Below are 115,343 nucleotides of genomic sequence, written 5' to 3'. Positions count from 1 at the left end.
TCGTATGCTCAATTGCCTGACCGGCTATGACCTTTGCGATCCGGTCACCAAGCAAAGTGAGGAGCATATAGAGCCTGACTACACTCAATTCCTTCATATTAACGGCCTGGAGAAAAAGAAAATAGGTGTATTGCGCAGCTTCTGGGGGGGCAATGAAATTCACCTGGAAGTTAACTCTATCTGCGAGGCAGCACTTCAGTCACTGCAGGATTTAGGTGCATCTCTTGTGGAATTAAATTTAGAACTCAAAGCAGAGGACGTTTTATCAGCCAGTGTTCATCTAATGGAACTGGATTCGCACCTCAGTGGGTACTTGGCAAATCCGCTTAATCAAATGCCGGTACACTCCCTTACTCAGATCCTGGAAAGCGGTGCTTTTCACCCCAGCATTGAAAGCAATCTCCGTGAAGCCCTCTCCTTACGTTTTCAAACTGCCGCCTATCAGGAGCGCCTTAATCAGCAAGCCCGGTTGCGTAAAATACTGGCAAGCGTAATGGAGGACTATCAATTAGATGCTCTCGTATTCCCTCATCAAAAACGCCTGGTGGCACCAATCGGCGAACAGCAGCTGGAGCGTAATGGTACCTTAGCCGCCGTTACTGGTTTTCCGTCTTTAGTTGTACCTGCAGGATTTTCTGCTCCTACTCAGTCGTCCCCTATCGGAGTGCCTGTGGGAATTGAATTCGTAGCCTTGCCTTGGCAGGAAGGTCTGCTACTTCAAATCGGCTATGCTTTTGAACAAGGAACCCGCCACCGCAAGGAGCCGCCTTTTGCGCCAGCCTTAAGCTCATTTAACTATTAGGAGGATTTATGGTCAGTACTTTTTCGCTTGCAGCCATGGTGTCTGCCGCCAGCCTTTCTATGCTTTTACCCGTTATTTTGTTCTTTTACTACCGCCGCCAAGAGCAGTTATCTATCAAAGTTGCTGCTGCTGGTATGGCAACCTTTATCATTTTTGCTATGATACTGGAAAGAATTCTCCATACCTATCTCTTAACAATTAATCCGCTAACCCAGCAATGGCTTTCAGGTACAGCGGCTTATGTTTTGTATGGCAGCCTGGCAGCCGGTTTATTTGAAGAAGGAGGCCGGTATCTCGTTTTCCGCTTTCTCCTCAAAAGCAGGCGGTCCTGGTCTGACGGCCTGGCTTTCGGCTTAGGCCACGGCGGGATTGAAGCAATTTTACTCGGTGGAACTACTACCATACAAAATATCATCTTTGCGCTTAGCTTAAACGCCGGCACCTTGGAACAAAGCCTTGCCGGTACTGTCCCTCCTGAAATAATAGCCGGGATAAAGGCAACACTCCTGACAACCTCGCCATTTCTCTTTCTAGTCAGCGGAGTTGAACGAATTATGGCCCTTATTATGCAAGTTTCGCTGTCTTTGCTCGTATTATACGGTGTACGTACAGAGCGTATCCGCTATCTCTTCTGGGCTATCGGCCTTCATGCCCTATTTGATATTCCTGCCGGTTTATTTCAAAAGCAAGTACTCGGCCTGATGTCTACTGAAGCAATTCTGGCCATTTTTGCTGTAGCTTTACTCTACTTGTTGCACAAAGGAAAGCGTTATTTTACCGGCGAAGCGGAAAACATCTAATAAAAGAAGAAGGAACCCGGAAAAACCGGATTCCTTCTTCTTTTTATCTCTATGGCCGTAAAACAATCTTGATTGCCGTATCATCTTTATCAGCTAATTCAAATGCTGCTTTAATCTCACTTAAGGGAAATTCATTTGTAATAAGGGGCTTGATATTGACATTGCCTTGCGCAACAGGGCGCAGTGAGGGTGGCGTCCACACATACCGCTCCCGCCAGGTATGGTGCACCAGACAGGTATTGATAAATTCCAGGCCGTCGTCATGCCAGCGGCTGATATTCAATGTTATTGGCTGAGTTACCCAGCTGTAAAACACAAACTTTCCATTATGCTTAATAATCTCCGATGCCGTATTAAAGGAGCTTTCTCCGCCCGCTGCCTCAACGACTACGTCTGCGCCCCTGTCTCCGGTCATTTTAAAGACAATATCCTTTAAATCTTCTTTTTTCAGGTTAACAGTTACATCGGCACCAAGCTGCTTAGCCAATTCCAATTTTCCATCAAGAACATCAGCAACAATTACTCTATCGGCTCCTTTTTGTTTGGCGCATTGCGCAATAATCTGTCCGGCAAAGCCGCCGCCCATTACAACTACCACGTCGCCGAGCTGCACACCTGAATGGAGACCTGAGTACATGGCACAGGCGATCGGTTCACCCAGACTCAGCAAGTCCATATCCAGCCCTTCTGGAGCGGGCTGCAGCTGAAATGCTTTTGCTACAAAATAATCCGCATAGTTATTGCACCAGCCAAAGGCAATAACCTTATCCCCCACTTGGTATTCGCTGACCTTTGAGCCTACTTCCACAACAGTACCACCGCTTTCGTGCCCCAGCCAAAAGGGAAATTTCGGTTCTTGCCGGAATTCAGCCGTCTTAGGCGGCATTTGCCCCCGGTAAAAGGCCTTATCAGAACCGCAAATCCCGATAAGATGATTTTTAACCAGTATTTCATCCTCACCACATACTAATTCTTTTTCCACCAGTTCAATATCATAAGGACCTTTTAATAATGCTGCTCTTGTCATAACTGCCATACTAATTCCTCCTCAAGTTTATTTTTTAAGATTAGTTAAGGAATGCGCACTAATGTAAAGGATACCCAGGCAATAATTGCCCCCACTGCAGCCATACTTAATCCCCAAACCAGCATTTTTTTGAATAAAACTGATTTATTTTCACTAGCATGAGCATTGGCCAAATAAATAGCGCCGCTTGTGGACAAGGGACTCATATCAACTACAAATCCACAAGATACGATTGCAGAAATCAACGGCACCAGCTCAGATGTACTAGCACCTACTTTTTCAAGTAAAATAGGAGCCATCGGAACAAATGTAGCAAGAATAACACCGGTAGTACTCGCATAAGCCGAAATCAGCCCGGAAACAAAACCGGTTACCAAAGATATGGTTGATGCTGTTGCTAACTTTGCAATCAGTGCCGCAAACAGGTCAATTCCGCCTACCTTAGTCATGAGTGTTATCATTACCGTAACTCCTGTGACCATAAGGATAGCACTCCAAGGCATTGCTTTAATCGCTTTATCCTCATCAGCTGCTTTTAGCAAAATGAGAATGCCTCCGATTAGAAAAGCACCTAAACCGATATCCATGTTAAAACCTATGACACCGATAATATAGACCGCAAGTCCCCATAACGTCAGCAACTGATCTTTGCTGAAGGGCTCTACTTTAATATTGGCAAGTACGGTGCTTTCACCATTAGACTGATTTCTAATTAATTTGTGCCCGCCAAAAACAAAATAAGCTACAATAGATGTGGCAAAATGAACCCACACATTGTTGAACCAGATCAACATACTAATATCGCCGAGACCAAGCTTATTGGTAAGACCAGTAGTAATAATACCACCAATAGCAATTGGCGACATACCACCGGCATGCCCGCCGTTTCCAGCCATAATAGCCAACAGCAACGGGTTTACCTCTATTTCCTTAGCCAGCAGCATTACCGTGGGAGCCAGCAAGGCGGCAGTTACTGTAGGTCCTGGCCCTGCAGCGCCGATCACTAAAGCAATGAAAAATAAAAGGATTGGTAAAAGTGCAACATTGCCTTTCACCCCTTTGATTACATACTTGGTGACTTTCTCCAGTGTTCCATTGTTTTGGGCAATAGAAAAAAGAAAGGTTGTTCCGGCCAGCATGATAAAGAGGCTTGTAGGATATCCTTTCAGAATTTCATCAACTTTTATGCCCCCTAAATAGTGACCGATTACCAGAGCAACTCCTAAAGCCATAATTCCGATATTGCGGGTTGAAATGCAGCTTACGATGATGACAACAATAAGAGCCAGTAAAGAAATAATTGCTAATGACACACTATTCCTCCTCTTGCGTTAAGGTTTTGCCTAAGGTCCTCTTGCAGCCACCCTCCTATCTAATTGAACTTTCGCAATACACTAACTAAGCAAAATTCATGCCAAAGATAAGAACTTCGCCTGTCCCGCATTATACGGGCTGCATAGGCGAAGTTCTTTATTTATCATGTTTCATTGTTACGTTGCATGCGTTACATTAATTGTTTCGTGAAACGTCTGAAAATAGTTGATTTAGAGCTCAGACAATTTCCGCCATAATGTTGTTCTACTGACTCCCAGCAGCCGGGCTGCCTGTGCTTTATTGCCACCCGCCCTCTGTAAAGCTTCCTGAATCGCATCTATACTCAAAACACCAGGGCCGGATTCGGTGTTTCGTTCCGACGCACATTCAATTTGTTCAAACGACAAGCTCCGCAATATATCCGGTTCGGTAATGATTTTTTTATCTGACAAAACTACCAGCCGTTCGCAAACATTGCATAATTCACGTACATTCCCCGGCCAGTTATACCTTGTCAATAAACGCTCGGCTTCAACTGACAGATGCACTATGTTTTTATGAAAGCGGCTACTGTAAATTGAAAGAAAATGTTCTATCAACAACAAGATATCGCCTTGTCTTGCACGCAGTGGTGGAACATTAATATGCAGCACATCCAGTCGGTATAAAAGATCACGACGGAAAGCATTCTCCATAATAAGCTGTTTTAGATCTTTATTGGTAGCGGATATCACTCTAACGTCCACCGGGATAATACGATCATCACCTAACCGCATAATCTCCCGCTCCTGCAAAACCCGCAGCAGCCTGCCCTGCAGTTTTAAAGGTATTTCCGAGACTTCATCCAGAAAAATGGTTCCCTGGTGAGCCAATTCGAACAAGCCTGGTTTCCCGCTCTTTGCTGCTCCGGTAAAAGCCCCCGGCACATAACCAAACAACTCACTTTCCAGCAGATTTTCCGGCAGCGCGGCACAGTTAACTGCCATAAATGGTCCTTTGCGCCGCAGACTATTATTGTGACAGCTTTGTGCAAATAACTCTTTGCCTGTTCCAGTCTCGCCAATCACCAGGATATTGGAATCGACTTTGCTAAATTTTCTCGTCATTTCTATTGTATCTGTAAGAGCTGTGCTTGTACCAATAATATCGTTAAAGGAATATTTGGCTTTTAAACCGGTATAATGGATTTTTTCCCGGATACGCCCTTCCAGTTCCTGCAGCTTCGATGCATACTGAAATGTGGCCACCGCACCTACAACCTTGTCTTTCACCTTTACCGGAACTCTATTTTTAACAACTAAGGAAGCGCTAATTGTCTCTAAATCCCCCAATTCGGCCTCACCTGTTTCCAACACGCGCAGCAAGCCCGTATTGGGAAGCACGCTCCTGATGTGCCTGCCGATCGCTTTTGAAGTACTTACTTTGGTAATCGCTTCAGCCGTCTTATTAAACACTGTAATAACGCCTTTTTCATCAATAGCCAGAACACCTTCATAAGCATGATCCATAATAGCCTTTACCCTCTCGGCAATTTCCTGATTATGTTTAGCCACCCGGGCTGTTCGCATGGCTTCTCCAATTGCCTGCAAAATCGCTTCTTTTCCTGACTCAATTAATATCGCCTTCAGTCCATGCCGCTTAGCAATTTCCACTGTCATCGCCCCGCTGATAATTGCATCAACCCCGCTTTGCGCAGCGACCTTGACACATTGCTCGGCATCCTCTTCTTCCATAACCTGGTAGCATTGAATATCCACTCCCAGTGCGCCGGATATATTCTGAACACCGTAAATCATAGAGTCAGACCCCATAACCGCGATACGCTGAGCATGAAATTGCCTGCGGCAGTACATTACGGCATTAATAACATCATAGCCTGTCACAGGCAGATTAATAACAGGAATATGCGGGTAGACTGTCTGCAAAGCCGAGGCCGTTACTCCCCGTGCAATAATTGCATCACAGTCAAAATGCATTGTTTCAATGACTTTTACTCCTATAGCAGACACGACCTGTAATAGAACATTCATTTCCCTGCACTCGGCAGCTACAGCTTCAGCAAGCTGCTTGCATTCCTCATATGGTGCAACTAATGATACGTTGATCATCTTACCCACATCCTCGTTATAGTAACGCCCTTTGCATTTATTATGCCTGTCTTTATCACAAGCGGCAACCCTCTTCTTAAAACTAAAAAATCATGCGCACTGCTGGTTGCAGTGTGCATGATTTTTTTCAAACAATAGGTTATAATACCGGCAGCTTTGTTTTACTACTCTTTCTCACCCAGTAGGAAGCAAGCAAACTGCCGCTGAAATTGTGCCAGACACTAAATATTGCTCCCGGCACAGCTGCCAGCGGGTCCAGATGAACTAGCGCCAGAGCAACCGCCAGACCCGAGTTTTCCATGCCAATCTCAAAAGAAATCGCTCTGGCCTTACTCTCGCCCATCCCCAGTGAAAGAGAGGACCAATACCCCAGCAACAAGCCGAATAAATTATGCAAACCAACAGCCAGAAGAGCAATTACAGCTACACCGGCTATCTTAGCTGCATTTAGTGCTACCACGGCACTAACTGTTACTACAATTGCAAGTACCGATATTGCAGGAATAACCGGCTGAAGCTGTTCTACCCACCTGTTTGCCCAAAAGCGAATCATCATTCCTGCGAGGATAGGAACGACGACAATTTTAATAATATCCAAAAGCAAGGCCGCTGCATCTACGGGAATCATCGCACCTGAGAGCAGAAGAAATAAAAACGGTGTCAATAGCGGTGACAGCAGTGTATTAATGCTGGAAACTGTAATGGAGAGTGCAGTATCACCCTTTGCAATAAATGTCATCACATTTGATGCCGTTCCGCTGGGGCAGCACCCCACCAGCAGCACCCCCGCTGCCAGCGACGGATCAAGCGCAAGTACTTTTGTTACTCCCCAGGCAACGCCAGGCATAATAAGATAACGCAGCAAAACACCGTAGCATACATCCTTGGGTCTTGAGAGCACCAGTTTAAAGTCGGCCGCTGTCATGGTAAGTCCCATACCAAGCATAATTACGCCTAATAGATATGGTATATACTTGCCAATCGGCTTAATTAAGGCTGGATGAAAAAAAGCAAGCACTGCTCCCAGCATGACCCATAGCGAAACAGTACTGGTAATAAACCCGGCAAGTCTAGCTAATCTCGCCATGATACTCGCGCCCTCTGCTATTGATGATACGATTGCCTTGGTCAACATGAACGACTACCGGCTCCAGTTCTTTTGCTTCTTGAGGGCTGTATAAGGCATAACTGATGATAATAACGGTATCCCCCGGCTGAACAAGTCTGGCTGCAGCTCCATTCAGGCAAATAACACCCGAATTTGCTTCTCCCGAGATTACATACGTCTCTAGTCTTGCTCCATTATTGTTATTCACAATTTGTACTTTTTCACCAGGCAAAATGCAGGCGGCTTCAATCAGCGATTGATCAATTGTAATACTTCCCATATAGTTGAGCTCCGCCTGTGTAACGGTAGCACGATGTATTTTGGATTTCATCATTGTCAGCAGCATCTTAGTTGTCTACTCCTTTACTTCCAGAATCATATTATCGATCAGGCGGGTTGTGCCAAATCGCACCGCTACAGCAAGCAACACCTTGTCTCTTACCGTTGTAATTTCCTGAAGGTCAGGGAAAGAGTACATTTGTACATACTCCACAGCAGCTAAAGGTTCTTCGGCTATTTTATCTTGAACCTCGCTGCAAATCAGACGGCACCCACGCTGACCTTGTATTACCATCTGCTGTGCAGACAGCAAGCTTCGGCTCAGTACCAGCGCTGCTGTACGCTGTTCAGGAGTCAGGTAAATATTCCGGGAGCTTTTAGCCAGCCCATCGGGATCACGCACGATTGGTACCATGATAATTTCAACATTCATGTTTAAATCACGTACCATTTTCATAAGTACAACAACCTGCTGTGCATCTTTTTGTCCGAAAAAAGCTCTGTCCGGCTGAACTATGTTGAATAACTTCGTTACTACAGTTGCCACACCGCGAAAATGGCCGGGACGGGTTTGACCACATAATTTTTCAGTAATGTTGTCCACACTCACCCAAGTTCCCCAGCCTTGAGGGTACATATCGGCAACATGCGGACGAAAAACAACATCTACTCCAATTTTCTGGCAGGCGTCAATATCAGACTGCCAGGTGCGCGGATAAGCGTCATAATCTTCATTAGGCCCGAATTGCGTGGGATTAACAAAAATACTTGCTACCACAGTATCACTGCTGCTTTTTGCCTCTTCCATCAATGCCAAATGACCTTCGTGCAAAGCCCCCATGGTAGGAACAAACCCAACCTTTTTCCCCTGTTGTCGTACTTGTGCAATAAACTCTCGCATTTCGGCTACTGATTCGATAACGGTAATCACTCTATCTCCCCCTAAAATGCGACAATAAAAACAACCTCCTTGCCCGCACGAAAAGTGGACAAGGAGGTGTCGTAAAATAGCAAAGCTTAATACACCTTCCGTCTCAGTCCGCAGCGGATCTAAGCGGCAACAAGGTTATTTCTGTTGTCGTGATATTTGTGAAAGGCTCTCGTTTTCGGTATGACTCAAAACGATATCATCCTACAGGAGCAATCCAACACCACTATAATACTAAAAACAGCTCGTATTGACAATAAAAAGATTCAGGCCAATTCTTTAACACGTAACCCAACCCAGGCAGCAGTTATTGCAAAGAAAAAAGCAGTACAGAAAAAAACCGCACCTATGCCAAAGTGTAGAGCAATAAAGCCTCCGCTTAGAGGTCCGATTACGTTTCCCATTAATGCGGCACCGGTAGTAACACCATAAGCTACCCCTCTTTTTTCCGGCGGAATCAGATAGGTTATGATCGTATTAGCACTGGGAATCATGGCTCCAAGACAAAAACCACTTAATGCCCGAAAGGCACCTAATGTCAAAACATCACCAGCCAATGCCTGTAAGTAGAAAAATACAGCTCCCATTGCCGCAGCAGTAAACAAAATAATGCGATGTCGAAAATATTTACCCAACAGCCCCATCGAGGCTGAAGAAATAGAACTGGTCAACCCTGCTACCGCAATAACGGTACCGGAAATACTGGCAATATATGTACTGTCAGCAACCATAGTTTGTACATACAGCGGCATGATTGGCGCAATAACCTGAATGGCGAATTGAATTAAAAAGAGTACCAGCAGCATACTTTTAATTCCTGGTATGACAACTACTGATTTGATATCCCGCCGGACGGAAGGCTTTGCCGCTTGAGCAGCCGGTGTAAAGTGTTCGGGTACAGCTAAGTGAATGACAGTCAGTGCAAGCAGACAAAGCAATCCAAAAACCACGAAGGTCTGCCGGTAACCAACATGGTCGGCAACAATACCGCCAAACATGGGGCCAAAGGCTCCGCCTACAACCATTGCCGTCTGAAATATCCCCATAGTAAACCCTATTTCCTCTTCCGGCGTTACACTAGTTACTAATGCAAGTGCCGCTGCAGTAAACCCTCCAAAGATGCCCTGAATAATGCGTAAAACAAGCAGCTGATAGACATTAGTAACAAAAGCCATGGCAATCATGACCAGACTAAACATCAACATTACCCGCTCAACCATCGGTTTACGCCCTTTGCGATCGCCAAGGGCTCCCCAATAGGGACCGGATATCCCGGCAAATAAAGCTGCAACTCCCATCAGAATACCAGCCCAAATTTCTGTTTCCTCCAGACTGGTTACTCCCAAATGCGTTATATAGAGCGGCAGGAAAGAAACAACTCCGGTTATAGCGCTCATCCCTATGACCTGAGCAAACCACATAATGGCTAAGTGTTTCTTCCATTCAGCAACAGTAGACACAAACTTATCCTTTCTTCAGGCTTTTCGATAGTTCATCAAGACGTTGTCCCATAGAATTTGCCTGCTGGACTGCCTCAGTTAGTTGCGAAATAGCCTCTGTAATATAGGTGATGACAGAATTCATATTATTTACCTGCTGCGCTGTACCGGCGCTTTGTTCTTGAATACCTCTGATAATCATTTCGCCTTTTTTTATTGATTCGGCACTGCTTGTTGCCAATTTGCGTATCTCCTCCGCCACAACACCAAAGCCCCGCCCTTGTTCTCCAACCCGTGCAGCTTCTATTGCTGCATTCAAGCCTAGTAAATTAGTCTGACTGGAAATTGCTTTAATCATATGCAAAACTTCATTCGTTTCTTTCGCCTTATTTTGAGAGCCTTCCGCATATTTTGCCAGTTCTGTGCTTGTGCCGGACAGTTGTTCAGCTTGAGCGGTTATTTCCTCTGCCGTACTGGCTAAGACACTAATACTGGCAGTTAATGTGGCAGCAAGTTCCTTGAGAGCCTCTTCCTGCTCGATCGTCTCATAAGCGCAAACGGCACCAATTACCTGCTTATCATCATTGTAAATTGGAACAGAAATAGCAATAAGCACTTCACCATAAATTGCTTTATCCAGCCTGGCAGTTACCAGACGCTTCTCCTGAATTGCCCTGGAAATTGCTCCGCCCGGTTTAACCACTAAGCCTGGCGCTATTTTTAAATCCATTTTGTTCCCGGCTTTATAAAAAAGAAATTGCTCCCGGTCAGTCATGCTAATCCCCACGCCGCTGATAAACAAATCACTGATTTGACCAAGAACACTGCAAAACTGATCAAGAATAACCTTGTCCTGCTCTGACATGATATGCACTCCAATCACTGAAAGATTTACCATAATGAATTCGAATAAAAACAACTTCTTCCTGCAGTAATCAAAGTACTATTTGTAAAAAAATGTATGAACAAAAAAAGCCCGGGAATATCTCCCGGGCTCAGCCTTTAGACAAACGCACCTGGAAGGAGATTGCCGCGTCGTTTTACTCCTCGCAATGACAGTAAAGTCGGGTGTCATCGCGAGCGTAGCGTGGCGATCTCCTTTGCTGGATTATTTGTCGACAGTCGCAAAGCCCGGGAAGCTCTCCCGGGCTTTGCGTCATATTTAAGGATTTACTTTTTCTTTAAACGTTTGTTTGCCATCTTTCATTTCAATAATAACCGCACTCTTAATAGGATCATGATTCGCATCTAATGATAATGTTCCAGTAAGAACTTTGAGGTCCTTAGTCTGCGCTAAAGCATCTTTTATTTTTACAGAATCAGTGCTGTTAGCCCGCTTGATTGCATCAATCATCATTAAGGCACCATCATACCCCAATACAGCGAAAGCATCAGGCTCCTGTCCGTATTCTTTCTTATAAGACTCAACAAATTTTTGTACCATGGGATCCTTGTCCTGCGCCGAATAGTGATTCGTAAAGAAGGTATCGTTTAGAGCAGCAGCTCCTGCGATTTCCGCTAGTTTAGGGGAATCCCAGCCATCACTGCCCAACAGGGGAACCGTAATGCCAAGTTCTCTTGCCTGCTTAATAATTTTACCAACTTCTTCGTAGTAGGCAGGAATATAAATTACCTCAGGATTAACTGACTTAATTTTGGTTAGAGCAGCTTTAAAATCCTGATCTTTTTGCAGAAACGCCTCTTTTGCGACAATTGTTCCACCATTTTTTACAAAAACTTGTTCAAAGTTTTGTGACAAGCTCTTTGAATAATCTGAAGAGCTGTCAATGTAAATTGCTGCTGTTTTTGCTTTAACCGTTTTTTGGGCAAAGCTGGCCATTACTTGACCTTGGAAAGGATCAATAAAACAAGAGCGGAAAGCAAAATCTTTCACTTTACCGTTATCTACAGTAATTTTTGTATTAGTGCCGGTTGGAGTCAAAAGCGGTATTTTGTTATCCTGGGCAATTTGGGTAGATGCTAGAACATTTGAGCTGGCAGCAGGTCCAAAAATAGCAATGACTTTATCCTGTGTAATCAATTTAGTAGTAGCATTGCCTGCTTCAGCGGGCTCTGATTTATTATCGGCCACAATCAGCTTCAATTGCTTGCCTAATACACCGCCGGCAGCATTCGCTTCCTTAATAGCTAATTTAATGCCATTTGCCGCTGATTGACCATATTGAGCAACACCACCGGTAAGCTCAAAATTTGCACCTAACTTAATTTCATTGGTTGAGGCGGCTTCTTTACTTCCACAGCCTGCTGCAATGATTGTACTCACTGCCATCGTAGCTGCCATTAGCGCCAACTTCCACTTTTTCATACACTCATCCTCCTAAAAGTATCCACCGAATCCATGTGCAACCAGCGCACTCTTTAGTATTCCAGCAATGCACATTCCATTCTGTGGATTTTGTATACATGTTAAGTATATAAGGCGTTTCAGTACCAGTCAAAGCTCTAAATTGGGCAATTAACGAGATTTACATTACAATATCAACTGTTATTGCTATTATGCTCCGCTTTAATATGTATTCCTGTAGTAGACTAAACTATACTTTCTCTATTTTAGTCCATTAAACAGAGAGAATTACACCTCTGAATTCACGGAATAAACTTCCTATTCCGACTTTTGAATTTTCTATTTACAAAGAATTTTATTACTTGTTATTATTATAAATGGAAATAATTTGTAGAGGTGCTTGGTAAGTGGAAAAGATTGAGTTAATTACCCGGATTCGTAATTTATCAGAGTTATTACACAGTGACGATCTTCACAAATACAGTTTTTCGGAAGAGACGATTGCTGAAATGACACAAAAGCTTGATGAAATCACCGAACAATACATTGCAGCTTACTGCTAATCAGCAGTTTTATACAGCAACAAACCGGCAAGGCTTTAAGCTTTGCCGGTTTTCTCTATGCTTCATCCTTTTGGTTTTAGAGGTAGTTTACCGTGATGCATGCCGCCCTGCTGCAATAAGACCGGACGGTTCCGGAAAACCTTAGCAGTGACTCGAAGCACAACCGTTACATCACAATGACGGGCGCCTTTCTTCCAATGATGGTGTCCGTGTTCACAGTTGCAATGATCATGGTCATGACCACATTCACAACACAATTTCTTTTTATGATAATGAGGCTTACAATAATCACATTCGCAGCCGTGATGATGCTTATGGGGCTTGCAATGATCACATTCACAGCCATGATGATGCTTATGGGACTTGCAATGATCGCATTCGCAGCCATGATGATGCTTATGAGACTTACATTGATCGCATTCGCAATCCCCATAGTCATCCTCACAGTCACAATCGTCGTCGCAATCGCACTCATCGTCCCAGTCGCAGTCATCTTTCCAGTGACCTTTTCCATAGCCCCAGTCAGGATTATGCTTATACCAGTGAGCCCGTGTGCACTCATCACAATCATAATCGATGAATTCTACGATTACATCCGCTTCGGTTTCCATACCTGACGAGGCTCCCCAAAGTTCAACGTCGGCAGTGAAGCGAATATTGCGTACTTCTATTGCATGTACCGGCTTTTTAGGTTTACACGCCGTATAGAGCACCTTCACTTCAAAGCAACCGCGAACAACAACTTTATCACATATCGTATGCACATTTGTCAGCTTTAAGTCTTTTACATAGACATCAATAATCTGCTCTATCGCCGGATTGCGCCGGGGAACACGAACACAAATGTCCATTGATTTTTGGCATTGGTTTTCACCGACTAATTCACAAACCACCATAGCCGGCGAAATTGGCTGTATGCAATTATTAATGTATTTTCCACGCTCTTCTTCTTCAGTCACGATAACCTCACCTCCCTAGAGCTTTCGTACTGCAATATATGCCGCAAGGAGTAATAATGACACTACATATTGACGATAAATCAGAATGAATTTTTTCAGATATCCCATACTATCTTAGAAAAGGAGCTGAATTTGAATGGCTATCGTTAGCAATCCCTTTGTTGCCAATCTCCCCAAGCAATTGTCAAATGAGGAGTTATTGCAAGCACTGCGCATCGATATAATCGGTGAATATGAAGCAGTTATCGGTTATGAAGCTCATGCTCAGGCTGCTTCTGACCCGCGTGTAAAACAAATTCTGCTTAAGCTTGCTGATGATGAAAGAAAGCATGTCGGCCAGCTTCAGCAGCTGCTCCTTCTTTTGAGCCCCAAAGAAGGACAGCTGCTGGAACAAGGCAAGCAGGTTGTTGAGCAGCAAGAACAAAACCCCCTTCAAGCAGCCAACCAACTCGTTAATTAAGGATACACCAAAGAGCCGGAACTATAACGTTCCGGCTCTTTGGTGTATCTGCTAATCAAGCATTGATTCAAAATTACCCGTCTCTTCCAATTCTTCAATTGGCACATCCCATTTGTCCTGACTGCCCAGGATAACAATTCCAGCTCTGTTATCTACCTTGTTAACACTTTCAATCCAAACGGGTTTACCATGCCATGTAACTTCAAAGTTAAAGGATGAGCTAATGATTTCAGCTGCACGATTTTGTTGCATTTCCACACCCCTTTCATCAAGTAGTATGGGAGAAAGCACCATAACCTATGCGTCACTTGGAGCGTCTTTTTTCCATTAAGAGGGAATAAACGATTGCTTTTTCCTGCAGTTTGTGCTTCAGTTCACCTTTTTCTTGCTCGCCTGTACATTGAGCAATCAGTTGTTCAAGTAACGCAATTTCTTTTTTTATTTCCATCTCAGCAGGTATCATACCTGAGTTTTTTAGAACTTTATAGGCCATCCGCAAATCAGGCGGTATATGACGGGAATCGGTAAGATTTAATGGTTTCCCCTTGCCAGGCAAGTTGTTCAGCTCACCATTTTTAATAGCCTCCTGAATTTTTTGTTCTGCTAATTTAGAGAAAACATCCAATTTACTCACCCTTCTTTTCTAGTTTGCAGAATTTTGCAGCATTGCTTTTTAACGATATCCATGTACAATAAACTTAACTACCTTTTCAATCGGTTAAGGAGAAAAGCTATGTTATACAGTCCCACAAAACGCCTGGTATATTTATCTTTATTGATTAGTTTATCAATTGTGCTTACGCGCATTGCCAGCATTACGATTCCATTTGAAGGTGTTATCACTCTCAGGATGGGTTTTGGACCATTACCGGTCATACTTGCAGGCATACTATTCGGGCCTTATGCTGGAGCCGTCGTGGGCGTCTTAGGAGATATTATTGGCTTTAACTTAAATCCTATGGGAGTATATTTGCCCCAATTTACGCTTATTGCCGGACTGCATGGCTTGCTGCCGCCGCTTATTCTGCGCTTTTTTAGACGGTCCTATACGGCCTGGCCTTTGTTATGTGCAGTGGCAATTCCTCAAATTGTAACCTCTCTTATTCTTACTCCTTATGTGCTAAAGACAGCACTCGGCATACCCTGGATCATTACTATGCCCAGCCGCCTTGTTTCACAAATTATCATCATTCCGATGTATGCTCTGCTTGCCCGAAAGATTATTGCCGCCCTGAATTGGGATAGGTATGGGAAGTAAAAAATGCTGCCAGGGTAAAGTCCCAGGCAGCATTTTTACTTGCTTTATTTACCCTCTTTTCCCTGCAGGAAAGGGTCATATTTCTTAACCTTAGTATTATTTGATAAGACCGGTTATCTTCTTATAATGAATTGGTCTGTTGGGAGAGAAAACCCTGAGTCGCTTAGAAAGTGCCGTTATCGTTAGCGGCAAAGCGGGCCCCAATTCACCGTCCAAGTCACTTTCTACTAATTCATCACTTTCAATACTTATATGCGAGGCCTGCAGATATTGAACCGCCTTATGGTTGATATGCGCACCTGACAGAAGACTGATTAATATACGGGCAAGCTCAGGCAAACTGCAGCGATGGACGATCAACAGGTCAAGCTTGCCATCATCAATGCGGGCCTGAGGAGCAATCCGATCAAAACTGCCAACTGTTCCACCATTCATCACTAGAAAGAGCATAACCTCGCTAGTGATCGTGATGTCATCAGCACGGATACACATATTAATCGCACGAAACCGCGGCAATTCTTCAATTCCCTTAAGATAATAAGCAACTTTACCTAATGTATTTTTCATTGTCCGGTCAGCTGTATGAGCTACTCCCGTCAACAGGCCGGCACTCGCTACATTCAAAAAGTATCTGTCATTTACGGTACCAACATCAATTACTCTTGTAAAGCCATTCGTAAATAAGGCTGCACAGGCTTCCACATCCTTTTCCAAGCGCAAAAAAGATGCTAAATCATTAGAGGTTCCACTGGGGATAATCCCGATTGGCAAATCAATCCCCAGCTCAAACATAGCGTTTACTATTTCATGTATCGTTCCGTCGCCGCCGGAAATTAGTATGCCATCTAACTCGTACTGCCGTGTTGAGTTTAGTAAGGCAAGCGTATCTTCCTTGCGGCCTGTCCGGATAGGTATTAGCAAGCACTGTTGTTTCTGCATGTGTTCAACAAGGCTGTCCAAGCGATATTTAAAATAAGAATCACCTGCAGCGGGATTATAAATAAGGAGGAAGATTTTCACTGAAATCAGCCTTCTTTTTGTGCTTTAGCCCAGGAGTCACGCAAACCAACAATACGGTTAAATACCGGCTTACCAGGCTTGGAATCCGGATCGGCTGCAAAAAAGCCCTGTCGTAAGAATTGGTAACGTTCTCCGCCGGTTACATTGGCTAATGCAGGTTCTGCTTTTCCCTGTCTTACTACTAGCGAATTAGGATTAAGTTTTGCGAGGAAATCATCCCCATCAGCTTCATCCTCTTCTTCATTTACCAGCAAGTATTCGTACAATCTCACTTCCACATCAACAGCATGCTCCGCAGAGGCCCAGTGTAACACGCCTTTTACTTTTCTATTGCTGGTACCGGCGCCACTCTTAGTTTCAGGATCATAGGTGCAGTGCAGTTCGATAACATTACCCTGTTCGTCTTTTATAACTTCCTCGCATTTAATGATGTAGGCATATTTTAGCCGCACTTCTTTGCCGGGCGATAGGCGAAAATATTTCTTTGAAGGATTTTCCATGAAATCTTCCTGCTCTATATACAGGACCCGGGAAAAAGGAATTGTCCGTATTCCCATATCTTCGTTTTCCGGATTGTTCTCTGCTTCCAATTCTTCAACTTGTTCCTCAGGATAGTTGGTTAAAACAATTTTCAATGGCTGCAGCACGGTCATAGCCCGGGCAGCATTTGTATTCAAATCTTCACGGATACAGTGTTCTAAGAGTGCAATATCAACCGTACTGTTACTTTTGGCGACTCCGATCCGGTCACAAAAGTCCCGGATAGATTCAGGTGTATACCCTCTGCGGCGCAGACCGGAAATTGTCGGCATCCGGGGATCATCCCAGCCACTGACCAAACCCTTTTCCACAAGCGTACGCAATTTGCGTTTACTCATAACGGTATTTGTCAGATCCAGGCGGGCAAATTCAGTTTGCTGCGGTTTCTCCGAAGACTCCCAGTCCTCTAATACCCAGTCATACAGCGGCCGGTGATCTTCAAACTCCAATGTACAAATAGAGTGAGTAATGCCTTCAATTGCATCAGAGAGCGGATGAGCGTAATCATACATCGGGTAAATGCACCAGGTATCACCGGTACGATGATGATGAGCCCTCATAATCCGATATAAAACAGGATCACGCATCGTAAAGTTAGGTGACGCCATATCAATCTTAGCTCTCAGCACTCTGGAGCCATCCGGATATTCACCATTTCTCATTCCCTGAAACAGCTCCAGATTCTCTTGTACAGTGCGGGTACGGAAAGGGCTGTCCTTGCCCGGCTCGGTTAACGTTCCCCGGTACTCACGCATTTGCTGAGCCGTAAGGTCGCATACATACGCTTTGCCCAATGTAATTAATTTTACTGCATACTGATAAAGCCGCTCGAAATAATCGGAGGCATAAAACATGCGGTTATCCCAGCTGAAGCCCAGCCATTTAACATCCTGTTGGATGGAGTCAACATATTCTACTTCTTCCTTGCTGGGATTTGTATCATCAAAGCGCAAATTGCACAGCCCGTTATATTCTTTAGCTAGTCCAAAATTAAGGCAAATGGATTTAGCATGACCGATATGCAAATATCCGTTAGGTTCAGGTGGAAAACGGGTATGTACTCGCTGGCCGTATTTATTAGTCTTTTGATCATCATTAATGATATTTTGAATAAAGTTCGAAGAGGTGGGCGTATTCGTAATACTCATTCATCCGGCTCCTTTGGCTGCTTTATTGATAGTCAAATATTCGTCGCAAATTGCCGATTCCCTGCTCAATGTGTAATTTCTAGTAATATCCAGTATTTTTACCCAATATGCTGATAGCTAAACATAGAAAAGCAACTTAAGGTGCCAGAATCTGGACACTTAAGCTGCCGTTTATATTACCTAATACCAATTTCCTCGTCAGTAAGGTAACAGGCAGGATCAGACTCCCAAAAGTCACCGCTTACCGCTTCTGCTCTGGCCCTAAAATTACCGTTGCAAACTTCAAGCCATTTGCATCGGCTGCAGCGTCCTTTTAAAAGACTCTTCCTGTCTTTAAGTCCCACAAGAATTGGATGATTCAGTTCGGTCCATATATCGCTGATCTTACGGTCCCGCACATTACCAAATGTATGATTTTGTGTAAACTGATCAGGGTGGACATTACCAAGAGGATCAACATTGCCAAACGCAATCCCTGAACGATTGCCGCCATTGCGCTGCATCAGCTCCCAAATCTTTGCCGCCCGCACTTTATCCCGCTTGAGAGTTTGAAGATATAGATAAACAATATCGGTATGATTATCTACCGTAAGAATTTCACATTGATCACCTAATTCAATCGCTTTGCTGCTGATAAGATCCATAGCCTGCCGCGATTCCTCATGCGAAATATCATGCTCCATCATTGTTGAGCCCCTGCCGGAATAAACAAGGTGATAAAAACAGACTCTGGGAATTCCTTCTTCCTTGACTAAATGAAAGATGTTCTCCAAATCATGAAAATTATAACGATTGATGGTGAATCTGAGGCCAACCCTCTGCCCAATACTCAAACAATTGCGAATGCCTTCCAGTGCCCGGTCAAAAGCGCCTGCTTGACCACGGAATTGATCATTTGCAGCACCCAGGCCATCAAGACTGATACCAACATAGCCTACGCCTAGAGACTTGATACGCTTTGCCGTAGCTTTATCAATCATTGTGCCATTAGTGGAAAAAGTAGTGCGTATATTATATTTTTTAGCGTGTTCAACAAGTTCGTACACATCTGGACGGATAAGCGGCTCTCCTCCAGATAACAGGAGTACAGGCACCTTAAATGCAGCACAATCATCAATAAATTGTTTTGCTTCTGCCGTGCTTAGCTCACCATTATATTGCTTAGCATCCGAGTTTGAGTAGCAATGAACACATTTCAAATTGCAAGTACGAGTGATATTCCAGGCTATAACCGGCCCCATTCCGGCAACTGCCCCATGGCGTTGTCCGTGAGCTCCCTTGGCATATCGCAAGCTGTCACCATAATTATTTGTGTCACAAAGCAGTTTACTTACACCAATCATAAATGCGCTCTTCCTTTGTGCATTATTTTACGGCATTTTCTCTTACTTATTGTATACCCTGCCATAATGAAAAGTCTACTGCTATAAGTGATAGCATTTATTAAATAACTATTACAAATTGGCAATCTTTACGACCATTTTTTAAATTGCGAGCAGGATGACTTATCAAAATGGCGAAAACTTATAATACTATTAGTAATGAGGAGTCTTTATGAAACATATTACGCCCCTTCGGTTGGTTATCGCTTTGGTTGCTATATTTATCCTCGGCAGAACAATCGAGTTATTTGATAATCCAGTAGAACCTCAATTTGGCGCTTTTCAAATGCTGCTTGCCCTGGTGGCCGCTATTTTGTTCGGTCTTTATATCTATCTTATTGTAAAAGAGCGGCGTAAGTAAATAATTTAAATACATAATAGAGGTGAAAAACATGGACATTAATTTGCAAATTGGCATGACTGCCGAAAAAAAAGAAGAAGTAACTGAAAATAATACTGCTATTAAGTATGGCAGCGGCGGCGTAGCCGTTTATGCTACTCCGGCTATGATTGGCATTATGGAGGGCACCTGCTTAGCAGCGGTAGATCCCCATCTGCCCGAAGGTATGTCAACTGTAGGTATTCATCTTGATGTGAAGCATTTAGCTGCTACTCCGGTTGGTATGTCGGTACGGGCAACAGCAAAGCTTACCGAAATATCCGGTAAGCGTTTGACCTTTGCCGTTGAAGCGTTCGATGACAAAGAAAAAATCGGTGAAGGTACTCATCAGCGCTACATTATTGATTTAGCTAAGTTCTTGCAGAAAGCCCAGGAAAAGAAGGCTTAAGCGTAAAAAATGTTACTTCTGCCGGACATCCGATCCGAAATGGCATCCAATGACCGGTACCGACACTGACATAACCGTAATTTCCATTTTGCCGGTAAAGGCCGCGCATATATTTATATTGCACAGGGAGCAATGATTTCCCAAATAGTGCTACCTGTCCGCCATGAGTGTGCCCTGCCAATGTAAGGGGAATGTTATTTTCGAAACTATTATCAAAAAAATCAGGATGATGAGCAATCAGCAAGCGAAATGCTTCGTCCGGAACTCCGGATAAAGCACGGTTGATAAAACCGCGGCGTTTCGTTTGCTGGTCTTCTTTTTTATCAGCCCAGGGGTAATCTACTCCCAGCAGATAAAACGGCCGTTCTCCCTCTAATACTTTTCGGCTATTATTCTCTAAAACAGTAACCGGGGAATGCTTCCATGCCTCACGTATGGCCGCTATATTGCGGAAATATTCATGATTTCCCCAGCAATAATAAATACCTTGCGGTATTGTCGAGAAAAAACGGTTAATGCGTTCCATTGTAGGTGTTAACAAGTTAAGATCATCAATCAGATCGCCGGTAATAACCAGTATGTCAGGTTTTTCCTGAACAATCATCGTTAATACGCGATCTAATTTTTCCATGCCGAAAAAGGGGCCAATATGGGTATCACTAATTTGGGCAATTTTATAATTAGCCATTTGTTCAGGCAAATTGGCAAACGATAAAGCATGGTGCTGTTTGGCTATATAATTATCTCCGATAAAAACACCGCCTGAACTGATAGCTAATGAGGCCAGCGGTGCGGCAGCCGTCACACCCCGCAAAAAATCGCGGCGGCTGATCTGTGACTTTCCGTCCTCTATTTCAGGCTCTGCAGCTTCTTGTTTGTTTCTCATTTTGCGCAACACAAAACGGATGCAGTACAAAGCAAACATGACCGGCAATAAGACTAGCAAGCTAATAACCCACGTATACACCGCATAAATAAGGGCTTGCATAAAAAAGCCCATATATCCATCTGCCGGCCGCAAGGAGCGGCTGGCTGCCATCGTGAGCAATGCCCCTGCTGAAATCAACCAATAACTGTATTTCACAATCCGGCTGCTATACACCGGATGCCAGCGTGTTAACAGGCGATACCCCAGCCAGGTTATAAGTAAAAAAACAACTGCCACCACAAGGTAAAAGAAAGAACTTGGACTATGCTGCATAACAACCTCCTAGTTTTTATCTTGCCCGGTTTAAGAATCAACCATGCCACTGGGCTTCCAGCTCTGCTGCCATCTTACGATGAGGCCCGGCAAAAGATAACGACGACCATGTTTCCGGGCTAAGCCATTTAACATGATTAGAGTCCGCTATTTCCTGCCGTCTCACTTGCTTGCATGAATAAAAAACAATTTGCCACTGCCTGTGACTAAAGGTATGTGTGAGTTCCAAAACTGGCACTGGCTCGACAAAAGCTTGCTGCCCCAGCCTGCAGAGCAAACCTTCCAGCTCCATAGGACCATCGTTCTTATTTTCAATTTCAATAGACGGAAACTCCCACATGTTTGCCAATAGCCCTTTAGCAGGACGTTTACACAAGAGATACCGGCTTTCCGCTTGAACAATAGCCGCTGCTACCTGTATCACTCGCGGCGGAGCACTTCTCTTGCGGATAGGCAGTTCCCGCTGCCGCCCCTGCTTATAAGCCAGGCAATACTGATCAAGCGGACACTGGGTACAACTTGGGTTTTTAGGAGTGCATATTGCAGATCCCAAGTCCATGACAGCCTGGTTAAAATCGCCAGGACGGTCGTCAGGCATTACACCGGACACCAGTTCCGTTACTTGTTTTCTCGCTGCCGGTTTAGTTATATCGTTTTCCAGACAATATAAACGGCTAAATACACGTAACACATTTCCATCCACAGCAGGCTCTGGTTTATTATAGGCAATACTTAAAATAGCACCTGCCGTATACTCGCCCACTCCGGACAAAGTTATTATCTTTTCCCTGTCGTTAGGAATCTGTCCGCCATATCGCTCAGCTACTTCTCTCACACCCTGGTGAAGATTACGGGCACGCGAATAGTAACCTAGCCCCTGCCAATACTGCAGCACCTCCTCTGCAGATGCCTGGGCCAAATCGTGTAATGTGGGAAAGCGCTTCATCCAGCGCTCATAATACGGTTTAACCGCTTCAACCCGTGTTTGCTGCAGCATAACTTCTGAAACCCAGATTTTATAAGGTTCCTGATCTTGCCGCCACGGCAATTCACGGTGATTTTCATCATACCAGTTCAGAAGTGTTTCTGCTAAATTCATTTTTATATAGATTTCTCCTTTAAAAAGAGCTTACTGTCGTAATCGTTACTGCCTGGACACTTTCATTATCAGCGGCAAATGTCACTTTGCCTTTTATCTTTTCACCTTGCAGCACCTGTGGCAGCCAGTGAATATCATCCTGCCACATTGCCGCATACGGAATTTGATCAATGCGAAACCACTCCGGTTTCATCTCATCAGTTTCAATAATCTTTCCCTGCCATTGCTTTACAATAAATATATGGACATCATGATCCAATGCACAGTGGTCAGGAAATATAAAATCCAGCTCGCCGACTTTCACAAGATCCCGCACATCAGCAAGTAAGCCACATTCTTCCGCTAGTTCGCGCACTGCTGCATCCATTATCTGTTCTTCCCGATTTATTTTGCCGCCAAACCCATTATATTTTCCTTGGCCAAAACCAGTTTTCTTCATTCCTAACAGTACGTTTTGCGGCCGCAGGCTATCAACTACAAAACAGAGTGTCGTCGAATACATACAAAACCACCCTTTCAGCTAAAAATAGGCTCGTACTTTCCTTACGGAGTGCGTGCTCTAGCTTTTCCGGCTAACTCCGGGTATGATAGAATAGTACTACCTTAGCACATATACGAGGTGACCATCCATGTCAGCATCCAGCCACTTAGTCTTTAATGTTACGATCGGTAAACAAAAACCGGAGAATATTATTAATCGCACAGCTTATTGCCCATTCTGTCATCGAGATGCTCTAGAAGACATTATTGAACGGCGGGGGCCGATCTGGCTGATCAAGAATAAATATCCCGTCCTGGAAGCAACTCTGCAGACGGTGCTAATTGAAACGGAGGACTGCAATTCCGAGCTTTCCTTATATCCGAAAGACCACTTGTATAGTGTTATCCGTTTTGGTATGGAAAAATGGCTCGAAATGACTGCTAGCGGACAATTTGCATCTGTTCTGTTTTATAAAAATCACGGTCCTTGCTCAGGCGGCACTATTCGCCACCCGCACATGCAGATTGTTGGATTAGAAACTGTCAACTATTTGGAGCATGTCCAGGCAGACCATTTTATCGGACAACTAATTGACACCTGCAAAAGTGTTGAATTCAATTTATCCACTCAACCGCGTGTAGGTTTCTTTGAGTTCAATGTTCTGCTTGGTGATCTAGCAGATCTTGATTGTATGGCAGATTATATCCAAATAGCAGCACATTATATTCTGCACAGCTTTCACCGCGCTTGTAAAAGCTACAATCTCTTTTTCTACCAATACGCAGGAAAAATAATTGTAAAAATTATTCCCCGCTTCGTCAGCTCACCCTTATTCATCGGCTATTCTATCCCTCAGATAGCCAATGAAGAACGGGCCAAAGAAGTGATTACGCAGATTAAAGAACGCTATTTATAAGTTAGTACCTTGTCAGCCCTAATCCAGTGAATACTGACGGTCTATTTTCCGCAACCCTTGTCGTCGGTCAGCATACATCCGGTATGCCTCCCTCCTCCGCCTTGGTTTGCGAAAAATATCCTCGCCATCATCCTACTGTTTTAAAGCTGACAAGGTACTTGTTGTTATTTTAACATATTCTTACTAACCAGCAAACTGCCTCCGGCAATACCTCACCATCAGCTGCTTTGTTGCATATTATGCATAAGTATCTGTAGTCCCGTATTGAATAGGAGGATGTTATCATTATGTCTGATCGAACTAGATATAAACCACCTAAATGGGGTACGCCGGAAATCATGGATTACAGCGACCGTCCGGAGCAGCCTGATCATCCGATCGGCTGCTCACCTACCGGTACACCCTGTGCCCCTAATTGCAGTCCCCTATGCGATCCTATCTGCCCGCCTCCCTGTACGCCGTCTTGCCCACCTGCTTGTAAACCGTTCTGTGCGCCATCCTGCAGACCGCGTATGTCTTGCCAGCCGGCTTGCAGGCCGACGTGCTACCCTTCTTGCCGGCCACGGACTGAGTGCCAGCCCTACTGCACTCCAAGCTGCCGGCCAACAATTTATTGAGATAGGGACAGTCCCTTTAAACAAAAGGGACTGTCCCTATTTTATAGCTGAATCTAATAAAAGCCGGATAAATCCGGCTTTTATCACAATTCTATTCTTCGTCTTCTCTTGGTAAATTATTATTTACCTGAGCCCGAATAATATCCGGCGCAACATTAGTCGCTCCGCTGAAATCATGCTCATGATCTTCTACTTCTGACGTCGTCCCATTATAATAATGAATATGTGTTCCGTCACCCATCGATACTGCCGGCCCGGTATAGACATCGTAAGCATGCCAATGACCTTCAACAAAACTTGTCCGGCCTTTCAAACAGTGCACATGTGTACCATTAGTCATACGAGCTGGGGCACTGACGCCAAGAATACTATGATTATGACCATCCGCTACCTGCGTAATTGTCTGGTATATGTGTACATGAACCAATTCCCGGCAGGTATCACGTTCATCCATTACTGGTCCTTTGCGATCCTCTTCTTTCATAAACAATATACACCTCCTTATGTTTTATTGTATGCGTAAGCATTATAGATGGTGAACGCAAACAAAAAAAGCGGGGAGAAATTCCCCGCTTCGCTTAAATACCTCTTAGCAATTGACCTAATACATTATATTTGGCATTTTGATAAATCTGATCAAAAGCTACAATATACCATTCGCCCTTAATTCTTTCCAGACCTACAGGCTTCACAGTAACATTGAAGGTATTCTCCTGCTGCAACGTTACAACTACTGCAGCATAGTCTCCCGATTGAGCAACTACTTTAACAGCTGCTACGTTTGATTTTTTAAGTTCTTTTAAATCATCACCGCTAATAAACTCGGCAATTGCTTTTGGATCACTAGCAGAGGTAGGTGATACGTAAAGACCGGCTTCATTTAGCTTACCAGCTTTAGCAGCGTTAACAAAAGTCTTAACAACACCATCAGGAGACAAACCGGTAATGCGCTTTCCACCGCCGCCGCCACAGCCTGCGATGACAGTTAATAAAGTTATCATGGCTACTACTGCAACCATTGTCGTTTTCTTTTTGAACATAATAATCCCCCTTCTATGTAATCGCAAGATTACTTTATGTAAATTATACAACAACCTGACTACTTAGTCACCAACCTATATTTTCCAGACTGTCAAGCGGTTTCTTTTGCCAACATGTAAAGAGGAGGTGGAGATCATGATCTCCACCTCCTCTTTATTAACTATTTTAACCCGCTTTGCTCTACATCAAAGCTATCCTGTACTTCCATCGTACCATCTTTACTAATTGCCCTGTCATCAATATCAATCTTTTCCTGCTGGTCCCAGATCATTCGGTGAACTAAATAGTTAACTGTCCGTTTATCTCCCGGCTTTAGCGAAGAATCTGTAGACTGATTAACCGTATAATCAAGAGCATCTTCAAATCCCATCGTTTTAGTACCGTCTGAAGCGCCTGCCAAACCGCCACTTGTGCTTGTTTGCTCACTTGTACGGCCATCGGGCATACTAGAGTGATTAGGAGGACTGGATTCACTGGTAGAAGCTTGCATTTGATTCTGTGAGCCTTGCTGATCTGCCATGTTTGTTTGCGAAGCTTGAGCAGCTAACTGCTCGCCGTTCACGGGAGCCTGTGTTTGCTTGCTGTCATAAGCGGAAATTATTTCATTATTGTCAGTCATCATGACACCTCCTGCACATGTAATAGTAATAGCGTTGCCAACAGATACTTTACCAATACAGGAAATTTTCCCGAGAGCTCGAAATATTATTAGGAAAACCTGGTATATTACCATAAAGGATTGAAATTATGAACATTTTTGCGATAGCAGATACTCATTTATCTGGCGATCCACCAACAAAACCAATGGATGTCTTTGGTTCCCACTGGCATAATCATTGGGAAAAAATTAAAACCGACTGGTTGTCCCGCGTAACTGATCAGGATATCGTGTTACTGCCAGGTGATATTTCTTGGGCGATGCGGCTTGCCGATGCAATGGTTGACCTAAGTGCCATTAGGCAGCTTCCGGGCAGAAAGATTCTTGTTCGCGGTAATCACGACTATTGGTGGCAGACTATCGGCAAGATGAACAAGGCCGTTGAAAATGAGCTGACCTTTTTGCAAAACTCTTTCGCCGCTGCAGGCAATTATGCGATTTGCGGCAGCCGTGGGTGGTTATGCCCTGGAGACCGTTCCTTTACCGCACAGGATAACAGCATCTACCAGCGGGAGCTGCTTCGCGTACGCGCATCTCTTGAGGCTGCAACAGCCGCAGGATTTGAGCAGATCATTCTCATGCTGCATTATCCTCCTGTCAATGACAAGCACGAGCCTAGCGGTTTTACTGAACTTATCGGTGAGTTTCAGGTAAAAGTATGTTTATTTGGCCATCTTCATAGCGAGTCGGCCACTACAGCACCAAGGGGCATAATAAATGGCGCCGCCTGCCATTTGGTAGCTTGCGACGCCCTTGATTTCAAATTGAAGCTTATTCTACAAAGCGGACCTGATACGCTTTAAGCCAAGTATCCATTTGAATAAGATAGGCAAATAACTGAGGACCTCCCATTAATTGGCCAAACCAGGGTATATTGGAGGCCGCTTCTGCTGATTGAGCAATCTCGCGGATTTTTGCCGTATTGATCAAATCATGAAGCGGGGTTTCCCTATCGTTTAAAATGGCTAGCAACCGCTCTCTCACAGTATTTAAGTAGGCAGGATTGTGCGTCTTCGGATAGGGGCTCTTTTTTCGCCACAGTACGTCTTCGGGCAGTACCCCGGTCAAGGCATGCCGTAATAACCCTTTCTCTCTATCCTGATAATTTTTCATTTCCCAGGGTACATTCCATACATAATCAACAATTCGATGATCACAGAAGGGTACTCTTACTTCCAAACCAAAGGCCATACTCATGCGGTCTTTACGGTCAAGCAAGGTCGGCATGAAGCGGGTGAGGCTGAGATAAAATATTTCTCGCATACGGGCTGCTTTTGCTGCCTCACCAGGCAAGCGAGGCACTTCTTTCAAAGCATCACTGTAGCGGGAAGCTACGTAGTCCTGAAAATTAAATTTTTCTTTTATAGCAGGGGTCAGCCATTCGGTCCTTCCCTGAATAAACCGTGACCACGGAAAAGTATCGGCATTAATTAAATCTTCCCGGCGGAACCACGGATAACCTCCAAATACTTCATCGGCGCACTCACCCGACAGGGCAACAGTAGCGCCTTTTTTTATTTGCTCACAGAAAAGGTATAAAGAGGTATCAACATCAGCCATGCCCGGTAAATCTCGAGCTTTAGCTGCAATTGGCAGTGTATCGGCCAAGCTGCTGTTCTCCAGTTCCACCAGATGATGACACGTAGAAAAATATTCCGAAACACGCTTTACCCACGGTGCATCGGAGTTAGGCTGAAAGGCATTAGCCTGAAAAAACAAATCATTATCTACATAATCTACCGAATAGGTATGAAGACATTCATTTCCTTTTTCTTTATAAGACTGAGCGGCAAAAGCTGTTAAAGCGCTTGAATCAAGCCCGCCTGATAACAGTGTGCACACCGGCACATCCGCTACTAGCTGCCTTTTTACAGCATCCTGTAATAGTTCGCGTACAGTAGTAATAGTAGCAGCAAAAGTCTCATTGTGAGGTTTTGATTCCAGCTTCCAATACGTACTGCTTCGCTTTCCGTTACGATTGACGATCATCGAGCACCCTGGCTTCAGCTCGGCAATATTTTTGAATACACCATGCCCCGGCGTACGAGCCGGACCGATCATAAATATTTCTGCCAAGCCTTCACGGCCAACTTCCGGCTCAATAGCAGGGTGTGCCAGCAGCGCTTTTAGTTCAGAGCCAAAGAAAAATGCACTGCCTCTCTCAGCATAAAAAAGCGGTTTTACACCCATCCGGTCACGGGCTAAATAAAGCTGTTCTTTTTCTTCATCCCAAATAGCAAATGCAAAAATACCATTAAAGTGTTCTACACACGATGGTCCATATTCAATATAAGCGGTAAGCAGCACTTCCGTATCGGAATGAGTGCTGAAGCGGTAGCCCCTGGCTTCTAAATCAGCTTGTAATTCTGGTGTATTATATAATTCACCATTATACGTAATTGTATAGGCATGATCGCCGCGTTTGCGAGTCATAGGCTGGCGGCCGCCTTCCAGATCGACGACACTCAGCCGGCGATGACCTAGAGCGGCGTTATGGGTAATATACGTCCCAAATGCATCTGGTCCCCTTGTGGTCAGTGTCTCAACCATTGCATCCAGTATGGGTTTTTGCGTGGTTAGGTCAGCCTGCCAGTCAATCCAGCCGGTAATACCGCACATAATTTTCTCCTCCTCAACAATACAACGCCAACATAGTTCTCCCGGGAGGGCATTCTAGCAGTTGGCGTCATTGCCTTTGTATGCTTTTACAAGAGTAGAATATGCGCAGTGAAATGATTTGGTCACTATTTGTGATGATCGTCACAGAAAACGGACATAGTAATGTGTAATATAAAGGTATAGAAGCGAATAAGGTTCGCTAAGGGGGATTAATTATGGAAAAGAAATTTATTAAAAATATCGAGTTCAGCAAAGCTCTGAATTTTGCCAGCTTAGTTGATTACAAACCCGGTCAAGTCATCAGTCTTACACTGGCTCAAAACGAATCACTCACACTCACACTCTTCGCTTTCGGAAAAGGCGAAGGCGTAAGTACTCATTCAGCACCTGGTGACGCTATGGTGTATATGCTTGACGGCACTGCAGAAATTACAATCGGAGATGAGAAAATCATCGCCGGTGCCGGACAGACTGTTATTATGCCTAACAATGTTCCCCATGGCTTAGATGCTATTGAGGATTTTAAAATGCTGCTGATATTAGTGAAATAATTGTATACTTAGAAGAACAAAAAGGAGCGCTGCTTTCATTCGTGCAATGAGAGCAGCACTCCTTTCCTCTATCTTTCTATCCCTTTTCGTTCCTTGTCAATATACATATTTTTATCAGCGATCTGCAATAAAGTATCCACATCAGCACCATCCTGGGGATAAATTGCTACTCCCACACTGGCGCTGACGATAAATTCGCGTCCCTCTAAAAGCAAAGGTTCTTCAATAGCACTTACTATTTTATCAATTACCCTGTCAATGCTTTCCCTGTCAGGAACCCCATACAAAACCAGTGTAAACTCATCTCCGCCCAGGCGGGCGACTACGTCACTCTTACGCAAGGCGGCTTCCAGACGCTGAGCAATAACTTTCAGTGCTTTATCACCACTATAGTGACCCAATGTATCATTAATTTCTTTAAAGCGATCTAAATCAAGAAAAATTACCGCTAACATTTGTTGATTGACTCTAGCCTGGTTGAGCGACATCGTAAGTCGGTCCCGAAAGAGCATACGGTTAGGCATTCCTGTCAGCGAGTCATGATAAGCCATATATTTAATTGCTTCTTCGTAACGTTTGCGCTCAGTAATATCTACAATCTGACCAATATAATACAGCGGCTTCCCATGGACTCCTCTAACCAATGCAATGTGAAGCATTACATGGATAATCTCACCGCCATTACGAAAAAATCGCGATTCCAGCACCAATTGCTGTTCTTGATCGGCAAGCAGTTTCTGAATAGCAGTCTTAATTGTACTGAGATCATCATCGGACAAAATATTTTTTAGCTGCAGGGACGTGAATTCTTCAGCAGAGTACCCCACTAAATTGCACATAGCCTGATTTACCCGCATAAAATGGCCTTCCAAGCCAGTGATTGCCATACCAATAGGCGCGTAATCAAATACCAGCCGGAAACGTTCTTCACTTTCTTTTAATCCTTCTATGGCCTGAGAGCAGCTAGTTGTACAAGCGTTCACCTGCACTCACCTCTATTCGATAACAGAACTACGTCATCTAGTGTGATTTAAAAATGATTGACTATTATATATTCGGCAAGAATCGCTATATCCCTACTATTTTTTCTTAATAACAGCTATAAACTTTCTGCTGCACGTAAAATCACCCTTTGGATGATATGGTAAATGCCTGTCATTAGTATTCCAATAATGTCAGATTAAAAACATAGCAACAATTGTTGTCACAATCAGTCCAGTTGCTACCGGAATCAGATTTCTTCTGGCTAATTCAAAAGGATCAACTCCACAAATAGCTGCTGCCGGAATCAAAGCCCACGGAACTACCGTGCCTCCACCTACCCAGATGGCGGCAATTTGCCCCAACGCAGTCAAAGTAGCAATCCCTGAGCCAATTGCAGTTGCAAAAAGATGAGCGATTGATCCTGCCAGTGATATGCCGGAAAATCCGGAACCATCTAACCCGGTAATAGCTCCGACTATTGTCAAGGTTACAGCTCCAATACCGGGATTAAGAGGAACTGTCTGAGCCAATGCCAATCCCAGATCATTCACCAGTCCTTGCGATCCGGGCGGCAATACTTTGCCATATATGCTTACGAATGCCGAATCTCCAAGATAAAAAAAGGCGGCAATAGGAATAACCGGGCCAAAAACTTTAAAACCAAACTGAAATCCTTCGATTAGATATGCAGTCATTTCCTCTAGGCCTTTATCCTTATGGGCCAAAAGTGCTATGATTACCAGGATTAATACCGATGTACCGCCGATAAGGGCTGTTGCGTCACCGCCCTGTAAATGCAAGCTAAACATCGTCATTACATCAGCCAGATAAAGGATTGGAACAGCAATCGCTAATGCAGTCTTTTGCCTCATTGATAATGTTGATTTTAAATCAATTAAATTTGCTGACTGAGAATTTAATGCACTATCATCAAGGGGCTCCCCAGTAAAAAGCTCGCCTTTTTTTAAATCCCGTTTCAGTAGAAAGAACGCTGTACTTGTTGTTATAATTCCCATAATAAATACTAACGGTACACTTGCCGCCACGACATCACTCACAGGAATTCCAGCTGCTGCGGCAGTCAATTTGGGGGCTCCCTGGATGACAAAATCACCGGATAAGGCTATACCATGACCGAATAAATTCATTGCCATCGCAACTCCCATTGCCGGTAAGCCAGCGCGGACAGCTACAGGCAGCAATACTGCTCCTAATAAAGCGACGGCTGGTGAAGGCCAAAAAAACCAGGAAATAGTCATCATCAAAATACCCGTTATCCAATAAGCCAATGTAGGCGTTTTAATCAGGTTTGTTACCGGCGAAATCATCACTTCATTAATCCCGGTTCGCAATAAGACCTTACTCATCGCTACAATAATTGAAATAACCAGGATAGTACCTAACAGTTCGGTTATAGCAAAGATAAAGCTATCAAATATACCCATTATAGAATTAGCGATTGATCCCTTGGCCATGAGACCAAGCAAACAAATGCCAACAATACAAACAAGTGTCGTATCCCGGCGCATCACCATAAAACCAATGATAAGAACAATAAACGTCAAATATACCCCATGGAGCGCAGTTAAATCAACCTGCATGCAAACTCCTCCTTTAATTTGGGTAATGACCCCAAAAACTTATTACAGGATATGCAGGGCTGTTCATAGTGTTACGAAAAAGAAAAACCGCCTCTTGGCGGTTTTCATCCTTAAATCCTTTTGTAACATGGTTGATTGTGCTATAATGAAGCCGAAAACTGAAGAAATGCAGGTATTAACCATGAGTCAAGTAGTACGACAACATCTAATAGCAGGTTTTATATTTGGTGATCGCCAGTCCGGTGAATATGTCTACCTCCCGGGAGGGGAAGTGGGGCTTGACGAGCCATTATGTGTTCTGGAAACGCCGGCTGCCAGACTTGATGTATCTCTTGATGAAGCGGTACAGTTAGTTGCCAAGTTGAGCCTAAAACCAGTGAAACATCCGCGGTTAGGTGCAAAATCGTGTTAAATCACTATAAAGCTAATCGTTTGGGAGAAATTGATGCTCTGCGTGGAATGGCCATTATTTTAATGGTCATTTTTCACACCATTGTCGATTTAAAAGATTTTTATCATTATCCGGTTAACTATCACGACGGATTTTGGTATTATCTAGGCAAATCATCGGCTTCTTTATTCATATTCCTGGCAGGCTTAAGTGCGACGCTTGCCACTTCCCCCATCCGCCACGGCAGCCGAATTTTCTTCTGTGGACTGGCGTTGACAATTATAACCTGGTTCTATAGCCCTGACTGGTATATCCGGTTTGGTATCTTGCATTTTTTAGGAATAAGCCTGATCACATATCCTTTTGTCAATAAACAAAAGCCAGTAGCATTACTGCTACTGGCGATATTTGCCGTTCTACTAGGACACTGGGCGGCTGATCAAATTGTACCGTGGCCACTGTTAATCCCGCTTGGCTTGCTGCCAGACGGCTTTCAAACGATGGACTATTATCCGCTATTTCCGTGGTATGGGATCTTCCTAATAGGAACTGCTGCCGGCAAGTACTTCTATCAATCAAGCACCAGCTTGTTTCCCTATGTTGCTTTTCCTCAACCGCTTACCTTTTTAGGCAGACATTCGCTTGCCATTTATCTGATCCATCAGCCTTTATTGCTGGTATTGCTTTACGGGCTCCATCACATTAAATAAGGCCGGCTTTTTTATAAAGGGCATAAAAATGATGAACTGGCCCTACCCCTTTGCCGAGTGGAAAAGCCTGCTCAATTGCCACTGTAATAAAGTCTTTTGCTTTTCGTACAGCATCAAAAATCTCACAACCCTGCCCAAGGTTAGCAGCAATAGCGGAGGAAAGGGAGCAACCCGTACCATGCGTATTGGTTGATGGAATACGCGCTGATGGAAGATAATAAAAATCTTCGCCATCAAAAAGAATATCCGTAGCATCAGTCTGCCGATGTCCACCCTTAATTAGTACATTTTTTGCCCCCAAAGCATAAATGCTTTGAGCAGCCTGCTGCATATCATCAAAAGTCTCTATCTTTTTCCCGGTGATCACTTCCGCTTCGGGAATATTAGGCGTAATAATTGTCGCTAATGGCAATAGCTCACTTACCAGCCGGGCTTGGGCCTCTGGCTGCAGCAAGCGAAACCCACTCTTCGATACCATAACCGGATCAACAACTATGTTTTTTGCTTGATACTGCCGAAGCTTGGCAGCAATCGTATTGATTGTCTCTTCGACAGAAACCATGCCAATTTTAACAGCATGAACCTCAATGTCTTCAAAAACAGCTTCCAACTGCTGCGCAATGATGTCGGCACTAATATCCTGTACAGCCAATACACCTTGTGTATTTTGTGCGGTTACAGCCGTAATGACACTCATCCCATAGGTTCCATGGGCAGAAAATGTTTTTAAATCAGCTTGAATGCCTGCTCCACCCGAGCTATCCGATCCGGCGATGGTTAACAAATTTTTCATAACGTCACCTCTTTAGAGTTTAGCATTTACTTTCATTTTTTAGAAAAACGAGGCTGCACATACCAAAGGAGCTCCCCCTCCAGCCTGTTATCAACTACAGCATTTGACTTATAGCGGAGACCCACGGCAGTTGATTTACGAAAAGGCAGCTGTAACCCCGTCAGTTGCTCGGTCCATTCACCTAAAAAAGGCTGATGTCCTACTATAAGAACACAGTCTTCTTCATGGCAATCATTCAAATTGGCACAAAGCATTTCAAAATCGCCATTAGAGATTGCATTATGTATTTTGACTTTTACTCCCACTTGGTCTGCCAGTATTTCAGCTGTTTGCAAAGCCCGAAGCAATGGACTCGACCAAATTTGAATTTTGCGTTTTTTAGGCAGCAGTTTATTGACGATTTTAGCCATTTTTTTAGTCCGTTTACGCCCTTTCGTCGTTAGGCTGCGCAAACCGTCGTCTCTCATATCGGTACTATCTTCTGCTTCACCGTGACGAAATAAAACAATTACCATGCAAGTCCTTCCTCCACTTTGCTTTGGATAGTCAAGACAAGCATACCATATCAACAGAGTCTTTGCCTAGTGTCTTGCGGACTCCTCCGCCTTGTATTGCAAAAAAATCTGCACTGTCTAATTCTAATTCACAACTTTGCCAAGACACTAGTACAGACATAACAAAAAAAGACAGACGAAATTCGCCTGTCTCTGCCGGAACTTCAGCAAACACCAAGATACGCCGAAAGCCTGACAGCCTGGTGAATATCACTGCTGCGCAAGTCAGGATTATATGGAGGTAAATCACGTAAAAGTTCAGTTAGTTCCTCTTCTGTTAATTCTACTTGAATCGGCTTTTGTTCACCCATGCTTATGCTCCATTTCGCTAGGGCATTTTATAAAACGCCATTATTCGACATGTTATTACGACGGTTCGACATATTAAAACAAAATCCTGCCTGCACTGGAAATTTTTATTAAATTTAAATAAAATTGGCTCCTGCCAACAGCAGGAGCCAATTCTTTATTTAATCGTACGCACTAGACGCATCCCATTAAGAGTAACCAGTAAAGAAGCGCCGGTATCGGCAAAAACAGCAAGCCATAAGTTTACGAATCCGGCAAACGTTCCAATTACGAAGAGCGCCTTTACCGCAAGCGAGAAAGTAATATTTTGGCGGATAATTGTCATCATGTTCCGGCTTAGCGCCATAATATAAGCTAGTTTTCCCAAATCATCAGCCATAAGAGCAATATCCGCCGTTTCCAGAGCACTGTCCGATCCGGCTACGCCCATAGCGATACCCACATTCGCAACAGCAAGCGCAGGTGCATCATTAATACCATCACCGACCATCGCGACATTGCCATACTTGCCGGCTAATTGCTGCAGTGTTGAAACTTTATCCTGAGGCAGGAGTTCACTGAAGACAGTATCTACACCGGCTTGCAGAGCAATATTCCGGGCAGCCCGGTCATTATCACCGGTAAGCATGGCGATACTCTTTACTCCGGCTTTACGAAGCGCCGCTATTGCCAGTGGAGCGGTAGCTCTTACTGTATCAGCAAGGGCGATTAAGCCCAGCAGCTCAGACTGCCTGCCAATCAGCACAACCGTTTTTCCCTGGTCTTCCAGTTCAGTAACCAGTTGAGGAGCATTTCCCAGAGGATAAGCCAATTCCTCAAACAATCGCATGTTGCCGACATAAATTGTTTCTCCCGTTACTGTAGCCTGCGCACCACGTCCGGGCAGCGCAGTAAAATCAGCTACTGAGCCCAATTCCAATAAACTCGCACGGCCAAGAATAGCTCTCGCTAACGGATGCTCCGACCTTTGTTCTACTGTTGCAGCCAATGCCAAGACTTGCTCACTGTCAAGGCCGCTTAAGGGAACAATATCCGTCACAGCCGGTTTTCCTTCCGTCAGAGTACCAGTCTTATCAAAAGCCACCGCTTGAATAATCCCCATTTGTTCCAGATATACCCCGCCTTTGATCAGCACCCCGTTGCGGGATGCATTCCCAATTGCGGATACAATGGAAACAGGTGTTGATATAACCAATGCACAGGGACAGGATATTACCAGCAATACTAGGGAACGGTAAAACCATTCATCAAAAGGCTGCGCAAATAGCAGCGGAGGGATAACGGCAATACCTACAGCAGCTATGATCACTGCCGGTGTATAGTATTTAGCGAACACATCAACAAATTGCTGCATAGGCGCTTTTTCAGCCTGTGCTTCCTCTACCATATGCATAATCCGGGCAAGTGTAGAATCCTGGGCAAGCTTGGTAACAAGAATCTCCAAGACACCTTGTTCATTGACTGTACCAGCATAAACGAGATCACCCAACTCTTTTTCTACCGGTAAGGACTCGCCAGTAATGGCGGCCTGATTAACACTTGACAAGCCTGTCGTCACTTTGCCATCCATAGCAATGCGTTCTCCTGGCAGAACCAGGATCGTATCGCCTACAATAATTTCTTCAATAGGCAAACGTACTTCCTGACCATCACGCCGGACAAGCGCATCTCTAGGCGCCAGCTCCATTAACGCCCTGATAGACTGGCGGGTTTTATCCATCGTGTACGCTTGCAGCGCATTTCCCAGAGAAAAAAGAAAAACAACAGTCGCGCCTTCGCTCCATTCACCAATAGCAACTGCACCTATAGCGGCAATCAGCATAAGAAAATTGGTATCAAGCGTCATACTTTTTAGTCCATATAGGCCGCTCTTAGCTACATGATAGCCCCCGACAATCATTGCCAGCGCATATAGCGGTATAACAACAGCTTGAGCAATATCCGTCCATTCCAGAATCATCGCTGCTCCTAAAAACAGCCCTGCAAAAATCGTTGCCAAAGTTTTGGGATTATCCCACCAACGTACTGGCTGCGCATTAGCAGCAGCCACCTGCTGATAGGGTTCAGCCTGATAACCAGCTTGCCGGACAGCATTTATGATATCAGCATCAGTAAGAATATGCGTTATTGTAAGCTTAGCTGCACCAAAATTAACAATAACCGACTTCACACCCGGCAAAGCAACAAGGCGCTTTTCCAAATGGGCGGCACAATCAGCACAATCAAGACCTGATAAACGGAAAATACTTGTATATGCCTTTTCTGAACCTGCTGTTACAGCAGCATGCTTAGCTTCCGGGTTAGTATCATGGGGGCCGCAGCCATGACAGCCGCAGGCAGTAGTTACCTCCGTTTTTTCCATCACAAAATCCCTCCTAACTATGACTAATGTGTTCCAGACCTTGGCACAGAAGTGCTACTACATGATCATCATCCAGCGAATACCAGACGGTTTTTCCATCTTTACGAAACTTTACCAGCCGGGCATTTCTTAGTACCCGTAACTGATGAGAAATAGCAGATTGCCCCATATTCAGCGTTTCGGCAATATCACAAACGCACATTTCACCTTTACTCAAGGCATGCAGTATCTTAATACGCGTAGGGTCGCCCACCACTTTGAAGGTTTCAGCCAGTTGAAAAACTATATTATCTGTCAATAGTTGTTGGCGGGCCAAACAAATCCGTTGCGGATGATAATTACATTCTTCACATAGCTCGAAATCAGAATCATGCATTTCTCTCACTCCAATATATGAATATATGTTCATATATGAATGATAAATGATTTGCCCCATGATGTCAATAAAAAATTGCTCCCTTCAAGTAGAAAGGAGCAAGAAAATATTGTAATATTATCAGTCTTTCATTGCCAGCCGGTAAACCGGCAAAGCTATAGCAATCATCGCTACAGCAAAAACCACATACGCCCCCTGCTTATTACCGCCTTGCTTTAACCAACGGGCAAAGGTAAGGGCATAAAAAGCAGCGGTAAAAGAACCAAGCAGCAAGATTATATCGACCACATTACAATCCTCCTTATTATTTAGCAATTGGTGATGACTGCCACATGAGCGCACTACGGCGAATTTTCGTATTCACTTTCACCCGGAAATCAGCTTTGCTATACTTTTTATCCCAATCAATTTCCTTCCATTCCGGCAAGGTGCGAAACATGGCACGGGCCTGGTAACCAAAGCCTACTGGGTCAGCGCCGAGAAACTGGGTCTTTTCCAGCATATTCATCATTTCTGCTTGCACTACCTGTGAAATCTGATCTTCCAATTGCTCTTTGTAGCCAGCCATTTCATAGTTAATAGCACTGGGAATTGACGTAACTTCAGCCTCCAGCATGACATCCACATCAAAACTAAAATGTCCGTCTTGCATTGTTACTTCGGTCTTTGGTTTTCGGCCAAGGCGAAAGATAATATTAATTGATTTTTCTGGTACATTGGGATCGGTTACTGCCAGGAAACAGGTAGGTGCATTTTTACCTTCCAGCAAGCTCACCACCCGGCATTCCTCATTCGTTAACGTGCCCACCATCTTATCAGCCTTAAACAGTGCTAAGCCAGCAAAATTAGTTGCAGCACCATCTCCTGTCAATGGTATATCACCAGCAGTATATTCGTCATTTTTTTCGCCGGGGCTTTTCTTGTCCGTAGGCCGGTCCTTCCCATCCATGGAATTGACGGCGACTAAAGATGCATAGGGTGCTGCACTGCCGCCTTTAAGCCGGTTATAAAAATCATGCAAAAAGCTTCGCCCGTAATATCCGTTCTCTGTATTGCTCAACATCATTGTCTCAATATATTTTGAAGGCAGAATTTCTAAGCGGGGAGTCAGTTTCTTAATAAACTCCTCAGCAGTTGAGTCATGAGAAACAACAATGTACATAGAGCCGCGAAATTCACGAAAGCGCTGCAGCGGTGCTACAAAATCACCTACTCCCTGACGGGCAAGCGATTCACCAATAATAATAACTTTGACATGCGATAAATTAGGAATGCGGGCAATGGTTGTATTTAACAAATTGCGCGCTTCTACCAGCGTTGTTGCCGTTACGGTGATAATTTCGGTTGCCTCTTTACTATCACTAGTGCCCGTACCGGACAGGGCGCGTGGAATGGCTAATTGATATGTAACCTTAAGATTATCTTTTTCCGGGCCTTTATCTATGCCCATGGCAATGACATAACCTACTTCATCCGTTTCACGGGCGCCACCGCACCCTGCAGTAACCAGAAAAATTGCTAATACCAGCAGAATGATCAACCTGCTGCCCATATTTTCACCTTCTTCCGCTTTTTCCAGCCGAGACCTGCCAGAAGCAATAGGGGCACTGCATATATGCCGATATTCAAAAAGGTTTTCCCTACAAAGGCATAGTCCATCATCACACTGACAACATCCTCAGGAATCATAGCAACATGAGCCAAGAGAATGGTAACTACCGGTATAAGCGGCCGCATCGTCGGCAATTTGCCCAGATAAGTAATGCAGTATAATGCAAAATATAAGCTAAAAGCAATATCAAGCAGCCCATTAATTACCCAGAGAATAATAAATAGTGATTCCAGCCGCTGCACGTAGCGGCCCAGATAAACAAGGCGGACCATTTCAAAAAAGGGCAGCATTTTCTCCCGTCCCACTGTAACACCAAACAGCAACGTATAGAAAAAAACGACCATAGCCCGTAATACAGTGCTCAGTCCCAATCCAAACAGAGCAACTTGCCACCTTGTCCGACTGTTTTGAAAAGACGACGCTACAATCGCTATAGCAACAACACCAAAATTAATACCGGCAAACTTTGCACCGGTAAATAAGGTTGTTCCCAGCCCCATACTCAACCACGGCGCTAAACGGTATATTTCATAAAAAGGATTCAAAAGTATGAAAACAATCAACAGCGTTACTGCAATAAAAGGCATCAGAATATACCCAGCCCGAGCCATCCCCTCGAGACTGAAGGCCACTACAATCCCCACTACAAGAGAATAGGCCAGGATGACAAAAGAAAACTCCGTCATAGGCAGCGCTGTAAGCAAGGTATTCTCGGCATACTGCCTTAGCATTAATATATAGTTGACACTAAAGGCTAGCGCATAGTATAAGGCGATTATCCATGCAACAACCGATCCCAGCAGTTGTTCACATACCTCAAACAAATTACCCGGTACATGTTTGCAAACAAATAAGACGGCTAAGAGTGATAGCAATGATATACCACCGTGAATTAAAGCGGCAAGCCATCCCAGAGCACCTGCCTCATTAATCAATACAGCCGGTGTGGTCAGAAAGGTTGTCGGAAAGGTAAGGAGAAAAACAATTGCCATTCCTTCTGCCGTACCCATTTTCCCTGGCTGGTAGCTCATTCCTCCTCCTCCTTCTTACCTACAGGCTTTTCCTTCGTCCATTTACGGCTAATTGCAGGCTGTCGCCGGCTATCCTGCGTATTTAACTGATCAGGCCTAATTTCCTGACGAAATACCGGTCCTCGTACTAAGGTATCATAGCCGGAAATTGTTTTTGGTGCTACCGGTGTCATATAGGGCACACCGAAGGATTTCATACTACACATTGCAACCGTAATAACCAAGAGGCCAAAGGATAGTCCTACGAGACCCATCATGGCGGAAAGCAATAAAAAAGCAAACCTGGTTATGCGCAGGGCAAAAGCCAGCCGGTAATCAGGAATAGAAAAGGAAGCCAAGCCAGTCACAGCAATAATAACAACCATGATTGGACTAACCAGGTTAGCAGCAACTGCTGCCTGTCCTAAAATGATGGCTCCTACAATACCGATACTCGATCCGAGCAGACCGGGAACGCGCAAGCCCGCTTCCCTGATCAATTCAAAGGAAAACTCCATCATTAAAATTTCAACTATTGCCGGAAATGGGACCTTCTCTCTCGCTCCGGCAATCGCAAGTGCCAGTTCGGTCGGCAGCGCTTCCTGGTGAAAATAGTTGATCCCCAAATACATTGACGGTAATATAACGGCAACCAAAGTCCCGACTATTCGCAGCAATCTCATAAATGTGCCAGCAGGCGGTTTTAGCGAGAAATCTTCTACAGAATGAAAAAACGAGAAAAAGGTGACGGGAACAATATGAACAAAGGGCACTCCTTCATAAACAAGGGCAACCCGTCCCTCGGCAATATTCACTGCCGCCCTGTCTACCCGTTCGGTAGACAGCATTTGGGGGAAAATCATCGCTGGATGGTCTTCAATAAATTGCTCCAAAATTCCCAAGTCTACAATATAATCGGTGGAAATTCCCTTAAGCCGCCTTTTCACCTCTGCTACCAAATCAGGATTAACAAGCGATTTTAGGTACATAACTGCACATTTTTGCGGTATCCGGTCTCCGATCATAAGAATTTCCGTAACCAAATCATTAGTAGGCAGCATGGTACGCAGCAAGCCAGTATTAGTTCGCAGGCCTTCACTAAATGCAGCCTGGCTGCCACGAATAGATTGCTCGATCTGAGGCCGTTCCACACCGCGCTGCTTGTACCCTTTGGTACTTAAAGTAAGAGCCTGTTCTACCCCTTCAAGAAACAGTGCCGTATCTCCGCCATTAATTGCATCTGCCACATCTTTAAATTTACTTACCGGTGATGCCTGATTACTGGGCAAGCAATTTTCCATAATAGTGGTAAGGAGCTCATTGCCTGCAGGCTTTGTTTTACCCGTATCCAGTAACATAAGAGGCTGCAAAACACCTAAATCAAGTACCTGCTTATCAATCATGCCGTCCAAGAATACGAGCATCGCCTTAATTGGCTGTTTTCCGCCAAGTTCAAAACGGCGGATCAGGATGTCCTTATTAATATCGCTGCTGTACATCCGGTCAATAATGGCTTTATTCTCTTCTAACAGCGGACTTACCAGCTTGTCCAGCGGCTGAGCTGCCGCATCATAAGAAAGCAATACCGGCGCTGTATTGTCTTTAACCTTTTTCAACGCCTCCACTTCTTCTGGCAAGCGCTCAATAGAGGTCAGGTCATTGCCGCGAAAAGCAGCTATGCTCTTCTCCATGATTTCTTCCAAACGGCGGGAATAATCAACTAGTGTTTTTAACTCCCGGACTGCAGAAGTGATTCCATCTTCAGGACGAGGTCCGGAATGGCCGCTTTTGCCTTTTTCTATCTCATCTAAAACAAAGGGTTTGGGATTTTGCGGCGGTTTATAAATCAAGAGTGTTTTAATACTCTCATATATTTGCGTAATAATTGTATTACCCACCTGGAACACCTCCTGATTCTGGTAATAATAGATAGTATTTCAAAAAACAGGAAATAGTATTTACCTTTTTCCTGTGCTTTTCTTAAAGCTGCCCACATATACATAAATAAATCATATAACTTGAGGTGGCTCTATGACTGTTAACGATAGTATCACATTAGAAAATGAAATCCTCCAGGCTTTTGATGCCCTTAGCCCCTATCTGCCGTACCTTTTTGAAGAAGAAGTTTTCGTAGGCTTTACTGACCGGGTTCGGTTCCTGCGTTTTATTCCCAGTCAGTCTCTGCAACCAAGTATTACCGAAGGTGATCCTATTCCTCCTGGCGATGCTATCTATGAAGCCCTACGGCTTGGCAGGCCAGTCACCAAACTAATCGCGCAAGAGCTCTATGGAGTAGAGTTTAAAGCGATAGGCATTCCCGTCAAAGATAAGTACGGCCAGGTAATCGGCGGTATTGGAATCGGTCGCTCAATATAAAAAGAGACTGGATGCTTTCACATCCAGTCTCTTTTGCTTATGCTTTTGTCCGGAAAGTCTGGCAGTTGGTCTCTCTGCTTTTGCTGGCAGAGTGGCCTCCGTTATCGACATTTACTTCGATTGCAGGTGCTGAGCATTTGTAGTTGTCTTCCCAGTAATTACAGTTTTTAACGCTGCATTTTACTCCATTGAGTACATTAGCCATTAAATCCCCTCCTTTATTAGGATACTTTTAGTTTGTCTGAAAGGAGGCTATTCATGCAAAAATTCCGGGTAATTTCAATGTTATTTACTGTTCAATCTACCTGCTATTTCCTAAGATTAGTGGACTTAAAAAGGCGAAATACGGCATGGAGGCCGGCAATTGCCGCCCCAATGGTATCGCCGATCAAATCAAGATCCGTGTCAAGTAAACTAGGTTGACTGGGATGATCAGGGTTACCGATCTGATCACCGATAAATTCACCAATCTCATATACCGCTCCTATGGCAATACCTAATGACAAAACCAGAATAAAGGTAAACAACCTGCTCGCCGGCTTTGCGAGCAGCTGAGCAACTAATACGTAGGCAAATAAGGAAAAAGCATAAGTACCAAAGGCATGCTGAATCTTATCGAAGACAAAGGAATGCTGATAATAGCTTAAATAATAGCCGAAAAAGTTATCACTCAGGCTCGCTGCCATCGATGCCACTCTTACATAATTGCTCATATAAAAGCCATACCGTAATTCCAGCAGCGTATAGATTATCCATGCAACCGCCAGTCCGGCAACATTAGGAATAACCTTAGAATTGCCATTAGCAATTAGAGCAATGGCAATGATCATTTCCAGTACTAAAAAAATCAGAGTAAACTTTAGTATTGCAGCTCTCGAGTTCGGCAAAGACAAATCCTCCTAGACCAGATAATCAGTAAAACTTGCCTTACACAACGCCTTATCTTTCCCTTATCTGCAAAAACTGATGCAACAAAAATACTGCAAATCCACTCTAGTTATTGTTTAGTGGTAAAAACAGTCGGAAAATGGTCCCTTCTCCAGGACAGCTGACTGCCTCAACCATGCCGCCGTGCGTTTCTATTAATTGCTTAACAATCGCCAAACCTATTCCTGAGCCGCCACTTTTTTTATCACGGGACTTATCAGAGCGGTAAAAATGCTCAAAAATATACGGTAAATCAGCTTCACAAATTCCAATCCCAGTATCTGCTACCGTCAATTCGACCCAAGATTGATTTTTTCTATCTACAACATTGCATGTTACTGTGATCGTACCGGTACTTGCCGTATAGCGCAGGGCATTTACCAGCAGATTGTTCAGAACCTGATTGATCCGGCTGGCATCAACAAAGAGCAGCGGCACAGGTTTTAAATTCATCACAAGATGAATTCCCTTCTCATCGGCTAGCGGCTTCAGAAGCTGAATAGCCCTGGCAATTACCGCACTTATATCTGTAGATGTTTTTTCGAGTATTAATTGTCCCGCTTCAGCCAATGACAAATCCCGTAAATCTTTAATCAGGCGGTTTAAATAGACTGTCTCTTCGTGGAGGGAACGAAGCTGATCATTATTTTTTTCAACAACACCATCAATCATTCCCTCTAAGTTTCCCTGTATAATCGCTAAAGGTGTACGTAAGTCATGGGCAATATCCGCTAATAAGCGTTTGCGTAATTGGATGTTCTCTTCCAGAGAACGAGACATACGATTAAAGGCTTTTGCCAGCCGCCCTACTTCATCTTCTGATTCTACCAGTATTTGCTGACCATAAGTCCCACTGCCAATTGCATCAACTGCAGTATTTAACTGACGGAGTCGTACGGTAATGGTTTGCGCAAACAAATAGCTGGCAAGCAGCCCTGCAAGCAGCAGTGCACCACCGACCCAATAAAGTGAGCGGTGAATCGACTCTAAAAAAACTTGCTCCGGCAATCCCATCATCGCTGCCATGGCCTGCCCGCCGCCCATCGCTTTCATCATGTGTTCGCTGCTTTGTCCCTCAGTCTGCTGTCCGGCCACATAGTTAGTAAAGTGTACCATCATCTGGTATTCAGCAAGATAGACCAATAGCAGTACTGTGAGTAAGATAGATAAAAACATCAAGCCGGTAATCCGCCAGGTTAAACTACGCATATTCGTCACCAGCTATTTTATAGCCTATGCCATATACAGTTTGAATAAGTTGTGGATTACAAGAATGACCAGCTAGCTTACGGCGCAGGTTTTTTATGTGGGCATCAATCGTACGTTCATATCCGTCAAAAGTATACCCTTGTACCTGCTCAACAATATGGAGCCGTGAAAAGACCCGCCCTCTGTTGGCAGCAAGCAATTCGATAATTTTAAACTCAGTTGGTGTCAGATCCAACGGCTCAGCTCCCACCAGCACTAAATGGCGCTCCCGGTCGATGATTAAATCGCCGACCTTGAGCTGAATTTCTTTAGAACTGCCCTTCTGTGTCCGTCGCAAAATAGCTTTTGCTCTGGCAACAACTTCACGCGGGCTAAATGGCTTAGTCACATAATCATCAGCTCCCATTTCCAAACCAACTAACCGGTCATTTTCTTCATCCCGGGCAGTCAGCATTAGAATCGGAACATCGCTTTCTTTTCTTATTTGACGGCAAACTTCCCAGCCATTCAAACCAGGCAGCATTAGGTCAAGAATAACAATATCCGGCTTCTTCTCCCGCACCAATTGAAGAGCCTGGTAGCCATCATGACCAATATATGTGCTAAAATTCTCTTTCAAAAAATAAGTTTGTACCAACTGAGTGAGCTTACTGTCATCATCAATAATCAAAACGGTTGGCTGCATCATTTTTTCTCCTTTTCAGCCTAGTGTCTTAGTAAAGTTAAATCTTAGCTTAGCAGCGTATCTTTTTTTGCACTGTCTAATTCTAATTCATAACTTTGTCAAGACACTTACCCTTATTATACACCCGAACAGCGATTATACATTGTGCTTGCCTTGTCTTCTGCAAACTTTCAAAGAAAAATCTAAAGAACCATTGCTAAAATCAAAAGATACTCAACTTTACTTCTATGAAACAGGGAGGATGCCCCTATGGAAGAGCTTAGCATTTTGTTCCTAGCAGGTTATCTTTTCTTCTTATATCGCGTCAACCGGATATTGCAACTAAATTAATACTGCTGTCACGAGTGAAAATCACCCCCAAATCATTGGGGGTGTTTTTCACTATCTAGTTACCGTGATGGCTGTTATGATCATTCATTTGAGCTCCGCCATTCATCACAGTTGACGGCATACTATGATCGCTGCTCATATCCACTGAGTTAACCAGGTCAGACATTACCTGGTGAAATCCCATATCCTGCTGCAGCATTTGTTTCATGACACTTTGCATTTGCGGTGTTTGCAACATATTTTTCATTGCCTGCTGCATTTCAGGGCTTTGCATCATTACAGCACATTGTTCCTGCATCTGAGGTGAGTTCATCCTATCAGCCATTGCTTTGGCGTCCATTGATTCCATCATATGCCCGCTTTGCACCATGGCTGGTGTTTGATTTTTCTCAGCTGCATTTGTCATACTGGATACACCAAAAGCAACGGACGAAACCAACACCCCACCTATCACTAAAAGTATGATTTTTCTATTCATTGTTCTTCCTCCCTATTAGTTGCTTTGTTTTGCTTAGTATACCAAGCACTTTTGAATTTTCGATGAATTTTAAGAAAAAAAAACGCGAACTATAAAAAAGCTGCTCTTCCCGAAGGCTGAGCAGCTTTTTTCATATGATTACTTATTGATAGCCAAAATCCCATAACGATACTTTAAATCATCAGACTGGGTAAACCAAATCTCACCACTGCCTGCCATAACTCCTTTGTAGTTAACAAAGGTTTCATTTACTTTCTGTTTGGCTAAAGCTTCTTTTACTATTGCCGTAAAAACGGTGTCATAGCTTTTTAGCAACTCTTCTCTGGATGTATAGGTTGTTGGCACACCCTGGGAGTAAACATTCAATGGATACAGAATATAATCGGCTACCGATTCTTTATTGCCGACAGCAACCAGCCCCTGCAGCCTGGTAAAGACTGCCTCAAATTGAGCAGCATCATCAAAGCCTGCCACATAGTAACGATTCATCGCCATAGTAATCTCTTGGGAGGATTGATTCTGGAATTCCCGTACTTGCCTTGTTAAGCTTTCATCATTTTTTTTCAATACTGTTACATATTGCCTCATCGTTTTAGAAAAAACACCGTTTTTATCATCCCACGCCGTCTCAAGGTAACCTTTTTTTGCCTCAGCAGCCATTTGCTTAGTATCGTAGTCAAATAAAGGTGTATTATTCGTACCGTACAAGGCAAACATTGCATACTTGTTAAGCAGCATTTTTATCTCTGTAGTTTTAGGTGAGTCAGGATATTGAGCAAGATACCTCTCCTGTGCTAATGTCCGTTTAACTAATTCGTCCCAGCTTATTCTGAGCGCCGCATCTTTAGCAGGAGGCTGTTGGGATTCTACCGTCATAATATCAATATATGCAGCAAAATCGGGTGTTAAATTAGACTGGTATTTTTTATACATTTCATAATCAATTACCGGATAATACATTCCTTCAGCCGTTTCTATTTTATATCCGCTATTTTTAGCTGCCGCCAGGCGCTCTTTTACAGCAGTGTCTTCAACAGCATTCGTATAATCAGTTGAGCCGCTCTTTTGGTGCGCCCTGGCCAAGGCTGCCTGTAAGGCTTCATCATCGGCAAAGCGCTTCTCGATATCAGGAAGTCCGGCTTTTTGCTTCTGTTCAAGCCCGCTAACCATTACTACCGCATTTTCCTTAGATACTGCACTGTGATTTGCATCAATATACTGGACAACTTGAGCCGCTGTACTGTTTTGATCTTCTATCATCTTCGTAAACTTTTCCATAATAGCCTGCTCTTGCTTGGCAGTATCCTGAATAGGACTGGGGGCTTTGCTTGCACAGCCGTTTAACAGGCTGGCTAAGATAATCAGTAATGCTACCATAGCTATCATTTGATTCCGTCTGCTCATTTGAGTCCTCCACATAAGTAATATTGCCTTTAAATTAAGTAACGCTGTCCCAGTGTAAAAGTAACGTACAAGTAGTATTGATAGCATTACCTGATCAAGGAATTATTACAATAAGAAAGAACCTGCTATCTCCTTTTGTCATTGCCACAAAAGGAGCAAAAGTCTAGGCCTATCTTCCAATAGCCTTGGAAAACTACTGACTTACTAAAATTCGTAAACTCGCTATCGCTCAAACGTTGCATTTCCTCATTTAGCAAAAAGGAACTATGGCAAACTTACGTTACCATAGTTCCTTTGCTGCCTACATCATTCCCCAACCCCGGCTATATTCGAGATGAATTTGAAAATCCTGATCCTGAAACCCTTTTGCCAGCAAGTACTCTTTGGATTCACGGGCTCCGACAGTTTCTGACTTGCCATAGAGATAATTTTTATCGGTAGAGAAAACAAACTCCAATTCCGCCAACGCTTCCATCATGGCAGCAAGCTTATCATAATGCGCTTTTGCTAAAACACCAGCCTCCCGCAGCCGATGAGGCCCCTCGGCAAGAGTACCCAGGTCAAGGGCTAAATTTGCATTCAAGCCTATTCGTATGAGAGTAACATGATTAACAATTGGCCTTTCCATTACTTAATTCCCAGCCAATACTCTACAAACACTAAATTGGATAAAACATACCCCAGCGGTACATTGATCGCAACACCTACCGCGAATGCGGCTAATGGGCGCCAGCCAAACGTAGATAATTCTCTAAAGCGGGTGGTAAACCCGATGGATAGAAAAGTCCAGGTGAACGCCCAGCCGCGGAAAGTTTTTAAAGGCCCAATAGCATCCTTAGAAAACTGAGCAGCCGTTTTCGGATCCAGACTGGCAATAACAAAACTTACTAAAATAGAGGCTGCAAAAAAGCCTAATATAAATTTGGGAAACCTTCTCCAAATTTCTGCCACATCAATTTTTTCAGCTTCTGCTTTGCTCTTATTCTCCCATACGGTAACAGACAGCACTGCCACTAGCAACGCCCAAACCCCAACAAACATATCCCGTCCAATCACTTTCATTAGCGTAAATGCTTTTACAGCCCGTTCATCGCCAATTGCTTCTGCTGCCGCAAAACCGGCTGCATCGGCAAATTCGGAAGTACCGATCCAGGCTCCGGCCGGTCCAGGATCAAGTCCGAGCAGTTTAGCCCATAACGGTAAGAGAAAGATCATTGCCACAGCCCAGATAATAACCATTGAGATAGAGACCGAGACATGTTCTTTCTCTGCCCGGCAAGCCCCGCCGATGGCAATTGCAGCAGATACACCGCAAATTGATCCACCGGCTGCCAAAGTTGCCCCAAAGCGGGGATCAAGCTTGAACAGTTTTGTTGCCGCGAAATAAATAGAACCAAAAGTAATAACCGAAACAATGGCAGCCTGCAGAATTGCTACAGGACCAGCCTGGAGAATCAGTGTGAGCGGCAATGTCGCCCCCATTAAAACGATCCCTGTTTTCACATAAAGCTCCGTACGTAAGCCTGCATGGAACCATTCAGGCAGTTTGAAGATATTACCGATTATTAAGCCAATAAGCAAAGCCAGGACTGGTGTTTCCAGCTGCCAATCCTTAATAAATTTATTAGCACCTAATGTAGTAATAAGTACAGAAAAAAGAAATAGTGCTATAAACCCGCCAACAAACTTAGGAACGCTTTGTCCCATCACTTTTACACCAATTGAATATACCACTAAAAAGAAAGCCAATAATGCTATAAGTCCAAAAGATGAACTGGTAAGAATGCCAGCTAATTTTGCAAGATCTGATGACCACCCACCAATATTAACAGCCATTGTCTTAAATATGCTGACGCTTCCGGCCAAAAACGCCAGTGTAACTAACACAATAAGTCCGAAGCCAATTACGATTGCCCAGTAATCTTCTTTTTTGTACCACTTGCTTCCACTCATTTTACTACCTCCTATTTGCTGAAAAAAAATAAAACCAAAGGATAAACAGCCTGCATTTGCAGACGATTTAAGCCTTTGGTTTTTCCAATCAGCACTATCTTTAATTCACCTTAGAATAACACGAAGTCATTTTGAAAGTCAATAGTTATTCATATCTGATAATCATATACCGGTTTCGTGCAGCGAATAGCTTTGCCAGCACGGGTATCAATGACTTCCCCTTTGGCTAAAGCAAGTTTGCCATTGATAAAAACATAATCGATTCCTTCCGGCGAAGCATCGGGCAGTCCAAAATCCGCCTTGTCCGTAATTCCATGAATATCAAATACTACAAGGTCGGCGTCCATCCCCACTCTCAAACGGCCCTTGGTCGTAAAGCCTAGCGTTTCGGCTGGCAGCAAAGTTGCTTTACGAACTGCTTCCATAAGATTCAGCTCGTAACGCTCTACAACCATTTTACGGAAATACCGGGGGAAGCTGCCGGCAATTTGCGGATGTCCTTCACCGGGATCATAGGCACCCGTATCGGTAGAAGGCATCGCATAGGGGTGATTAAGAGCCATATAAATCTCTTCTTCAATACCGGTAAAAACAACTACTGCAGTATGAGGGGCAGTGGCTCGCAGCTCACGGTAAATATCCATTGTTAAGCGGCGACCATTGTATTTACCGGTAATGACCAAAATATCTTCAAGCTTCCAGCCATTCACTTCCATATATTCTTCATCAAAAAGTACAGCACCGATATGAGTTGCCCATTGGGTATACATGCCACTGTCAAAGCGGATATCCACCCCTTGTGCCCTGGCCCTGTTGATTACTGCCAGCGCTTCATCCATCATACCTGTACCATACTGATATACGAGATGCGATACTTGTACCCTGGCACCCGTCTGCCGGGAAATTTCTACTGCCTCAACCAAAGAGTACATATCGCTGCTGGTAATCATCCGTGTATCTACTGCTACAATCCGGCCATATCTTGCAGCAAGCTGGCTTAGCCGCATGATCTCGTCATTCGAACTGCCCGGGGCATAGGCGAGCCCCAGAGAAAGACCGCAGGCCCCTTCTTCAAAGGCTTGTTCCACCAAGTATTCCATACGCACCAATTGCTCTTCAGTAGCAGCCTCAAGCGGATTAGCAGCACCTACAGCTTCTCTTAAGCTCATGGAATGACCAATCATCTCAGCCTGATTAATGATAAAGCCATGCAGCTCCTGCGCCGAGAAGAAAGCATTAATATCCAGCGGACTTGCACCGCAGTTACCACCGACAGTAGTTGTAATTCCCTGGCGCAAGGAGAGTTCACCGCAATAATTGTCCTGGTCGATATGTCCGTGTATATCAATAAAGCCCGGACAGACAATTCTGCCTGAAGCATCAAACTGCCGGGCTCCCAAAATGTCATCTTTTGTTATAATGGCAATTTGTCCATCCTTGATACCGATATTACCATTAGTCCGGGTAAGGTTCTCAGGGTCAATGAGTATCCCATTTACAATCACTATATCGAACATGATTTCCACCACCTTATTTACAAAGATACACATTACCGATATATCGAGTATATTCGGCAAAATATGCTATTTCTCCTTGGAAGGTAAAATGGAAATATCCGCCTTCTATCCTTAGTTTCTATTAGTTTTAGGATTTTTCAAGGCAAAACTTGGTAGGTCAGCCGAAGATGCCGGTGGAGCAGTATAGGCTTCCTGCCCATCAGCCTCTCCCAGCTTCTCCAAGAATGAGGTTACATAAGTATTGATCGGTGTCCGCCCTATGTTAAAAGAGGTCGTTAGTACTGCAGGCTCCGTCGCATATATAATTGCCGCTACCGGTGATGCCATAACCAGAAAAGTCATAATAAGGCCTAAAACTCCATTTAAAAAACGCTGCAGTACTTTTTTCATATGTTTTTCCTCCTAATTTTTATTCTGAGAATGCTATATTGTTATTATGTCAAATAAGTTTTAGGATTCTTTTAGAATGAAAAAGAATCACCCCCTATTTTCGGAGTGATTCTTTTTATTATGGTAACCCAGTCAGCATCTGCTCAGAAACGCTGGATAATTCTCCTGCCATTTCTGCTAATCCCTGACTGTTTTTGGCCATTTCGCCAATCGAGGATGCTTGATTCTGAGCTGTTCTATCAATACTCACTACTTTCTCATTCATCTTGGCAATTGATCCCTGTGTCTTCTGTAAGGATAAATTAATATTCTTAACTGATTCAGCACTGACAGCCGCTAGTTTTCGTACTTCTTCAGCCACCACACTAAAACCTCGGCCTGCTTCGCCCACTCGGGCCGACTCAATTGCTGCATTTAGGCCCAATAAATTCGTCTGCTGCGAGATATTACGTATAAAAGCAACAATTTCATCGGTATGGCGAATCGTCTCCGCTAATTCGCTGCCAAGTTTACTAAGCTCCTCACTAATTGTGGTCAGCTGTTGTGCACCTGCTGCCAACTCCTCCATACTAGCCGTAAATTCTTCGGATGAAGCTGCCAAGTCTCCGGCAATAGCATGGATCTTTTCCTGATTCGTAATATTCTGTGTAGTAATAACACAACCGACTGCGGTATTTCCTTCTTTAATCGGATAGGCGCAGGCAATGTAGGGAATATCAAACGCCGATTGTTCCCGGGAGATCATGCGTATGACCCGGCTGCCGGTCTTAATACATTGTTCACTGACCTGCCCTTTCATCGGCTCTCCGGCTTTTAGTCCCAGATCAAAGGATTTACCGGGAACATAGGCCGTATATACACCGTCTTTAATTACAGAAATACCCACATCTTCAACAACAATATCATTAATATAAGGAGCCAGTTCGGTAAATAACTTTATGATCTCTTCTCCTGAGTGTCGCTGCATAGGACCTCCTTATATTCTTCCAAAAAGCGGGTATTAAAAACACCATCTACAAATACTTCGTGCTCCAGTAAATTTTGATGAAAGGGAATCGTTGTTTTAATTCCTTCGATGACAAACTCATCTAAAGACCGTTTCATCCGCTCAATCGCATCAGTACGGTCTTTTCCCCAGACAATTACTTTTGCCACCATGGAATCATAAAAGGGAGAGATATCATAACCGGAATAAGCAGCACTGTCGACACGGACACCAAATCCACCAGGCGGCAGATACTTTACAACCCGGCCCGGTGCCGGCATGAAGTTTCTTTCTATATTCTCAGCATTAATCCGGCATTCAATGGCCCAGCCATTGACAGTGACCTCCTGCTGACCAAAAGACAAAAATTCCCCTGCTGCTATAGCGATCTGCTCCCGGATTAGATCTTTTCCCGTTATCATTTCTGTTACTCCATGCTCAACCTGGATGCGAGTGTTCATTTCCATGAAATAAAATTGTCCATCCTTATCCAGCAAAAATTCTACTGTACCGGCACCATAGTAATCGACAGCAGCAGCAGCCAATACTGCTGCCTTCCCCATCTGCTCCCTTAGTTCCGGATTAAGAGCAGGTGACGGCGCTTCCTCGATCAACTTTTGATGACGGCGCTGAATGGAGCAGTCCCTTTCTCCCAGATGAACAATATGACCATATTTGTCTGCCATGACTTGAATTTCGATGTGCCGTGGCTCTTCTAAATATTTTTCCAGATATACCCCTGCATTTCCAAAAGCCATTTCCGCTTCCTTCTGCGCCTGACGAATGGATCTTCTTAATTCCTCTTCATCATTAGCTACCCGCATGCCTTTCCCGCCGCCACCGGCCGTTGCCTTGGCAATCACAGGATAACCGATCACACGGGCAACCTGAACAGCTTCCTCCAAATCATCGATAATCCCCTCTGTACCCGGAACAGTAGGTACGCCCGCTGTTTTCATTGTTTCCCGGGCCACGGCTTTAGCACCCATCTTTCGGATAGCCTGGGGTGACGGGCCAATAAAAGCCATACCATACTCCTCACAGATTTCAGCAAAATCAGCGTTTTCGGCAAGAAAACCATAGCCGGGATGGATTGCCTCTGCCTGAGAATGTATGGCAGTACTGATTACATTAGTAACATTCAAATAACTGCTTTTGGCAGAAGTGTCACCAATACAATAAGCCTCATCGGCAAGTTGTACGTGCAAAGCATTACGATCTGCCGCAGAATAAACCGCCACAGTCTTTATCCCCATTTCGCGGCAGCTTCGAATAATTCGGACGGCAATTTCTCCCCGGTTAGCAATTAATATCTTCTTAAACATAATTGTCTCCTTAATCACAAATCACTGACGGCAAGTGAACTTGCCGTCAGTGGATATCTCTTAAAATACCAGGAAGTACATTAAAAATACATTCACGGTCAATAAGAGCAGTGCTGTTGGAACCTGGGCCTTTATAACACCATTCTTATCAGGCAAGTCGAGTAATGCTGCCGGAACAATATTAAAGTTAGCGGCCATAGGCGTCATCAAGGTTCCGCAATAACCGGAAAACATGCCGATTGCTGCTAAAACAGCTGCATCTCCACCATGCAGATTAATAATCAGCGGCAGCCCGACACCTGCGGTCATAACAGGGAAAGCGGCAAAGGCATTACCCATAACCATTGTAAACAGCGCCATCCCTACTGTGTAGGCAAAAACAACCATAAAGCGGTTATCTACTGGAATTGCTGAGCTTACGAGTTGAGAAACAACCTGACCTACACCTGCAGCGGCAAACAATGCTCCTAAAGTTGCCAGCATTTGCGGCAATACGGCGGCCCAACCGATAGCATCCATTAAGCGCCGTGATTCTTTAATTGGCCGTAGGCCGCCTTCTTTTGTCAATACCATGGCTGCCAGCAGGGCAATAACGCACGCTACGCCTAAGCTTACAAGCGTTACGTTAGCTTTATCTAATAATTGTAAAGCACCAATCTTCACATCTTTTAAGCCAACGGTACCGATAATGGTAATAACCGGGATAAGCAAAGCAGGCATAAACAGCCAGTTTCCAAGTTTTTTCGATTGCCCCATCCTCTTTTCCGTTGTGGCTTCATCATGTTTCCCCATGCGTACACCACCAATACCAGCGATAACTGCCATAAGGATAATCATAATTCCTACATACATAGGTTTAATGCTATTGCCGAATAAAAAAGAAATTGCATAGAGCCCCCAAAAGGTACCTGTCAATATTCTCTTGGAATTACCTTTATCATTGAAAGCAAGCAGAGCAATAATAGCTACAAACAAACCTGCTACATAATATATATAATCAAGACTGATAATCATGTTTTTTCAGCTCCTTTACTTGTTCATTTCCCAATGTACCCGCCTGCACTTCCTGTTCAATTGTCCTGTCCAGTAAATACAGCCGGGTACCATGGATAATAAAGGCCGCAATAGCGGTAGGAATACCCCACATTGCAATATGCAACGGCTCCAGGATGATTCCGTTTTGCTCAAAGAAACTCTTCATCAGCAGAATAGCACCAAAGGCGATAAATATATCTTCTCCGAAAAATACACCTACATTATCGGCAGATGCGGAAAACGCTTTAATCTTATTGCGGGTACTATCCGGCAGATTACCATGTTTGTTTTCGGCAGCAGCTTCTGCCATGGGCGAAATAAGCGGACGCACCATTTGTGCATGGCCTCCCAGAGCCGTAAGCCCCAAGGCTGCCGCCAATTCACGAATAAACAGGTAAAGAATCAGGATACGCCCGGTAGTAGCAGCACTAACCTTACGAATTAAGGCCTGGGCTTGCTCTTTTAAGCCATTGCGTTCCAATAGGCCAATTACAGGAAGCGTAAGAATAAATAATGAGAGATAGCGGTTTTTAACAAAAGCTTCCCCAAAAATAGTTAAGATTTTCTCGACAGGCAGATTTCCTGCCAGGCCAGTTACAATACCTGCAACAACAACCACAAGCAGCGGATTAAACCGCAATGCGAAACCGGCAATAACCACAGCAATACCTAAAAGTGTCAACATAATCCTTTACTCCTTTACACGTAAATTTAATCAGGGAATGCTCTGGCAGTACACCTCCTTCAACCAAAGCTCATTTCATAAAGGAATTTGCTGATTAAATCAGGTCATTCCGGTTTAACTAAAAATAGGGGCTGACCATATTCCACAAATTCTCCATCCTTGCATAAAACCTCAACAATCTCGCCAGTGATGCCTGCTTCTATTTCATTGAATAATTTCATTGCTTCGAGAACGCAAACCACTGTATTTGCCATTACCTTTTGGCCTGGCTTTACAAAAGGATCGGCACCGGGCTCAGAAGCAGCATAAAATGTCCCCACTGATGTAGATAGAATAGGCTGAAACTCTGCCGGGTGTTCTGCCTTCTGTTCTTGATTAGGTTTTAGAGTTATCTGCTCAGCAGCAGCCGGTACTGCAATGGGGCTAGACTGGTTTGCTGAGACCCGATCAATGACGATCTTCGTATTTCCTTGTTCCAATGCAAAATGCTGCACTGGTGATTCAGTTACCATTTTGATGATTTCTTTTATTTCAGTAATCGTAAACATCCATATTCCTCACTTTACTATTGCATCTTTAATTGAATTGCCTTGCTCAATTTGCAAATATGCTCTTCTCTTGCCAGATAAAGCTCTTCCGCTTCCTTTATCGAAACTTTAGAGAAACAGATTTTCCTGCCAGGCTTGATTTGAGCTACTTTTGCAACATCAACAGCAGCAACCTGCCCAATCTTGGGATAGCCGCCTGCTGTTTGCCTGTCGGCCAATAAAATAATCGGATTTCCATCTGGCGGTACCTGGATGGTTCCTAAAGCTACCGCTTCTGAAATCATTTCCAACGGCTCTGTCAGCTGTAAAGCCGAGCCAGCCAGACGGTATCCCATTCGATCGGCCTGCGCCGTTACCTGAAAGGCATCCTGGAACAGTCTTGCCTTACTGGTCTCATTGAATTGCTCATACTGGCTGCCAAGCATAATCCGGATTCTGACCGAATCACCAGCCGCAGGAATATGTTCTCTGCCAACATACCAGTCTGTTGTATGAAAGACGCTTGAGGATGTAGACTTTTTTTGCGTCAGATTATCAATAAATTGTGTGGACTTCTTGCCCGGTGCATCCACAGTAAGCTCATCTCCAGCTTGCAAGGCCCTTCCTTGGTATCCGCCTATGCCAGCCCGCAAATAGGTGCTTTTACTCCCCATAACAGCAGCAACTGCAAAACCGCCAGCAACGGAGAAGTAACAGCGGCAGCCTGACTTACATGCTCCAAATTGCAGTACACCTGACTCGCGTAAGTAAACCGGCTTTCCCATGGGTACAGGCTCGCCATTGATGGTGGGTGATAAATCACCTCCGGTTATGCTAAAAAGAGTCCCTTCTTCCACCAGCAAGGTCGGCCCTGATAAGCTAATTTCCAGTACGGCTTCATTCTCGGCATTCCCCACAAGCAGGTTCGCCAGCCGCAAAGAATAAGCATCCATACCACCGCTGACAATAACCCCGTATTTCTGATAGCCATATCTTCCCAAATCCTGAATACTGGTAAGCAATCCAGGACGAATTACTTTTATTGTCATTTACCTCCATCCTCCTTATGCTGCGCATACTGCCCGGGAGAAATCGGATAGAAGGTAATCAGATCGCCTGCTTGCAAAAGAGTAGGCGGCTGTTCATTAGGACAAAACAAATCAAGCGGCGTTCGTCCGATTAGCTGCCAGCCTCCGGGCGTAGCAATGGGATATACACCGGTCTGCAAGCCCGCAATGCCAACTGATCCTGCAGGAATTTCCATTCGGGGAGATTGCCTCCGGGGAGCAGCAATCTTGTCGGACATCCCCCCCAGATACGGAAATCCTGGTGCAAAGCCAAGCATATATACGAGATATTGGCCTCCCGAATGAATAGCAATAACCTCTTCCGGAGTGCACCCGTTATGTTCGGCTACAAATGCCAGATCAGGTCCAAACTCTCCTCCGTAGCATACCGGGATTCGCACCTCACGCGGTTGTTCTTCCTTCCCTTGCTCCATTTTGGCAATAATCTCCGTCAGTAAGCTGGTTACCGCTTCATAGGCGGTAGTTGCAGTCCTGCCTTGCTCACGTTGTAAGCTTCTTACTTTCATTGGATCATAAGAAACGGTAACACTCGAAAAAGCAGAAACATACTCAAGCATCCCCGCAAAAGGCTGTCGCTCAAGATAATTAGTCAGCGTTTTTACCTTTTTATGTGTCTCCGGGTTAATTCCCCGGCCAAATTCTACTAAAATTGATGTCTCACCAAAAGGAACCAGATCCACTTCGTTCAATTTGATCACCTCTATCTGTCCCATTTACTGCTGGTTGAGCAAGTTTTCTAACCGTGTGACACCGACCGAACCGCAATGTTTTCCTGCGCCAAAATACGGCGAATATGACGGGCAAACACCAGGGCATGTGCTCCATCACCATGCAGGCATACCGTATCTGCTTTGATAGCAACCTGCGCTCCCTGCTGTGAGAGTACTGTACCTTCCTTGACCATGCGAACCACCTGGGCAACAGCTTGTTCCTGGTTGGTGATTAAAGCATCAGGCTGTTTTCGCGGAGTCAGGGCCCCGTCAGCCTGATATGTCCGGTCGGCAAACACTTCATGTGCTGTTCTTAGGCCAATCCGCTCTCCTGCCAGTACTAATTCACTGCCGGAAAGACCAAATAATATCAATTCCGGATTTACCTTGTATACCGCTTCAGCAATAGCCTCGGCAAGCTCTTGTTTTTTTGCCGCCATATTGTACAGCGCACCATGAGGTTTAACATGCTGCATTTTTCCGCCTGCCGCTTTCACGAAACCCTCGAGTGCACCAATCTGGTAAACAACCATGTCATATGCTTCCTGCGAAGTTATCTCCATATTGCGCCTGCCAAAACCAATCAAATCAGGCAAGCCAGGATGAGCTCCAATAGCAACTTCATTTTGAAGAGCTAGCAACACTGTCTTGCGCATTACTCCCGGATCACCGCCATGAAATCCACATGCAATATTGGCAGATGTGACAAATGGCAGAATTTCTTCATCTAATCCCATTGTGTAGGCGCCAAAGCTTTCTCCTAAGTCACAATTTAAATCAACCCCGTACATTCAACTACCTCCCTACCTGATTTACAACAAAAAAGACACTCCAAACAAAGATAGATCTTTGTCCGAAGCGCCTTTGCTTCACTTACTTATTAACTTTAATCTGCTTGCCACTCATCATATCATTAACCTTGTCAAAATGTAAATTTGAAAAATTAAATAGGCCACTTCAATTTTATTGAAGCGGCCCGTTTACAGTGTTACAGTTTTTCTGATTGCAGCATAACACTGCTGCTCTTCCCGCAATGCCTGAACTGCCTCAGCTTCTCCGATCAGGCAAAAGTGAATGGTATCTCCCGGTCTTGCCTGCGCAAGTTTAGACAGATCTGCACCGATAACAGATCCGATTTTAGCAAATCCGCCTGTAGTCTGATGATCAGCCATCATAATAAAAGGCATGCCGTTTGATGGTATCTGAATAGCCCCCGGCCACATGGCATCAGATACGATATCTGCCTTATCAAGATGCACAACTTTTGGACCTTTTAGCCAATAACCGATTCTGTCTATTTGATTGGTAACCGCATAAGTACTCTTCAAGAATTTTTCTATCGTTTCCCGGCTGAACATCGTATCCTGAGGACCAAGCAAAACGCGCAGCTTAATTTCTCTGGTGTAGTCAGGAATATATTCACTTCCCAGCTCGGTTGCAGACACTGAAAAAGCGCTGTCTTCTCCAACATACAGTACATCACCCTGCCGCAGGGTTCTTCCCTCAAAACCACCCACTTTTGCCCGCGTGCAAGTTGAACGGCTGCCTAAAACAACAGGCACTGCAAAGCCGCCGTGAACAGCCAAATAGGCCCGGTAGCCTTTTTCAGCAGCTTCAAAACGGAGTTCTCCCCTTTTGGGTACAAGGAAAGACGACCAGTTTGCAACTGGCTGGCCATTTACCTTTCCTTGCATTTCTGCCCCGCAGACTGCAACATACTGCTCTTGATCAAACTTAAAAGCTGCTCCCGCTGCAGTCATTTCCAGTACGGCAGCCTGCAATGAATTTCCTGCTAGCAAATTGGCAGTCCGGCAAGCGTATCGATCCATTGCTCCGGCAATCGGCATACCATAAGCCTGATAACCCCAGCGGCCCTCATCCTGAACTGTCGTAAAATCACCTGGCTGAATTATTGTAATCACCGCAATCACCTTCTATCTCATATAGCTTATTTCCGGTACGTACATACCGGTCTCGACTTCGTGCCTGATCACAAAATACTCTTCTATCGATATCGAGAAGAAGTGAAAATAGTCTCCCGCTGAGACCAGGAAAGGGTCATTGCTTGACGGTTGGAAGGTCTTGATTGGGGTACGGCCGATTAGCCACCATTCGCCCGGGCTTTCAATTGGGTAGACGCCGGTTTGATTGCCGCCGATACCAACTGAACCGGCAGGTACCCTCGTACGTGGTTTTTCCTGGCGCGGCACTGCAATCTGCTCCGACATTCCGCCCAGGTAGGGAAAGCCGGGAGTAAAGCCAAGCATATATACCAAGTAAGGCTTTGCGGTATGAATACTCATAACCTCCTGCGTTGACAAGCCCGTATAGCGGGCCACGAATTCCAGATCTGGTCCGAAAACACCGCCATAACAGACAGGAATATGAACTATCCGCGCTGCCAGGGGAGTTGTATCTACAGGTTTAATCTGGGCTAACAGCTGCTTAATGAATTGAATTACCTGCTGCCGAGTCGTTTGTAAAGGATCAAAATAAACTGTTACGGACTTATAAGTCGGAACAACCTCGATAATTCCCGCTAGCGGCTTATGCATAAGCCGCTTCATTAGCTGCTGAACAAGTCCATTAATTTCCGGTGAAATTACCGACTCGAACTCAACTACTAACCCCGCTTCTGAGGCCATCAACAGCTTAACTTCGCTGCTATAATCTTTCACAGATTTATCTAACTCCTTCTTATGAGAGTTCCTATACAATAACAAAAAAAGGGCATAAATGTAGTAACATTTATAGCCCCATTGCTAAAACCATTTGATTTAATGAATTTACTTTACCATACTGTCCTTTTAAAAACAATCTTTTTATCAGCATGCCTTACTTTAGTAATCTTTCCTGCACAAGTTTGAGAAAAGCTCGAATTCCATGAGAAAGCCATTTATCTTTATGATATACCAGATACGTATTGGTCTTGAACGTAATGCCCGGACATTGTAACGCTACCAAAGTTCCCGCTGCAAGCTCCTCCTTTACCGCTACCTTCGGTAGTACGGTTATCCCTAAGTTGGCACAAACAAATTGTTTAATCGTTTGGATGTGGCAGATTTCCATAACAGTTCTGGGATGAACGGCAGCCTTAGCTAAACCGGTTTCCAAAGCAGACCGGTAAGTACTTCCTGACTCAACAAATAGCAAGGTTTCTCCATGAAGATCCTTTAGCTCTGCTTTGCCAGCTTTAACAAGTTTGTGATCGGGCGATACGACCATAGCAATTGGCTCAGGCCATAGTAATGTACTGACCAAATCTGCATCTTTGCTAGTTTCCTCCAAAATGAAGGCTAAATCCATCATGTTTCTTCGTAACAAATTCCGGAAATCACTGCTGATACCGAATATGAGTTTTAGCTCCACATCCGGATATAAAGCAGTATATTCTTTTAACAAGTCCGTTAAATAATAGACGCACAACGACTCGGGCATGCCGATTATAATCGGTCCCCGGGGAGTATCAAAATGCTCCAGTTCATTTTTAGCATCCTCGGCCAGTCTGGTAATTTGTTCAGCATATTCATAAAGCCTTTCCCCGTCGGTTGTCAGCATTAGCTGGTGACCAAACCTTTCAAAGAGCAGCGTATTCAATTCTTTCTCCAGCAATTGAATGTGAGTTGTTACTGTCGATTGCGTATACCCTAAATAGTGAGCGGCCTGTGAGAAATTCCCCAGTTTCACAATACTCATAAATGTTTTTAATTGCCTGATTTCCACGAGAGTAACACCTCACTTTTCTTGCAGCCGGCAGCTGACAACCACTATAAAAACAAAGGTAGTTATAGTATCCTATTAACTACCTTAATTAAACCTTTCTCACCGAACAATTAAACCCGTGTATTCATATTCTTTTTATCAGACCCGTAGGGCAGAGGAATATACTGAACAGAAGGCCGTTGTTGGGCAGGCTGGGGATAAAGGTCCATAAGTTCATATACTTCCAGCGGCATTTCGTTGCAAATTGTGGGGATTCCCATTTCTCGCAATTTGTCACAGGTAATAGGATAGTCATGTGTCCAACGACCGTCGGAAAGTGCTTTCGCCAATTCTTCCGCCTTATCAGCAGGCATTTTATCCAATAAAATACTTTTGAGAAAATCCTTAACCTGAAAAATGGCTTTTTGGGCAAGGTCAGCCAGAATTAGTGTATTATCATCAACCCGGTTAATCTTCTTTTGTTGAACCACCTTGAGAATCGATGCCGCAGGATACTGCCCTAGCTGTGGATCAACGGGTCCCAGCACTGCATTCAGATCTAATACAATTTCATCGGCCGAAAGAGCAATCATTGTTCCGCCTGACATGGCATAGTGGGGAACAAACACAGTTACTTTTGCTTTGTGCTGCTGTAAAGCTCTGGCTATTTGCTCTGATGCCAGCACTAATCCGCCTGGAGTATGCAATACCAAATCAATTGGCATATTATCCGGAGTTAGGCGGATTGCCCGGAGAATTTGCTCTGAATCTTCCACATTAATATAACGGCTGATTGGAATCCCTAAAAAACTGATGGATTCTTGCCGGTGAATTAAGCTGATTACCCGGGAGCTGCGCTTGCCCTCAATTCGCCGCAAAATGTTAATACGCCTCATGGCTATACTTCTTTGCTGTACCATTGGCAAAACGGTAACAAGTAAGAAAAAGATCCAGATGATATCTGTAAAATTAAAATTCACCATTATTCCTCCCTTTTCCGCTTTCTTTTACATAATTATACATTATTTGAAATAATCCTTTAAAGCGGTAAAAGAATGCTGCTTGAATTTCCTATGAAATGTTTATCATGGATTATCAAGCTTTATCATATAATTATCTTGATAAATACCTTTACTAATGAAGCAGCAAAATCTGCCACATTGGTTTTATGTAATATTTGCGCTATAATGAACTAAAACGTTATTTTACGTAAGGGAGGGGTTTTAATGAAACGCTCTACGTTTATTCGCATTACTAAAACAATCAGGCAGGCTTCGAATAATGTTACCGTAGTCGAAAATTTCAATAATAAGGCACTTGTCTTAATTAGGATCCCTTCGATTATTGGTGAGTCGCCACAGCAGCAAAAGTCATTTCGCAAACTATTGGCTTATGCTTCTTACTATAGTATTGTTCCGGAAAATGAAGCGTTACTCATTACATTGGAATTTCAATTAGACACGTAATTTATATATTATCACAAAAGCAGAGGAGACCATCGCCAGCGATGGTCTCCTCTGTTTTATTTAGTAGCTGTTACGCCTGGGAAACAATTTAACAAGAATCACTCCGGCTGCAAATCCACCAATATGTGCCCACCAAGCTACATTAGTGCCAGCCATATAAAGGGAAGCAGTTCCACTTTGCAGCTGTAATACAAACCAAAGGCCTAAAAACAGCATTGCCGGTATTTCAATAATCGTTACAAAGAAGAAGATCGGTATTAATGTGCTTACCTTTGCCAATGGAAAACTAATGAAATAGGCACCTAGCACTCCGGAAATTGCGCCGCTTGCCCCGATGGTCGGAACAGTAGAGGCAGGATCTACAATAACCTGCGCCAGGTTAGCAATAATTCCGCAGAGCAGATAAAAGATAAGAAAATTACCATGTCCCAGTCGATCTTCCACATTATCGCCAAAAATCTTTAGATACCACAAGTTTCCAATAACATGCAGCCAACCGCCATGTAAGAAAAGATTGGTCACTAAGGGCAAATAGACGGTAATATCAGTCAACCTGCTGTCCAAACCACTTAAAAATACGGCAGGTATCAAACCAAATGTCGCAACCATCTGGTCAAGCTGTCCGTCTTCCAGCATTAATTCCTTCATAAAAATAACAGCTGTACTAATAATCAGGATATAGCCGGTGATCGGAATAGACCGGGAACGAATATTGTCACGGATAGGTATCACACTTTCACCTCCAGCTTCACCAGAACCGGTAGATGTTGTTTATGCTATATATCCTATATAATAATCGATATGCTTCTTTTTAGCGAGCCCTTATTGCTTATATTTTTACGTAGTGCGCTCGTATAATTCCTTCGATACCGCTCAAAAATTCTAAAGTTTCTTTAGAAACAGCGGAATCAATCGTTAAAACCATCATGGCCCGTTGATCAGCAATTTTGCGCCCCAACTGCATAGTGGCAATATTCACTTTGCCAACCCCCAGCAGCGTACCCATTTGACCAATTACGCCGGGCTTATCAATGTTTTCCGCTATCAGCATGAACGGTGAGGGGTTTACATCAAATTCGTAGCCATTAATTTCGACGATTCGCAATTCACCCTTACCAAATACTGTTCCACTGATGGTGAACTCTTTATTCTTGGAGATAACTTTGACGGTTATCAATGTCAGGTAACTATCTACAGCTGATTCTTTGCTTTCCGTTACACCTACGCCTCTGCTTTTCGCAATAACATTGGCATTGACGTAATTTACCCGTTCTTTCAGAATAGGTTCAAACAGGCCCTTTAATATGGCGAGAGAAATCACGGAAGTCTCCAATGCCGCTACCTCGCCCCGGTAGAGAATTTCCACCTTTTCAACTGCTTCTTTTTCCAGTTGATAATATAGCTTGCCTAAGGTCTCGCCTAATTTTAGATACGCTTTAACTGCTTCCAGATCCTGCGTATGAAGAGTCGGCAAATTGACAGCATTAGGTACCATTTCACCTCTTAGCGCTGAAATTACTTCCTGTGCTATTGTAATACCCACATTATCCTGAGCTTCTTTCGTATCGGCCCCGGCATGAGGAGTTACAACAACATTATCAAAATCCAGCAAAGGCGAAATGACCTTCGGCTCACCCTCGGGCACGTCAATCCCCACACGGGCAACGGTCTTATTCTGCAAAGCTTCCACCAAGGCCTCTTCATTAACGATACCGGCACGAGCGCAATTGATGACTACCAACCCTTTTTTAGCAGCTTTAAACTGGTTTTTGCCAATAATGCCATATGTCTCTTCCGTCTTAGGAGTGTGGACGGTAAGGATATCACAAGCTTTCATAAGCTCTTCGAGCTTCTCTTTTTTCTCAACTCCGAGATGTTTAAACCGGGTATCACTGATATACGGATCATAACCAATAATATTCATCCCAAATGATTTTAACCGAGTTGCAACTAAAGAGCCAATCCGACCCAAGCCTACAATACCAACAGTTTTTCCCTGTAATTCTATTCCTTTAAGCCCTGAGCGATCCCAAACTTTTTCTTTCAGCCGTTTCTGCAGTTGGGGAATATTACGGCAGGTCGCAAGCAACAGTCCAATAGTAAGTTCCGCGGCTGAGACAACATTGGATTCAGGAGTATTTACAACAATAATCCCCCGTTTGGTGGCACCTTCCATATCGATGTTGTCTACTCCGTTGCCAGCTCGCCCCACTACCTTCAGACGAGTGGCCTTCTGATATAATTCTTCATTAACATCGGTATTGCTGCGAACAATTAACGCATCATAATCACCAATAGCTTCCAGCAGCTCCTGCCGGGTCAAGTTAGGTTTTACATCAACTGTCGCGCCCTCTTGTAGAAGTGTCTCAACACCCTTTTCGGCTATCGCTTCAGAAACTAATACTTTCATTGTTTTACCCCCATTTTTAATAGTTAGTGAAACCATCGTGAAAATAAAAAAGCTCACCCCATAATTGGGGCGAGCTTTAAACCCGCGTTGCCACCCAGATTAGACTAAAAATACTCCATGTGTCTGCAAATAAAAAAGCACTCATCCCTGTTAGGGACGAGAACTGTTCCCGCGTTGCCACCCATGTTGCCTTTCAGCCAACTTTAGCCGCTGTATCGGGCGGAACCCTTGCTAATTCATCACCAGCCACTCCCAGGCGGAACTTTCTTGCTCGGTAGAACGGCTCGCACCAACCGCCGTCTCTCTGAACACCTTACATTTTGGCTTCCTGTTCATCATGTTTTGAATATTAACTTGTTTTGATTATACTGTGTGCACACTTGCAAGTCAAGTGTCTTTTCTATAAAAATAACAGTGTATTTTTTTACCAGTAATATTTGGAAAACCGATTATTTCTCAAATAATTTTAAAAACTCACTATACCCCGCTTTTTCTAATTCGCCTTTTGGTATAAAACGTAAGGAGGCCGAGTTAATACAATAACGTAGTCCCGTAGGCTGAGGACCATCAGTGAAAACATGTCCCAAATGAGAATCAGCCTCTTTGCTGCGTACTTCCGTACGAATCATCATATGGCTCTTATCTGTTTTCTCCTTAACATTTTCCTGCTGCACTGGTTTTGTAAAGCTCGGCCAGCCACAGCCGGAGTCAAATTTATCTTTCGAGCTGAATAAAGGTTCTCCCGACACAATGTCCACATAGAGGCCTTCTTGCTTGTTGTCCCAATACTCGTTCTGAAAAGGAGGCTCTGTGCCATTTTCCTGTGTCACTTTATACTGCAGCTTGCTAAGCTTCTGCTTACCATCATTGCTGCTCATCTTAAGTCACCTCCACGCAGATTGGAAATTAGCTTGTTAGTAAATTATTTCAGTTCCGCATCTTTTTTATGCATCATAAGGCTTCTCTCCATAAACTCAATTGCAACTGCTGCCATTACCTCATAACCTGCCTTGTTCGGATGAACTCCATCGCAGTATAGGCAGTCCTTACTGCCCAAACCGCCTTCACCGGCCATAGCAGAATAAAAATCAATGACATCTATAAATTGAGCATATGCAATTGTACGAAGCTGATCCCGGTATTCGCTAAGCTGTTCTTCCGCCCACAAGTCACTGCAGGGTATCGGCAAACCAAGAATAGGAGTTATGCCGTTGTCCCGGGATGACGCAATGATACGCACAATGTTATCCAGTATTTCTTTCGTACTGACTGACTCAAAAACATCATTGGTTCCTCCCATGACAATGACATGGGTAGGATGATAATAGCTGACATCCCGGATAAAGCGCTGCATCATTTGACTGGTTGTATCGCCGTTTACACCACAGTTCAGATACTCCAGTCCAAAATGCCGCGCCGCTATATCCAGCCAGGAAGCACACGGGGAGTACGGAAAGCCGTACGTTATTGAATCACCAATAGCAGCAATTTTCATATTACCGTACCAAATTCACTGTGCCAGGTTTCCGAAGCGGAGCCGGTGGCTGAGGACCATCCGGATATCCTATGGCAGCGGCTCCGCAAACAAAGTGATCTTCGGGAATACCAAGCTGGGTTAGGGCAGCCCTGACTTCCGGTACCGCACAAAGCCAGGCTAACTGATTGACCCAGCAGCTGCCAAGTCCCAAAGAATGAGCTGTAAGAAAAATATTTTCCAGTGCTAAGCCACTGTCTGCCATTGCATTCGGATAGTCTTGTTTATTGGTAACAACAATCAGAGTAGGCGCATGATAATAAAAACAGTAGTGCTCCTTTTCTGCTGCTTGTTTACTCCTTATTTTAGCCGGGTATTCGTGTTCATCAAATGTAGCACCCGCAAAAGCCCGCCGTATAAGCTGGTTAAGTTCGCTGAGTATTTCCTGCTTTTGAATAACAGTAAAAAGCCATGATTGGCTGTTGCTGCCGCTAGGCGCATATTGAGCGGCTTCTATAATTGACCCTAAAGCCTCATCGGTGATCTGCCGTTTATCATATTTGCGGATGCTTCTTCTTGTTTTGATATTTTGAATAATGTCATTCATATCTTAACCTCCTTACTGCTATTAGGGACTATTCACTTATAGCAGCAGGCATTTTACAATATCAGCCCTACTGATGATACCAATGATCCGCTCACCCTCCATTACGGGTACCCGCTTGATTCCATGTTCAAGCATTAACTTTACAATATCCTCTACTTCTTGTTCGGCTGTAACTGTGATTACCTTATCTGTCATAATATTTAAGGCCTGACTGGCCATCATTTTTTTAAAGTCTTCATTGTACTGCTCTACTCCGTTATAATAGATAATTGCCCCTAAAATATTAACGGCATGAGGCAGGCGCGGGTTTGTTTCCTTATGTAACAAATCGCCTTCTGTAACCATTCCCATTAGATGACCAGCTTCATCGACTACTGGTACTCCTGATATTTTATTATCAATAAGCACTCGGGCAATTTCTTCGATAGTTGCATGCTGTTTGATCGTAATTACTTCTGTCACCATAATATCCTTAGCTTTCATTACATTCACCTCTATCTATTTATTGGAGTAAAAAAATATATATGTGTTATTAATAATCATTTTCGATATCTGCTGTTTTTATCCTGCTTCTTATTTTCCCAGGTGCTTGTCATACTATCCGTTTTACATTCGCATGAAATGAATTCATGTTCCTTTAACCATCATATTCCATTATAATATAGAAAACTATGATTAGGAGAGGACACATGGTACAAGCATTTTTGCATGGACTTATCTTGGCACTTGGACTAATACTTCCTCTAGGAGTACAGAATTTATTTGTCTTTCAACAGGGAGCATCACATACCAGCTTCCTTCATGTATTGCCCGTTATTTTTACTGCAGCCCTATGTGATACGGCCTTAATATTACTAGCAGTACAGGGAGTATCCTTATTTTTGCTGAAATTTCCACTTTTTAAGCTTATACTATTGACAATTGGTATCCTATTTTTAACTTACATGGGCTGGATTACCTGGAATGACACTCATGATACCAATACTGAAGCAGCTGCAGAGAAAATATCACCTCGCCAACAAATCATCTTTGCTGCCTCCGTATCGCTGCTAAACCCTCATGCCGTAATGGATACAATCGGTGTAATCGGTACGAGTTCCAGCAGTTATGAGGGAATTGAAAAATCCTTGTTCACCTTTGCCTGTATTGCAGTTTCCTGGGTTTGGTTCTTTTTGCTGGCGGTTGCCGGCAGATTCATCGGCCGCCAGACGCACTTCGCCGAGTGGCGTCACCGGATTAATCAGGTCTCAGCAGTATTTATGTGGTTGTCTGCCGGAGCGATGGCCTATAGTGCATTGTAAAAGAATAGAACCCTCCTGGTAAATACCAGGAGGGTTTTGTCATTTTCAAATAGATTCGATAGATTTTATTACCGGAGCTTCAAATGCCACTGGCGCTTCAAGCACTTGAGTAGGCAAGCCCATTGTATCCAACAGCTTGATAAATGGAGTGGGATCCAATTCTTCTACATTCACCATTTGCTTAGCATCCCATTCACCGCGGGCAACCAGAATAGCAGCAGCTACTGCCGGTACTCCGGCTGTATAGCTGATAGCCTGAGACTCCACTTCCTGGTAACACTCGGCATGATCACAAATATTGTATATAAAAATTTCCCGTTTCTCATTGTTTTTAGTACCACGGATAAAGTTGCCAATGCAAGTTTTACCGGTATATCCGGGGGCTAGTGAAGATGGATCAGGCAATAATGCCTTTAAGATCTTAATTGGAGCAATTTCCACGCCTTCAGCTATTTTTACCGGCACTTCCGAAGTAAGACCAATGTTAGTCAGAACAGAAAACACATTCAAGTAATGATCGCCAAAGCCCATCCAGAAACGAATCGAATTGGCATCAATATTTTTAGAAAGGGAATGCAGCTCATCATGTCCGGTTAGATAAACCGGGCAGCTTCCAACGACAGGAAAATCATAGTCGACTCTAATAGAATGAACCTTCTGAAGCACCCATTGGCGGTCAACCCAGGTCCATACTTTTTTAAACTCGCGGAAATTAATCTCAGGGTCGAAATTGGTAGCAAAATATTTGCCGTGGCTGCCGGCATTTACGTCCAATATATCAATGGTATCGATTGTATCGAAATATTCTTTCTGAGCCAAAGCGCACCAGGCATTTACCACTCCGGGATCAAAACCAATTCCTAAGATGGCGGTAATCCCTTTTTCCGCACAACGTTCCTTGCGCTTCCACTCATAATTGGCATACCAGGGTGGATTTTCACAAACTTTATCCGGTTCTTCATGAATGGCAGTATCCATGTATACTGCGCCGGTTTGAATGCATGCCTCCAACACTGACATATTAATATAGGACTGCCCAACATTAATAACCATTTCTGATTTCGTCTCTTGAATTAACTGAACTAAAGCAGGGATATTCAATGCATCCACTTCACGTGAATACAATTTTTTCGACGGATCTTTCAGATGGTTTTTGCGCAATATGCTTTCAATTATGGCATCACATTTTTGCTGGGTAAGTGAAGCTATGCAGATATCGCCCAAGATATCATTATTCATCGCACATTTATGGGCGACCACATGACCCACTCCACCAGCACCTACAATTAAGACATTTCTTCTCATTTCTTTCCTCCTGTACCTGTGTAAAATATTTAAGATAAACTATTTAGGAAATCTGTATAACTAAATTTGCGGATAACTTCAACAGAACCATCCAGCCTGCGCACCGCGATAGCTGGCATCTGCAGTCCATTAAACCAATTCTTCTTAACCATAGTATAGCCGGCTGCATCGGCAAACCGGATCTCACTACCAATTTGAAGCTTGTCAGCAAAGTGAAATGTTCCAAAAACATCTCCAGCCAGACAAGACCGGCCGGCAACCATATATGGATATTCAGTAGCTTCGGAATCAACCTTGGCAGACAGCCGGTAAATTAATAAATCCAGCATATGCCCTTCTACTGATGCATCAACAATCGCAATATCCATTTCATTGTGTACCAGATCAACTACCTTGGTTACCAGTTCAGCACAACCTGTAATAGCACTTTCGCCCGGCTCCAAATATACCTGTACATCATACTTGCAGGCAAATTCAGCTAACTTTTCGCTAAATTTTTCTATTGGATAACCTTCTTTGGTAAAATACAAGCCGCCGCCAAGGCTTACCCATTGGAGCTCTTTAAGCATGTCCCCATACTCTTCCCCAATGGCATCCAGTTGCTGAGTGAAAGCATCAAAATCGTCATTCTCACAATTATAATGAAACATCAGTCCGCTTAAACGGGGAATTTGCTTTGCCAACTCAGACTTGTCCACAACGCCTAAGCGAGAAAACTTCCGGGCAGGGTCGGCTAGATCAAAATGAGAATGGCTAACTCCCGGATTCACGCGCAAACCGAGTTTAGCGGATTTTACAACATCATAATATCTTTCCAATTGCGATATAGAGTTGAAGATAATTTTATCGGCATACTCACTTACAGCAACAACATCCTCTTCTGAGTAACCAACACAATAAGCATGCGTTTCTTTGCCGAATTTTTCAAAGCCAAGACGGGCTTCATAAAGAGAACTGGAAGTGGTACCGTCCATATATTCACGCATTAAGTCAAAAACACACCAGGTTGAAAAACACTTTAGTGCCAATACTGATTTGGCTCCCGAAAGCTCTCGAACCTTTTGAATGATTTCTAAATTGCGTAATAGTTTTTTTTCATCAATCAGGTAATACGGGGTAGTAATCTGCATTTTACATCTCCTCTGGCTAAGCATACCAATATCAAAATAAGCTCCCCAGTCCCCTCAGACCTGTCATCAGGCAGGTCTAACGAAACAAAGCAGCAGAGAAAACTTCATCTGTGATTGCTTTCTTAAACTATAAATTTTCTACGACATTAATAATACCAAAAATGTTCCCGTTTGTCGATTATTCTTTAAAAACAATCAAATTTTCTTATAAAAAGTCATTTGACGCTGAAATATTGTATTTTTACACCATATGTTTCAAAAAAACTTTGTTTTTTGTTAAATTATTGCATTACATTACGTTAAGACATGAACAAAGAGGCGATACATGCAGCAGCATGTACGCCTCTTTGATTTTAGAATGCAACCGCCAGTCTTTCCTGTATATTTTTTTGTGCCCCAATAACAAGTGGCAAATAGCTGTTTACTACTGCATCATCCATCCGGTATTTTGGTGCACTTAAACTCACGGCGCCATATAAATGGCCTTTGGCCGCGAGAGGAACTGCAATGCAGCGTATATCGTCTTCATGCTCGCTGTTATCTATTGCATAGCCCTGTTCTTTTATTTTTTTGATTTCTGCTATCAATAATTGTTTATCAGTAATGGTACTGGCAGTATATTGCTCTAGCTTCGTGTCATTAAAATACTGCTCTAATGCCTCACTTGAAAATGTGGATAACATGGCTTTCCCCATTCCCGTACAATAAAGCGGCGCCGTCCTGCCAATCCGTGATATCGTTCGAACTGCCTGGGTACTCTCGAGTTTCGCCACATAAATCAAGCTTTCCTCGCTCAATACAGCCAAATGGACAGTCTCATCTGTTTCCTTATTAAGCTTATCCAAAAAAGGAGCAGTCAGGTTCACAATATCTAAACTCTGTAAGGAGTTGTGTGCAATTTTAATGAATCCAAAACCAAGCTTGTAGCGGGAGTCGTGTAAAGACTTCTCAACAAAGCCGATTAACTGCAGTGTCTCTAATAACTTAAATACTGTAGTTTTATTCATCTGCGTTTGCCGTGCTATTTCGCTTGTACCTTGTCCCTGGGGCTGAGTGCCTAAATACTCCAGTATTTTTACCGCTTTAATTAGTGCAGTTCCATATGGACTGTTCGCTTGTTCTTTACTGTCTATGATATACCGCCCCCTGCCCTAATTTTTCAAAATGCCGTCACATTATTATAACTTCATTACGTTTTTTACGGAAGAGGCTATCTTTTTCCACGATGTGAACTATTTTTGCAAATTGGCACAACAAGCGACTAAATAGATTGAATAATCTCCCTATTAGTTTTATAATTTACTCAAATAATAAACATCGTTTCTGTATAATAAACAATTATAGCAAACTAGTACTATCATTACGAAAGGAGTTGGGAATGATGCGCTGGGAATTATGTGCTGGATTGTTGTTATTAGCTTTTTCCTTTTGGCGGTTTTCCGTATTCTTACGGCAATGCAACAACGAAAGACGTTTTTTCTCACGAAAACTTTAGCAAATGGAGGATGAGTATCATGAATAATGCCAAGAGCAAAATTTTTGATCGCAAAGTAGTTATTCAAATTAAAGAACGTATATGTGAAACGCCGGAAGAATTAGTTGACAGCGAATTATTTAAACGTGTACTAACCATTATGCTGAGCGAGCTAGGCAGGCGCCAATCGCGTCTTCTGGACATCTTCAACAACAAGAACCTGATCACAGAAAGCGACACAGCAATCCTGATCAGCACCATACGGGCTCTGATTAAATTACCTATTAGCCAGGTTCCGAGTATTGTGCCCCAGTCAGAGCAATTTACACGGGACCCTCATTTACTGGAAGAATTTCTGCGGTATTTTTATAATTATTGGCGCAATTTTGATCGTTTTCTTATCTGCCATTCCAGCGATGATGACTTGGATAAGCGCCCCTACCGGACTTTCCACACTAGTGCTGAACAGCTTATGCATCTTGTCCGCGCTGTATGGCGCAGTGTATATGACAATGTAAGCGGCTGCCATCCCAATATTTTTCGTCAAGTATCTTCAGGTGCCGGTGTTGCTGCGATTACTACTACCAAAGCATTGCTGCAGACCGCTGGCTATGAATCGCTGAACGCTATCCCTGTTATCCGTGACATCATGTTATTTCCGCCACTAGTAATTGATCCACCAATGAATAAGCGTACCGGCCAGTTTATTGAGGTAGCTGACAACCCGCTTCACCGGACAAAGCTTAATCCTGACGAGTGGCTGTGTTATCCCGCACGGATTGGGGATATGCTGATCAACCTCTACTTTCATGAAACTTTTTATGATTTAGGCTTCGCACTAACTAACTTATTTGAATTAGCTGATGATCAGGTTTTAGCGCAGAAAAAGCCGGATGCGATTTGCTTATTTGGCTTACAAGGCTCAGCGCTTGACGAGTATGGCGTCTTTCCTACGGTGTATTTTGATGACGACGCCAATAATCTCTTAGTTGGAGCTATTCCCGGACGTCCCGAGTTTGGTTACTTCGGCTATTTAAAAAAGATGGCGCTAACCCTGCACAATATTTGTGTCATGAAAAACCAGCGCCTGCCTTTCCATGGCGCGCTGTTTCATATTATCCTGAAAACAGGTAAAAAAGCCACTGTCCTGGTCATGGGTGATACCGGTACCGGTAAGTCTGAGACGCTCGAATCTCTCCGTGTTTTAGGAGACGATATTCAGGATATTATTGTCATTGCCGATGATATGGGTTCATTGGATATTGATAGCAGTAACAGAATCATTGGCTATGGAACAGAAGTAGGCGCATTTATCCGCCTCGATGATCTTCAGCCAGGCTATGCTTTCGGACAAATTGATCGCACTATTATTATGAATGCCGGTCAAACGAATGCCCGTGTCGTATTGCCAATCACCTCCTATAAGCATGTCGTTCAGGGCTATCCGGTAGATATTGTGCTTTACGCCAATAACTTTGAAGCAGTTGATGACGCTCACCCTGCAATTCGCGAATTTCCCACTATCCAGAAGGCTTTTGAAGTATTCCGGTCAGGAGCAGCAATGAGTAAGGGTACTACCACTTCTTCCGGTCTGGTTCACTCTTATTTCGCCAACGTCTTTGGCCCAGCTCAATACCCCGGGCTGCACGATGAAATCGCCAAACGCTATTTCCATACTTTTAGTGCTACCGGCTTGTTCGTCGGCGAAATGCGTACACAGCTTAGTATTCCGTCCTGGGAACAGAAAGGACCTGAAAAAGCAGCTCATGCCTTGCTTGATTTAATACGCAGCAGATAAAACGAAATTGTAGGAATTATAATAAAGATGGCATCAGCTTTAGTGTTAAGCTGATGCCATCTTTTATTTCCTGTTCTTGGTAAAAGTCGTTTTTACACTAGCTTGCATCTTTAATACTCTTTTGCTGTCTCTTCACCTTTAAGCACTCTCAAAGCTCCTTCTGTTAAAGCAATCATTTCATTCTCACCGGGAACAACCTTAACTTCTGCAATAAAACGAACCCGTTCGGCAATCAACCGGACAAGCATTTGATCATACGCCAGTCCTCCGGTTAGTACAATAGCATCTACATTGCCATATAGTACAGCTGCATCTGCAGCTATTTCCTTAGCGATCTGATAGGCCATAGCTTCGTACACTAATTTGGCTTTTCCATCGCCAGCTTCTATCCTTTTTACCACTTCCCGGCCGTCATTTGTGCCTAAATAGGCAACTAAGCCACCCTTGCCAGCAATTAATTTTTTAACCTCATTTTGCGTATATCTCCCGCAAAAGCATAGCTCAAGCATATGACCTGTGGGCACTGATCCTACTCTTTCGGGTGAAAATGGACCTTCGCCATAGAGAGCGTCGTTCACATCGATGACTCTTCCTCCCTGGTGAACGCCTACCGTTATACCTCCGCCCATGTGCGCAATAATTAGATTAGCTTGATCATAGGGTTTACCTAGTTCTTTTGAAATTCGCCTTGCAACAGCTTTCTGATTTAGTGCATGAAATATGCTCCTTCGGTCATAGCCGGGCAAGCCGGATACTCTTGCGATATCAGCAAGCTCATCAACTACAACAGGGTCTACAATATAGGAAGGTATACCCAGTTTATCGCCTATCTCTTTAGCAATAACACCGCCTAAATTAGAGGCATGCTCTCCTCTTTCAGCAAGACGCAAAGCGTCCAGCATGGCAGCATTAACTGCATAAGTACCACCTGCAATAGCTTTTAAAAGTCCGCCGCGCCCAACTACTGCATCCAGGCTTTCAAGGGGCACGTCTTTTTCAGCAAGTATCTGCAGAATTCCGCTTTTTCTAAATTCATATTGATCAATAATAGTGTCAAAGGGAGACAGTTCTTCATTTGAATACCTGACAACCTGTTCAAATAGCAAATTCTCATTGTCATAGACGGCAATTTTAGTTGATGTTGACCCCGGATTAATTGCTAGCACCCTTAATATATCTTTCATATTTAACTCCTCCTACTTACTTGCCATTAATATCCCAATTGCGATGGAATTTAGCTTTGCAATATCAGAATCGGCTCTTGAAGTCAAAACAATCGGTGCTTTTGCGCCAACAACAATCCCTGCGATTTTACCTTTGGCAAAAAATACGATGGACTTGTAGAGCATATTTCCCGGCTCGATAAATGGCATAACCAAAATATCAGCATTGCCTGCCACAGGATTGGTAATGCCCTTATGCTGTGCCGCTTCAAGAGACACAGCATTGTCCAACGCAAGTGGTCCGGCTACCAGACAACCGGATAAATCACCACATTCATTCATCTTTACTAATGCTTCAGCATCAACCGTTGCCTTCATTTTGGGATTAACTTTCTCAACAGCACAAATACAGGCCACTTTGGGGTTATCATTCCCCAATGCATTAGCAACCTGCACTCCATTTTGAATAATTTGTTTTTTGGTAGTTAAATCAGGTTCGATATTCATTGCTGCATCAGTAATATAGAACAATCTGTCATATCCCGCTATATCAGCTACAGCAACATGAGATAATACATTTTCTGTCCTTAGTCCAATATCTTTATCAAGCACTGCTTTTAAAATTATGGCAGTATCAACAAGTCCCTTCATGAGGACCTGTGCTTTGCCTTCTGAAACAAGTTTTACTGCTGTTCTGCATGCCTGAACAATGTCGGGTTGTTCAATTATTGTAAATACACTTATATCGAGAGAATTTTCTTGTGCAATCTGCCGGATTTGCTTCACGTCTCCTACCAATATAGCCTCAGCAATACCTAGATCTTTGGCATTTTTCACTGCAAGGAGCACTTCAAGATCTTGTGCTACTGCTACTGCAATCGTTTTAGGCCCCTTTTGCTGAGCAGTTTGGATAATTTCTTCAAAGCTTTTAATCATATTTCAGATCTCCCCCTAAATATGAAAATACAGGTGAGTTTGCCCCGTCACCTAAAAACGTCTATTTTCAGCTACTATATAATGTCTTATTATTCTCTGCAGCTGCTTTTCCTGCAGGTTGGTACTTGTTTCCGTAACAAAAAATATTCTCCTCTAAAGCTGCCCGGGATATTATTTCCAAAACCAGTGGCGTTACCCTTTTTCTTGTTGGGCGTTAAATAAGACATACGTGACAACAAAAAGTTCACAAGATAAAAAGGAGAGACGACAAATGAACTCAAAATATAAAAAACTAGTTATAGCAATCACAGGAGCTGCGTTTATAGCCGGGGGACTTTCACCAGTATTTCCTCACGCCCTTGCTGCAATAAAGTGGGAGAAAAAGCTTCCTCAAACACAGGCTGCTGCCACTCCAATTGCTGAGGAAGAAACTCCTTCAGCAATAACTGATCCCCTGCAGGAAACTCAAGATAACGAGCAAATCATGAATACAGAAGCGGTAATAACAGAAAGCAATGATGCTGTGCGGCGCGTTGTGATTAGCAGCATAGGCAAACAAACAGCTGTTGCACCAATTGAACAGGTAATTGCAGACAAGCTTCAGCAAGAAGTTGAAAGAGGTAACCAACAGTGGCTGCTTGATCCGGTAGCAGTAGTAAAAAACAATGCTGGCAAATATGGCTTTGATGCAAAGAGAGATAGTTTTACTCTTATATCACAGGCAGCAAATAGTCCCTCAAAAACTGGCAAAGCCTATGTTCTTGTTGGTCATAGCACCGCATTTTATATAGTTGAATTAGTACAGCCTGCCAGCTCGAGCCATAACAAGATCTGGCATATTATCTCCATCAAAGAAGCTACCGTGAATCAGCCGCAAAAACCGAATAAACCGGATGTGGGTCCTGGTGTAGAAGGACTTGATTATGATCGCGTCATCAAATGGCAGCAGGCTGTCGATGCCGGACGGGAGCTGTGGCGTCTTAACCCCATGGAGGTTGCTAAGAATGAAGGAAAAAATTATGGTTTCTCCAATAAAGATCAATTTACTATTATCCGTAAACTGAATAGCAGTCCCCTATCCAGACACGGACAAATCGATGTTGAAGTAATTCATAACGACAAAAAATATACGATGATTCTTGTTAAGCCCTTTGGCGGAAATGATGCTATCTGGACGACTTACAAGGTGACAGGAACAGTTATCAAACCAGGTACTCCTGTTATTACTGAAAAAGTACTCTACTCAACTGATAAGTATAAAAATTGGCAATGGTTTCTGCCTCAATATCCACAAGGCACGGGCGTAGCAGCAATGTATAGCTATGATCTTCAAGCCAAAAGCATCAAGTTGCAGCAAGTGCCGCAAACTGTTATCGATAAACTGCAAAATGTCGATCTTACGAATAAGGTAGCTTTGGTGGCCTATCTAGGTGGAACTTCTTCCAGTAATAACATTGGCATTGAGAAAGTAACGGTAAAGGGCTCAGACTTAACCGTCACAGTAAAAACAAGAAGCCCCCGTATTGATGCTCCTATGACTATGGATTATGTTAATCCCTCGGATTATGTGCTAATCGATCGCAAACTATTTGAGACTACCGGAGATATGAACGTAACATTTATTGATCAAAACAAAAAAGTATTAGGGAACATGAAAATTAGTCTGTAATATTAAAAACACCCCTATAGCTTGCAACTGCAAGTTATAGGGGTGTTTTGTGCCCATAGCAAGCTGCCATAAGCATGCTATAATAATAGGTAATTCTTCAAATCAAAGGTGGCTGTTAACGTGGAATATCGGCTAGAAATGGTATGGTCCGGATTAATCTTAGTTACTGTACTCATTATTTTCACACTAGGTAAAAGTCCCATATTTCGGGTAGACCGGGCCGGTGCGGCTATTATTGGAGCCGTAGCCACCGTAGGATCAGGCGTACTGTCCTTCCAGCAGGCAGCTGCAGCAGTCGATTACCGAACGATCATTATTTTATTTTCTATGATGATTGTTGTTGCCAACTTAAAGTTAGCAGGCTTCTTCGATTTAATGGGAAATGCCGTGTGCCGGCAGGTGAACAGTAAAAAGCAATTGCTGTTTGCTATTATTATGGCTAGCGGCATAATGTCGGCATTAGCAATAAATGATATTATTTGCTTGTTGTTTACTCCTGTCGTACTTTTAAGCTGCAGAAAAACCCAATGCAATCCTTTGCCTCATTTATTAGGTGTGGCGATGGCATCCAATATCGGCAGTGCTGCAACACTGCTAGGCAATCCGCAAAATATATTAGTAGGGAGCTTATCGCAATTATCCTTTATCTCTTACTTCCTAACAGCCAGCCCGGTAGCGCTGCTTGGCCTACTTTTAACCTATTTCTCTATCGCCTACTGCTACCGCAATGAGCTGGAAGGCCAATATCACATCGCCCCGCTCACTCATACCAATGTTCATATGTACCTAATCATGAAAACTCTTCTAGTGTTACTGTTGGTGTTAGCAGCCTATATGTTCGGTTTTGATTTGGCACTGTCGGCCAGCCTGGGAGCAGCTTTACTGCTCATTACCAGGCGTGTTAAACCAAATAAAATCTATACCTCCGTTGATTTTAATTTATTAATTATTTTCATTGGACTCTTTATTATTGTAGCCGGTGTCGAACATAGCGGGCTAATGAACTTAGTGGTGGATCAACTGCTTTCTGCAGAAATTACCCATATGGGACTATTTGCGGGCTTGACGCTTATTGTCTCGAATATAGTAAGCAATGTGCCAGCCGTTTTGTTGCTAAAATTTTTTATACCCTCCGCAAATCCGGAATATTGGTGGAAAGCATTAGCTTTGTTTTCCACGTTGGCCGGCAATCTTACCATTACAGGATCTATCGCAAATTTAATTGTCGTAGAAATTGCAAAAGGGGAACATGTTCAAATAACCGCTAAGGATTACTTCAAGGTTGGCTTTCCGCTTACTCTGCTGACAACAGCTATCGGAATAGTATGGTTGTAGTTTTTTAAGGACAGCTGCTTATTAATAGAAAAAGTCATAAAACCCGTAGAAAAGCGTGCAGCTTTCCTACGGGTTTTATGACTTAAATGTGAAAACTACATAGTTCACTCATCCAGTACCGGATAAAGGGCTTGAGTTACTGTGCTTTGTAACGATAAAATCCTGCTATTTTATAATAGCCTGCACGGTTAACCCTATCATTGTATTTTGGATTTCCCCATGCTTGCGTGCCATCATAAACAGCAATAGCAACGCCTCTGCTTTGTGCTCCAATAAACTGTTTTTTTGCCGGATCTATCACGATCCCCATATGCTCTGCCTTATCGGGGGAAGGTCCAAAAAGAATAATATCACCAGGCAGCGGAGTTGATACTTTTTCAAAGTCACCTATCGAAGCTATCTTACTGCAATCCGTATAGGCATAGGCTAAACCTACCTGTTGATAAACTTTGTTGACAAAATGAGAGCAGTCTAATATACGATGAGGAGTTCCTCTATATGTTTTCGCTTTAGCAATTATGGTATCCCGTTTAACTAAAGTAAAGTTATGAGTTGCATCACTCACTAATTTTATGTTTCTACTTGCGGCAACATATCCATTCAGCGAAATCGATATAGCTTGATTCGTCTTAGCCAAACCGGCAATCTTGTAAGAACCATTCATAAGTGTCGTATAGTGCTTTGAACCTACAGTCACCTTAACACCAGATAGAGTTTTGCCAGAACCGTCTTTTACCGTTCCACTGATAGTATAGGTCGGCGCTGCCGCTGCAAAGGCAGGGATTATGGTGCTGAGCAAAATTAAAAGAGCTACAACTAAAACGCGACTGTTTTTCCTAATCATCTTCTTATCCCTTTCGCCTGAAGTGGGACAAGGGGACAGGTCCCTTGTCCCACTTTAAATTCTTCCTATTGAACTTTTTGCAATCCCTGTTATGCGCGCTAACTGACGTACTGTAATCCCCGGTACTTCTTTTATTTTTCTAATCACATTATCGCGTTGATTTTTATTCAGGTTTTGCACGTCACTGCCATTGGCAAATCCCAATTCCCGTAGACAGCCAATGACATCAGCATCTGTTATCACCGCTCTCAATTTATATTCCAAACAATCATCTGCACTCTTTTCATCTATATATCCTTTAAATAAGTCTATAGCCCGAACCTTATCCTCTGAAAAAAGTCCCAAAGGAAAGTCTGTATCTACGATCCTAGGATTTCCGGTATATTCATTATAGCTGCTCCATAAATAGTCTTCCGAATTCTTTGCAATACCTGCTTTGACCGGATTCTGATGGATATAACGCAGAACAGTGAGAAAATATTCATTTGAATCTACAGCTTCACTCTTAAACCGTTCCTGAAATAAATGTCCGCAACGATCGTATCGTTGATTATACCAATATACGTAACTGCTGCTTATCCGCTTTATTATCTGCGCTATAAATTCATTCTTTTCCCTAATCAGCAAATGGATGTGATTGTCCATTAAACAGTAGCTATACACTTCATAGCCACTAATACGTTTATAGTATAATAACGTGTCAATAAACCGCTTCTTATCTTCATGATCATCAAACACATTTTGTTTATTAATGCCTCTAAGTATTACATGATATATCCCCGTCACACTTTTGACCCGAGCCTGCCTTGACATATATCAATCACCTCAAAGTAATAATAACGCATTCGTTTGGGACAAGGGACCTGTCCCCTTGTCCCAGTTAAGCTTTATTCAACATGTAATACTTTGTGCAGTTGAACCCCTACTCGTAAATGCAAATCCGGATTCATAGTAACAAGCGTAAATGCCCGCGAGGCCGATTCGGGCCTCCCGCTTTCCACTTGGAGGTAGATACGCTGCAAAGGAACACGCTCTGTCTGAATTACACCAATTTCAAAGTCATCATCGACTACATATTTTAACTCATCCGCCCTGCAGTTAATTGCATAGTTGCTGCCCGGCTTAGGCGATACGGTAACCCAGTCAATCCCCCATTCGTTCGGTACCGGGTTAGTGCCGTTCGTTTCAAGAGTTACAAACTTGCCGAGTTTCTTCAGTTCCCGCACCAGCGGCCCCAGATCGTGCAGCGTAGGCTCGCCGCCGGTAATAACCACAAGCGGCTGTGTAAATCTCCAGGTGCCAAGAATAGCGTCAACACTAAGTAGACTTGCTGCCTGAACATCAAAGGAGTGTTTCGTATCACACCAGGGACAGCGCAGATTACAGCCGGCAAGACGGATAAAAGAGGCCCCCAGACCTAAAAATGTACCTTCACCTTGAATACTCTCAAATACTTCGACTATTGGATACTGAGTACTCATTGCCCCACCTCAACATAGGAAGTAGGTGACTCCCATAATCGTATTCGGCAGACTTCAACTCCCAGCGGAGATAATTTTTCCTCTAAAACATGATAATAATGATCTGCCAGGTTTTCTGATGTCGTCCGGAAATCATACACATCATTCAGCAGTTTATGGTCGGCCTGCTCGATTATCTCCGTATTTACGATACTCTTCAGATCTCCAAAATCCATGACCATCCCTTCGCTGGACCCTCCCGTCACAAGACCCCCATTCTGCGTCGACACGGTGACCTCCAGCCGATAGGTATGTCCATGAAGGTTAGCACAATTTCCTTTATGTCCAGGCAATGAATGAGCCGAATCGAATGTGAATATTTTTGTTATGCTGATCTTCGCCATGTGTACCTCCTTGCTATAGTTTGCCTATCCGCTACTTGGTCTCCGTGTGGCGTGCATAAGCATTATGGTTGTGTATCGACTCGTAATTGATGCACTCCACATCAAACCAGACAATATCAGGATGGTTCCGAAAAGCCAGCACGGTATCGCGGATAACATCCTCAACAAACTTCGCATTTTCATATGCCAGCTCGGTAACGTATTTCTCATCCTCGCGCTTAAGCAACGGATAAATGGGAGCACTTGCTTGTGCTTCCAGGAGCGCAACGAGGTCCTCCAGCCAGACAAAGCGATCCTGCCTGTACTGAATTTTAGCCCGTATGGTGCTTCGCTGATTATGGGCTCCGTATTTGGAAATTTCCTTGCTGCAGGGGCAAAGGGAGGTCACCGGCACAGCCACACCAAGTATAAATGAAAAGGTACCGTCTTGTAGGATGTCCCCGTAAAAGGTGCAGTCATAATCGAGTACACTGGTGTATTTGCTGACAGGTGCCGTTTTTTTGATGAAATACTTAAATGTCATTTCAATATGAGCTCGCTGTGCTTCTGTCCGTCCGGCAATTTCCCGCAAGATATGACCTACTTCTCTGCTGGAGATTGGCTTTTGCGACCAGTCATTCAATATCTCGATAAACCGGCTCATATGAGTGCCTTTAAAATTATGAGGCAGATCTACTGTCAGCTGAATATTAGCCAATACAGATTGATGCTGTCCATCTTTTGACTGAATAGAAAAAGGCAGATGCACATCGGTAAGGCCAACTTTTTGAATAGCGATTCCCCGGTCATCTCCCATACTTTGAATATCTTTCATATTACACTCCATATAAATTCATATCTTTTATCATAAACTGAAAACTAATGTTTGAAAAGATACTATTATCCTGTCCGAAACAGCCTGCACCAATTACCGTGAGTCTAAAATATAAACACGAAAAAGAGGAGTGCATGTCACTCCCCTCAAACCATTGAAAATTGTCCATCTTCGCCAGACCTGCAAAAAATAGCTACTCTTTCTCTATGACCGCTTTCATTCTTTTTAAGCCTTCTATAATGTTAGTTTGTGAATTAGCATAGGAAAATCGCAGGTACTCGTCTGTTTCACCGGCATTCTTTACCCCAAAAGCGGTACGCGGCAGAACGGCAACGCTGCCTTGGTGGAGAATATGCTGCTGCAGTTGCTTTGAACCGGCAAAACCGAGATTACGGCAGGCTTCCGTTACATTAGGGAAGACATAAAAAGCTCCGTTTGGCACTTTGCAAGAAAAACCTTTAATACTGTTTAAGCCTTCAACAATTAAATCTCTTCTGGTTTTGAATTCTTTGACCATGGCTGTGGCGCTTTCCTGGGAGCCGGTGAGAGCCTCTATTGCCGCATACTGGATGAAGGAATTGGTGCAGGACTCGCAGTTGGTAATCAGCCGGGCTATCCAGCCAGCCAGTTCTGCCGGCATTACTCCATAGCCCAGCCGCCAACCGGTCATGGCATAGGTCTTAGAAAAACCATCAAGAATAATGGTGCGGTCTTTCATACCAGGCAGCGAACTGATACTTAAAAATTCGCCGGAGTAAATCATTCGGCTGTATATTTCATCTGACAACACCCACAGATCATTTTCAATGGCAAGCCTCGCGATAGCATTGATATCAGCTTTGGTAAGCATGCCGCCGGTAGGATTTTGGGGACTATTAAGAATAATCAGCTTGGTTTTGGGCGTGACCAGCGATTTAAGGTAATCCGTATCCAGGCTAAAATCTTTTTCTTCCAATAACGGTACAGGTACAGGTCTGCCGCCAACAAAGTTGATTACCGACTCATAAATAGGAAAACCGGGATTGGGATAAATGACCTCATCGCCAGGATTTATCAGAGCGTGAATCACATAATACATGATTGGCTTACCACCGGGTGCGACGATGACTTCGTCAGCGCTCACCGGTATACCGCGGGTCTTAGCGATATATGCGGCAATAGTTTCGCGCAGCGGCAGAATACCGGCTGACGGTGTGTAGTGCGTGTGATTGGCTTCGATAGCTTTTATACAAGCCTGCTTAATGTTGTCCGGTGTATCAAAATCAGGCTCACCAATGGCGAAACTAATAATGTCACGCCCTTGCTCTTTCAGCTTATTTACTTGGGCCAGCACTTCAAAAGCATTTTCCGTTCCCAGGAAATTTAAACGATCTGCCAGTTTCACAGCAATCTCCTCCTGCAACTAGTTATATTTCATCCCATTATAAGATGCGGTTTCACCGGTTTACCAAATTGGGCGGTACCTCTCCCTGCATAGCGGCCACAATATTACGCGCTGCCACTAATCCCATATTGATCCTTGTTTCAACAGTAGCACTGGCTACATGGGGCAGGATGACAACATTTGTAAGTTCAGCAAGACCAGGAGTAAGTTCCGGCTCATTTTCAAAAACATCAAGTCCGGCACCCCATATTTGTCCTGACTTAAGTGCGGCTACAAGCTCTTGCTCATTCACAACGGGTCCGCGCGAAGTATTGATCAGTATCGCCGTATTCTTCATGATGTAAAATTCAGGTGCTCCTATTAAATGGCGGGTGGCTGGAAGCAGCGGAACATGAAGTGAAACAAAATCCGACTCTCTTAACAGCGTCTCCTTATCCGCGTAAACAGCACCTGTTGTTTTCTCGAAATCAAGGTTACGATGAATATCGTTATATAAAACTTTCATGGAAAATGCTTTGGCTTTTGAAGCAAAATTTTGACCAATACGGCCGGTACCGATCACGCCAAGAGTTTTTCCGGTAATCTCCACTCCCAGGAGCAGCATCGGTCCCCACCCCTGATACTTGCCCTTCCTTAAAAAATCATCAGCCTCCACTACCCTTCGGGCAGTTGCAAACAATAACGTCCAGGCAAGGTCTGCTGTTGCATCAGTCAGCACATCAGGCGTATTCGTTATCATAACGCCTCTGCGCGCGGCTGCCTCAAGATCCACATTATTATAACCTACGGCATAATTTGCAAAAACCTTACACTGTGGTCCGGCTGCCGCAAAAACAGCATCGTCAATTATGTCGGTAAGCTGTGACAATACCGCATCTCGTCCTTTAACGGCCGCTAATAGTTCTGCTTTCGAAAGAACCCGGTCCTCTGGATTAATTTCAACTTCACAGTATGCCTTGAGATAATTGATCGCTGGTTCAGGCAGCATTCTTGTAACAAATACATTCCACTTTCTCTTCATTTCAATTTCCCCTTTCCAAATATAAAACCTGCAACTACCGGTTGCAGGTTGATGACTACATGACTATCCCCTACCGGAAGGAGCATTTTACTTTTTTCGCGGGTTGATTATAAAGAAACCTCGCTGTATTATCATTTATTGCTATTATAATACCAAATAATTGCAATTTGCAATTTTATCAACGAGCAAAAAGGCCGGGTTTTCTCTTCCCGGCTCAAATAAGACAAATTTAATAGTGAATAACATTTTCCGTCTGTTGTATTTTCTTTATTACTCCCGCACCAGCTGCCGATTTGAAAAAATCATAGGTCGTTTGAGGTACTAACGGTTTAATTTTTTCTAGATCCCCACCATGGATGAATTGCCGTACCTTGGAGGCGCTAATAGGTTCACCTTCCGCTAGCTTACGATCAAGAACAATACAAGCTATCCCGGCCTTCTCCAGTTCTGTTTTCATAATAGTATTATAAATACCGGTTACGTGACTGAAGGGTTCTTCGCCAAGATAGCGCTTGGTAATTCCCAGGCATTTCGCTATATTATTTTTAAATATTTCTATATCCAGCCTGGCATGTGCCTCGATTACCGCATCAGCATCTTTTAAAAAGTAAGACGGAAATGTTGCATTTGAAATCAGATAGTTTCCTGTCTTATGAAGTACTACATTGCTTAGATGGGCAGTTCCCTTTTGTACTAAATCATACCTAACTGCAAAAGGAACAATCGATACATCTTCTGAAACAACAAAAATATGCAAAGCATCATTTTCTTGTGCTGCCTGCTCGATTAAATATTGATGCCCTAATGTGAAGGGATTGGCATTTACCACAATAGCCGCTATCGATGTACCTGAAACTTTTTTCTTTGCCAAGTCAGCCAAATAATCACTAAAACCTGTAGCTCTATTTTCCATAAAAACAACTACATCATCCACACTGGCTATCTCATAAAATCCGAGATCAGCAAAAAACTTAGCCTTATTCCCTTTCGTATATAAAAAGACCTCTGTATTCCCTCTATCGAACTGAATGTGTAAGAGATGGGTCATTACTTTGTTTAGTAACCCCTCGCCTTGAAACTCGGAGTCGACAGCTAAGCAGCGTAATGTATTTTTAAAAAACGAGCCTGTTGCTACCAATTCATCCTGGCGATAAATGCCCATTGTGTATTCTAAATTATCATCTTTTTGTATGCCTTCTTTCGTCAAAAGGCTTTCAACCCTCTGCATTGCTCTTCTATCACTATAAAAGACACGCGCTTCGTGAAACTCCTGCATCCTCAATCGTCCTCCACATTTAGAGTGTTTATGTGGTGATATACAAATAGACTGTTCCTGCACAGTCTATTTGTATACTTACTATTTTACTTTTCTAACTACGTCAATAATTGTTCCGTCTCTGTATTCGACAAGTGCCACCACTTTATCTTCGAATTCTATTTCTTCCGGGGCACCAGCTATAGCATAAGCCTCATCTCTTAATTCTTCAATTGTCCTCAGTGGCAGCGAAAGCTTTGCCTTCTGCAAAACAGCAAGCAAATCCTGACGATTCGGATTAACGGCTATACCGACATCAGTAACCACCACATCTACACTTTCACCGGGAGTCGTAATTGTCGTTACCCTGTCGCGAATGGTAGGGATACGGGTTCTGAGCAGGGGAGCAACAAGAATGGCACATTTAGAACCTGCTGCAATATCCACATGACCGCCCGGCGCACCTCTTAACACTCCATCTTCAGAACCAGTCACAACATTAACATTAAAATCGGTGTCAATTTCCAGTGCGGCAAGTATGCCAAAATCGAGCCGGTTAACAAAGGCACCCTTGTTAAAGGGATTTGCATACTGGGATATGGATATTTCAAAATGCCTCGGGTGAGAATTGACGGATGCAATTGAGGGAAGGTCAAAATCCTGAGCATCAACGATGGTCCGAATCAGACCATCGTTTAGCAAATCAAGCATTGGCTGTGTAATGCCGCCTAAGGCAAAGCCCATTTTGATTCCTTGCTCTTCCATATAAGTTCTTAGGAAGCGGGTGACTGCCAGTGATGGACCGCCGCCGCCGGTTTGAAAAGAAAAGCCGTCTTTAAAATAAGGCGTATGTGCCAGAACCTGGGCCGCTGCTTCAGCAATGATTAGCTCCCGGGGGTCCTGGGTAAAGCGCAGCATGGCATTAGCAATTTTTCTGGGATTGCCGATTTCGTCTACTACCACCACATAATCGACATCGACTTGCTCGATGCTGGGCGGAAAGTTCGGGAAATCTACCAGACAATCGGTAATAACAACTACTTTATCGGCATATTTGGCATCTACCATGGAGTAGGACAAAACGCCGCAATCCGATTTACCGCCTTTGCCACGGGCATTGCCATAAGCATCAGCAGTCGGTGCACCGATGAAAGCAACATCAATATGAATATCTCCTGCCTCAATCGCACGTACCCGTCCGCCATGGGAGCGAATATAAGCCACGTTTTGCAAAAGTCCTTTTGATACAGCTTCACCGATTTTTCCTCTAATGCCGCTTGTTGAAATCCCCGTAATTACCCCGCTGGCAATATGCTTAACAATTGGATCGTGAGCATCCCCCAGCGAACTGGCGCATATGGTGATATCACGAATACCCATAGCGGCAATTGTTTCAACAACCATATTTACAATATAGTCTCCATCACGGAAATGATGGTGAAAGGATATGGTCATTCCATCTCTTAAGCCGCTCTTGGCGATTGCTTCCTGCAAATCCGGTACCAGCTTATCCTGGTTGGGGTCCACGAAGGCTTTCACTGTAGGACTTGCTTTCGTATATGCTTTGTTATGAGAATAGTATTTCCCCTGAAAAGCTTCTACGCCATTACATAAAAACTCATCAGGAATATTCCGGCCTGCCTTGTTTATCATGCTAAGTCCCCCTCGTAAATACCCGATGCCTTAGCCAGTGCTATTGTGCGTTTAGCACCCTCCAGCATGGCAATATCAATCATTTGTCCATCTACAGTAAAAACACCAATACCATCTTTGGCATATTCATCGATTGCCCGGATCGTCGTTTCCGCTTTTGCAATTTCTGCCTGCGTCGGCGCAAAGATCTGATGGGTAATGGGAATCTGTTTAGGACTAATAATGGATTTGCCGTCAAACCCAAGCTGCTTGATAAGCTTTACTTCATTGGCAAATCCTTCCATATTGTCAACATCGAGATATACTGTATCAAAACACATAATACCCGCTGCTCTGGCAGCAATCACTACCTGCGTTCTAGCTCCCAGAAGTTCAACGCCTTCCGGGGAGCGGGTTGTGCGCATTGTCCTAACATAATCACCTGCACCAAAAGAAATGCCCATGATCCGCTCACTGCTTTTGGCCAGTTCATATGCCTTCATTACTCCCAACGGAGTTTCAATAGCAGCCATCATCAGTGTTCTGCCTACCGGTACACCAAATTCTTTCTCAGCCTTTTCAATTTCTTTTTCAGCAGCCCAGACATCTTCACAGGTTTCAGTCTTAGGTACACGTACGGTATGAATTCCACCTGCTACAGCAGCCCGGATATCTTCTTTAAAGTGCGGGGTATCCAGCCCATTGATGCGGACTACCAGTTCAATACCTTTATAGTCAATGCTTTTCAAGGCATTATAAAGAGCAATTCTGGCTGAATCCTTCTGATTCTCAGCAACAGCATCTTCCAGATCAAAAATAATGGAATCAGGCTTGTATATGTAAGCATCCTTTACAAGGCTGGCTTTTTGGGCGTTAAGAAACATCATGGTGCGCCGTAATCTGTTCTTCATTACATCCTAACCCCCCAAGGTAAGTTTTCTTTTATTTCGGCAGCCCGAAACACGGCACATTCCACTCTGGCTTTAATGGTGCAATCAACCGCACCTTTATCTATTACTGTAACCTTGGCATTTTCCACTCCCAGCTTAGCCAATGTCGTCAAAATGGCAGCTCTGATTTGCTTGCCATACAAATTCATCACACTGCTGCTGAGGGATAGTTCTATACCGTTATGGCCTGGTTCAATCATGATTTGTACATCGCTTGATTCTAACGTACCGGCAATTGCACTCTTTTTTAGTAGCATGTTACACCCCGCCTTGAATTTTTCTTGCATTTCTTCTATTTTTATAGTATTACATAGTTAGTATAAGTCAAATACTAATCTATCTATGGCGAATATAATATAAAACCTATATTACGTGAGGGACTCATGAATCTTAGACATGCTTACTACATTCTTACTGTCTTGGAAGAGGGAAGTATATCAAATGCAGCAAAAAAACTATATATCTCCCAGCCCTCCTTGAGCCAAATGATTCACTCGATTGAACAAAAATACCATATAAAAATCTTCAATAGGCATACCAGCCCGATTTCACTTACCTTTGCAGGTACAAAATATGTGGAAGCAGCAAAGAAGATTTTGACGATCAACAGAAATCTGACAACCGCCCTAAATGAAATAAATGATGAAACACATGGGGTAATCAGGGTTGGCATTTCCATCCATCGCTCCATGTATTTACTTCCTCAGATTCTGCCAGTTTTTACAGACAAGTACCCCAACGTTGATCTTCAGTTGATTGAGGATAGTTCCTCAAGAATAGAAGAATTAGCATGTAATGAAGAAATTGATCTGGCTTTTGTCAATCCCGAGTATCAGCTGGAAGAGCTGGAGTATTTGCTTCTCCAAAAAGAGCGAATGGTATTGTTCTCCAGTATTGAGACAGAACTTGCTAAAGGACTGACTCCAGGCAGTGAAATCTTCATATCTGATGCTAAGGACGAGAAATTCATAGCTTTGCACCAAGGCCAAGGTGTCAGAGGAATCCAGGATAAAATGTTTAGTGAGGCTGCCATCTCACCTAAGATAGTTGTTGAGACAAAAAGTGTTGAGGTAGCCAGAAGACTGGCTATTGCCTGCAAGGCAGTTACTATTTATCCGGAGACGATGTTGAATGAATTAGAGAATTTAAAGGGTTGCTCCACTTATTTTCCTATTAAGGGTGAGCAATTTAAACGAAACTTTTATTTGTGTCACAATAAAAACTTATATTTATCTAAGTTTATGAAAGAATTTATTACGATTACCCAAGCTATATTAAAATAAAGTGCATCATTAACCTGCAAAAAAAGCAGTCTTACGCTACGCGTAAGGCTGCTTTTTTCTTCAAATTATACTATAAATTCTGCTTGATTTGATCAATAAGCTCACTATATTCAGCATCACTGAGAAGCACTTTTGCGGCGGGCATCATTTCAAAGGTACTCCCCCAGGAAGGACCATCCTGATATTTAGGAACTAAATGAAAATGAAGATGGGGAAGTTTATCCGAGTAAGCTCCATAGTTAATTTTATTGGGAGAAAAGGCTTTTTTCATAGCAGCTGCAGCTTTCGCAACATCTTTTATATAAGATTCCAGCTCTGTCTCTTGTAATTCAAACAACTCATTAACGTGCCCCTTATACGCTACAAGGCATCTGCCCTTATAAGTCTGCTCTTTAAATAAATACAGCGTCGAAACATGCAACTGGCATATTTCAATCATTAAATCATCAAGCCGCTGATCTTTTTCGCAATAGAAACAGGTATTCTCTGTGCTCATTTTAGTTCTCCCCCTACATATGTAATCGCTGCTTCTCCTCAATCATATACCCTTTTCCATTAATTCTCAATACTCAAAAAATTACATCATAGAAGCTTGCCGCAGTTCCGAAACATCGATCTTAACAGAAATTTAACCACTATTTAACATCTACTTCCAAAAGGTTTGCCATAATGAAAGCAATGAAAAACCTGTCTAATACAAATAACTTTGGAGGTGTCACTCGTGTATCATTTTAGCATCTTGAAGTCGTGTCATTCCCATTTGGGGCGAACACTAGTTACGCTGCTTGTACTAGTCTCGCTTATGTCCGGTATGACGGTATCGTATGCTGCTTACACGTCGCCTGAGCCATCTGCCATTTCGATCATGCCAATCGACAGGGCTAAATTCCTTATCGGACAAAAATTTGATTTTGCAATTGAGGTAAAGACCGATACTCCTACTAAAGCCATTGAGGTTACAATTAACGGCTCAGCAGCTGAAAAGTATTTTGGCAAGCCAGCCATCACTAAGCTTGAAACGATGAGTACCTATCGCATTAATGATGTTGCCTTTCCTCAGGCGGGCAAAGTAATTGTGACCGTAGCAGTGACAACTGCACATGGTGTAGAAAAACGCACCATTAATTATGATATTACTGCTGACAAAATAAACAAACCCGCAAAAAATGTTATTCTCTTCGTTGGTGACGGCATGAGCCTGCAGGCCAGACAAATTGCCCGTATTCTGTCTAAAGGTATCACCGAAGGCAAGTATAATGACCTGCTTGAAATGGATAAAATGTCCAATCTGGCTTTGATAACCACTTCCGGCAATGACTCACTGGTAACCGACTCAGCTAATAGTGCTTCAGCCTATGCCACTGGCCATAAAAGCACAGTAAATGCAATGGGTGTATATGCTGACAGTACAAAAGACCCTTTTGATGATCCGAAAGTTGAGAATATTATTGAGCTCGCAAAACGTACTCGCGGCATGTCTACCGGCATTGTTTCGACCGCTAATATAACGGATGCAACACCGGCTGCCATGCTGGCACATACCCGTAAGCGGAGCGAACAGAATTTCATTGCTGCCGAGATGCTTAACCCGCTGCACCGCCCTGATGTTATATTAGGAGGTGGTTCACGCCACTTTCTTCCCAAAAGTGTACCTGGTTCTAAGCGCACCGATGACCGTAATCTAGTAGACGAGTTTAAAGGGCAAGGCTACGCTGTGGCAACTAGCAAGACTGAATTGAAGAATGCCGGTACACCGGATAAACTGCTTGGCCTCTTTCAGCTTGATAACATGGATGTATATGTTGACCGTGAAGTAACCAAAAATCCAGCAGTTCTCGGTAAATTTACCGACCAGCCAACTCTTATGGATATGACCAAAACAGCAATTAACACCTTGAGCAAAAATAAGAATGGTTTCTTCCTTATGGTAGAAGGAGCTTCAATTGATAAGCAACTTCATACCATGGACTGGCAGCGGGCTGCTTACGATACGATCGAAATGGATAAAGCAGTAGGCATCGCCAAAGAGTTTGCTAAAAAGAATGCCGATACCCTGATCATTGTTGTAGCAGACCATGCCCACGGCGCCAGCATAACAGGCACTTATCATGAGCAGGATGGTAAAACCGGTCGTGAAGCTGTCCGGATTTATGCGGATGCCGGCTGGCCTACCTTTGCCGATGCCGATGGCGACGGATTTCCCGACGATCCCAATCCAAGTGTAACCTTAGCTGTTCAATTCGCTAATCATCCCGATTATTATGAGAACTACCAGTTTCAGAGTGTTCCTACTGCACCGGCAATTATGGCGAACGGCAAGGCAATTGCTAACCCTAAGCGAGCCGAGCAGGGTGGAGCGTTAAGAGAAGGAAACATTCCTGCCTCCGATCCGTCGGAAGTTCATGCAGCCGATGACGTTCCCCTCACTGCCGAAGGGCCCGGCGCCGATTACTTCAAAGGGGTAATGGACAATACGGAAGTATTTTATGGGATTGTTAGGGCCTTAGGCCTGGATGGCCGCAAAAGCCAAAAATAATTACACTTTACTATTGTCCTGGAGGCAACCTTATGACCAAATTAGCCCAGCACGTGAGTATATTCACTCTTATCATGGTGCTGGCCAGTCTATCGCTGCCTTGGACGCTGCAAAACGGGACGGTTCCTTCTGAGGAGTCGTCCTTGTTTTACTCTCGCGCTCAAGCGGCTCCTTCCTGGCTGCCATGGTTCGGCGAGGAGGCCACTGCTCTTGATTTCAGCGAATTGTATAGTGATGCTTCTCCGTTAGGACTGGAATTATCACCAAAGCTGAAAAGCCTCGAAGGCAAGAACGTTCATATCAGCGGCTTTATGGCACCACCGCTTAAGCCAACACTTAGCTTTTTTGTTTTAACAAAAGTACCTATGTCTATTTGTCCCTTTTGCTCCACCGATGCTGACTGGCCTAATGATATTGTGCTGGTCAAGCTGTTACAGCCAGTCACCTCATACCCTTTTGACCGTCCTATTACCGTGACCGGTAAATTGGAAGTAGGTTATCAAGTGGATATTGAAACCGGCTTTGTCAGCCTTGTACGCATAAATGCCGATACAATTGAAGAGTCCAATTGATGGGGAGGAGTTTTTATGTTAGAAGTAATTCATGTGCGAAAAGAATTCCGTGATGGCCGTCAAATCATAACAGCTGTCAATGTCGACAATCTGGTCGTTGAAACCGGCGAGCAACTAGCTTTAGTCGGGCCAAGCGGCTCAGGCAAAACGACTCTCCTGCACTTGCTGTCAGGCCTGCTGACTCCAACCAGCGGTGAGATAAAATACAATAATATAAAAATATCAGCTATGCCGGAGAGATGGCGTGATACTTGGCGTTCCCATACAGTGGGCTACGTCTTCCAGAAGTTAAATCTGCTCAATAGTCTTACCATCCTGGACAATTTATTGGCAGCTATGAGTTTTTCTGATGCAATTGACAAGCAGGACCAGCTAGCCTGGGCCAGCCACCTGCTGGATCAAGTAGGCTTAGCTGACAGACTTCACAGCTTCCCACGCCAGCTTAGTATGGGTGAGCAGCAGCGAGTAGCGATTGCCAGGGCTGTTGTCAATAGACCTTGGCTTATTTTAGCTGATGAGCCTACCGCCAGTCTGGATCAAGCGAACGGCCAGCGGGTACTTGCTCTACTGCGTCAGTTAGCGAAAAGTAGCAATAGTACCCTGCTAGTGTCAAGTCACGACAGTCAAATTATCGATCAGTTTCAACGAGTTGTTCCCCTAAGGCAGGTGAATACCCATGCGGCTTATCATAGCTTGGCGTAACCTGCTGGCAAAACCGGTTCAAAGCAGTTTGACAGTACTGGTGGTATCCGCCGCTATTGGCATGATGCTTGTCATCACTTTATTATTTAGCGGTATTCACAATGGACTAGTCAACGCTACTGAGCCATTTGACTTAATTGCCGGGGCCAAAGGCAGCCCTAACCAACTGGTACTAAGCACCGTTTTTCTGCAAGATGCGCCAATTGGCAATGTGAGTCATGAGCTATATGAAAAAATCGCCACCAATCCCTTAGTATCAACTGCGATTCCCTTAGCTTTCGGTGACAACTACAAAGGGTATGCTATCATAGGTGCCGGAAGCAACATCTTTCAGCATCAGCCAAAAGCAGGCCAGCAGGAATGGCTGCAGCTCGCTTCAGGCCGCCCCTTCACACAAGCTTTTGAAGCGGTAGTCGGAGCCAAAGCTGCCCGGGAGCTGGGGCTAAAACCGGGAGACAAATTTAAATCCATTCATGGCTTGCTGCCGGTTGGTGATGGACATAATCACCCCTACCAGGTTGTAGGCATTCTTGAGGCGGTGAACGGTCCCTATGACCAGGCTATCTTAGTTCCCATTGAAAGTATCTGGCAAGCCCATGAGAAACATGCACCTGAACCTAGCCTTGGTGATATTGGTCATGAGGAGCACGAACAGGAGGTTACAGCTATTCTGGTAAAGCCGAAAGGCTATAGTGAAGCGATGCGCCTCTATCAACAATTTCAGCAAGAACCGGATGGTCAGCTTGTATTCCCGGCACAAGTGATTATCCGCTTATTAACCCTTATGGGACAAGGCGAGCAAGTGCTCAAAACAGCAGCGTACATCGTCATTATACTGGGACTTACAATTATGGCCCTTTCTTTATACTGGTCGTCATTAAGCCGTACCCGTGATCGGGCCATCTTGCGTGCCTTAGGGGCCGGTTCCCGAGATATTTTTATCATTATCCTGACAGAGGCAGCGCTGCTTACAGGTCTGGGCGTTATAATCGGAGGTCTCTCCGGCTTCGGACTGTATGCACTGCTGGCAAAAATGTTGATACTCAAAACCGCCTTATTGTTGCCGCTAGCTTTCACCGTCACCAGTGGCTATATCATGCTTACCGGTCTCTTGTTAGGAGTAGCGGCAGGTTCTATTCCAGCAGCATTTGCCAGCAGAGAAGATGTTGTACAGTATTTATAAATAACACGCTATTGACATTGCTCTCAGAATCAGGTATTCTTTTACCAACTTTATATATTGTCATTCGGCTGATCAGATGACTGAAGGCGGATGCTTCCCTTGTGGGAGCATCCGCCTCTTTATTTATGTACTCATTTTTTACCGCTTAACGATTGGCATAGGTGATAATCGGCTCTGGCCTTTATCATCTCCAATATAGATTTCATGATTATGTGGAAAGGATGTGCTCCTGCTATGATCCAGCGTTACCGATTTCCAGCTTTGTTTGCCCTTTTAGTTTCAATTTTGATTGTTGCCTTAGTTCTCAGCGGCTGCGGCAAAACTGACGCCGATAAAACCGGTGCCAAAGCCGATGATGGAAAACCGAAATTTATTAATGGTAAGCTTACCAAGGAATTCACCTTAAAAGTTCCCACCCAAACCGGCTTCAATGAGGTCTATATTGGCGAACGCCTCGGGTTCTACAAAGAAGTGGGACTAAATATCGAATATACCGGTTCCATGAGCGGTGGTCTCCTGGCCCAGTCGGTCATAAAAGGTGACAATCACCTCTTTGCCGCTGGTCACGTTCTTACCATATCGCAGGCTCGTCAGGCAGGCGCTAAGATCAAAATGGTGCTGCAGGGCTCCCAGGATAATCCCGAGCCTGACAAAATCCATATGACTTATTTAGTACGCGAAGACAGCAACATTCGAACAGCCAAAGATGTCATCGGCAAAAAAGTTTCGATTGGCTACGTCGGCAGCTGCACGGAGTTATTATTCTCCGAATACTTGCGGCAAAACGGCATCTCCAAAGATGATGTAACCTTTATCCCTATGCCGGATGGGCAGGCTGAGAATTCCCTGCGTCAAGGAATCATTGATGTGGCCGGCATCCACAATGTCTTTACTTTATCGGCTCTTAAAAGAGGTGGTGTCCGCCCGCTGACTGAAACCTATTCGATTGGGACTGCGGCCGGAAATGGTCCTGCCAGCTCGTATTCTGCCAGGGCCTTCAGCGAAGCTTTCATCCGCGACAACCCCGATGTTGTTAAGGCCTATATTGCCGCAACCGTCAAAACCCAGCACTGGATCAACAAAAATTACCCCGAAGCCATAAAAATTGCCGCCGACTATTTAAAAGTAGACCCCGATAAAGCAGCCGGCACTATTTTCCCTAGCGAAAATGGCATCGATCCTGAAAAGGTAAAATTCTGGGTAAAACTAATGGAAGATAATCATTTCGTAGAAAAAGGCTCTGTCAATCTTTCCGAGATTTACACAAATGATTTAAATCCTTACCTCAGCGGTGAAATTAAAGAAACGATTTAGCCATTTCTCGCAAAATTACGAGCAATATCATACATCGTATCGGCAAAGGTATTGGGGGTGACAGGCGCAAATTTGCCTGTTTGCTTTTTATCTTCCAGACTGATTCCCTGTTCACTCCATACTTTCGTTCCGATTACCGCATATGTCTTTTGTTTAATATGAAAAACCATCTCCATTTCACTGCATAGAACCTTATCCCCCGCGTTTAGCTGTTCTTTGTATTTTTCATTGAGACTCTTTATGATCTTCTTATCGACAAAAGTAGTTTTCGTGAAGACATGTACCAAATTCTTATCTGTTTCATCAAAGACCAGCGATTTATTATCAAATGTATAAATGCCAATATCATTGGAGAACACAGGAGACCAACGCTGCTTTTCAAGGTCTTCTTGCGTCGGTTTGGGAAGGACACTGATCTCCCAATCCATTGGTGATGTCTTCGCAGTCTCTTCAGCCTGAACTGGAATACCTGCAAGCAGCAGCAAACACAGCGTCATGAGTACTACTTGTTTTTTCATAGTAAATCTCACCCTCCGAACAGTCCCTACTATATGTAATCATTGATAATGCTTCGCCATTTGACCAGCCAATCCTTTATCTGTAACGTAGGCTTACAATTACTTAAGAGCTGCTGTTTAAAAACAGCAGCTCACTCTAGTTTCACTAATCATTCCACATACTGAAATATCTTATTATTTAGAAATATCGAGCAGGGTTTCCTTTATTTCTTGTAGTAAGGTTATAACATTTCCCAAACTAATGTCGACACTAGGGCAGTATGGATAGGAGGATTCAAAAATGAATGTGTTAGATGAGTTTTTACTAAAAGGCAAAATTGCGTTAGTAACAGGAGCATCCTATGGTATCGGCTTTGCAATTGCCAGCGCCTACGCCAATGCAGGTGCAACAATTGTTTTTAATGACATTAGGCAGGACTTGGTTGAGCAAGGTATCGCAGCCTATAAGGAAGCAGGTATAGCAGCCCATGGCTATGTCTTTGATGTAACCGATGAAGACCAGGTGAATACAGCTATTGCCCGAATAACGGAAGAGGTAGGCATCATTGACATTCTCGTGAATAATGCCGGGATTATTAAACGTATTCCAGCTCTTGAGATGAAAGCTTCCGAATTCAGGCAGGTAATTGACGTTGACTTAAATGCCCCCTTTATTGTTTCCAAAGCAGTAGCACCTGGCATGATAAAAAAAGGCCATGGGAAAATCATTAATATTTGTTCCATGATGAGCGAGTTAGGCCGCGAAACAGTAAGCGCCTACGCCGCAGCCAAAGGCGGACTAAAAATGCTGACCAAGAACTTTGCCTCTGAATGGGGCGGGCTGAATATCCAATGCAACGGCATCGGCCCCGGCTACATCGCAACTCCTCAAACAGCTCCCTTGCGGGAAGAAGGCCATCCTTTCAATAACTTTATTATTGCTAAAACCCCTGCCGGCCGCTGGGGTACACCCGAGGATCTTATGGGGCCAGCAATTTTTCTGGCCTCCGATGCTTCCAATTTCGTGAATGGCCATATTCTATATGTCGATGGCGGTATCCTGGCATATATCGGAAAGCAGCCATAACCTTCCCTCTTTGCCATATGGCTGATAAGCCAATAACCCCCTTATTCTCACCGAATAAGGGGGTTATTTTTATCGTTTAGGACTATCTGCTATCTTTTGAAAGCATAGGCACTCTTTTTTCCTGTCCGGAGAAACGTATACTTGATAAAGAAAATACAAACAATCCTGCCCAAATGAGCCCGAAAGAAACCGAATGGATTGCAGTAAAAGCTTCATTGTACAGAAAAATTCCTATTAATAGCGAAATAGTAGGCGCTAAATACTGAACAAAACCAATGATGGTGAGCGGTAAATAGTTCGCACTATTGGCAAATAATAACAACGGAATAGGCGTTACAATACCGCTGCCCACTAACAGTGCAGAAGTAAGCGATAATCCTTCAAAACTGGTCATTCCCTGAAAGTGTATATAGGAAAGATACAGCAGGGCAAAGGGTGCTACGATAAGCGTCTCCAGCGTAATACTTGTTATGGGTGTCAGCACGGCTATCTTCTTGCATAATCCATACAAGCCAAAAGAAATTGCCAGGCTTATTGCAAACCAGGGTACGCTGCCAAAATGCATAATCATATATAACATGCCGGCGGCAGCTAATGAGACAGCAATCCCCTGTCCCCAGGATAACCGTTCCTTATATACGATAATCCCCAGCAGGATACTAACAAGCGGACTAATATAATAACCCAAGCTCGTTTCAATCACGCGATTTTCGTTCACTGCCCAGATAAAGATAAACCAATTGAGCGTAATCAGAACTGTTCCTGCTACCAGTGCCAGCAAGCTTGCAGGTTTTTTTAGTAATTGAAGCAGTTCAGTATGCATTTGTTGTTTTCTATTTGTAATAAGTACAACTGCCAGCATAAAAACGAGAGACCAGAAAATGCGATGAGCAATAATCTCCTTCGCTGGTACGTTCCCGACTAATTTCCAATAGATAGGCAATATACCCCAAAGCATATATGCTCCTAATGCCGAAGCAAAGCCTTTTTTAAAATTGTCATTTTGACCCATTTTAGTTACCTCGATTTCTGCTATATAGCCATTAGATAAGAGCTGCCTTCCTACATTGCTTTTACATGATAAGGCATGATATAATTCAACAGAGGACAAGTTGTCCTTTGTTGAATTATACGGGACAACTTGTCCCATGTCAATAGACCAGTGACACTTCTTTTTAAGGAGAATGATCAATGAGTAAAGGACTTGGCGAAACAATCGGACCCCGGATTTTGAACTCGGCCCGCACGCTTTTTATCGAGCATGGTGTTGAAAACGTAAACATGCACCAGATTGCCAAAATGGCTGGAATTGGTCAGGCAAGTTTATACCGCCGCTACACGGAAAAAGGCGATATTTGCATCGATATTGTACGCAATGAATGCCAGCCTTTCTTTAATGATGTGCAAGCATATCTAGAAGGTTCGGCAAAACTGCCTGTATTAGATCAGCTCTATGAGGTAATCATTAGGTTTGTTACTTTTATTGAGGCAAAAGCATCTTGGCTATGCAGTGTAAGCCGTGCCACATCAGGCTATCGTCCGCTGCAATCGCCACTCTATCAATGGATGCGCACTACATGCCGGGAGTTATTGAATAAAGCTGATCAACAGGGTGAAATTGCCGATGTGGATATTCGCTATACTACAGAGATATTACTCGCAGCACTCCATAATATCGATTTTCATACAAAGGACCAAGAGTTTTCAACACAGCAGGTATTAACCGGGCTGCACCGGATTTTTATTCAAGGCTTAAAACAATAAACTAAAACGAGGAGCGAATTATCGCTCCTCGTTTCATTTATTGTTATTCTACTGTAACCGACTTTGCTAAGTTACGGGGTTTATCAACATCCGCACCACGGGTTACTGCTGCATAATAGGCCAGCAGCTGCAGCGGGATGACCGCAAGTACCGGAGCCAGATATTTATCCGTCTTCGGAATGAAAATAGTATGATCCACATATTTTTCAATCTGCGTATCACCCTTGAAGGCCATACCGATAACAACAGCATCACGCGCTTTGACTTCTTTGATATTGCTAAGAGTCTTCTCATAAACATCATGCTGAGTAGCTAGTGCAATGACCGGCACTCCCTCAATAATCAGAGCTAAGGTACCATGTTTGAGTTCACCAGCAGCATAAGCTTCGGCATGAATATAAGAAATTTCCTTCAGTTTGAGTGAGCCTTCCAGAGCCACGGCATAGTCCAGTGAGCGGCCAATGAAGAACACGTCTTCACTAAAACCGTATTTCAGGGCAAATGTCTTAATTGCTTCTACATCTTCCAGCAGTTCGTGGCACTGAGCAGGTAAATTTTTCAGGCCTTTGATTATTTCCGTTGCTTTAGCATCAGGCAACGTACCTTTTAATTGTCCCATATGAGTGGCAAGCATTAAAAGGGTCACCAGCTGAGTAGTATAAGCCTTTGTAGAAGCTACGGCAATCTCAGGACCGGCCCAGGTATAAACGACCTGATCAGCCTCGCGGGAAATCGAAGAACCAACCACATTGGTGACGGCCAGTGTCCGGGCGCCCAGACGCTTAGCTTCTTTAAGTGCTGCCAGCGTATCAATGGTTTCCCCCGATTGACTGATCGTGATGCACAGAGTATCCGAGTCAGTCAGCGGCTGCCGGTAACGGTATTCAGAGGCAATATCTACTTCTACAGGAATTCGGGCTAATTGTTCAAAATAATATTTAGCCACCATACCGGCATGATAAGCCGTACCGCAGGCTGTAATAACAATTTTCTTAAAGCTGCTGACATCGTCAGCCGTCCATTTTAATTCATCAAAAATGATGCTGCCATCATCTTTAGCTAACCGTCCACTGGTAGTATCACGAACTGCTTTCGGCTGTTCGTAAATTTCTTTGATCATGAAATGTTCGTAGCCGCCTTTTTCTGCAGCTTCCGCATCCCAATTCACTTCGAACACTTTCTTCGTTACCGGTACTCCCTGGCGGTTGGTTACCCATACCGAATCTTTCGTAACAACAGCCAATTCTCCGTCACTCAAGATATAGGTTTTACGGGTACGGCTGATGATAGCCGGGATATCGGAGGCAATGAAGTTTTCTCCTTCACCCAAACCAATAACCAACGGATTGTCTTGTTTGGTACAAATAATTTTGTCAGGATCATTCTGGCTCATGAACACTAATGCATAGGAGCCTTCAATTTTGGACAGCACTTTTTTAACAGCGGCTTCAAAATCGCCTTCATAGAACTCTTCCAGCAAGTGAGCCACTACTTCCGTATCTGTTTCAGATGCAAAATGATGTCCCTTAGCGATTAGTTCCTCTTTGATATGCATATAGTTTTCGATAATACCGTTATGGACAACAACAAATTTCCCTGTGCAGTCCGTATGGGGATGGGAGTTGACATCTGACGGACGTCCATGTGTTGCCCAGCGGGTATGGCCAATGCCCAAATGCCCGGCTACAGGGTTGTTATCATTAATTTTTTGAAGATTAACAAGACGGCCAACACTTTTTTGTACCGTAATTTTGCTTCCATCATATATAGCAATGCCAGCGGAGTCATAACCGCGATATTCTAATTTGGATAATCCCTCTAATAAAAATTTGGCTGCTTGATTAGAGCCAACATAACCGACGATACCACACATGTGATATTCCTCCTAAATTACAATTAAACTGTTATTTAGCTCTGCAACTGAATTTGTCCTGCACGTCACCCTGCAGTTTTGCCAGTTGCTCACGACCGGAGCTAGCCGAGAGGCATCCGCTGAAGTACATCTCGATAAACCTCTCCCTCGTCTACTTGCTGTGCAGCAAGTACCAGCGCTTTGTTTTAGTGTCTCTCAAAACGTAATGTCTATCCCTTTTTCACCTCCACCCTAATATGTTTATACATATGCAAAGGAGCACAAAACGTGCTCCTCTGCATACACATTCATTGTAATATAAACTGGTCGTTTGGTCAACTACACCAGTTCGCTCTTCACCACATCAGCAATGTTATTTACAATTCGTTTCAGCTCTGTCTGGCAAGGCCCTTCAGCCATAACCCGGATTAAAGGCTCTGTACCGGATGAACGGACCAGGATGCGCCCACTGTCGCCCAATTCGGCTTCACCGGCAGCAACAGCAGCAGAAATTGCTGCATTCTCCTGCCATCCGATCTGGGATTTAACCCGTACATTAACGAGAAGCTGCGGGAACTTAGTCATTAGCTTACCCAGTTCAGAAAGCTTCTTGCCTGACGATTTTACGGCGGTAATTAACTGCAAAGCTGTAAGTACACCATCGCCCGTAGTATTATAGTCACCAAAGATAATGTGACCTGATTGTTCACCACCCAGTACTAAGCCCTTTTCTACCATGGTTTCCAATACATAGCGGTCACCTACCGGTGTAACCAGTACCTTGCCGCCAGCTTGCTTAATAGCCTTATGCAATCCAATATTACTCATGACGGTAGCCACCAGGGTATTGTCTTTTAGCTTGCCCTCTTTCATCAAATTAAGCGTACACATAACCATAATTTGATCGCCATCAATTACCTGGCCCTCTTCATCAATAGCCAGGCAGCGATCGGCATCGCCATCATGAGCAATGCCAATATCGGCGTGATGCTCCAGCACTGCCTTTTGCAATCCTTCTAAATGCGTAGAGCCGCAGTGATCATTAATATTGATTCCCGTAGGTTGGTTATTCATAACAATTACATCTGCCCCTAACCGCTTAAGCAGCAGCGGTGCTACCTCGTAGGCCGCACCATGAGAACAGTCAACTACCACTTTAAGGCCAGAAAAATCAACAGGCACGGTACCAGCAATGAAATCCATATAATCTTGAATAAGATCGTGCCTATGGGTAATCGTGCCGACAGAACTGCCTATAGGACGGGGCAGGGTATCGATCTGGGCCTGAACAAGTTCCTCCAGCCGGTCCTCCACCGCATCAGGCAGCTTATAGCCAGTACCGGCAAAAAATTTGATTCCGTTATCCGGATAAGGATTATGTGAGGCCGAAATCACTACTCCAGCCTGAGCATCGAGTTTGCGAGTCAGATAAGCGACAGCCGGAGTCGGAACAACGCCCATCAATATTGCCTGTCCACCGGCAGAACAAATACCTGCCGCAAGAGCAGCTTCCAGCATCTGCCCGGAAATGCGCGTATCCCTGCCAATAATAACTACTGGATTCGCATGTTCTTCACCAAAAAGAAAAGTTGCAGCCCGGCCCATTTTATAGGCCAGCTCAGCTGTTAGTTCCGTATTTGCCACACCGCGTACCCCGTCGGTGCCAAAAAGTCGTGTCATGTAATTGTCTGTCTCCCTTCATCTCGCTGAATAGGCGTAATGTTTCGCCGTCAGCCTGGTTTGTACTCATTCATTAGCGCCATTGCCCCATTAACGCCATCCAGTGCAGCACTCATGATGCCGCCTGCATAGCCTGCACCTTCTCCAATAGGATAAAATCCCTGCGTTGTAATTGACTCAAAATTGTCACTGCGTACGATGCGAACCGGAGCAGATGTCCGGGTTTCAACACCGGTCATACGGGCACCCGGGTGATCAAAGCCCCGAATTTTGCGGCCGAATTCAGGCAGCGCCTTGGTAAGTGTATCTGTCACAAAGTCCGGCAGACATTGGCGCAAATCGACGGCTGCAACTCCAGGTCCATATGTTGGTTCAGTGGCAAACTCCATGCTGCCGCTCTTACCACTCAGAAAGTCTCCTACACTTTGAACAGGTGCAAAATAGTTTCTGCCACCCGCTTCAAAAGCTAACGCTTCATAACGCCGTTGAAATTCTATACCGCTTAAGGGGTGATCACCACAGTCAGCAGGATTAACGTTAACTACCAAAGCGCTGTTAGCAATGCCGCTGGCTCTGGCATGAAGACTCATCCCATTCGTAACTACACCGCCCTCTTCGGAAGCTCCGGCCACTACCAGACCACCAGGGCACATACAAAACGAATATGCCGTGCGGCTGCTTTCTTTATCGTGATAAACCAATGCATAATCGGCAGCCCCTAACTTAGGGTGACCTGCCAGTACTCCGTACTGGGCCCGGTTAATCAATTCCTGAGGATGTTCAATGCGCACACCAATGGCAAAAGGTTTTGCCTCAATTGCTACTCCCCGGTCATACAGCATCCGGTATGTATCGCGGGCACTATGCCCAGGACCGAACAAAACAGTCTCACAAGCAATTGACCGGTCACCATTGATGATTACCCCCTCGAGCTTGCCACCATTGATGACAACATCCGTCACGGTTGCTTCAAATTCTACGGTACCGCCAAGTTCAATAATACGATGACGGATATTTTTCACAACCTGACGCAGTAAATCAGTTCCCACATGAGGTTTGTGCTGATATTTTATTTCCGGCGGCGCTCCGGCTTCCACCAATACAGTAAGAACCTGCTGCATACGCGGATCATTAACACGGGTAGTCAGCTTACCATCAGAAAAAGTACCTGCCCCACCTTCACCAAACTGCACATTGGAATGAGGGTCAAACTGTCCAGTCTGCCAAAAGCGTCTTACGTCCTGAGCGCGCCGGTCCACATCACGGCCTCTTTCCAACAGTAAGGGACGGTAGCCATTTTGTGCTAATACAAGCGCCGCTAGTAAACCTGCCGGACCGGCACCAACTACCACCGGCGGATGCTTAAGCGTCTTCTGGCCAAATACAACGGCTTCGGGCGCGGGCTCAACAACCTGTACGACATCTTTATCATTGCCCAGTCGGGCTAATGCTGCGCCTTCAGCACTGTTGATCTTTACGTGAAGCGAGTATACAAAGGATATATTATTTTTACGCCGGGCATCGATAGCCCGGCGCACAATATAAACGTCATCAATGCTTTCTACCGGCAGACCAAGCCGCCTGGCAGTCAGCTTTTCAATCGAGGTCTCATCTGTAACAGGAATACGAAAATTAGTAATACGCAGCAAGGCTACTTCCCCTTTTGCAGAGTTAATTATTTTACTGTTCTATATTGTGCACCCCATAGGGGGGCTATTCATCATCTACTTAGCAGCTAAAATGAGATTGCCACGTCGCTATGCTCCTCGCAATGACAAATGAGCGAGCATCCATGGCCAGTCCTTAGCAGTAACCTATTGTGCCCCCATGGGGGGAGCTATTCACCATCTACTTGGCAGCTAAAATGAGATTGCCACGTCGCTATGCTCCTCGCAATGACAAATGAGCGAGCATCCATGGCCAGTCCTTAGCAGTAACCTATTGTGCACCCCATGGGGGAGCTATTCACCATCTACTTGGCAGCTAAAGATAGGGCTAAGCATTCATGGCCTTCCTTAGCGGTAACCTATTGTGCACCCCATAGGGGAGCTATTCACCACGAACTGCAACAAGCCCCGTTCCCCTTGGTCCCCCTGCCGCAAAGCTTAGGCCGTCGAGAAAGGCTCCAGCTGCTAGGAAGGCCGAGGAAGCGAGCGAAGACAGTACAGCGGCGGTACGGCAAGCGAGCTCCCGCAGGCCTGACAACGCAGATGGGGCCTTATCGGCGGCCGCCTCTTACTTCCGTTCGACTTGGATATTGACCACAACAGTCTGCTGCGAAACAACCTGTCCTTCTTTGGCCTGCAGCTTGGTTTCGCGCTTAGTATCCTGACTAATACTGCTCAGGTTGATTGGCTCTGTATAAATGAATTCCAATTTTTCTAGTTGATCGGCCGAACCGGTTACTTCTATTTTAGTCGGATCGGTAGTGATCCCCTTGAGAACATGTCCACCTGCCAGCTCGCCATAAATAAGCGGCCGGACATCAACCATTTTTCGAACGCCTTCCTTAGAGAAGACTACCGAAATGGTTACTTTATCGGGAAAGACAGTAAGTCCTTCTACTTCTTTTCCTGCCCGGTTGACCGGAGTCAGAGGGATAGTTGCATTAAAATCGGCATTTTTGTTTGTCACATCAGCAAGAACATATACTTGCTCTACATTTTCAACTACCGTCTTCGGCCCTTCAATGGTTACCTTCTCATGGCTGGAGGTTACCTTACCGACAGCAGCTCCCGCTGTTGCCGTACCTGTCAGGCGAATGTCAATCGGTAATTGACGGCTGATAGCTGTATCTATGCGAATGGTTGCTTTATCCGGATTTGTTTCCACCAGCTCCAAGCTCGAAGGAATCTGGGTATTAATTTTTACTGTATTTCTCCCTTCAGCCAGGCCCTTCACATCAATATACGCTACCATATCTTTTGCCAAAAGGCCGGCAATAATGCTTCTTGGGCCTCTCAGTTTAATTCTTACCGTATCAGGTAAATCAGAAACCACTAAATTTGTTTGACCATTACGCACTTCAACAGGAAGAGAAAAGCTGGATTCAATTGGCGGATTTTGCTCATTCATCACATAGAGCCACAAAATAGCTGCCAAAATGAGAGCTACAATTTTCGCAGTTAAATTGTTGCTGGTAATTTTACTCATTACGATGGCCTCCAGTTAAAGAAGTCGGTAAATGACACTTGCTTATTCACCAGGAAAGGCCTCAGTTTATCCTTTAGCATTTCACTGTCCAAGTAACGTGTCAACCGTCCTCCATAGACATAGGAGATTGTACCGGTTTCCTCACTTACAACAACAACAACCGAATCGGTTTGCTCTGTCATCCCAATCGCTGCCCGGTGCCGGGTCCCTAATTCCTTGTTAAGTGTCCGATCCTCGGTGAGCGGCAGCAGGCAGCCGGCAGCCATTACACGGTTGCCGCGAATAATGACGGCACCATCATGCATTGGTGTATTAGGAATAAAAATATTAGTAAGAAACTCACTGGATACCAGACCATCAATCTTCATGCCAGTCTCAATATAATCATTCAAACCAATTGCCCGTTCAAAAACCAGTAATGCCCCAATTTTATTTTTGGAAAGCGACGTTACCGCCCGCGTTACTTCCGCCAGCAGGGACTCCGCTTCCTCTTCATTCATAAAACCTGTTTTGCTAAAAATCTTGCCCCGCCCTAGCTGCTCTAATGCCCTTCTGAGTTCAGGCTGAAAAACTACCGGCAGAGCAACTAAAACTACTGTCATGCTCTTCTGAAGCAGCCAGTTCACTACATTCAGCCCCAGCCACTTGCTTACCAGTGTGGCAAACAATAGCACAACTAGGCCTTTCAGCAGCGCTACCGCCCGGGTATCTTTAATTAAAGCATACGATTTATATAATACAAAGGCTACTAAAACAACATCCAGGATATCTAGCAGAGTAACTGTAGATAAGATTCCTCTAATTTGCAGTAACATGAACGGTTGCACCTCATAGTCGGATTCTTCATGTTATTCTACCCATAAACAGGAAAAACCTTTAGTTTCAATGGCAGGTTGTGAAAAATAAATAAAAAAGTTAGAAAAGACTTGGCTTGCACCAAGTTCTTTAAGATGCAGGTGGAAGCCTATGTCGTTCTTATTTCTTATCAGAAAGTTATACTTTCTAATAAGATAAAAAACCACGGCACTTCTGCGCCGTGGTTGAATGAATAACAATCTAAGCTATATTTTAGCTACCGGATCAATCCAATTATGTTTGTCAGGAACAACACCATATTGGATGCCTGTTACCTGATCAAATAATCTTTGCGCGAATGGGCCTGTTTGATTACCATTAATAATGATTTTTTCGCCTTTCCAGGACAGCTCCCCTACCGGAGAAATGACTGCCGCAGTTCCGGAGCCAAATGCTTCTTCCAATTGGCCTTTCGCGTTGGCTTCGAAAACTTCATCAATACTGATTTCCCGTTCGCTGACCGGTACCCCCCATTCCTTCGCCAGTTCAATAACAGTGCGGCGGGTAATTCCGCCCAAGATACTGCCATTCAAGGCCGGAGTAATAAGCTCACCATTAATTTTAAAGAAAATATTCATAGTGCCAACTTCTTCTATATACTTGCGTTCAGTAGCATCAAGCCATAAAACCTGGGCAAAGCCTTCTTTTTTAGCTTCTTCCTGAGCTCGCAGTGATGCTGCATAGTTGGCCGGAGTCTTCGCTTCGCCTACGCCGCCTTTGATAGCACGGACGTATTTATCTTCCACCCGAATGCTAACAGGATTAAATCCGGCAGCGTAATAAGCACCGACAGGTGATAAGATGATAAACAGCTTATAATGATCGGAGCTTTTTACACCCACATAAGGGTCATTAGCAACAATAAACGGACGTATGTACAAGCTGGTGCCTTGCTTACCCGGAACCCAGGCCTGATCAATCTCCAGCAGTGTTTTCAAGCCCTTGGCAACTACATCCACATCGATACGCGGAATACAGAGAATATCTGCCGAACGATTAAAACGATTTAAATAATCTTTTGTCCTGAACAGCACGATTTGGCTCTCCTGGCGGAAAGCTTTCATTCCCTCAAAAATGGCCTGCCCATAGTGAAGTACCATAGCAGACGGCTCAAGCCCAAATGTACCATACGGTTCAATTCGGGGGCTGTGCCAGCCTTTACCGGTTTCATAATCCATTACAAACATGTGATCAGTAAAATGCTTACCAAAGCCTAATTGACTTTCGTCTGGGAGCGTGCCCGGCTTAGATACTTTGGTTATTGCTAATTCGCTCATTTCTTTTTGCGGCCTCCTTTATCGGTGTAGGATTAGAAAAATTATAGTCCTACTTTCCTGTATGTGTCAAGTACACCTTGCTGCTTAGTCAGTAAGGCTTTAGCATTTGCCACTTGCCTTGCCACTTGTACAGGCGATGTGCCGCCATGGGAATTGCGGTTTTGTACACAAGTTTCAATTTTAATTGCCTGCAGAATATCTGCTTCAAATAGCGGCGAGAACTGACGGAACTCCTCCAGACTTAACTCAGCCAACCATTTGCGCTCATCAATGCAATAACGTACCGAACGACCTACTACCTCATGAGCCTGACGGAAAGGCAGCCCTTTTTTCACTAAATAGTCTGCCATATCGGTAGCATTGGAAAAATCCCGCTGCAGTGAGTCCAGTGTCCGCTCACCATTTACTTTCATTGCCCGCAGCATGGATGCATATACAGATAAGCTGAATTTGACCGTATCAATAGTGTCAAATAAGCCTTCTTTGTCTTCCTGTAAATCCTTGTTATAAGCCAGTGGCAGCCCTTTAGCCACAGTCAGCATCGCCATCAAATGGCCAAAGACACGACCGGTTTTACCGCGTACTAGTTCAGAAACATCAGGGTTTTTCTTTTGCGGCATAATGCTGGAGCCGGTGCAATGAGCATCATCCAGTTCAATAAAACGGAATTCGGCAGTTGACCAAAGAATAATCTCTTCACTCAGACGGCTGAGATGCATCATTAGAATAGAAGCAAAAGACAGGAATTCCAGTATATAATCCCGGTCACTGACAGCATCAATACTGTTTTCATAGAGTGCGCCAAAATTCAACTGCTCTGCCACGTAATGCGGATCAATGGGAAAAGTCGTACCAGCCAATGCTCCTGCCCCTAACGGCATAACATCCGTCCGGTCCCACACCCCCTGCAGTCTGCCAAAATCACGAGCCAGCATAGAAAAATATGTCATAATATGATGGGAAAACAGAATGGGCTGCGCGCGCTGCAAATGAGTGTAGCCAGGCATGATAACTTCACTGTGCTTTTCAGCAGTTTCAACAATCGCTGCTTGCAGTTCGGTAACAAGTGCGGCAACTGCCGCTATTTCTCGGCGCAGATACATATGCGTATCCAGTGCTACCTGGTCATTGCGGCTGCGGGCAGTATGCAGACGTCCGCCGATTGGACCGATACGGTCAATCAGCCGCTTCTCAATATTCATATGAATGTCTTCTAAGGAAACCTCAAAAGAAAAGTTTCCAGCCTCAATATCAGCCAGAATTCCCTCAAGGCCAGTAACAATTTGTTCTGCATCGGTTTGAGGAATAATACCGCATTTGGCCAGCATCCGTGCATGGGCAATGCTGCCCGCGATATCTTCTTTGTACATGCGGCAGTCAAAAGAAATGGAGGAGGTAAACTCCTCCACTCCTTTGTCGGTGCCCTTTGTAAAACGGCCACCCCAAAGTTTCATCTATTTACCCGCCTCTTTCTGCATCAGAGCGCGAATTTTTAATGGCAGACCAAAGAGATTGATAAATCCTTCGGCATCCTTCTGATTATATACTTCATCACGTCCGAAAGTAACAAAACCTTCATGGAATAGCGAGTATGGCGATTTTGCACCGGCGCTCATGATATTTCCTTTGTATAATTTGAGCCGTACCGTACCGGTAACGGTTTGCTGCGTAGCATCAACAAAAGCATCCAATGCTTCCTTCAGAGGTGCAAACCACATACCATCATACACTAGCTCGCCATAGCGGACTGCGATCTGTTCTTTGTAATGCATGGTAGCCCGGTCAAGTGTTAAATACTCCAATTCGCGGTGTGCATAAAAGAGAATAGTGCCGCCGGGAGTTTCATAAACACCACGTGATTTCATACCAACCAACCGGTTTTCAACAATATCGGTAATACCTACGCCGTTTTCAGCGCCCAGTTCATTCAGTTTAGTTAAAAGTTCAACTGCACCCAGCTTCTCACCGTTAATGGCAACAGGAATCCCTTTTTCAAAACTGATTTCTACATAGGCGGCAACATCAGGAGCTTGCTCCGGTGTTTTTGTTACCATGTAAACATCAGCTTTAGGCTCATTCCAGGGATCTTCCAGGTCAGATCCTTCATGGCTTAAATGCCAGATATTGCGGTCCATGCTGTAAGGGCGTTTTTTGGTGACAGGCACAGGTACATTGTGTTTTTCTGCATAATCAATGGCATCCTCACGGGAACGGATGTCCCATAAACGCCAAGGAGCAATAACCTTAAGATGAGGAGCAAGAGCCTTGACAGTCAGTTCAAAACGAACCTGGTCATTGCCTTTACCGGTAGCACCATGGGCAATTGCATCAGCGCCTTCTTTTTCAGCAATCTCCACCAATTTCTTGGCAATGATCGGCCGGGCAAAAGAAGTACCCAATAAATATTTTCCTTCATAAACCGAACCGGCTTTCAACACCGGCCAGATGTAATCTTCCACAAATTCTTTGGTAACATCTTCGATATATACTTTGCTGGCGCCGGACTTAAGAGCTTTCTCCCGAACGGGCTCGACTTCATCCCCTTGTCCTAGGTCAGCACACATAGCAATAACTTCACAATTGCTGTAATTCTCTTTCAGCCACGGAATAATAACGGAAGTATCCAGTCCCCCCGAATAAGCAAGGACTACTTTTTTTACATCGCTCATAATCTAAAACCCTCCTGTAATGAATACGTGTTTTTACTATATATCAAAATCTGTCAAGAAGCCACAAAAATTAGACAAGAAGCCAAACATTGAGATTGCCACGTCGCTGCACTCCTCGCAATGACAGGTAAGGCTTCGTTCCATCCATCGTCATTCCCCTGTGCACCCCGAAGGGGAGCCTTGCACCGCCAACCGTCTCAAGCCCGTTCCCCGTACCCTTTTGCCGATAAGCTCAGGCCGTCGAGAAGGCTCCAGCTGCTAGGCGGAGGGGGAGGCGCAACCGGAGGCGTACATGGGCGTACGGTGAGGATTGTGCCTCCCCCTCCAACAACGCAGATGGTGCCTTATCGGCGGCCGGCTCTCCAACGCAGATGGTGTCTTATCGGCGGCCGCCCATGAGCAGAGCCATGATGGCTTTTTGGACGTGCAGCCGATTCTCCGCTTCATCAAATACCACAGACTGAGGGCCTTCAATTACATCATTAGTAATTTCTTCACCCCGGTGAGCAGGCAGGCAATGAAGGACAATAGCATCTTTGTTAGCTACAGCTAACGTATGGCTATTAATTTGGAAATCAGCAAACACACGCCGTCTTGCCATTTGCTCCGCTTCCTGGCCCATACTGGCCCATACGTCGGTATACAGCACATCAGCACCTTCAGCAGCAGCCAGCGGCTGATTGGTTATGGTAATACGACTGCCTGACAGAGCCGCGGCGGACTGAGCCTGCGCAACCATACGCTTATCCGGCTCGTATCCGGCCGGCGTAGCAACAGTAATATCCATCCCCACCTTGGCACATACGTGCAGCAAAGCATTCGCCATATTATTGCCGTCACCGATGTAAGCCATCTTTAAGCCTTTTAAATCCCCTTTATGTTCGACAACCGTAAATATATCAGCCAGCGCCTGGCATGGATGCAATAAATCTGTTAAGCCGTTTATGATGGGAATACTGGCGTAATGTGCTAATTCTTCCACTTCTGCATGAGAAAAGGTACGAATCATAATCCCATCTACATATCGCGACAGCACACGGGCAGTGTCTCGAACTGGCTCACCGCGGCCAATTTGCAGATCATTAGCACTCAAAAACAATGCCGATCCGCCTAATTGCCACATGCCTACCTCGAAAGAAACACGTGTACGAGTGGAAGACTTTTGAAAAATCATGCCAAGGGTTTTTCCCTTTAATATATGATGTTCTATCCCTTGCTGCTGTTTTTGTTTTAGTTCCCGGGAAAGCTCTAGAATCTCATAGACCTCACTTGTTGAGAGGTCATGAATAGATAATAAATCTTTGCATGTTAGGCTCATACCGATCCCCCTTTTGTACTTCTAGTATAAGGGGTATTGCATAAAATTTCAATGATTATTTATATTTATACTAGCAAAACTCAGCAAACACCTTATCTAAGTTAACTATTAATTCATCAATATGATTCTTATTAATGTTTAGCGGCGGCACAAAACGCAAGACCTCACCGGCAGTACAATTGATAATATAGCCTTCTTCCAGGCAACGATTAACAATTTCCCGTCCAGGACGGCTGATCTGCACGCCAATCATCAGGCCCTTACCACGAACATCAAGAATCAGCTGCGAATATTTACTCTGCAATTTGCGTAATTCAGCCATCATATATTCGCCCATAACAGCGGCATTCGCTCCCAGATTTTCTTCAGCGATTACAGCTAATACGGAATTTGCGGCAGCGCATGCTAAAGGATTGCCGCCAAAGGTACTGCCATGATCGCCGGCATGGAATACATCAGCTACTTTACCCGCAGCCAGGAAGGCTCCAATCGGTACCCCGCCGCCAAGACCTTTGGCAACAGTTACGATATCCGGTTTAACATCAAAAGTCTGATATGCGAATAAATTTCCTGTCCGTCCCATACCTGTCTGAATTTCATCAAATATGAGCAAAGCGCCATTATCATCACACAATTGACGTACCGCTTGCAAGTATCCGGCATCGGGAATATTAATACCACCTTCACCTTGAATCGGTTCAAGCATTACTGCGCAGGTTTTTTCGGATACGATATTTTTCAGGGCCTCCAAGTCGTTGAAGGGAACATAGCGAAAGCCACCTGGCAAAGGCTCGTATCCTTTTTGATATTTGGGCTGGGCAGTAGCAGTCAGTGTTGCATACGTACGGCCATGAAAGGAGTTCTCGGCAGTAATGATTTCCACACGGTCCTCACTTAAGGTTTTGCCATACTTCCGGGCCAGTTTAATAGCCCCTTCATTTGCCTCTGCACCACTGTTGGCAAAGAACACCTTATCCATGCCAGCCAGTTTTGTCAGAGCTGCTGCCAGGGATGCCTGCTGTTCCGTGTAATACAGATTGGAGCAATGAATAATCTTCCCGGCTTGTTCAGCAATCGCAGCAACCAGCTTAGGATGAGCATGACCGAGTACATTGACGGCAATCCCAGCTAAGAAATCAAGGTACTTCTTACCTTCCGTATCGTATACATACGGTCCCTCACCATGAGAAAGCACAATGGGGTAACGGGCAAAAACAGGCACATAGTGCTGTTCATCCTGTGCGATAATCTGTTCCTTATTCACGTTAACCCCTCCCGCTTTCTTTAACTACTTCCGTACCAATGCCGGTTGCCGTAAATACTTCCAGCATAAGAGAATGAGCCTGGCGGCCATCAATAATGTGTGTCTTTTCCACCCCTGAGGCTAAAGCGCGAATGCAAGCTTCTACTTTGGGAATCATCCCTCCGTCAATGCTGCCTTTCTTTACCATCTCCTGGGCTTCCGAGTAAGGGAGCGTCGAGACAAAAGTACTTTTATCATGATAGTCCCGATAAATACCTTCCACATCGGTAAGCAGCACAAGCTTAGCTGCACCGACAGCAGCGGCAATTTCACCGGCAACATAATCCGCATTAATATTATAGGTTTCCCCTTTTAAGCCTACACCGGTAGGAGCAATAACAGGAATGTAATTATGACTGAGCAGAATACGGATAATATCAGCATTGATTTTGGTTACATCACCAACAAAGCCGATATCCACTTCCTTTGGCTGACCATTTTCATATACCGTGGCCATTGTCTGTTTCGCCACAATAAGATCCGAATCTTTACCATTCAGGCCCACTGCTCTGCCGCCGTACTGATTGATGAGGCTAACAATCTCCGTATTGATTTTACCTGCCAGCACCATTTCGGCAATAGTAGCCGTTTCAGCATCTGTAACACGCAGACCGGCAACAAAATGACTTTGCTTGCCAACTTGCTTGAGCATACCGGTAATTTCCGGTCCGCCCCCATGTACAACAATGGGATTAATACCAATGCATTTCATCAGCACTATATCTTGAATGACATTTTTCTTTAATTCATCGTTAAGCATTGCATTGCCGCCATACTTTATAACAAAAGTCTTACCGGCAAATTTCTGCATATACGGCAATGCTTCCGCCAAAACCGCTGTTTTCTGGTCGATACTGATCATATCAATCCTCTCCTTACCCTTTACTAGGATGAATAACACTTCTTTATATATACGAATTCCCCTGCTTAGCTCTCAGAGCAAACAGGAGATTGTCGCACAACAATATTAACAGATGAGATTGCCACGTCGCTGCACTCCTCGCAATGACATTGAAGCTGATCGCCC

The 115,343-nt window shown here is 44.1% G+C and carries 117 protein-coding genes (1 of these 117 running past the window's edge); 26 read left to right on the top strand and 91 right to left on the bottom strand.

Going from position 1 to position 115,343, the window contains the following annotated elements:
* Both RTR76_RS06545 and RTR76_RS06540 read left to right on the top strand, forming a co-directional pair.
* Positions 1–802, top strand: the 3' portion of a protein-coding gene (locus RTR76_RS06545; RefSeq protein WP_312518165.1) for an amidase family protein. The gene continues 701 nt to the left of window position 1, outside the view; only the last 802 of its 1,503 coding nucleotides appear in the window; the start codon falls outside the window, past its left edge; the stop codon is at positions 800–802.
* Between the two features lie 8 nt (positions 803–810).
* Positions 811–1,602 (top strand): YhfC family intramembrane metalloprotease, encoded by a 792-nt coding sequence (locus RTR76_RS06540; RefSeq protein ID WP_312518162.1) that lies wholly within the window; start codon positions 811–813, stop codon positions 1,600–1,602.
* A 49-nt stretch (positions 1,603–1,651) separates the two neighbouring features.
* Here RTR76_RS06540 and RTR76_RS06535 read toward each other — a convergent pair whose 3' ends face one another.
* From RTR76_RS06535 to RTR76_RS06495, 9 genes are all read right to left on the bottom strand, one after another.
* Positions 1,652–2,638: a zinc-binding dehydrogenase gene (locus RTR76_RS06535; RefSeq protein WP_312518160.1), complete on the bottom strand. Its 987-nt coding sequence runs from the start codon at positions 2,636–2,638 to the stop codon at positions 1,652–1,654.
* 35 nt (positions 2,639–2,673) lie between these two features.
* The gene (locus tag RTR76_RS06530) at positions 2,674–3,942 is read right to left on the bottom strand and encodes an SLC13 family permease (protein ID WP_312518157.1); all 1,269 of its coding nucleotides are present in this window, start codon (positions 3,940–3,942) and stop codon (positions 2,674–2,676) included.
* A gap of 231 nt (positions 3,943–4,173) precedes the next feature.
* Complete coding sequence (locus tag RTR76_RS06525) at positions 4,174–6,051, bottom strand: sigma 54-interacting transcriptional regulator (RefSeq protein WP_312518154.1); 1,878 nt, start codon at positions 6,049–6,051, stop codon at positions 4,174–4,176.
* 139 nt (positions 6,052–6,190) lie between these two features.
* On the bottom strand, positions 6,191–7,138 hold the full coding sequence (locus tag RTR76_RS06520; RefSeq protein ID WP_312518151.1) for a bile acid:sodium symporter family protein: 948 nt from the start codon (positions 7,136–7,138) through the stop codon (positions 6,191–6,193).
* Positions 7,122–7,505 (bottom strand): aspartate 1-decarboxylase, encoded by a 384-nt coding sequence (gene panD / locus RTR76_RS06515; RefSeq protein ID WP_312518148.1) that lies wholly within the window; start codon positions 7,503–7,505, stop codon positions 7,122–7,124. The genes RTR76_RS06520 and panD overlap by 17 nt, the downstream gene beginning before the upstream one ends.
* A gap of 9 nt (positions 7,506–7,514) precedes the next feature.
* Positions 7,515–8,366 (bottom strand): pantoate--beta-alanine ligase, encoded by an 852-nt coding sequence (gene panC, locus RTR76_RS06510; protein WP_312518353.1) that lies wholly within the window; start codon positions 8,364–8,366, stop codon positions 7,515–7,517.
* Positions 8,367–8,632: 266 nt separating this feature from the next.
* Positions 8,633–9,826, bottom strand: a complete 1,194-nt coding sequence (locus tag RTR76_RS06505; protein ID WP_312518145.1) for an MFS transporter — start codon at positions 9,824–9,826, stop codon at positions 8,633–8,635.
* Between the two features lie 4 nt (positions 9,827–9,830).
* Positions 9,831–10,670 (bottom strand): methyl-accepting chemotaxis protein, encoded by an 840-nt coding sequence (locus RTR76_RS06500; RefSeq protein WP_312518142.1) that lies wholly within the window; start codon positions 10,668–10,670, stop codon positions 9,831–9,833.
* Positions 10,671–10,967: 297 nt separating this feature from the next.
* Positions 10,968–12,131: an ABC transporter substrate-binding protein gene (locus tag RTR76_RS06495; protein WP_312518140.1), complete on the bottom strand. Its 1,164-nt coding sequence runs from the start codon at positions 12,129–12,131 to the stop codon at positions 10,968–10,970.
* Between the two features lie 386 nt (positions 12,132–12,517).
* Between RTR76_RS06495 and RTR76_RS06490 the strand changes: the two genes are divergently transcribed.
* The gene (locus RTR76_RS06490; RefSeq protein ID WP_312518137.1) at positions 12,518–12,673 is read left to right on the top strand and encodes a hypothetical protein; all 156 of its coding nucleotides are present in this window, start codon (positions 12,518–12,520) and stop codon (positions 12,671–12,673) included.
* A 62-nt stretch (positions 12,674–12,735) separates the two neighbouring features.
* On the opposite strand, the gene RTR76_RS06485 is transcribed toward RTR76_RS06490, so the two are convergent.
* Positions 12,736–13,632, bottom strand: a complete 897-nt coding sequence (locus RTR76_RS06485; RefSeq protein ID WP_312518134.1) for a DUF3794 domain-containing protein — start codon at positions 13,630–13,632, stop codon at positions 12,736–12,738.
* 136 nt (positions 13,633–13,768) lie between these two features.
* On the opposite strand from RTR76_RS06485, the gene RTR76_RS06480 reads away from it, so the two are divergent.
* Positions 13,769–14,092: a demethoxyubiquinone hydroxylase family protein gene (locus tag RTR76_RS06480; RefSeq protein WP_312518132.1), complete on the top strand. Its 324-nt coding sequence runs from the start codon at positions 13,769–13,771 to the stop codon at positions 14,090–14,092.
* 51 nt (positions 14,093–14,143) lie between these two features.
* Here RTR76_RS06480 and RTR76_RS06475 read toward each other — a convergent pair whose 3' ends face one another.
* Together RTR76_RS06475 and RTR76_RS06470 are read right to left on the bottom strand one after the other, a co-directional pair.
* The gene (locus RTR76_RS06475; protein WP_312518129.1) at positions 14,144–14,344 is read right to left on the bottom strand and encodes a small, acid-soluble spore protein, H family; all 201 of its coding nucleotides are present in this window, start codon (positions 14,342–14,344) and stop codon (positions 14,144–14,146) included.
* A gap of 52 nt (positions 14,345–14,396) precedes the next feature.
* The gene (locus RTR76_RS06470; RefSeq protein WP_312518126.1) at positions 14,397–14,717 is read right to left on the bottom strand and encodes a DUF1992 domain-containing protein; all 321 of its coding nucleotides are present in this window, start codon (positions 14,715–14,717) and stop codon (positions 14,397–14,399) included.
* Between the two features lie 108 nt (positions 14,718–14,825).
* Between RTR76_RS06470 and RTR76_RS06465 the strand changes: the two genes are divergently transcribed.
* On the top strand, positions 14,826–15,350 hold the full coding sequence (locus RTR76_RS06465) for a folate family ECF transporter S component (protein ID WP_312518123.1): 525 nt from the start codon (positions 14,826–14,828) through the stop codon (positions 15,348–15,350).
* Positions 15,351–15,446: 96 nt separating this feature from the next.
* Here RTR76_RS06465 and RTR76_RS06460 read toward each other — a convergent pair whose 3' ends face one another.
* From RTR76_RS06460 to nirJ1, 3 genes are all read right to left on the bottom strand, one after another.
* A complete protein-coding gene (locus RTR76_RS06460) occupies positions 15,447–16,370 on the bottom strand; it encodes a YegS/Rv2252/BmrU family lipid kinase (RefSeq protein WP_312518120.1) in 924 nt (307 codons plus the stop codon).
* Between the two features lie 5 nt (positions 16,371–16,375).
* Positions 16,376–18,058 (bottom strand): glutamine--tRNA ligase/YqeY domain fusion protein, encoded by a 1,683-nt coding sequence (locus tag RTR76_RS06455; RefSeq protein ID WP_312518118.1) that lies wholly within the window; start codon positions 18,056–18,058, stop codon positions 16,376–16,378.
* A 176-nt stretch (positions 18,059–18,234) separates the two neighbouring features.
* Positions 18,235–19,401 carry a putative heme d1 biosynthesis radical SAM protein NirJ1 gene (nirJ1, locus tag RTR76_RS06450; protein ID WP_312518116.1) on the bottom strand — a complete coding sequence of 389 codons (1,167 nt, stop codon included), beginning with the start codon at positions 19,399–19,401 and terminating at the stop codon, positions 18,235–18,237.
* A 211-nt stretch (positions 19,402–19,612) separates the two neighbouring features.
* Here nirJ1 and RTR76_RS06445 point away from each other — a divergent pair, with 211 nt between their 5' ends.
* Positions 19,613–19,801: a hypothetical protein gene (locus RTR76_RS06445; RefSeq protein WP_312518114.1), complete on the top strand. Its 189-nt coding sequence runs from the start codon at positions 19,613–19,615 to the stop codon at positions 19,799–19,801.
* Positions 19,802–19,832: 31 nt separating this feature from the next.
* Positions 19,833–20,228: a thioesterase family protein gene (locus RTR76_RS06440; protein WP_312518111.1), complete on the top strand. Its 396-nt coding sequence runs from the start codon at positions 19,833–19,835 to the stop codon at positions 20,226–20,228.
* On the opposite strand, the gene RTR76_RS06435 is transcribed toward RTR76_RS06440, so the two are convergent.
* Genes RTR76_RS06435 through RTR76_RS06425 form a run of 3 tightly spaced genes read right to left on the bottom strand, consistent with a single transcriptional unit; the run spans position 20,191 to position 23,030 of the window.
* Positions 20,191–21,429 (bottom strand): metallophosphoesterase, encoded by a 1,239-nt coding sequence (locus RTR76_RS06435; RefSeq protein ID WP_312518109.1) that lies wholly within the window; start codon positions 21,427–21,429, stop codon positions 20,191–20,193. The genes RTR76_RS06440 and RTR76_RS06435 overlap by 38 nt on opposite strands.
* Positions 21,430–21,466: 37 nt before the next feature.
* Entirely contained in the window at positions 21,467–22,528 is a 1,062-nt protein-coding gene (mutY, locus tag RTR76_RS06430) for an A/G-specific adenine glycosylase (protein ID WP_312518106.1), read from the bottom strand.
* Positions 22,529–22,547: 19 nt separating this feature from the next.
* Positions 22,548–23,030 carry an 8-oxo-dGTP diphosphatase gene (locus tag RTR76_RS06425; protein WP_312518103.1) on the bottom strand — a complete coding sequence of 161 codons (483 nt, stop codon included), beginning with the start codon at positions 23,028–23,030 and terminating at the stop codon, positions 22,548–22,550.
* A gap of 127 nt (positions 23,031–23,157) precedes the next feature.
* Between RTR76_RS06425 and RTR76_RS06420 the strand changes: the two genes are divergently transcribed.
* On the top strand, positions 23,158–23,925 hold the full coding sequence (locus tag RTR76_RS06420) for a DUF4931 domain-containing protein (protein WP_312518100.1): 768 nt from the start codon (positions 23,158–23,160) through the stop codon (positions 23,923–23,925).
* A 708-nt stretch (positions 23,926–24,633) separates the two neighbouring features.
* Here RTR76_RS06420 and RTR76_RS06415 read toward each other — a convergent pair.
* The 3 genes from RTR76_RS06415 to RTR76_RS06405 form a co-directional block, all read right to left on the bottom strand.
* Positions 24,634–25,026, bottom strand: coding sequence for a YmaF family protein (locus RTR76_RS06415; RefSeq protein WP_312518097.1), 393 nt, complete (start codon positions 25,024–25,026; stop codon positions 24,634–24,636).
* 94 nt (positions 25,027–25,120) lie between these two features.
* Positions 25,121–25,582: a hypothetical protein gene (locus RTR76_RS06410; protein ID WP_312518094.1), complete on the bottom strand. Its 462-nt coding sequence runs from the start codon at positions 25,580–25,582 to the stop codon at positions 25,121–25,123.
* Between the two features lie 161 nt (positions 25,583–25,743).
* A complete protein-coding gene (locus RTR76_RS06405; protein ID WP_312518091.1) occupies positions 25,744–26,205 on the bottom strand; it encodes a hypothetical protein in 462 nt (153 codons plus the stop codon).
* A 125-nt stretch (positions 26,206–26,330) separates the two neighbouring features.
* Between RTR76_RS06405 and RTR76_RS06400 the strand changes: the two genes are divergently transcribed.
* Positions 26,331–27,044, top strand: a complete 714-nt coding sequence (locus RTR76_RS06400) for a metallophosphoesterase (protein WP_312518088.1) — start codon at positions 26,331–26,333, stop codon at positions 27,042–27,044.
* Here the strand turns inward: RTR76_RS06400 and asnB are convergent.
* Positions 27,013–28,860 (bottom strand): asparagine synthase (glutamine-hydrolyzing), encoded by a 1,848-nt coding sequence (gene asnB, locus RTR76_RS06395; RefSeq protein WP_312518085.1) that lies wholly within the window; start codon positions 28,858–28,860, stop codon positions 27,013–27,015. The genes RTR76_RS06400 and asnB overlap by 32 nt on opposite strands.
* Positions 28,861–29,075: 215 nt before the next feature.
* Here asnB and RTR76_RS06390 point away from each other — a divergent pair, with 215 nt between their 5' ends.
* The gene (locus RTR76_RS06390; RefSeq protein WP_312518082.1) at positions 29,076–29,411 is read left to right on the top strand and encodes a cupin domain-containing protein; all 336 of its coding nucleotides are present in this window, start codon (positions 29,076–29,078) and stop codon (positions 29,409–29,411) included.
* Between the two features lie 68 nt (positions 29,412–29,479).
* On the opposite strand, the gene RTR76_RS06385 is transcribed toward RTR76_RS06390, so the two are convergent.
* Together RTR76_RS06385 and RTR76_RS06380 are read right to left on the bottom strand one after the other, a co-directional pair.
* Positions 29,480–30,394 (bottom strand): diguanylate cyclase domain-containing protein, encoded by a 915-nt coding sequence (locus RTR76_RS06385; RefSeq protein ID WP_312518079.1) that lies wholly within the window; start codon positions 30,392–30,394, stop codon positions 29,480–29,482.
* Positions 30,395–30,586: 192 nt separating this feature from the next.
* Positions 30,587–31,996, bottom strand: a complete 1,410-nt coding sequence (locus RTR76_RS06380) for a hypothetical protein (RefSeq protein ID WP_312518077.1) — start codon at positions 31,994–31,996, stop codon at positions 30,587–30,589.
* Positions 31,997–32,177: 181 nt separating this feature from the next.
* On the opposite strand from RTR76_RS06380, the gene RTR76_RS06375 reads away from it, so the two are divergent.
* Positions 32,178–32,408: a hypothetical protein gene (locus RTR76_RS06375; RefSeq protein ID WP_312518074.1), complete on the top strand. Its 231-nt coding sequence runs from the start codon at positions 32,178–32,180 to the stop codon at positions 32,406–32,408.
* The gene (locus RTR76_RS06370; protein ID WP_312518071.1) at positions 32,402–33,097 is read left to right on the top strand and encodes a heparan-alpha-glucosaminide N-acetyltransferase; all 696 of its coding nucleotides are present in this window, start codon (positions 32,402–32,404) and stop codon (positions 33,095–33,097) included. Before RTR76_RS06375 ends, RTR76_RS06370 begins: the two co-directional genes overlap by 7 nt.
* Here the strand turns inward: RTR76_RS06370 and thiD are convergent.
* From thiD to RTR76_RS06325, 9 genes are all read right to left on the bottom strand, one after another.
* Entirely contained in the window at positions 33,090–33,890 is an 801-nt protein-coding gene (thiD, locus tag RTR76_RS06365; RefSeq protein ID WP_312518068.1) for a bifunctional hydroxymethylpyrimidine kinase/phosphomethylpyrimidine kinase, read from the bottom strand. The genes RTR76_RS06370 and thiD overlap by 8 nt on opposite strands.
* Positions 33,891–33,922: 32 nt before the next feature.
* Complete coding sequence (gene sixA, locus RTR76_RS06360) at positions 33,923–34,405, bottom strand: phosphohistidine phosphatase SixA (protein WP_312518066.1); 483 nt, start codon at positions 34,403–34,405, stop codon at positions 33,923–33,925.
* 203 nt (positions 34,406–34,608) lie between these two features.
* Positions 34,609–34,755, bottom strand: a complete 147-nt coding sequence (locus RTR76_RS06355) for a hypothetical protein (protein WP_312518064.1) — start codon at positions 34,753–34,755, stop codon at positions 34,609–34,611.
* A 155-nt stretch (positions 34,756–34,910) separates the two neighbouring features.
* The gene (locus RTR76_RS06350; protein WP_312518350.1) at positions 34,911–37,115 is read right to left on the bottom strand and encodes a heavy metal translocating P-type ATPase; all 2,205 of its coding nucleotides are present in this window, start codon (positions 37,113–37,115) and stop codon (positions 34,911–34,913) included.
* A gap of 13 nt (positions 37,116–37,128) precedes the next feature.
* Entirely contained in the window at positions 37,129–37,491 is a 363-nt protein-coding gene (locus tag RTR76_RS06345; RefSeq protein WP_312518062.1) for a metalloregulator ArsR/SmtB family transcription factor, read from the bottom strand.
* 120 nt (positions 37,492–37,611) lie between these two features.
* The gene (locus RTR76_RS06340; protein WP_312518059.1) at positions 37,612–37,779 is read right to left on the bottom strand and encodes a hypothetical protein; all 168 of its coding nucleotides are present in this window, start codon (positions 37,777–37,779) and stop codon (positions 37,612–37,614) included.
* Between the two features lie 16 nt (positions 37,780–37,795).
* Positions 37,796–39,043 carry a Ger(x)C family spore germination protein gene (locus tag RTR76_RS06335; RefSeq protein ID WP_312518057.1) on the bottom strand — a complete coding sequence of 416 codons (1,248 nt, stop codon included), beginning with the start codon at positions 39,041–39,043 and terminating at the stop codon, positions 37,796–37,798.
* Positions 39,028–40,134 (bottom strand): GerAB/ArcD/ProY family transporter, encoded by a 1,107-nt coding sequence (locus RTR76_RS06330; RefSeq protein ID WP_312518055.1) that lies wholly within the window; start codon positions 40,132–40,134, stop codon positions 39,028–39,030. Before RTR76_RS06330 ends, RTR76_RS06335 begins: the two co-directional genes overlap by 16 nt.
* Positions 40,131–42,011, bottom strand: a complete 1,881-nt coding sequence (locus tag RTR76_RS06325; protein WP_312518052.1) for a spore germination protein — start codon at positions 42,009–42,011, stop codon at positions 40,131–40,133. Before RTR76_RS06325 ends, RTR76_RS06330 begins: the two co-directional genes overlap by 4 nt.
* A gap of 133 nt (positions 42,012–42,144) precedes the next feature.
* On the opposite strand from RTR76_RS06325, the gene RTR76_RS06320 reads away from it, so the two are divergent.
* Complete coding sequence (locus tag RTR76_RS06320; protein WP_312518049.1) at positions 42,145–42,489, top strand: hypothetical protein; 345 nt, start codon at positions 42,145–42,147, stop codon at positions 42,487–42,489.
* Between the two features lie 37 nt (positions 42,490–42,526).
* On the opposite strand, the gene RTR76_RS06315 is transcribed toward RTR76_RS06320, so the two are convergent.
* The 22 genes from RTR76_RS06315 to RTR76_RS06210 all read right to left on the bottom strand — a co-directional run bounded on the left by RTR76_RS06315 (position 42,527) and on the right by RTR76_RS06210 (position 62,422).
* Complete coding sequence (locus RTR76_RS06315; protein ID WP_312518046.1) at positions 42,527–42,694, bottom strand: DUF1540 domain-containing protein; 168 nt, start codon at positions 42,692–42,694, stop codon at positions 42,527–42,529.
* Positions 42,695–42,797: 103 nt separating this feature from the next.
* On the bottom strand, positions 42,798–43,376 hold the full coding sequence (locus RTR76_RS06310) for a hypothetical protein (RefSeq protein WP_312518044.1): 579 nt from the start codon (positions 43,374–43,376) through the stop codon (positions 42,798–42,800).
* 106 nt (positions 43,377–43,482) lie between these two features.
* Entirely contained in the window at positions 43,483–44,625 is a 1,143-nt protein-coding gene (locus RTR76_RS06305) for a HAMP domain-containing sensor histidine kinase (RefSeq protein WP_312518041.1), read from the bottom strand.
* Positions 44,618–45,313, bottom strand: a complete 696-nt coding sequence (locus tag RTR76_RS06300; protein ID WP_312518038.1) for a response regulator transcription factor — start codon at positions 45,311–45,313, stop codon at positions 44,618–44,620. The genes RTR76_RS06305 and RTR76_RS06300 overlap by 8 nt, the downstream gene beginning before the upstream one ends.
* A 382-nt stretch (positions 45,314–45,695) precedes the next feature.
* Positions 45,696–46,118, bottom strand: coding sequence for a hypothetical protein (locus tag RTR76_RS06295; RefSeq protein WP_312518035.1), 423 nt, complete (start codon positions 46,116–46,118; stop codon positions 45,696–45,698).
* Positions 46,119–46,256: 138 nt separating this feature from the next.
* Positions 46,257–47,522 carry a hypothetical protein gene (locus RTR76_RS06290; protein WP_312518032.1) on the bottom strand — a complete coding sequence of 422 codons (1,266 nt, stop codon included), beginning with the start codon at positions 47,520–47,522 and terminating at the stop codon, positions 46,257–46,259.
* 301 nt (positions 47,523–47,823) lie between these two features.
* Positions 47,824–48,150: a hypothetical protein gene (locus RTR76_RS06285; RefSeq protein ID WP_312518029.1), complete on the bottom strand. Its 327-nt coding sequence runs from the start codon at positions 48,148–48,150 to the stop codon at positions 47,824–47,826.
* On the bottom strand, positions 48,150–49,475 hold the full coding sequence (locus RTR76_RS06280; RefSeq protein WP_312518026.1) for a putative sulfate exporter family transporter: 1,326 nt from the start codon (positions 49,473–49,475) through the stop codon (positions 48,150–48,152). The genes RTR76_RS06285 and RTR76_RS06280 overlap by 1 nt, the downstream gene beginning before the upstream one ends.
* 149 nt (positions 49,476–49,624) lie before the next feature.
* On the bottom strand, positions 49,625–50,992 hold the full coding sequence (locus tag RTR76_RS06275; RefSeq protein ID WP_312518024.1) for an amidohydrolase family protein: 1,368 nt from the start codon (positions 50,990–50,992) through the stop codon (positions 49,625–49,627).
* A gap of 111 nt (positions 50,993–51,103) precedes the next feature.
* The gene (locus RTR76_RS06270) at positions 51,104–51,382 is read right to left on the bottom strand and encodes a hypothetical protein (RefSeq protein ID WP_312518021.1); all 279 of its coding nucleotides are present in this window, start codon (positions 51,380–51,382) and stop codon (positions 51,104–51,106) included.
* 118 nt (positions 51,383–51,500) lie between these two features.
* Positions 51,501–52,349 (bottom strand): methyl-accepting chemotaxis protein, encoded by an 849-nt coding sequence (locus RTR76_RS06265; protein WP_312518019.1) that lies wholly within the window; start codon positions 52,347–52,349, stop codon positions 51,501–51,503.
* On the bottom strand, positions 52,319–53,692 hold the full coding sequence (gene accC, locus RTR76_RS06260) for an acetyl-CoA carboxylase biotin carboxylase subunit (RefSeq protein WP_312518016.1): 1,374 nt from the start codon (positions 53,690–53,692) through the stop codon (positions 52,319–52,321). Before accC ends, RTR76_RS06265 begins: the two co-directional genes overlap by 31 nt.
* Positions 53,693–53,752: 60 nt before the next feature.
* Entirely contained in the window at positions 53,753–54,706 is a 954-nt protein-coding gene (locus RTR76_RS06255) for a DUF979 domain-containing protein (RefSeq protein WP_312518013.1), read from the bottom strand.
* On the bottom strand, positions 54,690–55,412 hold the full coding sequence (locus RTR76_RS06250; RefSeq protein ID WP_312518010.1) for a DUF969 domain-containing protein: 723 nt from the start codon (positions 55,410–55,412) through the stop codon (positions 54,690–54,692). Before RTR76_RS06250 ends, RTR76_RS06255 begins: the two co-directional genes overlap by 17 nt.
* Before the next feature lie 104 nt (positions 55,413–55,516).
* A complete protein-coding gene (gene accB, locus RTR76_RS06245; RefSeq protein ID WP_312518007.1) occupies positions 55,517–55,960 on the bottom strand; it encodes an acetyl-CoA carboxylase biotin carboxyl carrier protein in 444 nt (147 codons plus the stop codon).
* Between the two features lie 17 nt (positions 55,961–55,977).
* Positions 55,978–56,988 carry a biotin-dependent carboxyltransferase family protein gene (locus RTR76_RS06240; RefSeq protein ID WP_312518004.1) on the bottom strand — a complete coding sequence of 337 codons (1,011 nt, stop codon included), beginning with the start codon at positions 56,986–56,988 and terminating at the stop codon, positions 55,978–55,980.
* Positions 56,985–57,707, bottom strand: a complete 723-nt coding sequence (gene pxpB, locus RTR76_RS06235) for a 5-oxoprolinase subunit PxpB (protein WP_312518347.1) — start codon at positions 57,705–57,707, stop codon at positions 56,985–56,987. Before pxpB (RTR76_RS06235) ends, RTR76_RS06240 begins: the two co-directional genes overlap by 4 nt.
* 56 nt (positions 57,708–57,763) lie before the next feature.
* Complete coding sequence (pxpA, locus tag RTR76_RS06230) at positions 57,764–58,528, bottom strand: 5-oxoprolinase subunit PxpA (RefSeq protein WP_312518001.1); 765 nt, start codon at positions 58,526–58,528, stop codon at positions 57,764–57,766.
* A 189-nt stretch (positions 58,529–58,717) separates the two neighbouring features.
* Positions 58,718–59,659: a biotin-dependent carboxyltransferase family protein gene (locus RTR76_RS06225; protein ID WP_312517998.1), complete on the bottom strand. Its 942-nt coding sequence runs from the start codon at positions 59,657–59,659 to the stop codon at positions 58,718–58,720.
* A gap of 12 nt (positions 59,660–59,671) precedes the next feature.
* Positions 59,672–60,415, bottom strand: coding sequence for a 5-oxoprolinase subunit PxpB (gene pxpB / locus RTR76_RS06220; protein WP_312517995.1), 744 nt, complete (start codon positions 60,413–60,415; stop codon positions 59,672–59,674).
* A 157-nt stretch (positions 60,416–60,572) separates the two neighbouring features.
* Positions 60,573–61,460: a LysR family transcriptional regulator gene (locus tag RTR76_RS06215; protein WP_312517992.1), complete on the bottom strand. Its 888-nt coding sequence runs from the start codon at positions 61,458–61,460 to the stop codon at positions 60,573–60,575.
* A gap of 110 nt (positions 61,461–61,570) precedes the next feature.
* The gene (locus RTR76_RS06210; protein WP_312517990.1) at positions 61,571–62,422 is read right to left on the bottom strand and encodes an SDH family Clp fold serine proteinase; all 852 of its coding nucleotides are present in this window, start codon (positions 62,420–62,422) and stop codon (positions 61,571–61,573) included.
* A 243-nt stretch (positions 62,423–62,665) separates the two neighbouring features.
* Here RTR76_RS06210 and RTR76_RS06205 point away from each other — a divergent pair, with 243 nt between their 5' ends.
* Positions 62,666–62,905: a hypothetical protein gene (locus RTR76_RS06205; RefSeq protein WP_312517988.1), complete on the top strand. Its 240-nt coding sequence runs from the start codon at positions 62,666–62,668 to the stop codon at positions 62,903–62,905.
* Positions 62,906–62,965: 60 nt separating this feature from the next.
* Here RTR76_RS06205 and RTR76_RS06200 read toward each other — a convergent pair whose 3' ends face one another.
* The 6 genes from RTR76_RS06200 to RTR76_RS06175 form a co-directional block, all read right to left on the bottom strand.
* The gene (locus RTR76_RS06200; protein WP_312517985.1) at positions 62,966–63,637 is read right to left on the bottom strand and encodes a rhomboid family intramembrane serine protease; all 672 of its coding nucleotides are present in this window, start codon (positions 63,635–63,637) and stop codon (positions 62,966–62,968) included.
* A gap of 97 nt (positions 63,638–63,734) precedes the next feature.
* On the bottom strand, positions 63,735–65,315 hold the full coding sequence (serA, locus tag RTR76_RS06195; RefSeq protein ID WP_312517984.1) for a phosphoglycerate dehydrogenase: 1,581 nt from the start codon (positions 65,313–65,315) through the stop codon (positions 63,735–63,737).
* A gap of 449 nt (positions 65,316–65,764) precedes the next feature.
* Positions 65,765–66,193, bottom strand: coding sequence for a peptide-methionine (R)-S-oxide reductase MsrB (gene msrB, locus RTR76_RS06190; protein WP_312517981.1), 429 nt, complete (start codon positions 66,191–66,193; stop codon positions 65,765–65,767).
* Between the two features lie 44 nt (positions 66,194–66,237).
* The gene (locus RTR76_RS06185; RefSeq protein WP_312517978.1) at positions 66,238–66,810 is read right to left on the bottom strand and encodes a GDSL-type esterase/lipase family protein; all 573 of its coding nucleotides are present in this window, start codon (positions 66,808–66,810) and stop codon (positions 66,238–66,240) included.
* Position 66,811: 1 nt separating this feature from the next.
* Positions 66,812–67,396: a nitroreductase gene (locus RTR76_RS06180; protein WP_312517974.1), complete on the bottom strand. Its 585-nt coding sequence runs from the start codon at positions 67,394–67,396 to the stop codon at positions 66,812–66,814.
* A gap of 36 nt (positions 67,397–67,432) precedes the next feature.
* Positions 67,433–67,879 (bottom strand): CBS domain-containing protein, encoded by a 447-nt coding sequence (locus RTR76_RS06175; protein WP_312517972.1) that lies wholly within the window; start codon positions 67,877–67,879, stop codon positions 67,433–67,435.
* A 206-nt stretch (positions 67,880–68,085) separates the two neighbouring features.
* Between RTR76_RS06175 and RTR76_RS06170 the strand changes: the two genes are divergently transcribed.
* Positions 68,086–68,697: a LysE family transporter gene (locus RTR76_RS06170; protein ID WP_312517969.1), complete on the top strand. Its 612-nt coding sequence runs from the start codon at positions 68,086–68,088 to the stop codon at positions 68,695–68,697.
* Between the two features lie 45 nt (positions 68,698–68,742).
* Here the strand turns inward: RTR76_RS06170 and RTR76_RS06165 are convergent, their stop codons facing one another.
* The 3 genes from RTR76_RS06165 to RTR76_RS06155 all read right to left on the bottom strand — a co-directional run bounded on the left by RTR76_RS06165 (position 68,743) and on the right by RTR76_RS06155 (position 72,220).
* Entirely contained in the window at positions 68,743–70,002 is a 1,260-nt protein-coding gene (locus RTR76_RS06165) for a saccharopine dehydrogenase family protein (protein WP_312517966.1), read from the bottom strand.
* 29 nt (positions 70,003–70,031) lie between these two features.
* Positions 70,032–71,132: a carboxynorspermidine decarboxylase gene (nspC, locus tag RTR76_RS06160; protein WP_312517963.1), complete on the bottom strand. Its 1,101-nt coding sequence runs from the start codon at positions 71,130–71,132 to the stop codon at positions 70,032–70,034.
* Positions 71,133–71,485: 353 nt separating this feature from the next.
* Positions 71,486–72,220: an IclR family transcriptional regulator gene (locus RTR76_RS06155; protein ID WP_312518345.1), complete on the bottom strand. Its 735-nt coding sequence runs from the start codon at positions 72,218–72,220 to the stop codon at positions 71,486–71,488.
* 426 nt (positions 72,221–72,646) lie between these two features.
* Between RTR76_RS06155 and RTR76_RS06150 the strand changes: the two genes are divergently transcribed.
* On the top strand, positions 72,647–74,404 hold the full coding sequence (locus tag RTR76_RS06150) for a hypothetical protein (RefSeq protein ID WP_312517961.1): 1,758 nt from the start codon (positions 72,647–72,649) through the stop codon (positions 74,402–74,404).
* Positions 74,405–74,514: 110 nt separating this feature from the next.
* On the opposite strand, the gene buk is transcribed toward RTR76_RS06150, so the two are convergent.
* Both buk and RTR76_RS06140 read right to left on the bottom strand, forming a co-directional pair.
* The gene (gene buk, locus RTR76_RS06145) at positions 74,515–75,588 is read right to left on the bottom strand and encodes a butyrate kinase (protein ID WP_312517958.1); all 1,074 of its coding nucleotides are present in this window, start codon (positions 75,586–75,588) and stop codon (positions 74,515–74,517) included.
* A gap of 12 nt (positions 75,589–75,600) precedes the next feature.
* The gene (locus RTR76_RS06140) at positions 75,601–76,503 is read right to left on the bottom strand and encodes a phosphate butyryltransferase (protein ID WP_312517956.1); all 903 of its coding nucleotides are present in this window, start codon (positions 76,501–76,503) and stop codon (positions 75,601–75,603) included.
* Positions 76,504–76,774: 271 nt separating this feature from the next.
* Here RTR76_RS06140 and RTR76_RS06135 point away from each other — a divergent pair, with 271 nt between their 5' ends.
* Both RTR76_RS06135 and RTR76_RS06130 read left to right on the top strand, forming a co-directional pair.
* Complete coding sequence (locus RTR76_RS06135; RefSeq protein ID WP_312517954.1) at positions 76,775–78,172, top strand: hypothetical protein; 1,398 nt, start codon at positions 76,775–76,777, stop codon at positions 78,170–78,172.
* 120 nt (positions 78,173–78,292) lie between these two features.
* Entirely contained in the window at positions 78,293–79,507 is a 1,215-nt protein-coding gene (locus RTR76_RS06130) for an SLC13 family permease (protein ID WP_312517951.1), read from the top strand.
* A 136-nt stretch (positions 79,508–79,643) separates the two neighbouring features.
* On the opposite strand, the gene RTR76_RS06125 is transcribed toward RTR76_RS06130, so the two are convergent.
* The 11 genes from RTR76_RS06125 to citD all read right to left on the bottom strand — a co-directional run bounded on the left by RTR76_RS06125 (position 79,644) and on the right by citD (position 89,528).
* On the bottom strand, positions 79,644–80,351 hold the full coding sequence (locus tag RTR76_RS06125; RefSeq protein ID WP_312517948.1) for a carboxypeptidase regulatory-like domain-containing protein: 708 nt from the start codon (positions 80,349–80,351) through the stop codon (positions 79,644–79,646).
* A gap of 54 nt (positions 80,352–80,405) precedes the next feature.
* Positions 80,406–81,164 (bottom strand): transposase, encoded by a 759-nt coding sequence (locus tag RTR76_RS06120; protein ID WP_312517945.1) that lies wholly within the window; start codon positions 81,162–81,164, stop codon positions 80,406–80,408.
* A 74-nt stretch (positions 81,165–81,238) separates the two neighbouring features.
* Positions 81,239–81,832 carry a 7-carboxy-7-deazaguanine synthase QueE gene (locus RTR76_RS06115; RefSeq protein ID WP_312517942.1) on the bottom strand — a complete coding sequence of 198 codons (594 nt, stop codon included), beginning with the start codon at positions 81,830–81,832 and terminating at the stop codon, positions 81,239–81,241.
* On the bottom strand, positions 81,829–82,215 hold the full coding sequence (gene queD / locus RTR76_RS06110) for a 6-carboxytetrahydropterin synthase QueD (protein ID WP_312517939.1): 387 nt from the start codon (positions 82,213–82,215) through the stop codon (positions 81,829–81,831). The genes RTR76_RS06115 and queD overlap by 4 nt, the downstream gene beginning before the upstream one ends.
* Before the next feature lie 31 nt (positions 82,216–82,246).
* Positions 82,247–83,029 (bottom strand): GTP cyclohydrolase FolE2, encoded by a 783-nt coding sequence (gene folE2 / locus RTR76_RS06105; RefSeq protein ID WP_312517936.1) that lies wholly within the window; start codon positions 83,027–83,029, stop codon positions 82,247–82,249.
* A 193-nt stretch (positions 83,030–83,222) separates the two neighbouring features.
* Complete coding sequence (locus RTR76_RS06100; protein WP_312517933.1) at positions 83,223–84,413, bottom strand: pyridoxal phosphate-dependent aminotransferase; 1,191 nt, start codon at positions 84,411–84,413, stop codon at positions 83,223–83,225.
* A 52-nt stretch (positions 84,414–84,465) separates the two neighbouring features.
* Complete coding sequence (locus RTR76_RS06095) at positions 84,466–85,434, bottom strand: D-glycerate dehydrogenase (RefSeq protein ID WP_312517930.1); 969 nt, start codon at positions 85,432–85,434, stop codon at positions 84,466–84,468.
* A 229-nt stretch (positions 85,435–85,663) separates the two neighbouring features.
* Positions 85,664–86,710 (bottom strand): [citrate (pro-3S)-lyase] ligase, encoded by a 1,047-nt coding sequence (citC, locus tag RTR76_RS06090; RefSeq protein WP_312517927.1) that lies wholly within the window; start codon positions 86,708–86,710, stop codon positions 85,664–85,666.
* 81 nt (positions 86,711–86,791) lie between these two features.
* Positions 86,792–88,342: a citrate lyase subunit alpha gene (gene citF, locus RTR76_RS06085; protein ID WP_312517925.1), complete on the bottom strand. Its 1,551-nt coding sequence runs from the start codon at positions 88,340–88,342 to the stop codon at positions 86,792–86,794.
* Entirely contained in the window at positions 88,339–89,232 is an 894-nt protein-coding gene (locus RTR76_RS06080; RefSeq protein WP_312517922.1) for an aldolase/citrate lyase family protein, read from the bottom strand. The genes citF and RTR76_RS06080 overlap by 4 nt, the downstream gene beginning before the upstream one ends.
* Entirely contained in the window at positions 89,232–89,528 is a 297-nt protein-coding gene (gene citD / locus RTR76_RS06075) for a citrate lyase acyl carrier protein (RefSeq protein ID WP_312517919.1), read from the bottom strand. Before citD ends, RTR76_RS06080 begins: the two co-directional genes overlap by 1 nt.
* A 126-nt stretch (positions 89,529–89,654) precedes the next feature.
* Here citD and RTR76_RS06070 point away from each other — a divergent pair, with 126 nt between their 5' ends.
* Positions 89,655–90,554 carry a LysR family transcriptional regulator gene (locus RTR76_RS06070; RefSeq protein WP_312517916.1) on the top strand — a complete coding sequence of 300 codons (900 nt, stop codon included), beginning with the start codon at positions 89,655–89,657 and terminating at the stop codon, positions 90,552–90,554.
* A 70-nt stretch (positions 90,555–90,624) separates the two neighbouring features.
* On the opposite strand, the gene RTR76_RS06065 is transcribed toward RTR76_RS06070, so the two are convergent.
* Complete coding sequence (locus RTR76_RS06065) at positions 90,625–91,050, bottom strand: HIT domain-containing protein (protein WP_312517913.1); 426 nt, start codon at positions 91,048–91,050, stop codon at positions 90,625–90,627.
* Between the two features lie 225 nt (positions 91,051–91,275).
* Between RTR76_RS06065 and RTR76_RS06060 the strand changes: the two genes are divergently transcribed.
* The 5 genes from RTR76_RS06060 (at position 91,276) to RTR76_RS06040 (ending at position 96,861) form a co-directional block, all read left to right on the top strand.
* A complete protein-coding gene (locus tag RTR76_RS06060) occupies positions 91,276–93,090 on the top strand; it encodes an alkaline phosphatase (protein WP_312517910.1) in 1,815 nt (604 codons plus the stop codon).
* Between the two features lie 32 nt (positions 93,091–93,122).
* On the top strand, positions 93,123–93,662 hold the full coding sequence (locus tag RTR76_RS06055; protein ID WP_312517907.1) for a hypothetical protein: 540 nt from the start codon (positions 93,123–93,125) through the stop codon (positions 93,660–93,662).
* Positions 93,663–93,677: 15 nt separating this feature from the next.
* Complete coding sequence (locus tag RTR76_RS06050) at positions 93,678–94,364, top strand: ATP-binding cassette domain-containing protein (RefSeq protein WP_312517904.1); 687 nt, start codon at positions 93,678–93,680, stop codon at positions 94,362–94,364.
* The gene (locus tag RTR76_RS06045) at positions 94,339–95,547 is read left to right on the top strand and encodes an ABC transporter permease (protein ID WP_312517901.1); all 1,209 of its coding nucleotides are present in this window, start codon (positions 94,339–94,341) and stop codon (positions 95,545–95,547) included. Before RTR76_RS06050 ends, RTR76_RS06045 begins: the two co-directional genes overlap by 26 nt.
* A 234-nt stretch (positions 95,548–95,781) precedes the next feature.
* Positions 95,782–96,861, top strand: a complete 1,080-nt coding sequence (locus tag RTR76_RS06040) for an ABC transporter substrate-binding protein (protein WP_312517898.1) — start codon at positions 95,782–95,784, stop codon at positions 96,859–96,861.
* Here RTR76_RS06040 and RTR76_RS06035 read toward each other — a convergent pair.
* The gene (locus RTR76_RS06035) at positions 96,858–97,379 is read right to left on the bottom strand and encodes a hypothetical protein (protein WP_312517895.1); all 522 of its coding nucleotides are present in this window, start codon (positions 97,377–97,379) and stop codon (positions 96,858–96,860) included. The genes RTR76_RS06040 and RTR76_RS06035 overlap by 4 nt on opposite strands.
* 280 nt (positions 97,380–97,659) lie before the next feature.
* On the opposite strand from RTR76_RS06035, the gene RTR76_RS06030 reads away from it, so the two are divergent.
* Positions 97,660–98,445 (top strand): gluconate 5-dehydrogenase, encoded by a 786-nt coding sequence (locus RTR76_RS06030; RefSeq protein WP_312517892.1) that lies wholly within the window; start codon positions 97,660–97,662, stop codon positions 98,443–98,445.
* Between the two features lie 82 nt (positions 98,446–98,527).
* Here the strand turns inward: RTR76_RS06030 and rarD are convergent, their stop codons facing one another.
* Complete coding sequence (rarD, locus tag RTR76_RS06025; protein ID WP_312517889.1) at positions 98,528–99,457, bottom strand: EamA family transporter RarD; 930 nt, start codon at positions 99,455–99,457, stop codon at positions 98,528–98,530.
* Positions 99,458–99,636: 179 nt separating this feature from the next.
* On the opposite strand from rarD, the gene RTR76_RS06020 reads away from it, so the two are divergent.
* Positions 99,637–100,209: a TetR/AcrR family transcriptional regulator gene (locus RTR76_RS06020; RefSeq protein WP_312517887.1), complete on the top strand. Its 573-nt coding sequence runs from the start codon at positions 99,637–99,639 to the stop codon at positions 100,207–100,209.
* A gap of 43 nt (positions 100,210–100,252) precedes the next feature.
* Here the strand turns inward: RTR76_RS06020 and glmS are convergent, their stop codons facing one another.
* The 11 genes from glmS to argB form a co-directional block, all read right to left on the bottom strand.
* Positions 100,253–102,082: a glutamine--fructose-6-phosphate transaminase (isomerizing) gene (gene glmS / locus RTR76_RS06015; RefSeq protein ID WP_312517885.1), complete on the bottom strand. Its 1,830-nt coding sequence runs from the start codon at positions 102,080–102,082 to the stop codon at positions 100,253–100,255.
* A gap of 318 nt (positions 102,083–102,400) precedes the next feature.
* A complete protein-coding gene (glmM, locus tag RTR76_RS06010; protein ID WP_312517882.1) occupies positions 102,401–103,741 on the bottom strand; it encodes a phosphoglucosamine mutase in 1,341 nt (446 codons plus the stop codon).
* Positions 103,742–103,791: 50 nt separating this feature from the next.
* Positions 103,792–105,390, bottom strand: coding sequence for an FAD-dependent protein (locus RTR76_RS06005; RefSeq protein ID WP_312517879.1), 1,599 nt, complete (start codon positions 105,388–105,390; stop codon positions 103,792–103,794).
* 586 nt (positions 105,391–105,976) lie between these two features.
* On the bottom strand, positions 105,977–106,894 hold the full coding sequence (locus tag RTR76_RS06000) for a CdaR family protein (RefSeq protein ID WP_312517876.1): 918 nt from the start codon (positions 106,892–106,894) through the stop codon (positions 105,977–105,979).
* A complete protein-coding gene (cdaA, locus tag RTR76_RS05995) occupies positions 106,894–107,709 on the bottom strand; it encodes a diadenylate cyclase CdaA (RefSeq protein ID WP_312517873.1) in 816 nt (271 codons plus the stop codon). Before cdaA ends, RTR76_RS06000 begins: the two co-directional genes overlap by 1 nt.
* Before the next feature lie 246 nt (positions 107,710–107,955).
* On the bottom strand, positions 107,956–109,026 hold the full coding sequence (locus RTR76_RS05990; protein ID WP_312517871.1) for a branched-chain amino acid aminotransferase: 1,071 nt from the start codon (positions 109,024–109,026) through the stop codon (positions 107,956–107,958).
* A gap of 41 nt (positions 109,027–109,067) precedes the next feature.
* Entirely contained in the window at positions 109,068–110,480 is a 1,413-nt protein-coding gene (gene argH, locus RTR76_RS05985; protein WP_312517869.1) for an argininosuccinate lyase, read from the bottom strand.
* Positions 110,481–111,695 (bottom strand): argininosuccinate synthase, encoded by a 1,215-nt coding sequence (locus tag RTR76_RS05980; RefSeq protein ID WP_312517867.1) that lies wholly within the window; start codon positions 111,693–111,695, stop codon positions 110,481–110,483.
* Between the two features lie 379 nt (positions 111,696–112,074).
* Complete coding sequence (gene argF, locus RTR76_RS05975) at positions 112,075–113,013, bottom strand: ornithine carbamoyltransferase (RefSeq protein ID WP_312517864.1); 939 nt, start codon at positions 113,011–113,013, stop codon at positions 112,075–112,077.
* Positions 113,014–113,083: 70 nt separating this feature from the next.
* A complete protein-coding gene (locus tag RTR76_RS05970; protein WP_312517861.1) occupies positions 113,084–114,277 on the bottom strand; it encodes an acetylornithine transaminase in 1,194 nt (397 codons plus the stop codon).
* Position 114,278: 1 nt separating this feature from the next.
* Complete coding sequence (gene argB / locus RTR76_RS05965) at positions 114,279–115,178, bottom strand: acetylglutamate kinase (protein ID WP_312517858.1); 900 nt, start codon at positions 115,176–115,178, stop codon at positions 114,279–114,281.
* Positions 115,179–115,343: the final 165 nt, after the last annotated feature.

Origin of the sequence: Anaerospora sp., assembly GCF_032013335.1 — a bacterium.
Lineage (GTDB): Bacteria > Bacillota > Negativicutes > Sporomusales > DSM-15969 > Anaerospora.
Note: the sequence above shows the minus strand (reverse complement) of the source record. Positions and strands in the feature narration are given on the sequence as shown.

What these genes read in the sequence shown, in the direction of transcription:
- RTR76_RS06540 (WP_312518162.1), top strand. Translation starts at nt 811, where the DNA reads ATGGTCAGTACTTTTTCGCTTGCAGCCATGGTGTCTGCCGCCAGCCTT.
- RTR76_RS06535 (WP_312518160.1), bottom strand. Translation starts at nt 2,638, where the DNA reads ATGGCAGTTATGACAAGAGCAGCATTATTAAAAGGTCCTTATGATATT.
- RTR76_RS06525 (WP_312518154.1), bottom strand. Translation starts at nt 6,051, where the DNA reads ATGATCAACGTATCATTAGTTGCACCATATGAGGAATGCAAGCAGCTT.
- RTR76_RS06520 (WP_312518151.1), bottom strand. Translation starts at nt 7,138, where the DNA reads ATGGCGAGATTAGCTAGACTTGCCGGGTTTATTACCAGTACTGTTTCG.
- panD (WP_312518148.1), bottom strand. Translation starts at nt 7,505, where the DNA reads ATGCTGCTGACAATGATGAAATCCAAAATACATCGTGCTACCGTTACA.
- RTR76_RS06500 (WP_312518142.1), bottom strand. Translation starts at nt 10,670, where the DNA reads ATGTCAGAGCAGGACAAGGTTATTCTTGATCAGTTTTGCAGTGTTCTT.
- RTR76_RS06495 (WP_312518140.1), bottom strand. Translation starts at nt 12,131, where the DNA reads ATGAAAAAGTGGAAGTTGGCGCTAATGGCAGCTACGATGGCAGTGAGT.
- RTR76_RS06480 (WP_312518132.1), top strand. Translation starts at nt 13,769, where the DNA reads ATGGCTATCGTTAGCAATCCCTTTGTTGCCAATCTCCCCAAGCAATTG.
- RTR76_RS06475 (WP_312518129.1), bottom strand. Translation starts at nt 14,344, where the DNA reads ATGCAACAAAATCGTGCAGCTGAAATCATTAGCTCATCCTTTAACTTT.
- RTR76_RS06465 (WP_312518123.1), top strand. Translation starts at nt 14,826, where the DNA reads ATGTTATACAGTCCCACAAAACGCCTGGTATATTTATCTTTATTGATT.
- RTR76_RS06455 (WP_312518118.1), bottom strand. Translation starts at nt 18,058, where the DNA reads ATGAGTATTACGAATACGCCCACCTCTTCGAACTTTATTCAAAATATC.
- nirJ1 (WP_312518116.1), bottom strand. Translation starts at nt 19,401, where the DNA reads ATGATTGGTGTAAGTAAACTGCTTTGTGACACAAATAATTATGGTGAC.
- RTR76_RS06445 (WP_312518114.1), top strand. Translation starts at nt 19,613, where the DNA reads ATGAAACATATTACGCCCCTTCGGTTGGTTATCGCTTTGGTTGCTATA.
- RTR76_RS06440 (WP_312518111.1), top strand. Translation starts at nt 19,833, where the DNA reads ATGGACATTAATTTGCAAATTGGCATGACTGCCGAAAAAAAAGAAGAA.
- RTR76_RS06435 (WP_312518109.1), bottom strand. Translation starts at nt 21,429, where the DNA reads ATGCAGCATAGTCCAAGTTCTTTCTTTTACCTTGTGGTGGCAGTTGTT.
- mutY (WP_312518106.1), bottom strand. Translation starts at nt 22,528, where the DNA reads ATGAATTTAGCAGAAACACTTCTGAACTGGTATGATGAAAATCACCGT.
- RTR76_RS06425 (WP_312518103.1), bottom strand. Translation starts at nt 23,030, where the DNA reads ATGTATTCGACGACACTCTGTTTTGTAGTTGATAGCCTGCGGCCGCAA.
- RTR76_RS06420 (WP_312518100.1), top strand. Translation starts at nt 23,158, where the DNA reads ATGTCAGCATCCAGCCACTTAGTCTTTAATGTTACGATCGGTAAACAA.
- RTR76_RS06415 (WP_312518097.1), bottom strand. Translation starts at nt 25,026, where the DNA reads ATGAAAGAAGAGGATCGCAAAGGACCAGTAATGGATGAACGTGATACC.
- RTR76_RS06410 (WP_312518094.1), bottom strand. Translation starts at nt 25,582, where the DNA reads ATGTTCAAAAAGAAAACGACAATGGTTGCAGTAGTAGCCATGATAACT.
- RTR76_RS06405 (WP_312518091.1), bottom strand. Translation starts at nt 26,205, where the DNA reads ATGATGACTGACAATAATGAAATAATTTCCGCTTATGACAGCAAGCAA.
- RTR76_RS06400 (WP_312518088.1), top strand. Translation starts at nt 26,331, where the DNA reads ATGAACATTTTTGCGATAGCAGATACTCATTTATCTGGCGATCCACCA.
- asnB (WP_312518085.1), bottom strand. Translation starts at nt 28,860, where the DNA reads ATGTGCGGTATTACCGGCTGGATTGACTGGCAGGCTGACCTAACCACG.
- RTR76_RS06390 (WP_312518082.1), top strand. Translation starts at nt 29,076, where the DNA reads ATGGAAAAGAAATTTATTAAAAATATCGAGTTCAGCAAAGCTCTGAAT.
- RTR76_RS06380 (WP_312518077.1), bottom strand. Translation starts at nt 31,996, where the DNA reads ATGCAGGTTGATTTAACTGCGCTCCATGGGGTATATTTGACGTTTATT.
- RTR76_RS06375 (WP_312518074.1), top strand. Translation starts at nt 32,178, where the DNA reads ATGAGTCAAGTAGTACGACAACATCTAATAGCAGGTTTTATATTTGGT.
- thiD (WP_312518068.1), bottom strand. Translation starts at nt 33,890, where the DNA reads ATGAAAAATTTGTTAACCATCGCCGGATCGGATAGCTCGGGTGGAGCA.
- sixA (WP_312518066.1), bottom strand. Translation starts at nt 34,405, where the DNA reads ATGGTAATTGTTTTATTTCGTCACGGTGAAGCAGAAGATAGTACCGAT.
- RTR76_RS06355 (WP_312518064.1), bottom strand. Translation starts at nt 34,755, where the DNA reads ATGGGTGAACAAAAGCCGATTCAAGTAGAATTAACAGAAGAGGAACTA.
- RTR76_RS06350 (WP_312518350.1), bottom strand. Translation starts at nt 37,115, where the DNA reads ATGGAAAAAACGGAGGTAACTACTGCCTGCGGCTGTCATGGCTGCGGC.
- RTR76_RS06345 (WP_312518062.1), bottom strand. Translation starts at nt 37,491, where the DNA reads ATGCATGATTCTGATTTCGAGCTATGTGAAGAATGTAATTATCATCCG.
- RTR76_RS06335 (WP_312518057.1), bottom strand. Translation starts at nt 39,043, where the DNA reads ATGGGCAGCAGGTTGATCATTCTGCTGGTATTAGCAATTTTTCTGGTT.
- RTR76_RS06330 (WP_312518055.1), bottom strand. Translation starts at nt 40,134, where the DNA reads ATGAGCTACCAGCCAGGGAAAATGGGTACGGCAGAAGGAATGGCAATT.
- RTR76_RS06320 (WP_312518049.1), top strand. Translation starts at nt 42,145, where the DNA reads ATGACTGTTAACGATAGTATCACATTAGAAAATGAAATCCTCCAGGCT.
- RTR76_RS06315 (WP_312518046.1), bottom strand. Translation starts at nt 42,694, where the DNA reads ATGGCTAATGTACTCAATGGAGTAAAATGCAGCGTTAAAAACTGTAAT.
- RTR76_RS06305 (WP_312518041.1), bottom strand. Translation starts at nt 44,625, where the DNA reads ATGCGTAGTTTAACCTGGCGGATTACCGGCTTGATGTTTTTATCTATC.
- RTR76_RS06300 (WP_312518038.1), bottom strand. Translation starts at nt 45,313, where the DNA reads ATGATGCAGCCAACCGTTTTGATTATTGATGATGACAGTAAGCTCACT.
- RTR76_RS06295 (WP_312518035.1), bottom strand. Translation starts at nt 46,118, where the DNA reads ATGAATAGAAAAATCATACTTTTAGTGATAGGTGGGGTGTTGGTTTCG.
- RTR76_RS06290 (WP_312518032.1), bottom strand. Translation starts at nt 47,522, where the DNA reads ATGAGCAGACGGAATCAAATGATAGCTATGGTAGCATTACTGATTATC.
- RTR76_RS06285 (WP_312518029.1), bottom strand. Translation starts at nt 48,150, where the DNA reads ATGGAAAGGCCAATTGTTAATCATGTTACTCTCATACGAATAGGCTTG.
- RTR76_RS06280 (WP_312518026.1), bottom strand. Translation starts at nt 49,475, where the DNA reads ATGAGTGGAAGCAAGTGGTACAAAAAAGAAGATTACTGGGCAATCGTA.
- RTR76_RS06275 (WP_312518024.1), bottom strand. Translation starts at nt 50,992, where the DNA reads ATGTTCGATATAGTGATTGTAAATGGGATACTCATTGACCCTGAGAAC.
- RTR76_RS06270 (WP_312518021.1), bottom strand. Translation starts at nt 51,382, where the DNA reads ATGAAAAAAGTACTGCAGCGTTTTTTAAATGGAGTTTTAGGCCTTATT.
- RTR76_RS06265 (WP_312518019.1), bottom strand. Translation starts at nt 52,349, where the DNA reads ATGCAGCGACACTCAGGAGAAGAGATCATAAAGTTATTTACCGAACTG.
- accC (WP_312518016.1), bottom strand. Translation starts at nt 53,692, where the DNA reads ATGTTTAAGAAGATATTAATTGCTAACCGGGGAGAAATTGCCGTCCGA.
- RTR76_RS06255 (WP_312518013.1), bottom strand. Translation starts at nt 54,706, where the DNA reads ATGATTATCAGTCTTGATTATATATATTATGTAGCAGGTTTGTTTGTA.
- RTR76_RS06250 (WP_312518010.1), bottom strand. Translation starts at nt 55,412, where the DNA reads ATGTTGACACTTTTAGGTATTGCTGTGGTTATTGCCGGTTTCGCATTG.
- accB (WP_312518007.1), bottom strand. Translation starts at nt 55,960, where the DNA reads ATGTTTACGATTACTGAAATAAAAGAAATCATCAAAATGGTAACTGAA.
- RTR76_RS06240 (WP_312518004.1), bottom strand. Translation starts at nt 56,988, where the DNA reads ATGACAATAAAAGTAATTCGTCCTGGATTGCTTACCAGTATTCAGGAT.
- pxpA (WP_312518001.1), bottom strand. Translation starts at nt 58,528, where the DNA reads ATGTACGGGGTTGATTTAAATTGTGACTTAGGAGAAAGCTTTGGCGCC.
- RTR76_RS06210 (WP_312517990.1), bottom strand. Translation starts at nt 62,422, where the DNA reads ATGGTGAATTTTAATTTTACAGATATCATCTGGATCTTTTTCTTACTT.
- RTR76_RS06205 (WP_312517988.1), top strand. Translation starts at nt 62,666, where the DNA reads ATGAAACGCTCTACGTTTATTCGCATTACTAAAACAATCAGGCAGGCT.
- serA (WP_312517984.1), bottom strand. Translation starts at nt 65,315, where the DNA reads ATGAAAGTATTAGTTTCTGAAGCGATAGCCGAAAAGGGTGTTGAGACA.
- msrB (WP_312517981.1), bottom strand. Translation starts at nt 66,193, where the DNA reads ATGAGCAGCAATGATGGTAAGCAGAAGCTTAGCAAGCTGCAGTATAAA.
- RTR76_RS06185 (WP_312517978.1), bottom strand. Translation starts at nt 66,810, where the DNA reads ATGAAAATTGCTGCTATTGGTGATTCAATAACGTACGGCTTTCCGTAC.
- RTR76_RS06180 (WP_312517974.1), bottom strand. Translation starts at nt 67,396, where the DNA reads ATGAATGACATTATTCAAAATATCAAAACAAGAAGAAGCATCCGCAAA.
- RTR76_RS06175 (WP_312517972.1), bottom strand. Translation starts at nt 67,879, where the DNA reads ATGAAAGCTAAGGATATTATGGTGACAGAAGTAATTACGATCAAACAG.
- RTR76_RS06170 (WP_312517969.1), top strand. Translation starts at nt 68,086, where the DNA reads ATGGTACAAGCATTTTTGCATGGACTTATCTTGGCACTTGGACTAATA.
- RTR76_RS06165 (WP_312517966.1), bottom strand. Translation starts at nt 70,002, where the DNA reads ATGAGAAGAAATGTCTTAATTGTAGGTGCTGGTGGAGTGGGTCATGTG.
- nspC (WP_312517963.1), bottom strand. Translation starts at nt 71,132, where the DNA reads ATGCAGATTACTACCCCGTATTACCTGATTGATGAAAAAAAACTATTA.
- RTR76_RS06150 (WP_312517961.1), top strand. Translation starts at nt 72,647, where the DNA reads ATGAATAATGCCAAGAGCAAAATTTTTGATCGCAAAGTAGTTATTCAA.
- buk (WP_312517958.1), bottom strand. Translation starts at nt 75,588, where the DNA reads ATGAAAGATATATTAAGGGTGCTAGCAATTAATCCGGGGTCAACATCA.
- RTR76_RS06140 (WP_312517956.1), bottom strand. Translation starts at nt 76,503, where the DNA reads ATGATTAAAAGCTTTGAAGAAATTATCCAAACTGCTCAGCAAAAGGGG.
- RTR76_RS06135 (WP_312517954.1), top strand. Translation starts at nt 76,775, where the DNA reads ATGAACTCAAAATATAAAAAACTAGTTATAGCAATCACAGGAGCTGCG.
- RTR76_RS06125 (WP_312517948.1), bottom strand. Translation starts at nt 80,351, where the DNA reads ATGATTAGGAAAAACAGTCGCGTTTTAGTTGTAGCTCTTTTAATTTTG.
- RTR76_RS06120 (WP_312517945.1), bottom strand. Translation starts at nt 81,164, where the DNA reads ATGTCAAGGCAGGCTCGGGTCAAAAGTGTGACGGGGATATATCATGTA.
- RTR76_RS06115 (WP_312517942.1), bottom strand. Translation starts at nt 81,832, where the DNA reads ATGAGTACTCAGTATCCAATAGTCGAAGTATTTGAGAGTATTCAAGGT.
- queD (WP_312517939.1), bottom strand. Translation starts at nt 82,215, where the DNA reads ATGGCGAAGATCAGCATAACAAAAATATTCACATTCGATTCGGCTCAT.
- folE2 (WP_312517936.1), bottom strand. Translation starts at nt 83,029, where the DNA reads ATGAAAGATATTCAAAGTATGGGAGATGACCGGGGAATCGCTATTCAA.
- RTR76_RS06095 (WP_312517930.1), bottom strand. Translation starts at nt 85,434, where the DNA reads ATGAAGAGAAAGTGGAATGTATTTGTTACAAGAATGCTGCCTGAACCA.
- citC (WP_312517927.1), bottom strand. Translation starts at nt 86,710, where the DNA reads ATGCAGGAGTTTCACGAAGCGCGTGTCTTTTATAGTGATAGAAGAGCA.
- citF (WP_312517925.1), bottom strand. Translation starts at nt 88,342, where the DNA reads ATGATAAACAAGGCAGGCCGGAATATTCCTGATGAGTTTTTATGTAAT.
- RTR76_RS06080 (WP_312517922.1), bottom strand. Translation starts at nt 89,232, where the DNA reads ATGAAGAACAGATTACGGCGCACCATGATGTTTCTTAACGCCCAAAAA.
- citD (WP_312517919.1), bottom strand. Translation starts at nt 89,528, where the DNA reads ATGCTACTAAAAAAGAGTGCAATTGCCGGTACGTTAGAATCAAGCGAT.
- RTR76_RS06070 (WP_312517916.1), top strand. Translation starts at nt 89,655, where the DNA reads ATGAATCTTAGACATGCTTACTACATTCTTACTGTCTTGGAAGAGGGA.
- RTR76_RS06065 (WP_312517913.1), bottom strand. Translation starts at nt 91,050, where the DNA reads ATGAGCACAGAGAATACCTGTTTCTATTGCGAAAAAGATCAGCGGCTT.
- RTR76_RS06055 (WP_312517907.1), top strand. Translation starts at nt 93,123, where the DNA reads ATGACCAAATTAGCCCAGCACGTGAGTATATTCACTCTTATCATGGTG.
- RTR76_RS06050 (WP_312517904.1), top strand. Translation starts at nt 93,678, where the DNA reads ATGTTAGAAGTAATTCATGTGCGAAAAGAATTCCGTGATGGCCGTCAA.
- RTR76_RS06045 (WP_312517901.1), top strand. Translation starts at nt 94,339, where the DNA reads ATGCGGCTTATCATAGCTTGGCGTAACCTGCTGGCAAAACCGGTTCAA.
- RTR76_RS06040 (WP_312517898.1), top strand. Translation starts at nt 95,782, where the DNA reads ATGATCCAGCGTTACCGATTTCCAGCTTTGTTTGCCCTTTTAGTTTCA.
- RTR76_RS06035 (WP_312517895.1), bottom strand. Translation starts at nt 97,379, where the DNA reads ATGAAAAAACAAGTAGTACTCATGACGCTGTGTTTGCTGCTGCTTGCA.
- RTR76_RS06030 (WP_312517892.1), top strand. Translation starts at nt 97,660, where the DNA reads ATGAATGTGTTAGATGAGTTTTTACTAAAAGGCAAAATTGCGTTAGTA.
- rarD (WP_312517889.1), bottom strand. Translation starts at nt 99,457, where the DNA reads ATGGGTCAAAATGACAATTTTAAAAAAGGCTTTGCTTCGGCATTAGGA.
- RTR76_RS06020 (WP_312517887.1), top strand. Translation starts at nt 99,637, where the DNA reads ATGAGTAAAGGACTTGGCGAAACAATCGGACCCCGGATTTTGAACTCG.
- glmS (WP_312517885.1), bottom strand. Translation starts at nt 102,082, where the DNA reads ATGTGTGGTATCGTCGGTTATGTTGGCTCTAATCAAGCAGCCAAATTT.
- glmM (WP_312517882.1), bottom strand. Translation starts at nt 103,741, where the DNA reads ATGACACGACTTTTTGGCACCGACGGGGTACGCGGTGTGGCAAATACG.
- RTR76_RS06000 (WP_312517876.1), bottom strand. Translation starts at nt 106,894, where the DNA reads ATGAGTAAAATTACCAGCAACAATTTAACTGCGAAAATTGTAGCTCTC.
- cdaA (WP_312517873.1), bottom strand. Translation starts at nt 107,709, where the DNA reads ATGTTACTGCAAATTAGAGGAATCTTATCTACAGTTACTCTGCTAGAT.
- RTR76_RS05990 (WP_312517871.1), bottom strand. Translation starts at nt 109,026, where the DNA reads ATGAGCGAATTAGCAATAACCAAAGTATCTAAGCCGGGCACGCTCCCA.
- argH (WP_312517869.1), bottom strand. Translation starts at nt 110,480, where the DNA reads ATGAAACTTTGGGGTGGCCGTTTTACAAAGGGCACCGACAAAGGAGTG.
- RTR76_RS05980 (WP_312517867.1), bottom strand. Translation starts at nt 111,695, where the DNA reads ATGAGCGATGTAAAAAAAGTAGTCCTTGCTTATTCGGGGGGACTGGAT.
- argF (WP_312517864.1), bottom strand. Translation starts at nt 113,013, where the DNA reads ATGAGCCTAACATGCAAAGATTTATTATCTATTCATGACCTCTCAACA.
- argB (WP_312517858.1), bottom strand. Translation starts at nt 115,178, where the DNA reads ATGATCAGTATCGACCAGAAAACAGCGGTTTTGGCGGAAGCATTGCCG.